Source organism: Fusicatenibacter sp., assembly GCF_050872605.1.
Taxonomy (GTDB): domain Bacteria; phylum Bacillota; class Clostridia; order Lachnospirales; family Lachnospiraceae; genus Fusicatenibacter.
On record NZ_JBNMHD010000005.1, the window covers coordinates 1 to 115,343 of the forward strand.

The following is a 115,343-nucleotide window of genomic DNA, read 5'->3' on the forward strand; positions in this document are numbered from 1 at the left end:
AAAAAGAAATAGGTAAAACGGTTCCAAACAGAAAAGGGGAAATTTTGTGCATAATGGTTCTGTCTGTGAGAAAAAAGGAAAAGTGAATACAGAAAAGGGGCTACTTATAAATATGCGTTACTAAAAGCGAAATCCCTGATCGGAAGATAATCAGATACCCATATTCGGGAAACATGTGATATAATGGGGAGAAAGACAGTATGCCAAGGAGGAAACACAAGATGAAAGTTGCATCTGCAGTTGAAAAAATGACAGATTTTTACAAAGGAAATATTCATGACATTTATCATTTTCTGAAAGTATGGGCCTATGCAAAGAACATCGGTGAGGCAGAAGGCCTGGATCCGAAAACACAGGAAACGCTGGAAATGGCCGCTGTTGTCCATGATATCGCCTGCCCGCTGTGCCGCGAGAAATACGGAAACGCCAGCGGAAAACATCAGGAAGAGGAGAGCGCACCGCTGGTTGCAGAATTTTTCAGAGATGTGCCTGCCGGAGAACTGGATGTCGAACGCATTACATGGCTGGTTACCCATCATCATACCTACACCAATGTGGAGGGAATGGATTACCAGATCCTGCTGGAAGCCGATTTCCTTGTCAATGCCGGGGAGAGCGGATATTCGAAACAGGTGATTGAGAATTTCTGCGGCAAGGTGTTTCGGACGGAAACGGGAACGCGGCTGTTAAAGAGTATGTTTCTGGAAAATAAATAAGACTATGAAGTATAAAATTGCGATCTGCGACGATTCAGAGGCAGACAGACAATATATCGGGAATATGGTGGAGCGCTGGGCATCATCTGCCGGGCATGTGGTACAGATCGATTCGTTTCCTTCCGCCGAAAATTTCCTGTTCCACTATGCCGAAGAATGTGATTACGATATTCTGCTTCTGGACGTTGAAATGGGTGAAATGGACGGAGTTACGATGGCAAAAAAGCTTCGCCAAAGCAACGATACCGTGCAGATCATCTTCATCACAGGTTATTCCGATTACATTTCCGAAGGCTACGAAGTGGCGGCACTTCATTATCTGATGAAGCCGGTCAAAGAAGAAAAGCTCTGCTTGGTGCTGGATCGTGCCGTGGAGAAGCTGTCGAAAAATGAAAAGATTCTGAATTTTGAGACTGGCGGAGAAATGGTACGTGTTCCGATTTATCAGATCCGCTATGCGGATGTGTCCGGCAACTACGTGACAGTTCACGCACTGTCCGACGTTACCGTGAAAATGACAATTCGTCCCCAGAATGATCCGGGGGCGAATTTTTATGGTAAAACATACACTCGAGGTGAGAAAATGAAAAAGAAAGAAAAACCAAAATACAACACCGTCCAAAATATCGGCTGGATGGTAAAAATGGCATGGAACAGCAGCAGAAGAGTCCTGCTTTTCTGTGTGCTGACCGCAGTGCTGGAAGTGCTGCTGAACCTGGTGCAGCTCTATCTTGCGCCGGAGGTGCTCGCAAAAGTGGAGCAGAAAACATCCGTGCAGGATCTGTTGGTCACGATTGGTATCTTTACCGCCGCACTGTTTTTGGTACAGGGATGCAAAGAGTATGTAAAAACAAACACACTGTTCCCGCGGGTCGATGTCCGCACGGCGATTATCGGAAAAATTGCGGAAAAATGCAGCGGTACTTCGTATCCCAATACCTTAAGCGACCCCTTTCTGAAACTGCGGGAAAAAGCGCATCTGGCCTGCGAGGGCAATGAGCAGGCCACAGAACATATATGGGAAACTTTGACACAGCTTTTGAAAAATGTGGGCGGTCTGCTGATTTATCTGACCATTCTGTCCCGGATGGATCCAGTCCTTCTGCTGGTGATCATCGCCACCTGTGCGATCGGGTTTCTCGTATCCCTGTATCCCAACAACTGGCGCTACCGGCACCGGGAAGAGGAAGAAGCCTATTATCAGAAGAAATCCTACATCCGTTTAAAAGCAGAATCGATGGAACTGGCAAAAGACATCCGTATTTTCGGTCTGCAGAACTGGATGAATGAACTGCTGGATCAGATCCACAATCTCTATCTGGATTTTACGCTTCGCGGTGAACGGGTGGAAGTGCTGGCAGATCTGACGGAAGTGGTGATGACTATGGTACGAAACGGTATTGCCTATGTGTATCTGATCAACATGACACTGAACGAGGACTTAAGTGTCTCTTCGTTCCTGCTGTATTTTACCGCAGTCACAACCTTTACCGAGTGGGTGATGGGCATTCTGCGGGAACTCGGCACACTGCAGAAAGAAAGTCTGGATATCTCCCGTGTCCGTGAATTTCTGGATTACCCGGAACCGTTCCTGTTTGAAAAGGGAGAGACTGTTCCCAAAGCAACAGCGTATGAACTGAAAATGGATCAGGTATCGTTCCGCTATCCCGGTGCTGATGCGGATACGATTCATGAGCTGAAACTGACGGCTCATCCCGGTGAAAAGCTGGCGATTGTCGGACTGAACGGTGCCGGAAAAACGACTCTGGTGAAGCTCCTGTGCGGCCTTCTGGATCCCACGCAGGGCGCCGTGCTGCTGAACGGGAAGGATATTCGTACATTTAACCGCAGAGAATATTATGGATTGTTCAGCGCCGTGTTTCAGGAGTTTTCCGTGCTGGATGTGACCGTCGCAGAGCAGGTTGCACAGACGACAGAGAATATCGACTATGACAAAGTTACCGACTGCCTGGAAAAAGCAGGGCTGATATCGATGATGGAAAAACTGCCGCAGGGTCTGAAAACACATGTGGGCCGAGAGGTTTATCTGGATGGAATCCTGTTCTCCGGCGGACAGACGCAGCGGCTGATGCTGGCACGGGCACTTTACAAAGACGGGCCGATTCTGCTTCTGGATGAGCCGACTGCTGCTCTTGATCCGATTGCGGAAAACGATATTTATGAGAAATACAGTGCGATGACGACAGGAAAAACATCCCTCTTTATTTCCCACCGTCTGGCGTCGACCCGGTTCTGTGACCGTATTATTTTTGTTGCAGACGGCGGAATCAAAGAGGAAGGCACGCATGAAAGCCTGCTGGCAGCGGGCGGTGCATACGCAGAACTCTTTGAGGTGCAGAGCCGCTATTATCAGGAAGGAAAGGAATTCTAAAAATGAAAGAAAATGTAACGATGCGGCATGCCGCCGCGATGCACCTGCGTGCAGTCCGGGAACTCCATCAAGTGACACCGTCCTTTTTCCCTGTCCTGACGCTGTATTGCATCTTTGATGCTGTGCTGCCGTATGTAACCGTATTCTTTTCCGCCAGAATTCTGACGGAGCTGGCTGTTCTGCGACGTGCAGAAATTCTGTGGCAATGGGTTTTCGCCGGAGTGGTATGTACGGGTCTTGGTGCAATTGCAAAAGCAATGCTTTTCAGAAGGTATCATTCACTGCTCAATGACCTCTACGGACGGAAAGAAATTCTGTTCATCCATAAAATGTTCGAGCTTGATTATGCGGAATTGGATAAGCAGGAAAATCATGACCTTCGGGAGCAGATCCGGCAGAATGAAAACTGGGCATCCTGGGGACTGATGCGGACTGAGCGTGTCTATTCTGGCGCAGTGACCAGCGTTCTTGGACTGCTGGGCGGCATGACACTGACGGTCAGTTTGTTTCTGTCTCCCGTACCAGAGGATGCGGAATGGCTGACCGTACTGAATCATCCGCTGTTTGTGGTGATTCTGGCGGCAGGAATCCTGGTGATCAGTATTCTTGCCGGAAGGCTCAGTGCAGCGTCTATGAAATGCTGGAGCGATTTTGCAGAGGAAGCAACGTTTGGCAACCGGCTGTTCAGTCATTTCGGATTTGTCGGGAAAGATGCGAAGCGCAGTATGGACATTCGCATGAATGATCAGCAGCGGCTGATCCGTGCGTATTGGAAATGCAATTCCTCCTTTGGCGTCCGCGGTGTTTTGAGTAAATCGGCTCAGGGGAAAATGGGCATATACGCCAGCCTGGGAATGGGGATCACGACGCTCACTACAGGTATGATCTACGTATTTACCTGCTTAAAAGCATTGGGCGGTGCCTTTGATGTAGGCAGCATTACCCAGTATGTGGGTGCAGCTACGGCAATGGTTTCGAATGTTTTTGCACTCACGGATATGATCGGTACTCTGAAAACGAATACCCCGTACCTGGAAAAAACCTTCGAATTTCTGGATATTCCAAATGCGATGTATCAGGGCAGCCTGACGACAGAGAAACGTTCGGATCGGCGCTACGAGGTAGAATTCCGGGATGTATCCTTCCGCTATCCCGGTTCGGAACTTTGGTCTTTACGCCATGTGAATCTGAAATTCAAGGTCGGCAGACGTCTTGCTGTTGTGGGGGAAAACGGAAGCGGAAAGACGACGTTTATTAAACTTCTATGCCGCCTGTATGACCCGCAGGAAGGACAGATTCTTCTGAACGGAATTGATATCCACAAGTATAAATACGACGATTACCGAAACATTTTTTCCGTAGTATTCCAGGATTTCCAGCTCATCTGCCAGCCGCTCGGCAATAACGTGGCGGGCAGTATGAAATATGACAGGGAGCGGGCGAAAAAGGCGCTGGTGGATGCAGGATTCGGCGACCGTCTGGCATCCATGAAAAAAGGGCTGGATACGATGCTCTACAAGAATCTGTCCGAGGACGGCGTGGAGGTTTCCGGCGGCGAGGCACAAAAGATTGCCATTGCCCGTGCGCTGTACAAGGATGCATCGTTTATCATCCTCGATGAACCGACCGCCGCGCTCGATCCGATTGCGGAAGCTGAGATCTATGAAAAGTTTGACAAAATCGCAGGCGACAAGACAGCCGTCTATATTTCACACCGTCTGTCCTCCTGTAAATTCTGCGATGAGATCGCCGTGTTCCAGGATGGGGCTGTGATCCAGCAGGGCACCCACGACGAACTGATCGCGGATACAAAAGGCAAGTATTACGAGCTCTGGAATGCGCAGGCACAGTATTATACAGAATAATATGAAAAAGAAAACAGCAGCAATTTTCATTCTAATGCAGGAGATGAAGATTTTTGAAAATGCTGATCTGTATAGAAGACTGGGAAGACGAAAATCATTTTATGGAAAATAGGAGTAAAAGAAGAATGAAAACAATAGGAATTGATATTGGAACAACGACCATCAGCGGTGTCGTTCTGGAAAAAACAGATACGGGAAAGCCAAAAGTTCTTGTGGCAAAAACAATTGAAAACGGCAGTTTTCTTACAACCGCAGATGACTGGGAAAAGATCCAGGATGCAGAGAAACTGGTGAAGAAAAGCCGAGAGCTGCTGAATGATTTTCTGGACAGATACCCGGACGTGGAACGAATCGGACTTACCGGACAGATGCATGGGATTGTTTATATTGACAAGGAGGGAAACGGTGTCAGTCCACTGTATACCTGGCAGGATACAAGGGGAAATCTGTGTGAGGGAAAAAATGGTTCGCTGATCGAAGAAATTCAGCAGACCTGTCATATCCCGGCGGCCTCCGGTTATGGACTGGTCACACATATTTACAATCTGAGACATCATCTGGTTCCAGATGGATCCGTCAGTCTCTGTACCATCATGGATTACTTCGGCATGAAGCTGACCGGAAGGAAAAAAGCGCTGGTGCATGCGAGCAATGCCGCAAGTTTCGGATTCTGGGACGGACAAAAAAACTGCTTTCTGACAGAAGAACTGTATCAGATGGGCGTAGAAGAAAAATGGCTTCCAGATGTCTGCATGGGAATCGAAATTCTGGGAACCTACAGAAACTGCACGGTGACCACGGCTATCGGTGATAATCAGGCGAGCTTTCTCGGATCAGCCGGAACGGAGAAAAATACCCTGCTGATCAATATGGGAACCGGCGGACAGATTTCGGTGCTTTCCGATCAGTATTTTACGGCAGACAGAATTGAAGCAAGACCTTTCCTGAACGGAACGTATCTTCTTGCTGGATCGTCCCTGTGCGGAGGAAAAGCCTATGCGCTGCTGGAACATTTCTTCCGAAACTTCGTAAAAGCAGCAGCCGGACAGGATGAACCTCTGTATCAGACCATGGAGCAGCTGGCAAGAGCCGGGAAAGAAGTCCATGCAGGGCAGGAAGAAAAGCAGAGACTTCGGATTAAAACAACGTTTGACGGAACAAGAGTCCACCCGGAGCAGACGGGAAGCATTACCAATCTGACAGCAGAGAATTTTACGCCGGAATTGTTTGTCTACGGAGTTCTGGAGGGAATGAGCAGAGAACTCTACACGATGTATCAGACGATCCATGCGGGAACTGCAATTAAAATCGAGCATATGATTGGATCTGGAAACGGGCTGCGGAAGAATCCTGTCCTCTGCGAAATCATGAAAGAAATGTTCGGCGCAGAACTGACGCTGGCAGAGTATGAAGAAGAGGCCGCCGCCGGAGCCGCAGTCAGCAGCTTTTTCTGATTTTTTCTAAACAGGCAATAAAATATGGAATACAATTCTCTTGCTCCGGTCTGTGTTTTACAGGCTGTAGTATTTTGTTTTTATTTACATACACGTAATTTAGTTGCATCTGCGCCATTCGTTGTATATACTATAGCAAGACCCGAAAATAATGCAAAAAAGGCAGTGCTGCAGAGCGCGAATTGCAAGGAACAGATTTGAAGGCGTACCGGGGTACGACGAAAATCTGTGACGCAGTAATTCACGCTTTGCGGTGCTGAATTTTTTGCATTATTTTCGGGGATTGCTATAGAAGAACAAGGTTACGGAAAGGGATACTATTTTTAGAAAACGGATTATGGAAACGGAACGCTTAAAGAAAAAGATTTTAGCATGTAAAACGCGTAATTGAAAACGCCGTCTGATTTGTTGCAGTCAGACGGCGTTTTCAATTACGAAGATTTCATGGAAACATAGCTGTTATTTCGTTTCCTGTCCCGCTTTCTTCCGGAACAGTTCTTTTCCACAGCTGATGACAATGATGACACCAAGAACCATCAGCAGAATGGCGATGATGAGCTGCAGTCCCTCAACGAGGAAGACAGCGGTTCCTGCTCCATACGCTTTTACCAGTGCGATGACACGCTCTACCAGAGCGGTAAAGGTGACGCAGAGCATGATGATAAGCGGCGGGAACAGGGTTCTGTTTTCACGGCCGGTGACTTTCAGGAAGACACAGAGGGTGATCAGAACCAGTGCACTCAGCATCTGGTTAGCACTTCCGAACAGCGGCCAGATATTGGCATATCCGATCTGGGTCAGGATATAACCGCAGAGCAGGGTAACAACGGTAGAGAAATATTTGTTGCAGAGCAGCTTTCTCCATCCGGCGGCATGCTCCATATCATCGACAGTGAACAGTTCCTGGAAGGACATACGGCCGATTCGTGCAACGGAATCAAGACTGGTAAGCGCCAGCGCTGATACACACATCGTCATGAAGCACTGTGCGCCGTAAACCGGGATGCCGAACATTTCCAGGAATCCGGCAACACCGGAAGAAAAGATGGCAAATGGAGTTCCGACAGCGGCCGTACCGTCTGCAGAAGCAGCAGCACCGGCAACGCAGAGGGCTAGAACGGCAAGCAGGCTTTCCAGAACCATGGCGCCGTATCCGACTTTCTGCATATCTTTTTCATTCGCAATGGTTTTCGAAGAGGTTCCAGACGATACCAGGCTGTGGAATCCGGAAACGGCACCGCAGGCAACGGTGACAAACAGGATCGGGAACAGGTCTCCGGATGTCGCATTGTGGAAACCGGTGTACATTGGAAGATTCATTTTCGGGTGTGCAACAACAAGTCCGACAACAGCGCCGAGGATCATACCGGCAAACATAAAGGTTGTCATAAAGTCACGCGGCTGCATCAGAAGCCACATCGGAAGGACAGCGGCAAGAAAGATGTAGGCAAATACCAGATAAGTCCAGGTTGCTTTGCTTGTTACAAGCGGTACATTCATGCCGATTGCAAAGGCTGCAACAGTGCAGGCAAGGCCGAGTACCATTTCTTTCCAGCCTTTCCACTGCAGTTTTTTCTGGAGCAGTCCGAAGACAACTGCAAAAGCGATAAACAGCAGGGAGATGCTTCCGGCAGCGCCGTTTACAGTTGCCTGGGCAGAAAGCTTTGTGACGCCGTCAACCGTTTCGTAAGCATTAAATGTTCCAGCAACCATATCGGCAAAGGCGGCGATAACGATCAGTGTAAAGAGCCAGCAGAAGAGAAGAAACAGTTTCTTTCCTGTTTTGCCGATGTATTTCTCAATGAGAAGTCCCATGGATTTTCCTTCGTTTTTGACACTTGCATACAGCGCACCAAAATCGGTAACAGCGCCAAAGAAGATACCGCCGATCAGGATCCATAAAAGGACGGGAACCCATCCAAAGACAGCGGCCTGAATGGCACCGGTGACAGGGCCTGCACCTGCGATTGAAGAAAACTGATGGGCGAATACGGTCCATCCATCGGTAGGGACGTAATCCTGACCGTCATTTTTTGCAACGGCAGGTGTTTTTGCTTTGGGATCGATGCCCCATTTCTTTGCCAGCCAGCTTCCGTAGAAGGTATAACCTGCTACCAGACATACGGCGGCGATCAGTACAATAACCAACGTGTTCATAATAAAATTCCTCCTCGTTCTGAAATGATATTTCCAGTTTACATGGATTCCAAATGGAAAAAGAAAAGGCAATTGTGTTGGTATGCTTGGAAACAAAAAAAGCTTCGTCTCCCTGACTTATGCAAGAAGACGAAGCTTTCAAAAAACGCTCCGCGTTACCACTTCTAATTATCGGCTGTTTCTTTTGGTCGATCACTCAGACAAGATCCCCGAAATAATTTGATATGCTTTCCGGTGAATCTCTTCTCTGCTAACGGTGAGAGGCCGGTCCGGACTACTTTCCATTTCTGGTTTCGTCTGTACAGCTCACAGGGGATTGTTCTTTGGGATACCTGCCATCTCGCACCAGCCGATGGTTCTCTGCAAAGGCTCACCCGAAAAATGTTGTCCTGCTCATTGCTTTTTTCTGATCCCTTTTTTCTTTGGAACAACTTGCATTATAGTCTCATTTTTCGGTTTGTCAAGCAATTTTTTAAAAAATATCGTGTTTTTTTCCTGAAAATAGTAAAAATCTTCTTCATGCGTATGAGATGGTTGTTCCGGAGGTAGCTTCTCTTGCCAGCGTTCTCCGTACCTGCCGGGAACAGAAGATCTGCCTGTGGATGGGCGAGACAGGAGGAAGAAATGAGCACGCATGGCAGACAACGATGTATGAGATTCTTGCCGAGTACCACGCCGGTTATAATCTGTGGTGCTGGAAAACAGTAGAGGGAGCAGGAGAGTATGCTTCCTATACAATCCGTGAAAAAGAAACCTATACGGTTTCTGTAACTTACTGTGCAGACAAAAAGGTGAAGGTACAGGCAGCTATTCAGGGAGAGACTCTTTTTGAAGGGGTAATGCCTCCTGCCGGTGAGAAAGTAACTTCGGATGTTCATCCATATTTTGCATATGAAACAGCACCGAACACACTCGAACTGTTCACACTCGGTACCGTTACAGGAGAAGGCATTCTGAAAATAGAGGTTCTGGACGGATGTGCACGGTTCGGACAGATTGTGATTCGGAAAAGTGGAAAATAGCAGAACATAACGTTTCTTTATGAGAAATAAATAACAGATCTATCTGCCCGCAGGAATCAAAAAAATCCGACGGGCAGATTTTTTGATTTTTTTCAGTTTTCCATTGACAATTGCATCACTGGTGCTATAATAAAAACAAACATATGAATAAATGTTCATATGAACAGTGAAAATGAAAAAGGAGATCAAAAGCGATGAAGAAAACGTATAAGATCGATGTTGACTGCGCAAACTGTGCAAACAAAATGGAAGAGGCTGCAAAAAACACAGCAGGTGTAAAGGATGCTACCGTAAACTTTATGATGCTCAAAATGATCGTTGAGTTCGAAGACGGACAGGATCCAAAGAGCGTTATGCAGGATGTTCTGAAAAACTGCAAAAAAGTTGAGGATGACTGCGAGATCTTCCTCTAAAATAAAAAACTTTCATCGGCGGATGGAAGAAAAAGCTGGAGCAGAATAGATTCTAAAACCTGTCTGCGGTTCAGCTCGAGAAAAATCCAGTATTTTCTCTCTGGAGCAGCGGATTTGGATCTGTAAATCTCTGGGATGAAATGCTGGATTTTTTCATCCGGCGGTAAGAACAAAGGAGGCATATGTATGAATAAGAAACAGAAAAAGGTTCTCATCCGCGTCATCGTTGCATCGGTTCTTCTGATTCTCTGCGCGGTACTGCCGACAACCGGCTATGTGCGATTTGCAACCTTTATGGTTCCTTATCTGGTCATCGGATACGATATCCTGAAAAAGGCCTGGAAGGGAATTCTGAATAAACAGGTATTTGATGAAAACTTTTTGATGGCTGTTGCAACGGTCGGTGCCATTCTGCTTGGCGAGTATCCGGAGGGCGTAGCCGTTATGCTGTTTTACCAGATCGGCGAACTGTTCCAGAGCTATGCTGTCGGAAAGAGCCGCCGGAACATCAGCGAACTGATGGATATCCGCCCGGATTATGCAAATATCGAGGTAGACGGAAAACTCGAGCAGGTTGATCCGGATGAAGTTGAGGTTGGCACAATCATCGTTGTACAGCCTGGTGAAAAGATTCCGATCGATGGTGTGATCAAAGAAGGAAACACCACCCTGAATACCAGTGCCCTGACCGGAGAGAGTGTTCCGCGTGACGCCCGGGATGGAGACGAAGTCATCAGCGGATGTATCAATATGTCCGGTCTGATTAAAGTAAAAACAACGAAAGAGTTTGGAGAGTCCACCGTATCCAAAATTCTGGACCTTGTGGAAAACTCCAGCTCCAAGAAATCAAGATCCGAGAACTTTATTTCCAAATTTGCGAAATACTATACACCGGCCGTCTGCTACGGTGCGCTGGCGCTGGCAATCCTGCCGCCGCTGGCACGGATGCTGTTTTTAAGTGCCGCTCCTGAGTGGAGCGTATGGATTTACCGTGCGCTGACCTTCCTGGTTATCAGCTGCCCTTGTGCACTGGTCATCAGTATTCCGCTCAGCTTCTTCGCCGGTATCGGCGGCGCAAGCCATGAAGGTGTCCTGGTGAAAGGTTCCAACTATCTGGAAACACTTTCCCAGACCAAATACGTTGTATTCGATAAAACCGGTACCATGACACAGGGTGTCTTTGAAGTAGCCGGTATTCACCACAATACGATCAGTCAGGAAGATGTTCTGGAATACGCAGCACTTGCTGAGTGTGCTTCGAGCCATCCGATCAGCAAGAGTCTGCAGAGAGCATATGGAAAACTGATCGACCGAAGCCGTGTCACGGACATCGAAGAGATCAGCGGAAACGGTGTAACAGCAAAGGTAGACGGTAAAAATGTCGCTGCCGGAAATGCAAAACTGATGGAGCGCCTTGGCGTTGATTATATCGACTGCCACAGCGTCGGCACCATCGTCCATGTTGCTGTAGACGGCAAGTATGCCGGACATATCCTGATCTGTGATATGATCAAACCGCATGCGAAAGAGGCGATTCAGGCGCTGCGGAAATCCGGTATTAAAAAGACGATTATGCTGACCGGAGACTCCAGGCGGATAGCCGATCAGGTAGCTGCAGATCTTGGAATTGATGAAGTTTACAGCGAACTGCTTCCTGGTGACAAAGTAAGTAAAGTGGAAGAGCTGCTTGCTGCAAAGACAGAAAAAGAAAAACTTGCCTTCGTAGGTGACGGCATCAACGATGCACCGGTACTGTCCCGTGCCGATATCGGTATTGCGATGGGAGCACTTGGTTCCGACGCAGCAATTGAAGCAGCTGATATCGTTCTGATGGACGACGATCCGCTCAAGATTTCCAAAGCAATTCACATTTCCAGAAAATGTATTCACATTGTTTATGAGAATATTTATTTTGCAATTGGTATCAAAGTATTGTTCCTGCTTCTGGGAGCCATCGGTATCGCTAACATGTGGATGGCAATTTTCGCAGATGTCGGAGTTATGATTCTGGCGGTTCTGAATGCAATTCGTGCTCTGTTTGTGAAAAATCTATAGAAAGACGAGGACACAAAATGGCAAAAATCAATCTGGAAGAAGCTGATCTGTGCTGTGACTCCTGTGAGGTTCATGAAAATCTGGTAAAGATTGTCAATGAGACCATGCCGGATGAAACAGAGCTTTACGATCTGGCAGAGCTTTTCAAGGTATTTGGTGATTCCACGCGGATCCAGATCCTGTTTGTCCTGTTTGAGGCAGAGGTATGCGTCTGCGACCTGGCAGAAGCACTGCACATGACACAGTCCGCAATTTCCCACCAGCTTCGCATTCTGAAGCAGAATAAGCTGGTAAAGAGCAGACGAGAAGGAAAATCGGTGTTCTACTCTCTTGCAGATGGTCATGTACGGACAATCATCGCACAGGGACAGGAGCATATTGAAGAGGATTAAAAAAAGCATAAGATAGCAGAAACGTCCCGCAGATGAGAAATTTCATTTGCGGGACGTTTCTGCTTTTCACATTCATTCTTTATTTGGTAAACCATGCTTCCCGAACATGCTGTTTTAGAAGGTTCCGTGCATTTTGGAAGCTGTTTTTTTTACTTTGTTTACATAACCGAATTATGTAAAGTATTTCTTGAATTTCATGATTTATACTCCTCGGAGTAATACGGAATGCAGAGATACATACCGTCCGTGATCTGGTTGGAACTCAGGTGATTGATCTCACGGACCTCAGCAATGTAACTGGAAATATCGGAGTATTCTTCTGTACGGTATTCTTTGGCGATGTCCCACAGTGTATCGCCGGAAGAAACGCGGATACTGGTGTAGTATTTGTAGGTTGGAGCTTTCGGCTCACTGTCTGCCTGCGTATTCTGCGGCGTGAAGTGGAAGATTAAAAGAAATGTGACGGCAACCAGAGACAGGAGAGCGGCGGCTGCGCGGATCTGCAGTTTTCTTCTCTGGATTTTTCGTCTTTCTCTCAGTGATTTTCTTTTCTTTGCATTGGTACTCATGTAAAATTCCCCCTTGATTTGTGATAGAATAGTAGTTGTGCTACGTGAACATTTGTTCTTTCGAATATATGTTCATTATAATAAAAGAACGTATGTTTGTCAATACGAAATACGAACAAATTTTCGAAACTTTTGTTTGCGTTCCGGTGGGATTTATGGTAAAATTTATTTGGTATATTTTAAGCAAATATCGTATAGAAAGAGGGGACTACCCTAATTCATATAAAAAACGAAACGACAGGAGGAACATACGATGGCTGGAGACAAAAATAAACTGACAGAGAAACAGAGACAGATTCTCGAATATTTAAAACAGGAAATTTTGCAGAGAGGATTCCCGCCGTCTGTGCGTGAGATCTGCGAAGCGGTTTCCCTTCGTTCTACATCCTCGGTACATGCACATCTGGAAACACTGGAGCGGAAAGGCTATATCAAACGAGATGCAACAAAACCGAGAGCCATTGAAATCTGCGATGAAGGATTCCATACCGGCCGCCTTGGTGCAATCCAGGGAATTGCATCGGAAGACACCGCATCCCAGAGTGAGGTTGCACAGATTCCGCTGATCGGCAAAGTAGCTGCCGGAGAACCGATTCTTGCGGTAGAGAATATTGAAGGATATTTCCCGATGCCGGTAGACCGTCTGCCAAACGCAGAAACGTTCCTTTTAAAGGTACAGGGCGAAAGCATGGTAAATGCAGGTATTTTAGACGGTGACCTTGTTCTTGTGGAACAACAGGCAACTGCGGAAAATGGAGAAAAAATTGTCGCTCTGGTCAATGATTCCGCTACAGTAAAAACATTCTACAAGGAAGACGGTTATTTCCGCCTGCAGCCGGAAAACGATGAGATGGATCCGATCCTTGTGAATGATCTGCAGATCGTAGGAAAGGTAATCGGAGTATTAAGATTTTTATCCTGAAAAATAAAAGAAGAAAATAAAAAATGTTGTGAAAAAACGAACAAGAAATCGGCCTGTAAAATTCGGCGGTTTCAGAGGAAAAACCGGTGATTTCTGAAAGTAACTCTTCAACTATTCGAAAAACCTGCGTTTCCCGAATAGTTGTATAGCGGAAATACTTCTTTCATTTTCCCGGTTTTTCTGTTTAGAAAGGCTCATTTGCAGTTATGAAATCAAAAATTACGTATCACGAACAAACCGATATGGAAAATACGCTGAAGCTCCGCGAGGTTCTGAAGACGCTTCCCTCTTTTACTTCCGAATTTTTCCGCGGCATCAGCACAACGACATCGACCAGCACACGGATCAAATATGCATATGACCTTCGGATCTTTTTTCAATATCTGCAGAAAGAAAATCCGGAACTTGCCAAAATTCCCATGGATCAGATGTCCGTTGATGTGCTTGACCAGGTCACTGCACTTGATCTTGAGGAATACACAGAATATTTAAAGGCTTATATCGGTTCCCAGGAATCTTATACCACCAACGGGGAAAAAGGCCTGAAACGAAAATTGTCGACACTTCGGACGTTCTATTCCTATTATTTCAAAAAGGAACTAATTGAGACAAATCCTACGCTGCTTATCGATATGCCGAAGCTCCATGAAAAAGAAATTATCCGTCTGGAGCCAAATGAAGTTGCGGAGCTTCTCGATTTTATTGAATCCTGCGGCGACGGGCTGAGCAATCATCAGCGGGCCTACTATGAAAAAACAAAGGAACGTGATTTTGCAATCATTACTCTTCTGCTTGGCACGGGAATCCGTGTGTCGGAATGTGTCGGGTTAGATATTGAAGATGTCGATTTTAAGAACAATGGAATCAAAGTGCTTCGAAAAGGCGGAAATGAAATGTTTGTTTATTTCGGCGAGGAAGTTGCGGAAGCATTGAAAAAGTATATTGAAGTCCGCGCAGGCATTACGCCGGTGGCCGGACATGAACACGCACTCTTCTATTCGGCGCAGAGAAAACGGATCAACGTCAAGACGGTGGAAAATCTGGTAAAGAAATATGCGTCCCAGGTGACGACAACGAAGAAAATTACGCCGCATAAGCTGCGCAGTACGTACGGTACGACGCTGTATCAGGAAACCGGCGATATTTATCTAGTTGCGGATGTTCTCGGCCATAAGGACGTCAATACGACGAAGAAACACTATGCTGCTATGGACGATGCAAGACGCCGTCAGGCTGCCACAGCGGTACGGCTGCGGGAGTCCATGCCGGAACATGAGGAATAAAAACGTATCAGAAAACCAAAAGAGGAATCAACAGGGATTATATCCCCTTCGTTGATTCCTCTTTTTTATGGAGATGACTTCTCTTCTGCTTTTTTCTAAAAAGTTACTCTGCCTTAATTGCCCAGCGCATTTTCGTTGAACTTGCACGGCTGTTGCGGATGCATTCTTCTTTGGAAGGACGAATGACTTCTTTTGAATATTCGGAATAAATACCGATCTGATACAGTCCCTTCATGGACTTTTTCACAAGCCGGTCTTCGCCGGAATGGAACGTCAGAATTGCCGCTCTGCCGCCCGGAGCAAGAGCATCCGGGAGTTTTTCCATGAATGCTTCCAGAACCTCATATTCGTTGTTTACATCGATCCGCAGTGCCTGGAAGGTGCGGGCGCAGGATTTTTTGATGGCTTCTTTTTTCTCGTCTTTCGGAAGAAAATCCAGTGCTTCAGCGATCAGATCACGCAGTGCAAACGTAGTGTCAATTTTCTTTCCTTTCCGAAGTGCCCGCGTAACAGCCTGGGAAATTTCTTTTGCATACGGTTCATCGGCGTTTTCAATGAGCATGCCTTCCAGTTCATCACGGGCAGCCGTGCGCAGACGCTCTGCCGCTGAAATTCCTTCTTCTGGATTCAGACGAAGGTCCAGTGGACCGTCATATTTGTAGGAAAAGCCGCGTTCCGGGTTATCAATCTGCATGGAGGAAACGCCAAGATCCGCTAGGATAAAATCAAACGGACCATATTCGGCAGCAACCTGATCAATATTGGCAAAATTCTGATGAAGAATCGTTAAAATCTCAGGGCCGTACCCCTGCGCAGCCAGTCGTTCTTTTGTTTTTGCCATCTCGATCGGATCGACATCCAGCGCGCAGAGATGGCCTTTTCCCTGCAGGCATGCAAGCATACGGGAACTGTGGCCGCCGTAGCCGAGTGTTGCGTCAAGTCCGTTCTGTCCCGGTTCGATCTTGAGAAAATCGAGGATTTCATCTACCAGAATCGGGATATGCATGCCGGCCGGTGTGCTTCCCTTTTGTATCACATGTTCAATGGTTCCCTGATATTTCTCCGGATTCAGTTCTTTGTATTTCTCCTTATAATTCCGCGGATGTGTGCCTTTGTAGCGGACGCGGCGTTTGTGTTCTTTCTGTTCTTCCATAAAATGTTCTCCTTGTACTTCAGATATATTTAATCGAACATGTGCGTTCGAATATTTTCCAGATCAATTGGTTCTCCTGTCATCGGCTGCAGAAAGTGCAGTTTCCAAGCATGGAGCGCGGCACGGGTACCGCCGTCGCGGACTCCGTAGAGCGGATCTCCGAAAAGTGAATGTCCAATAGATGCCATGTGAAGGCGGATCTGATGCGTGCGGCCGGTTTCCAGACGGCAGCGCACGACGGCCCAGAAGGGATCCTGAAGGACAGCCTCGTAGTGTGTAGCAGCCCACCGGCCGTTCCCTTCTTCACAGATACGCATTTTAGTGATACATTTCCCAGACGAATCGAAAGAATCAGGGTCATCTTCTGGAATTTGCTCCATGGAAAGACGAATGGTTCCTTTTTGCGTTTCTTCGGAAAAGGGATGATGCACCAGAGCCAGGTATTCTTTTTTCAGCTCGCCGCTCTCCCGCTGACGGGAAAGTCTGGCTGCGGATAACTGATTCTTTGCAAATAGTACCAGACCCGATGTATCTTTGTCAAGACGGCCGATGCAGCGGAGTTCAGAAGGCGCTGTCGGTGTTTTTAACAGGGATGCGGCAGCATATGTCAGGGAATCGGAATAATGGCCGTGGGAAGCGTGGCAGACCATGCCGGATGGCTTATCCACGACACAGAGATCGCTGTCCTCATAGAGAATCCGTATGCCGGCAGAATCGCCTGATACCGGCAGAACCTGATCTTCGGAAAGGCGGGAACACTTCTGCTCATATCGAAAAGTGATCGTATCTCCAGTCTGGACGATTGCATTCGTGCGGCAGGAAACGCCGTTTTTCTGAATTCCATCCGGAATATATTTGGCATGGCGGATTTCACGCGGGGTCAGGTGCAGAAAACGTTTTAGAATTGTTTCCACCGACAGTCCCCCCTGTTCCGGAAGGACAAAGTGACACAGCTGCTGATAGTCAAATTGCGGCATAAAAGATTTTCTCCTCTTCACAAGTTCACATAATCATTTTATGTAAACTATATATTTACAGATCCTCTAAGATCACCGTAAACGGCCCATCATTCACCAGTGATACTTCCATCTCAGCTCCGAACACTCCCGTTTCGACAACAGGAACCTGTTCTCGTGCTTTCGCGACCATATATTCATACAGTTCTTCTGCTCTGTGCGGCTCGCCTGCTTCCGTGAAGCTTGGACGGTTTCCTTTTTTACAGTTGGCATACAGGGTAAACTGTGAAACCATCAGAAGCTGTCCATCCACATCTGCCAGGGACTTGTTCGTCTTTCCATTTTCATCTTCAAAAATACGCAGTCCCAGCAGTTTTTTCATATACTTGTCTGCTGTTGCTTCATCGTCCCCCTGGCCGACACCGATCAGAACTAAAAAACCTTTCTGAATCGATCCGACAACCTTATCTTCTACCGAAACACTTGCTCTTTTTACACGTTGTATAACAATTCTCATCTTTAAAATCCTTTCATAAAATGACCCTCCTCTTATTTTTAAGAGGAGGGTCATTTCTCCTATGTTCTGTTTTGATCAGATGCTGAAAATCTTGCGGATTCCCGCTTCTTTGACTTCGATCGCCTGTTTGATCATATCTACGGTTCCATCGATACCGAATACGCTGCTGTTCAGGCACAGGTCGTAGCTGTCTACCTCGCCCCAGCGTTTGCTGGTGTAGTAATTGTAGTAGCTTGCACGCTGTTTGTCGATCTTTGTGATCTTGTCTTTTGCTTTTGCATCGGAAAGATCATACAGCTTTGCGATACGGCGGATGCGATCCTGCATATCTGCTTTAACAAAGATGCTCAGCACGTTCGGATTTTCCTCCAGTGCATAATCGGCACAGCGGCCTACGATGACACACGGACCGTCCTGCGCAATCTTCTTGATGGCATCAAACTGTGCCAGAAATACCTTCTGGTTCAGCGGCATATCCATCATGGTAGATCCATAGCCGAAGGAGTAACTGTCCATAACCAGAGAGTATAAAAAGCTGTTGGTTGGTTTTTCATCGTGGTTTTCGAACAATTCCTGGCATAATCCGCTGTCCTTTGCTGCTCTCTCCAGCAGCTCTTTGTCATAGTACTTGATTCCCAGGTCATCCGCTAAAATCTTACCAATGGAATGTCCGGCGCTTCCGTACTGACGTCCAATCGTTATGATAGTTTTCATATAATCCGCTCCTTTCCATTCCGTCACAATAATCTGCTTTCACAGATGTAGTAACTCGCGTTTTTTCGTTACATCCAGTATACTACAGAATTCACAGAAAGTACAGAACATTTTGATAAAACTTATACAAATTAACTATATACTTTTTGAAATATCATTCTTTTTAAGCAGTTTCAGACATTTTTTCGAAACTGCAGCAACAGATTGGAAAAATATTCCGGAAGCGGCGCCTCAAACTCCATATAGGCCCCGGTCCGTGGATGGATAAATCCAAGTACCATCGCATGCAGCGTCTGTCCCTGCAGGTTTTTCACCGGGCATTTCTTCGGGCCATAAACCGCATCGCCAAGCAGCGGATGCCCGATACTTGCCATATGGACACGGATCTGATGCGTCCGGCCGGTTTCCAGCTGGCATTCAATATACGTATAATTTCCAAAGCGTTCCAGCACACGGTAATGTGTGACCGCCGGTTTTCCGTTCCGTTCATTAATCGCCATCTTTTTCCGGTCTGTCGGATGGCGGCCGATTGCACCGCGCACGGTTCCCTCGTCCTCTTTCAGATTCCCATGGACAATTGCCCGGTACTTTCGGGTAATGGAATGTACAGAGAGCTGTTCTGCGAGGCTCTGGTGGGCGAAATCGCTTTTGCAGATAACCAGGGCACCCGTTGTGTCCATATCAATTCTGTGGACGATTCCGGGGCGCAGAACGCCGTTGATGCCGGAGAGATTTCCGCTGCAGTGATACAGAACCGCATTGACCAGTGTTCCGCTGCTGTGGCCTGCCGCCAGATGTACGACCATCCCCTTGGGCTTATTGACGACCAGAAGATCATCATCCTCGTACAGAATATCAAGCGGAATGTTTTCTGGCTCCACGTTCAGTTCTTCCGGTTCCGGAAAAAGCACCAGAACGGCATCACCGGCGGCAACCTTACTGCTTGCTTTCTGCGTTTTTCCGTTGATCGAAACCTTTCCGTCTTTTAAAAGCTTCTGCAGAAAAGAACGGGAACAGTCCGAAAAAGATGCGGCCAGGCACTGATCAATCCGTTTTCCGTCAAAATCCGGTGTAACTTCCAAAATCCGTTCTTCTTCAGCCATCGGACTCCTCCTTTTTGGCGTTTTTATGCAGAAATGCGAAGTCTTCGTCTTTGTAGTACAACAGATACAGCAGTAAAAAGACAGCGACCGATACGGTGACATAAATATCAGCTACGTTAAAAACCGGAAAGTTGATCAGCGAAACGTAGATGAAATCAACGACATAGTGATTCAGAAAACGATCGTAAAAATTTCCGACCGCACCAGCCGTCAGAACAGTCAGCACGGCAAAAAGCGGTAAAAAGCGGCGTGTCTTTGGAAGCTTGTAAAAGACGATCACCATGACGATCAGAAACAATACCGTCATCATAGCAAACAGCCAGTACTGATCCTGCAGAAGTCCGAATGCCATGCCGCGGTTTTCCAGATAAAACAGCTCCAAAACCCCTGGAATGAGCTCGATCGACGGCTGATTCTTCAGATACTGCACTGCCAGTGATTTTGTATACTGATCTGTTGCAAACAGAAGGACAAGCGCTGCCGCGCAAACCAGATAAACGGCCAGCGGAGAAAGTTTTTTACTCTTCATCGTTCAGATCTCCATTAATAGAATTGATAGCTTCCAGCATTTCTTCATCTGTAACCGTGCGGTCCACCACAGCATGGCCGACAGACTCCAGAAGGATGAATTTGATCGTACCCTGTTCCATTTTCTTGTCCGATTTTGTTGCAGCCAGAATATCTTCCGATTTCAGGCCGTCCACGGTAATTGGCAGATAGAAACCGACGTTCATATCACGAATCTCGTAAAACTCTTCAACGGAGAGATAACCTCTCTTGTAGGAAATATAGGCAGCAGCAACGGTTCCAAGTGCAACGCACTGGCCATGGAGCAGTTCGAAGTTTTTGAGCTTTTCAATGGCATGACCGATCGTATGGCCAAGATTTAAAACGGCACGCTCTCCCTGTTCTGTTGGGTCATTTTCTACAACCTGGCGTTTGATATCGCAGCATTTCTGGATCATTTTCGTTAATACCGGCTCAATCCGCTCTTCGATCTCAGACATGTGATTGATGGTCCAGATGTAGAATTTTTCATCGCGGATCAGACCTGTTTTCAGGACTTCTCCCATACCGCAGGCAAACTGTTCGCCGTTCAGGGATTTTAAGGTTGCCATATTCATATAGACAAGACGCGGATGATGGAATGCACCGACCATATTTTTGTACTGGTCGAAATCGACGCCCGTTTTTCCTCCAACGCTGGAATCTACCTGTGCAAGCAGTGTCGTCGGAAGCTGGATGAAATCAATGCCGCGCAGATACGTTGCCGCCGCATAGCCGGTCAGATCCCCAACGACACCGCCGCCGAGTGCGAATAAAATGTCTTTTCTCTCAAAGTGGTTTTCAATCAGATGCGTGTACAGATCTTTGACGGTATCCAGATTTTTGCTTGCTTCACCAGCCGGGAAAACAAATGCGGTTACGGTCTCAAACAGCGGGGACAGTACATTTTTTACCTCTTCCAGATACAGTTCTGAAACCGTGCTGTCTGTGACAATGCAGGCCTTTTTTACAGGGAGTTTTAAGTTCTCCACACAGCCGGCGAGGCGTTCGTAGCTGCCGTCCCAGACAATTTCATAAGAAAATTCAGTAGATGTGCCTTCTCTTTTAACGGTAAGTGTTTTCATAATTTATGCCTCCTGTATGTTCTTTCATGAAAAAAGCATCAGAATCCTGCATCTGATGCTTTTCCTTTGTTACTAAGTAAATCAATAATTGATCCAGTGGATCCATTTTAATTTACTGCAAAGATAATTTTCTTTAATAATCGGTACGGATATTCGGAAGATCAAAAGCTCCGCTTAAGATATCCTGGATGTCGCCGGAAATTTCTACGCTGGATGGTGTCAGGATGAAAATATAGCTGGAAACTTTCTGCAGACTTCCACTCATGCAGTAGCATGCACCACAGCAGAAATCAATGATTCTCTGGGCAATATCCACATCAATGCCTTCTAAGTTAAGGACAACGGTACATCCGGCCAGAAGCGTATCCGCGATTTCACGGGTATCCTCCATGGAAGCCGGTTTGATGACGCATACTTCCATATTTAATGCACCTGCTTTCTTTCTCATTGGAGTAACTTTCGGGGAAACCGGAGCAGCTGGCTTTGGAGCTCGTGCAGCAGCAGCCTGGCTTGACGCGGTCGTCTTTGTCGCCGACTGTTTACGCGGTGCAGTGTGAACCGGTTTCGCCTGCGGCTCTTCCTCTTCGTCCTCATCCTCGTTCTCCAGTTTACGGAAGAAACGTTTCTTTGGTTTTTCTTCTATATCATCGTCTTCTTCATCGAAGAAGCTATCCGAATCAGCATCCTCTTCCTCGTAATCGTCGTTCAGCCGGATGGCATCCAGAAATTTGTCTAAAACACTCATTCTTATACTCTCCTATTTTTAGTCCTGTGGCATTTGGCCAGACAGCCGTGCAGAATGCGCGTGGTCACTCTTCTTGGAAAGGCTTCCTGTTATCTTTTACTGTAATTCCGTTCGCCAAAGATTCCGGTTCCAACCCGTACTAAAGTGGCGCCTTCTTCTACTGCTACTTCGTAATCACCGGTCATGCCCATGCTCAAAATGGCCATACGTACATTATTAATGTTTTTGGCGGCAATGTCAACACTTAATTCCTTTAATTTACGAAAAACCGGACGATTTTCTTCCGGATCTTCCACATACGGTGCAATGGTCATAAGTCCCTCCACACGAATTGCAGGAAGTTTCGCGATCTCTTCAATCAGCGGAAGGGTTTCCTCTACGGAAACACCGAACTTGCTTTCTTCGCCGGCAACGTTCACCTCGATCAGGACCGGGATTTCGCAGTCGTGCTTTACCGCTTCCTCGCTGATCGTCTTTGCCAGCCGGAGGGAATCGACGGAATGAATCAGGGCAACTTTTCCTGCGATGTATTTTACTTTATTCCGCTGCAGATGACCGATCATGTGCCAGTGGATATCCTTTGGCAGCACTTCCTCTTTTTCTGTCAGCTCCTGCACTTTGTTTTCACCGAAATTGCGTTCGCCAAGATCATAGATTTCGGAAAGCATTTCGACCGGTTTAGTCTTGCTGACCGCAATCAGGGTAACTTCCTCCCTGTTCCGTCCGGCTCTTTTGCAGGCTTCTGTGATTTTCTTCTGGACTTCTTCATAGTTCTCTTTCAGCATATCTTTCTAACCTCCAGTATTTAATGCACAATATCTTCTTCACTGACGGTGGATGCATTTTCCACAATATAATCATACTGCGAAATGCCGTATTGCGTCTGTTTTTTTATGATAGAATACTCCGCATTCTGATCAATAATCTGAATTTTGCGGAATACAGCATATCCTTTGTTGATGCAGTAAACACCCTGCAGCGGAACTGTTTCTCCAACCTGATACGTTGTGGCGGAATCCTGTGCACGGAGTATATCTCCATCGTTAAAAGCGGCCATGTCGACGTAATATTCGACCGGATTATCATTTTCATCGTTGACCTGCTCATAGATCGTGGCGTTTACAAATTCCGTCACTGGCTGTCCATTATCATCCAGCATGACATTTCCTTTTTTGTCGGTCTTTTCCCGCAGGAAACCGGAGGAATTACTGTCTCCGCCCTGTACGAGCATCTGCGCCGGGATTTTATAGAAATCTTTTTCTGTAATCGCGGTATTTGGGATTTTCAGTCCGCTTCCGGTGTTTGTGACCAGCTCTACTGAAAGGAAACGGTCCTCCGCATAACGGATCATCCCGCTTGTAAACGAAATGACGGCATAATTCTGATCGTTAATGGATTTTAGATTCAGTGTTCCTGTCTGTGTTTTTCCATCTTTCAGAAATTTAACTTTTATCGTACTGAAATTGGAAAGTGTGACAACCTGTTTATTCGTTACCGGAACGGCGATCTCCCACTGCTCATCTGTCACCAGACGGTATACTGCATTTCCAGGCTCCGTCTGCGCGCCGGAATCAAAGGAAACCACAGAGGCTTTCGTAGAGAAAAGCTCCGGCGTAAGGCTGTCCTCCGTATAGCTTTCATATCCATCACTGCCGTAGACGACAACACCGTCCTGATCTGCATAAAATATCGTCTGTAATGAGGAATCTCCGTTTTCAGCGGCAGCGGCAAGCAGCTTTGCGGAAAGTTCTGTTTTCAGCTGATAAATGCCGGAAAAGGAACTGGAATCATAATCAGAAGAAAAACGTGCGAGCGAGGAACGAAGCGACGTTCTCGTTGCCGCATCTGCCGAAATACCGGAGGTATCGGCATTTTCTGTTGCGGAAATCCCATAAACAGCGCTTCCGCGGCTGATTTTCGATGCATTTGGGGTATAGAACTGAACGTATCCGCTGCCGGAGGAAAGCTGCACGCTCTCTGTCCGCATGGCGAATGCAGTATAGGTATCATTCCGGGATAAGGTTCCCTGCACAACCTGAAAAGATTTGATATGATCGGCGGTCAGGTAAAAGAAAAGTGAAACTGCCATATAGAAAAAAAGGGCTCCAAAGATGATATTTCCAATATTCAACGCCGGAAAAGGGAAACGGATTCTCGAATGCCGGCGGCTGTTCTTTTTCTGCTTAGACAAAATGTATGCTCCTTTTATTGTTTAATCCATGCGCTAAAAGGACGGTGCCGTAAGCGCCGTCCTTTGGTTTTGTCGCTATGCAATTATTATAATACAGTTTCGGTTACAGTGCAACGATAATCTTATCCTGCATGCCTTCCGGAAGCTCTTCTTTATCCATGGAGACACTTAATACGAAGGTAATGTTATACTGCTTGCCAATGCCTTCCAGCTGTTCAACACAATCTGTGATGTCCTCTCCTTCCAGTTTTGCTACTTTCAGGAAGCTGTCGAGATAAACGCTTGCGAGATCGTGGTCCTGAGAAACGATACCGCAGATAAATCCGATAAATTCATCACTGTTTTTCAGAGGATAGTCGGTTGCGGAAATCAGACGTACTTTGTTGTTTAATTCAAACATGTGCTTTGTGCTCTTGTCAATATACACGATATTTCCGTTTGCGGTTTTTACCTCTGCATTTACTTTGTCTAACAGCTGTTTTGTTTTGCCTTTTCCCTTCTTGCCTACAATTAATTGAACCATAGCAGTTTCCTCCTTAGATTAGAATAAGATATTTTCACCAAAAACCTTTAAGTTCATGGTTTGATTATAGTACAATTCACCAACGATTTCAATGGTAAAATGAAAAAATTCTGAAAAATCTTCTAATTCGCAGGGAAAGGAGCTCTGTTTTTCTAAACGGATACAACCATCCCCCGGAGAGGCAGAAAAAACGCCGTCCGGGGGATTGCAAAAAGATTACGTCAGGAGTTGATATTGGAAAGAAGAGTGTTCATGTCCTCGTACAGTTCCACTTTTGTTGATGCATGAAGAATGACAGAGATAAACGGTTCTCCGTATGCATTCTGGGATACCAGTGCCAGGCAGGAACCGGCCTCATCGGTCGTTCCGGTTTTTCCGCCGAGCACCGTCACGTTTTCCGGTGCGTTTTTCTCTCCGGTCAGATATTTGTCCGTGGAGCTTAAATAGATCGTTCCCGCCGTACCGTCCGCATGCGTCATGTTCAGCGTGTAGGAAGACATCGACATCGTATTCTGAAATTCCGTGTGCTGATAGGCAGCATGCAGCATCAGATAAACATCATATGCAGTAGTGTAATGATTCTCATCGTGAAGACCGTGCGGGTTTGCAAAATGCGTACCGGTCATGGCAAGGGAAGCTGCCTTATCGTTCATCATCTGAACGAAATTCTCTACACTTCCGCCTACCTGGCGGGCAATCGCCATAGCAGCATCGTTGGCAGAATAAATCAACAATGCATGGAAAAGCTGATCCATCGTTACCGTATCGCCCACGGCCAGTCCACTCATCTGGGATCCATCTTCCAGCGCAAGATCCTTTTCTGTGATCGTTACCTGCGCATCCGGCTGGTTGTATTCCATGGCAAGGAGAGCCGTCATGATCTTCGTGATGCTGGCCGGGTAGACCTGATCATACATATTCTGCGCGAACAATACTTTTTTGTGATCCAGATCAAACAGTCCGGCCTTTACCTGTGAAGAAAACGAGATATCATTCAGCGGTACGCTCGTCTCACCGACACAGAGATCGGCAGAGAGCGCTTCAGCCTGAAACCGGTTTTCTGCCGAGAGCGGATCGGAGGCGAGCACCATACTTCGCGCAAACGGCTCTGTAATGTCCATCTGGCGGTCCTGACGGTACAGTTTCACACCGATCAGAACCGCAATAACAGCAACACAGACACCCGCGCCGATGATCAGGCGGTTTAAAATATGTTCGGTTTTTTCCGGAGCAGTCCCGTTTTTCTCCGTTACAGGCAGTTTCTGTTCTTTTTCTGTAGTATTAGTCGTTTCTCCGGTAGATTTCACGCCAGTCCATTTCTCCTCTGTCTAATGATTTGATCAGCATTTCTGCCGTTGCAAGATTGGTGGCAAGCGGAATGCTGTGTACGTCGCAGAGACGGATAATCCGATGGACATCCGGCTCATGCTGTTTCGGCTGTTCCGGATCCCGCAGGAAAATCACAAGATCCAGATCATTCTGTTCAATCTGAGAACCCATCTGCTGAACGCCTCCAACGTGTCCAGCCAGATATTTGCGGACATTCAGTCCGGTTGCCTCCTCTACCAGACGGCCGGAAGTTCCGGTTGCGTAAAGAGTGTGCTTGGCAAGCACCGAGCGGTAGGCGATACACAGGTTCTGAAGCAGCGTTTTTTTTGCGTCATGCGCGATCAATCCGATGTTCATTAATGGTTTTCCTCCTTAGTAATTCATAGTTTCTGGTAACAAAATCCCGGTTCTGCAGTCCGACATTTAAGACAAGTCCCATTCCGATATAGAGTGTTAGAAGGGACGTCAGTCCATAGCTGACGAACGGAAGCGGTGTACCAGTGTTCGGCAGGATTCCGGTTGCAACACTGATGTTCAGAAAACTCTGGAATGCAACGAGCCCCGCCATGCCGCAGCAGATCAGCGTTCCCGATAGGTCTTTGGCTTTCCGGGAAACCCGGATGCATTCAACCAGAATCAGAAACAGGATCAGGATGATTCCGCAGCACCCAAAGAAGCCAAGCTCCTCTCCTGCCACCGCAAAAATAAAGTCGTTGTGGTTCTGGGAAACGAAATTTCCCTTGTTCGCGGAAGAAACTTTATTATTGTTCAGTCCCTTTCCGGTCAGCTTTCCGGAGCCGATCGCGGTAATGGAATTCTCCTGCTGGAGACGGCCGTCCGCGTTGTCGGCATCATCGTTTAACCAGTCCTGGATTCGTCCAAGCTGGTAGCCGATTGTCTGATCAAGTGCTTCCGGGAGCTGAAAATTCACCTGCGTAATGACCAGCAGAAGAGCCAGCACTAACGCAGCACCGGAAGCAAGAACAACCGCGATGACTTTATAGCTTAAGCCTGCTACATACATCATGAAGCAGAACAGAACCATAACCGTAATCGTATTTTTCAAATCCGGCTGGCGGTAAATCATCACCAGCGGCGGAATCAGAAGGCCGATGGCCTTGAAAATAGTTTTTGCCGTGTTCAGATCTTCTTCATGCTTCATCAGAAACATGGCGAAAAACATGATCAGAAAGATTTTTGACAGCTCGGTCGGCTGGAACTGAAAGCTTCCGATCTGGATCCACCGGGTGGCACCAAATGCGTTTTTCGCCGTGTCGCCGCCGAGATAAAGGACGCCCAGCATCAGCAGATTTCCAATATAAAGAAACCAGTAAAAATTCAGCAGCCAGCTGTAGTCAACCAAAGAGACAATAATCATGATGACTACACCCATCACGACTCCGATAGCCTGTTTTTTCTGGTCTGCGCTGTCTGCACTTCCAATCAGAAGTACGCCGATGATGCTGATGGCAATCAGAAGAATGACCAGCCGGAAATTATAATTTTTCAGCTTATATCGTCTTAACATGATATTCCTCGTTTCTTTTCAGTGGTATTCTCGCTGTCAGTATGACAGGGGTTGTGTGTGTGATGGTGACGGAAATTTCATCCGCCTCAACGGTAAGGTATTTTCCTGCAGCAGCAGAAAGATCATTTTTCAGCATCTGAAGCGATGCCGGAGAACAGTTCAGCCGTTCTGCCATTAAAAGATTGGACAGACGTTCTTTTGCAACGATGCCGGAGTGCGGCTTTCTGCCTGAAAATAAACCCATACCAGTTCCCTCCTATCGCCCGAATACGCGGCGGAGAAATCCCTTTTTGCTGTCAAGATCCAGGTAGGGAACACTCTCCCCGAGAATCCTGTGGCTGATATTCGTAAAGGCTTCTCCTGCCTTGGAACCGCTTCCGGCGATCGCTTCACCCTGATTGGTGGCGATCACCACCTGCTCATCATCGGGCAGAATGCCGAGCAGCGGAACAGCAAGAATTTCCTGTACATCATCCACCGACATCATTTCACCGCGTTTTACCATATCCGGCCGGATACGGTTGATGACAAGAGAGATATCCCTCAGATCCTGCGCCTCCAGAAGGCCGATGATGCGGTCTGCGTCCCGGATGGCCGAAACCTCCGGCGTAGTCACAACAATTGCCTTATTGGCACCGGCAACTGCATTTGCAAATCCCTGCTCAATGCCGGCCGGACAGTCAAGAAGAACAAAATCAAAGCTCTGTTTTAATTCATCGCAGAGTTTTTTCATCTGCTCGGGCGTTACGCTTGTCTTGTCCCTCGTCTGGGCAGACGGGAGAAGGTAGAGCTGCTCGTACCGTTTGTCGCGGATCAGCGCCTGCTTCATCCGGCAGTTGCCCTCCACAACATCCACAAGATTGTAGACAATCCGGTTTTCAAGGCCGAGCACGACATCCAGGTTTCGAAGACCGATGTCGGTATCTACCATCACAACTTTCTTTCCAAGCTGTGCCAGCCCGATTCCGATATTTGCTGCGGTTGTCGTCTTTCCGACGCCGCCTTTTCCTGATGTAATTACAATGACTTCACTCATCTGGAACCTCCTTGTTGAAAACTGTTCTGCATTTTCATGCCGCAGGATGCGTCCAAACCTTTGTTTGAAAACGCATCCTTTCTCTTTTGCAGCTTTCTTCCCAGGCTTCGTTTCTGCCGGAAAAATTCCTTAGTCTGCTCTCACGCTTGCAACACCGTTGGAGTTTGCCTGACCGGACAGAACATCGTCTGAGAGGCCATAGTAATAATCTAAGATATCCTTAGCTACCAACTCTGCGTTCATAGAAGAATATCCAAACGGAATGCGGACGGCAAGAGCAATATCGTCTCTGCTCTCATAGTGAGAGAAGCCGATAAACAGTCCATGGTTTGCACGTGTACGGTCTTCCTGCGCGGTACCGGTTTTTCCGGAAAGCTCTACCGGCCAGGATTCCGGGAAAATGGTCGCATTGGATACGCTGATTACTTTTCGCATGCCTTCGTGTACCAGATCCCAGATGCTGGAATCAACATCCATTTCTGAATTTACCGTCGGGCCGAAATCTGCGCCCATATCGATGTCATTGCCATCCGAATCCGTTGCTTTCTGCAGAAGGGAAAGATTATAAACCGTACCGGAATTTGCAATCGTTGTGACATAGCGTGCAAGCTGTGTCGTCGTATAGTTGTTGGTACCCTGACCAATCGAGGAAGGGATCGGGAGGGAATCGGTCACATTCGGATCGGTTTCCGAAATTTCGATTCCAGTCTTTTCATCCAGCTTAAACATATCGGCATATTTCTGGATCATTTCCAGAGAGCGCTTCTGTGTAAAGGTGCCGCTCTCATCGAGTCCCAGACGATATCCAAGCGTACAGAAGAACACGTTGCAGGAGTTCTGGATGGCACCGACAATGTTCAGATCTCCGTGGCCGCTTAACTGATGGCAGTGGACATAGTCAGATTCGTTGACAAGTCCTTCCCCGAACAGACCGTTGCAGTTGATGGTACTGGTCGGAGTAATTACGCCTTCGCTTAATCCGGCAACCGCCATCAGCGGTTTAAAGGTGGAACCAGGAGCCGTCTTCTGCTGGGTTGCTTTGTTGTACAGCGGGCTGGATTCATCGGTATTCAATTTTGCCCAGTATGCGGTATCCATCTGGTTTGCCAGGCGGTTGTTGTCGTAGCCAGGATAGGAAACACAGGCTAAAATAGCACCGGTATTCGGGTCAGTAATGACAGCAGAACCGGAACACGGATCGAGTGCAAGCTGTGCCGGGGTGATTTCCAGTTTGGCGATTTTATCGGACAGAAGCTGGAACGGTGTCATATTTCCTGCAACATAAGCGGCATAATCGTCATCCTCTTTCGTCAGAAGGTTCTGATCATACATCAGATTGCAGATATCATAGCCATCGATCATATCCTGCAGCAGCATATAGTGATACATCTTTTTTGCAAATGTTGTATTGTTTGCCAGACGGTCCAGAATAACCTCCGTCAGCTTCTGATAAACCTCCTGAGAATCCAGGTAAGCATCATCCTGCGTCAGTGCAGAGACATCAATCCAGTTCTGACTTGCCGCATAGGTCAGATAAGCCCGAAGAGAAATTGTGCCATCATTCCACGCCTGATATGTTTCATCTTTTTCATCAATTGCAGTCGAAGAAAGAATTCCCATCGTATTGGAAAGAAGCTTGTCCACAATAAACGTCTCGTATTCCTGCATTTCATCGTCAAGATCGTTATAAACGGTTGCTGTTTCGCCGGTCAGTTCCTGCGAAATTTCGGCAATCACCTGCTGAAGCTTCTGCTGAAACAGCGCATATACCTGCTGCTCATGTTCTGTAGCGTCAGCTGCTGTAAAATGAGAAATATCAATGGTACTGTTCTCGATCAATGCATTGTATACATCATAAATCGGGATCGGAACTGCATCTGTATTCGCAAGGGTTGAAGTATCCACTGCTTTTACATCACTCAGATACTGTTTTAAAATTCCGGCAATTCTCTGTTCCAGAATCTTATATACCGCAATCTGCAAGTCATAATCAATCGAAAGATAGATGTTATTTCCCTGTTTTGGTTCAACAAGGGATCCCTCTACGGTTTCCAGTTCTTTTCCGACATTGTTTACGATGATTTCCTCGGAACCGTCCGTTCCCTGAAGCGTTGTCTCCAGGTACTGTTCCAGACCGGATTTTCCGACAATAGATTCCGTAGAGTACTTCTCCTCTTTTCCATCATTTTTCAGTTCTTCATTCAGATCGGTAATTTCATCCGAGGAAGCCTGTCCAGTATAACCGATCAGAGAGGAAAAATACTTTCCGTCGTAATAAACACGCTCCGAATCTTCCGTAATACTGACGCCCTGCAGAATGTCTTCATTTTCTGCAATCGCTGCAGTTGTACTGCTGCTGACACCGGATGCCACTGTCACACGGACATATTTCTGATAGTTGGTCTGCTTCATCTTATAACGGACGACCAGAATTTCCAGACGTTCCTGATTGGAAAGTGAAAGAACTGCTTTTCCGGAATCGTCCGTCTGATACGGCAGACCATACTGTTCAAAGTCATCTGCAGTGTAAGCATATCGTTCGTCATCCGAATACTCATCCAGGCCAAATCCGTCCGGACCGGAAAGAAAAGCCATCAGCGTTTCCGCACTTGAACTTTTCTGTTCATCCGTCATATCATCAATTTTCTTTTCCCCGTAGATATCAGCACGGAAACGGTCTCGTGTCGTTCCTTCCTCACCAGTGAAGACAAAAGTTCCATTTTCGTCGACCTCAATCGGGAACGTACTGGTGTCAATAGAATCCCCGTTTTCACGGATCAGCTTTCCAAGGCGGTAAAGCTCTGCGTTCAGGGAAAGAATACGCTCTTTTGTCGTATTGTACGTTCCGTTATCTTCAATGCTTACCGAATAGGAAACTTTATTACCGGCAATCAGTTTTCCGTTCCGGTCATAAATGTTTCCTCGTGTACTCTCAAGGGTTCTGGTTTTTGTGATCTGCAGTTCAAAATTATCCGCATACTCTTCTCCATGCACCACCTGCAGGATAAAAAGTCTTCCGATCAGGACGGCAAACATAGCAAGGAAAACCACACCAAGCAATAGGGTGCGGTTTTCACCGAGTCTGCGGAAAAATTTTCTTATCTTCTTAGCCATGGCGACTGTTGTCCTTCCATTTCATTTTCGGTCAGTTTACGGTTGATGATAAATAAAAGCCGGTAAAGCAGAATGGAGAGCACTACCGTGTATACCATTTCCGGCAGAATAATATGCGCCAGATAATCGAAAAAGTGCAGGCGCACGCGCAGCAGGAACTGCAGCACATACATCAGCAGACTGTAGACAAGATCGCTGGCAGCGACCAGTACAATGTGTACCTTAATATCATCGTCATAGAAGACTTTGCAGAAAAAGCCGTTCAGATAACCGATATACATGTAGAGCAGTGCGTAAAATCCAAACAGGCTGCCGTAGAACAGATCGATCATCAGACCGCTGAAAAATCCGACCATCAGTCCCTCTTTTTTTCCGCGCATCAGCCCGAAGGCGGACGTCAGAATCAGAAGAAGGTTCGGGGTTACGGACGCGATCTGAAAATACTGGAATACGGTTGTCTGTAACAGGAAAGCTGCCAGAATCAGAAAGGCAAGCGTGATTTTTCTGCGCATTTACTCTCCTCCCTGCTGTTTTAATTCTTTAATCACGAGAACTTCCTGAATATGTTGAAAATCCACAACAGGAATGATGTATCCCTTTTTCGTCAGGTGATTGGAGTCCTCGGTAATTTCGCTGACATAGCCGATCAGAATACCGCGGAGGTATTTATCACTGATGTTCGATGTCACAATCTTTTCGCCCTCAGCTACCGTGTCGGTTGTATTCAGCTGGGAAAAGGCAAGCTTTCCGTCGCTGATCAGGCGCAGATCACCCGATACAATACACGTATCCGAGGTAGATGCTGTCATGGCGCTCACGGAACTGGAGTCATCAATGATAGAGCGGACAGTAGCGGAATTGGAACTTACTTCCTCGACAAGTCCAACAAGGCCGCCGTCTGCAATAACGTTCATATCTTTCTGAATCCCGTCATTTGATCCTTTGTTGATGACAAAGGTATCATACCAGTTGCCCGGATCCTTTGAGATGACCTGTGCTGCTACTTTTTCATATTCCGAGTAAGACTGGTCCAGCTGATACAACTCCTGAAGACGCTGCAGCTCCTGCTGATCCTGTACAAGCTGATTGTTTTCCTCAGTCAGATCCGTGACCTTCTGTTCAAGCTCCTCTTTCTCGGCAGACAGTTTTTTGACGTTCTGGAAACCGGTCAGACAGTCTGTCAAATACGCACCGATCTGGTTGATGCCGTTCTGAAACGGGATGATCACAAAACCAGCGGCTTCCCGGATCGGCGTGACCGGCATTTTGTCTGCTGCACTGCCTAAAATGCCGGAGAGACACAGGAACGTCATGATGAAAAGTAAATGTTTGCTTTTTAGCTGAAATTTTTTCTTCTTATTCATAGCGGGTCCTTTTTGATAGATTTACTTCTTTTTATTTACCGTGTAAGCCCAGCGGTGCAGCGCATCGTGCGTGATCAGTTCCTTGAGCCCACAGATAGTACAGAGGTCATAATACTGGGAAAGCTGCACCGGACAGCCAAGCTGTCTCGAAAGATAGCGGTCAATGTTCGGAATCCTTGTGCTTCCGCCGGTGATGTAAATGCCCTCTTTCTGGATATGATCGTGGATCTGCGGCGGTGTACGCTCCAGCGCATGCTTGATTTCCTCGCCGATCTCATTAACACCGGAAAGGAGTGCTTCGTTTACGAGGGAAGAAGTAATGATCCCTTCCATTGGAAGACCGGATGCACCATCTACGCCGCGCACCTTCCGCGCCTCTTTTTTGTCTGTTCCAAGATCCGCCAGCGCAATCTTGACACGTTTGGCTGTTTTGGAGCCAATCTGGAAATTGTTTTTGCGGCGGTTCAGATTGCATATCGATTCGTTGAACTGTTTTCCGCCTACCGGGATGATTCTGGAAAAAATAACCCTCGCGTTGGCGATAACAGAAATCTCTGTGCTCTGCGCTCCGATGTTGACAATCATGGAACCCTTCGTGCGGTTGATCGGAATGCCAAGTGCCAGCGCATCCGCGATTGGTTTATCCACAAGATACATGCGGCAGTTTTTTAAGGCTCCCTTATGTGCAATCGTATAATAAGAACGCCGTTCAATCTCTGTCATATCGCAGGGAACTGAAAAATACAGCTCCGGGCGGTATCCCATGTGGCGCGTACAGCGGTGGAGAAGCGTGTGCAAAACGGCTTCTACCATCAATACATTCGCAATGCGTCCGTTGCTCATGGGGGTAATTACCTCGATATTGGAAGGCGTTCTCTCGTGCATTTCATATGCGTAATTTCCAACGGCAATCACCTGTTCGCGGTTGCGTATGGCAATCATATTTTTTTCTTTTGTGATTGTGTCTTTCTTCAGGTCATAGATTTTGACGGTACTGGTGCCAAGGTCTATGCCGTATACATTTCGAATCTGCATCGTGCTCCTTTAACTTGTTCCCTTCCCTGGGGCATTTCTGCCTCGGATTTTCGGGATCAGATTCCCTGTTCCAGCATGCTGGTATAACAGTGATCCCCGATAATAATGTGATCCAGCAGGGTAATGCCGAGCATTTCGCCCGCCCGCCGGATCTGCCGTGTCACGGTAATGTCGTCGCCGCTTGGTTCCGGGATTCCGCTTGGGTGGTTGTGAACCAGCAGAATATGAACCGCACGGAACTGAAGTGCCGCAAGAAAAAGCTCCCGCGGCGAAATCATCGTCGCATTGACCGTTCCTCTTGTGATTTCCTTTTCTCCGAGAAACTGATTCTTCGTATCCAGCATCATGCAGAGAAGAACCTCCTGATCCTCGTGGCGGAGCCGTTCCATGTAATAATCCGCAATGGAAGCCGGATCATGAAAACAGAGTCCTTTTCTCGCTCCTGCCGCAGCCATGCGTTTGGAAAGCTCGCCGATGCACTGGAGCTGGATCGCCTTTACTTCCCCGACACCGCGGATCTGCAGAAGTTCCTGTCTTGTACAGTGATAGAGTCCTAACAGGCCCTCCTCTTTTCCGGGAAGGGAAAGAATCTCTCTTGCGAGCTCCAGGGATGTTTTTCCCCTTGCCCCGCATCGTAAAATGACAGCCAGAAGCTCCGCGTCGGATAAGCTTCCCGGGCCGTTTTCCAGGCATTTTTCATACGGCTGTTCCATCATCGGCAGGTTTCGTAATCCATTTTTTCTCATGTATTCCTCCCACCACTCTTCCGGGAATTTTCATGGAATACATCGGTTTGAATCACCCATCATTCTAGCACAACTTTCCGCAGATGTATAGGAATTATGAAAAATTCATATATTTTTTTGCAATTTCCTCTGCCGTTTTTAATCCGTCCATGGCTGCGGAAGTGATGCCTCCCGCATAGCCTGCGCCCTCTCCGCACGGGTAAAGACCGGTAAGCGACGGACTTTCGAGCGTTTCATTTCTTACAATGCGGACCGGTGACGAGGTACGCGCTTCCACACCGGAAAGAACGGCGTCCGGACGGGAAAAGCCGTGGATTTTCCGCTCAGATGCACGAATGCCTTCCACAAGGGAGTCTCCGATAAATGCCGGAAGAACTTCCCGCAGATTGGCGAAAGTCCATTCTCCGCAGATGGAAGGGGTTACCTCTCCAAGTGCTGTAGAAACTCTGTTTTCACAGAAATCCCCAAAAAGCTGCACCGGAACTTTGCCTTTTCCGGCTTTCCACGCAGCGTGTTCAAGCGCTCTCTGAAATGCCACGCCATCGAGCACGTCCGGCGTTCCCTCTACATGGTACGGGCGGTAGTCTTCCGGCGTTACGGTGACAATCATAGCGCTGTTTGCATTTTCGCCTTCCCGGTCAGAATAACTCATACCGTTGACGCAGGTGCGCTCCGCTTCCGAGGACGCATTGACAACATAGCCGCCGGGACACATGCAGAATGAGTACACACCTCTTCCGTTTTCACACTGATTGGTGAGCTTATACGGTGCTGCCCCAAGGAAATCCGGTGCATCCGGTCCGTACTGATCCTCCGTAATCATCTTCTGCGGATGCTCAATGCGGACGCCGACTGCGAAGGATTTTGCTTCCATGGAGATCCTGCTCTCGCAGAGTTTGAAGAAGGTATCACGTGCGGAGTGCCCGATCGCAAGGACTGCCGTCTCCGCAGCAATCTTCTCGGTTTCATTGACCGTTACAGAGGTAAGTCTGCCGTTTTCGATCCCAAAGTCCGTCACTTTTGCCCCGAAACGGACTTCTCCGCCCCAGGCTTCGATCTGTTTCCGCATCGTCGTCACAATTCCGATGAGCTGATCGGTGCCAAGGTGCGGTTTCTGATCGTAAAGAATTTCTTCCGGCGCGCCGCATTCCGTGAAAATCCGCAGCACCTCACGATTTCTGCCGGATGGGTCCTTCACCGAAGTGTTTAATTTTCCATCCGAAAACGTACCGGCTCCGCCCTCTCCGAACTGTACGTTCGATTCCGGGTTCAGAACACCGGTTTTCCAGAATGCATCGACACTCTTCTTTCTCTGCTCCGCGGATTCGCCGCGCTCCAGAACGAGCGGACGGTAACCATGCTTTGCCAGAACATAGGCGCAGAAAAGCCCTGCCGGACCGCTTCCGATGATGACCGGCCGGTGAACAAGGGGCTGTTCTCCGGATTTTTGGAACACGTACGGCTTTTTCTCCGCTTTTACAATCTGATTATTTTTCACTTTCCGCAGTACGGCATTCTCATCTTTCACTTTTACATCAAGCTGATAGACGTACTTTAATTCCGATTTTTTTCTGGCATCAATCGAGCGGCGTAAAAGCTCAATTTCCTGCAGATCGTGTTTTCCGATTTTCAGTGTTTTTCTTATTTTCTGTTCCAGTTCCTCCTGTGTGTGGGTAACTGGAAGCTTTAATTGCTGTATCCGAATCATGCATGTTCTCCTGCTGCAGCTCTTCCGGCTGCGCTTCCGCTGGACCAGGCCCACTGGAGATTATAGCCGCCGCAGACGCCGTCGACGTCCAGGGCTTCTCCCGCAAAGAAAATGCCAGGGTGCTGTACCGATTCCAGCGAATCCGTAAGCTGATCGAGCGTGATGCCGCCCGCACACACCTGGGCTTTTCCAAAGTCGGTCTGGCCGGTGATCTGTAAACGATATGATTTGATGGCGCCTGCCATTTCTTCCGGTATCTTTTTCTTTCCGATCAGAACCGGAATGAGTTTTTCCGGAAGAAGGCCGATCAGAAGCTCTTTTGGCGCTTTATACGGGCAGGTTTCCTGCCGTCTGACAAGTTCTGCAGTAAGCTCCGCTTCCGTCAGCTCCGGGAAGAAGTCTACGAGAAGTTCAGCGCGTTTTTTCTGCATGCAGGCGCGCACAGCGAACCGGGAAATCTGGAATACCGGGATGCCGGAGACACCGTAGTCGGTAAGCTGCAGCTCTCCCTGTTCCGTCAGAATCTCCTGATTTTCAACCAGAAGCGTAATCTTCGCGCGCACCCGAACACCCGCCCAGGAGGAAAACTGGTTTCCTTTGCAGCGGAGCGGGCAGAGGGCCGGGGAAAACGGAATCGAAGCGAGCTGAAGCTGATCGGCAAATCGAAGTGTATCTCCGTCGGAACCGGCGATCTGGGAAGCACAGCTTCCACAGCAGATGATGACGCTGTCAGCCGGGTACTGCCATCCTTCGGTGCGCACCAGATAACCATTTTCGGCTTTTTCCACTGCAACAGCCGTTTCCCGTGTCTTGATTTTTACTTTTCGGAATCTGGCTTCCAAAACCAGCAGATCAAGAACGGACTGTGCCTGTTCGCTTGCCGGATAAAGCCATCCCTCACGGCTCCGGATGCGGATGCCGAGCTGTTCAAAAAACTGTTCGGTATCCTGTTCGGTAAACTGTTCGAGAACGTGTGATGCACGCTCCTGATTTCCGGTGCGATAGCACGATGCATCCTGATAACGGTTGGTAAAATTGCACCGTCCGTTTCCAGTCGCAAGGAGTTTTTTGCCCGGTTTATCGTTCTTTTCCAGAACGGTGACTGCGGCACCGAGACGGGAGGCCCAAATCGCCGCCATCAGCCCGCTCGCGCCGCCGCCGATAATTACCACATTTTTTGCCATTATAATGTCACCATACCGGCATCGACCAGTTTCTGAAGGCTCATCAGAATACCGAATTTTGCGTGCTGCCACGTAAGACCGCCCTGGAAGTAGACAGCGTACGGCGGTTTGATCGGGCCGTCAGCGGAAAGTTCAATCGAAGATCCCTGCACGAAAGCACCAGCTGCCATGATAACCGGACTGTCGTAGCCTGGCATATCCCACGGTTCCGGAGAAACGAAACTGTCGACCGGGGCAGCTGCCTGGATACCCTGGCAGAATGCGATGACGCCTTCCGGTTTTCCAAAGGTTACCGCCTGAATGATGTCGTGACGGCTCTCGGTTCCGTTTGGAACAACGGCAAATCCTAGTTTCTCATAAACATTTGCAGCAAAGACAGCACCTTTTAATGCCGCTGCGGTAACGGTCGGTGCCAGAAAGAATCCCTGGTAGAAGGAACCGTTCACACCGAGTGTTGCGCCAACCTCTTTTCCAAGTCCCGGGGAGAGCAGACGGTATGCTGCATTTTCCACGTACTTTTTCTTTCCAACAATGTAACCGCCGGCCGGAGCCAGTCCGCCGCCCGGGTTTTTGATCAGGGATCCGACCATCAGATCTGCACCGACATTGGTCGGTTCGATCGTCTCCACGAACTCGCCGTAGCAGTTATCGACCATACAGATGACATCTGGTTTGATATTTTTAATAAATGCAATCAGTTCACCGATGCGGGTAACAGAAAGCGTCGGTCTGGTCTGATATCCTTTCGATCTCTGAATCGTCACCATCTTTGTCTTTTTGTTGATGGCATTTTTGATTCCTTCGTAATCGAAAGAGCCGTCCTCTTTTAAATCTACCTGGCGGTAAGTTACGCCATATTCCGCAAGAGATCCGACGGACGGGCGGATGCCGATCACTTCCTCAAGGGTGTCGTACGGTTTTCCAACAGGAGAAAGCAGTTCGTCGCCCGGGCGGAGATTTCCGGAAAGCGCCGTTGCAAGCGCATGGGTTCCGCAGGCGATCTGCGGGCGTACCAGTGCATCCTCAGTACCGAAGCACGTTGCATAGACCTGCTCCAGCGTATCACGTCCCAGGTCATTGTATCCGTATCCTGTGGTTCCATATAAGCATGCCTCGCTGACCTTGCTTGCCTGCATGGCGTGGATGACCTTTAACTGGTTGTATTCTGCGATTTCATCAATTTTTGCAAAACGCTCTTTTAATTCTTCCTCAATTTTCGTTCCAAATGCGAAAACCTCTTTGGAAATGCCAAGTGTGCTGTACATAGCAGCTTTTTCTGTCAACATGATTATTCTCCTTCTTCCTTTGCATCGGCCGAAACGATTTCGTTCCAGCGATCCAGCATATAGGATAATATTTTTTCTTCGTCGTAGTCAAAATCCGGCTTGTTCAGCCAGATCACATCCTTTTCCCGGCGGAACCAGGTCAGCTGCCGTTTGGCAAAATGACGGGTGTCCCGCTTGATGATATAGACGGCCTCCTCCAGCGTGCATTCGCCCGCAAGATACGGGAACAATTCTTTGTAGCCCAGTCCCTGCATGGAGACAAGATCTCTTGTGTATCCCATTTCTTTCAAACGGAAAACTTCATCAACCAGTCCGTCGCGGATCATCTGATCGACGCGCCTGTCAATGCGGTCATACAGAATCGAACGTTCGTCGTTCAGCACAAAATAAGCAGAACAGTACGGAGATTCCTTCTGCTTCTGCTCCTCGTTGTGCTCCGAAATCTTCTGTCCTGTCTCGTGATAATATTCCAGCGCCCGGATTACACGTTTTACATTATTCGGGTGAATCGTCTCCGCGGAAGCAGGATCAACCTCGGAAAGTTCCCGGTACAGTTCTGCCGCGCCTTCCTCCGTTGCTGCTTTTTCTTCCAGCTGTTTCCGGATCGGCAGTTCACCGTGCGATTCCGTAAAATCAACTTCTTTTAAAAGCGCCTGGATATAAAATCCGGTGCCGCCCGTCACGATCGGAATCTGTCCGGCGGCGTATATTTTTTCCATCGCTTCATGCGCCAGTTCCACAAACTTCACGACGTGAAACTCTTCGGAAGGATCGAGCACATCGATCAGATAATGCGGAACGCCGCACATCTCCTCCGGGCGGATTTTGGCAGATCCGATATCCATATGGCGGTAGACCTGCATAGAATCCGCGGAGATAATGGCCCCATTCACCGTTTTGGCAAGCGAAATCGACAGCTTCGTCTTGCCGACGGCGGTCGGGCCGGTCAGGATAATCAAAGGTTTTTTCAAAAAAATCACCTACACAATTCTCTTAAATTTCTTTTCCAGTTCCCGCTTCGAGAGGGAAATGATCGTCGGGCGGCCGTGCGGGCAGTGGTACGGATCTTCGAGCGTCAAAAGCTCGGCAATCAGCTGTTCCGCCTCCGCATAGGAAAGATGGTTGTTCCCCTTGACAGCGGCCTTGCACGACATGGTCGCCAGACGGTCTTTTAAGATCTCCAGCGGCTTTTCGCGGACATCCTCGAGATTGTCAAGAATCTCGATAAACAGTTCTTCTGTCGCAATGCCGTACAGATTGTGCGGCACAGCGTTGATCGCATAGTCCTTTCCGCCGAACGGGGAAATTTCATAGCCGAAGGACTGGAAGACATCCATGTAACGGGTCACAAGATCTGCTTCCTGCGGCGTTAAGGAGACGATCAACGGAGGACTCACCATCTGGGATGTGACGTTCTTTTCCCGGTAATTCTTCATCATCCGTTCAAACAGCACCTTCTCGTGTGCGGCATGCTGATCGATGATATAGAGATTCTCGCCGTACTGAATCAGCCAGTACGTATCGAAAACCTGGCCGATAATGCGGTGCAATTTCTCTGCCTCCGGGGTAAGAAACTGCTCATCAAAGAGCTGCATCTGGCCTTCCGGCTCAGACGAAGCGGATGCAGATGAACGTTCTTCCGGCATGGAAGGCGTCTGCGGAACCGTCTCTGGCTCCTGCGGATGCTGTATTGCTTCCACGCTTGAGCGGCCTGCTGGATTTGTAACTTCCTGCTCCGCATTGCTGCTCTCCTGCTGCTCCCACGCTTTTACATCCTTATTCCGCGCTGCTGCCTGCTGTGATTCAGCCATACGATTCGGTGTCTCTGTTTGTTTCAGAAACGTCTGAGAGGTCTGCGGCAAAGCAGTCTCCTTTTGCATTGGCATTTCTGCTGCAGTTTCAGCTGAACTCAGAACCGCCGTTTTTTCTGTCTGCACAGAATGATCTGCCGTCTTTGGCACGTTTCCTGCACCCGGCTCAAACAGTTCTTCCTCTTCCCGCGTCATTCCCGTCGTCTGCTGAACCGGCACATACGTTTTCGCTGCGCGGTATCCATTTCGTTCCACCTCCGGAAAAATCGGCATTCTTCTGCTCTGGCTGGAAACCGGCTCCACCGGAAGGGACTGCCGTGCAAAGCCTTCTTTTACCTGCCGTTTCTGCTCGAACGGTTCCGGAACAACAATCTGTTCTTTCCGTGCCGCTTTTTCCTCTGCTTTCCGTTCCCTGTCGGAAGAAAGCGAAACCTTCACAATCTGCTCCCTGTGATTCAGCGCATCCGAAATCATATCACGCATCTGGCGGTAAATCTCCTCCTGATGGGAAAAACGAAGTTCCATCTTCGTCGGATGCACATTGACATCCACCGCCTCTCCATCCATCTGGACATAGAACAGCGTAAATGGATATTTATGCTGCATCATCGATGTCTGATATCCGTCCTCGATCGCGCGGGCCAGCAGCTTGCTCCGCACATACCGTCCATTCACGTAATAATTTTCAAAATTCCGGTTTCCCCTTGAAATCACCGGTTTTCCGATAAAGCCGTCGATCGTCATCAGCGGGCTTTCCGAGTGAATCTCGATCAGCTCCCTCGCGATGTCGCGGCCGTAGATATTATAGACCAGTTCTTTTAAATTCCGGTTGCCGCTCGTATGGAGCTTCACCTGTGAATTCACCATATATTTAAACGAAATCCCCGGGTGCGACAGCGCAAGCTGCTCCACAACGGAAGTCACCGCATTCGCCTCCGTAACCGGCGTTTTTAAGAATTTCTGACGAGCCGGCGTGTTGTAAAAAAGATTCCGGACCAGAAAGGTTGTTCCGGTCGGGGCACCGACCTCCTCATTGGCCTTCTCCGCGCCGCCCTCAATCACATACCGCGTTCCCGTCAGCGCATCCGGCGTTTTCGTAATCATCTCGACCTGCGCAACCGCCGAGATACTCGAGAGCGCCTCGCCGCGGAAGCCAAGAGATGCAATCTGCACGAGTTCTTCCACGGAACGGATCTTACTCGTCGCGTGGCGCAGAAAAGCGAGCGGCACCTGTTCGGCCGGAATGCCGCTTCCATTGTCCGTGATCCGCACCAGCGAAATACCGCCATCGCGGATTTCCACGGTAATTGCCGTTGCGCCGGCATCCATTGCGTTTTCTACCAGCTCTTTTACCACGGAGGCCGGCCGCTCTACGACCTCACCGGCCGCAATTTTATCAATCGTATTCTGATCCAGTACTGCTATGGTAGCCATGTTAATCCTTTCTGTTCCCAACCCAACTGCTTATTGCTTCACGCAAGGGAAGCAGGGGACTTGCTTGATTCGGTTAAATTTTCATTTACCGTGGTTTATTTCCAGCGGTTCTTTACCTTTCCCTGGAAACGGTACAGCGTATTTAATGCATCCATCGGTGTCATATTCGAAATATCAAGCTCCGAGAGTTCTTTAATGATATCGTCATCCTGTACCGTATCGAACAGTGACATCTGCGCCATATCAACCTCGTCGTAGTGAACCGGCTTTGCTTTTGGCTTCTTCTGCATTGTCAGATCCTTGACTGCTGCGGTAATATCGGCATCACTTAACTGCTCCACCAGCTCCTGGGCCCGGGAAAGCACCGACTCCGGCACACCTGCGAGGCGCGCCACCTGGATCCCGTAGCTCTTATCTGCACCGCCCTGTACAATTTTACGCAGGAACACAATATCGTCTCCCTTTTCCTTGACGGCGATACAGTAATTGTGTACTCCCGGCAGCTTTCCTTCGAGCTCCGTCAGTTCGTGGTAATGTGTCGCAAACAGCGTTTTCGCACCGAGCAGCTTCGGATTCGCCACATGCTCGATGACCGCCCAGGCAATCGAAAGACCATCAAACGTACTCGTTCCCCGTCCGATCTCATCAAGGATCAAAAGACTGTTCGCGGTCGCATTCCGTAAAATATTTGCCACCTCCGTCATTTCGACCATAAATGTACTCTGGCCGCTTGCAAGGTCATCGGATGCGCCGACACGGGTAAAGATCCGATCCACAATACCGATGTTTGCCTTCGAAGCTGGAACAAACGAACCGATCTGTGCCATCAGCACAATGAGGGCCGTCTGGCGCATATACGTCGATTTACCGGCCATGTTCGGTCCGGTGATGACAGAAACGCGGTGGTCACCGTTGTCAAGCAGGGTATCGTTTGCGATAAACATATCGTTTGGAATCATCTTCTCGACCACTGGGTGACGGCCGTCCTTGATATCAATCTTTCCGCGGCTGTTCAGCTTCGGACGCACATAGTGGTTGTGCTCGGCAACGTAGGAAAGCGATGCATACACATCGAGCCGTGCCAGAGCCTGCGCCGTGCGCTGAATCCGCTCCGCCTCACCGGCAACCGTATCGCGCACCGTACAGAAAAGATCGTATTCCAGCGCATACAGTTTATCCTCCGCACCGAGAATCGTATCCTCGAGTTCCTTGAGGCGCGGGGTAATGTAGCGCTCCGCATTCGTCAGAGTCTGTTTTCTCGTATAGTAATCCGGGACGAGATCTTTAAACGAGTTTGTAACCTCCAGATAATAGCCGAATACCTTGTTGTATTTGACTTTCATATTTTTGATACCGGTTTTCTCGCGCTCACTTGCTTCCAGCTCACTCAGCCACTGTTTTCCCTCAGTCTTGGCGTGACGGTAATTATCGACCATCTCGTTGTAGCCGTCCTTGATCATACCGCCGTCGCGCATCAGATACGGCGGATCATCGACGATTGCCGCATCGACAAGCTGATAGAGGTCCTCGAGCGGGTCGAGATCCTCCTGAATCTGTGCCAGAGCGCCGCCGTCAAACGAATTTAAGAGCTGTTTGATGTAAGGCAGCATCTGCAGCGATGATTTAAAGGCAATCAAGTCACGCGGATTCGCGGACTGGTAGCTGATTCTTCCGACGAGACGTTCGAGGTCATAGACCGGGCGGAGGTATTCGCGGATTTCCTCGCGGATCATCGCCTGCCCTGTCAGAGCCTCTACCGCATCGAGTCTTGCATTGATTTCATCCTCGTCGATCAATGGCTGCTCCACGTAGCTTCGAAGAAGACGTGCGCCCATCGCCGTGCGTGTTTTATCAAGAACCCAGAGCAGGGAGCCTCGCTTCTGCTTCTCACGCAGTGTCTCCACCAGTTCCAGATTCCGGCGGCTGGAGCTGTCGATCAGCATATATTTGTCTGTCACATACGGTGTAATCGAATTCATGTGAGACAGATCCGATTTCTGTGTCTCGTGCAGATACTGGAACAGCGCACCGGCTGCAATTGTTCCGCAGTTGTAATCAGCGATGCCAAGGCCCTCCATGGTCGCCGCATGGAACTGCTCCTGCAGCGTATGGCGGCAGATGTCATCGTCGAAATACCAGTCTTCCAATGCATTGACGCAGATATGAAGACGGGTCTGGAGATCCTCCACATCAATGCCGCAGAGCAGGAATGACTGATTGCAGATGATTTCCGCCGGCATAAACTTCGTGATCTCATCCACAAGGCGGCGCGGCTTGTCCATTTCCGTGACGAGGCACTGGCCGGTGGAGATATCTGCCGTAGAAATGCCAAAGCATCCCTCCATGCAGACGATCGACATGATGTAGTTGTTCTTTGTCTCATCGAGTCCCTGCGGGATCAGCGTCGTACCCGGTGTGACAACGCGGATGACTTCGCGCTTTACCATGCCCTTTGCCTGTTTCGGATCCTCCATCTGCTCGCAGATCGCAACCTTATGGCCGTTCTCTACAAGACGGTTGATATACCCTTCTGCAGCGTGATACGGGATACCGCACATCGGAGCGCGCTCCTCCATGCCGCAGTCCTTTCCGGTCAGCGTAAGCTCAAGTTCTTTGGATACCAGGGTGGCATCCTCGAAGAACATTTCGTAGAAATCACCTAAGCGGTAAAACAAAATGGTATTAGCCGGGTCAGTCAAGCCTGTCTTCGTCTGGCAATAATGTACCATCATCGGTGAAAGCTTCTCACACTGATCCAGCGCATCCTGTGCTGTCACAGGCCGCGTGGACATCAGTGCCGGCGCTTTTACCGCTGTGTTTTTTGTTTCTGTATCATTCATTTGTATTTCATACCTTTTCTCAAGAATAAATATAAGAAGTATAACAAACGTCATACCTGCACAATTTTAGCATGAAACCAGAAATTGTGCAAGATTCACAAGCGTATAAAATGCCCCCTTCCTGTCAGTGGTTTTTTCTCAAAACCAGCCGTCCAGGAAGCGAGCATTCCCTTTAATTTTTCTTTTTTTGTCTCCATTTCGAGAAGGACGAACCAATCAGCATGATCAGAATAAAAATGACAGCAACCGTTTCATAAATCTGCACGCCGGTGTTGACAGGATTGTCGTCAATCGAACGGTAATCCCTCGCCAAACGCCACAGCATTGCCATCCGGTCCATGAAATCAATCTGCCGCGTGCCGTCCGTCTCGGTCTTAAAAACGGCACAGTAAAGATTCGTGTACCACTGGTCAAGAAGACTGACCCCGGATCGCCCGATCTTTCCGCTGCCGATCTCCTCGTCATTTTCATCATACAGAATCCTTCCGCTTCTCGAACTCTGGTAATCGAGCGGCGTCTCATCCACATCAAGGAAAATCAGTCTTGTATCTTTTCCATAGGAGGTATCCACATACTGCTCCTGCGCATAGCCAAGACACGTACCGGATGCGTCGTAATAGCCGTACGTCGTGCCGGAGTTTTCTTTGGCATTGATGGGCTCATCCTCCACATAGTCAATCGAAAACCACTCCTCATCGTTGATGTAGACTGTATTCTTCTGAAGATAGCCCGCCACTTTTCCGTCCGCCACAATCTTCGTCTTTCGTTTGCTTCCATACAGATCAAAGTAGTTTTGTCGTTTTTCTCATAGATTCCCCTCTCTTTCTTTTGTCAGGACCGATTGGAAAGACCGCCGTCCTTGTCGCGTGCCAGTTCTCTTGCCGCCATCACAGCGAGTGCGGTCAGCTGCGGCAGATATTTTGCATCGTAGACAATCAGAAACGCATTGTCGAACATGATGTTTCCGACGGTAAGATCCATATTGTCGACGATGGCGCCGATCATGGTTCCGTTCAGTTTTATCTTCCGTGAAAGTGTAAATCTGGGACGCCGAAATCTTCTGAAACGGCTGTACCGTTCCGGTTTTGACGAAATGCTCCAGATTCGCTTTTAATTCGCTCTGGAACATCATCAGATCGGAATGGTAGCTTAGATGGTCTGCGAGGTTCTCTGCAACATCTTCATGAATCGGATACACAGGTGTGGTGAGTTTCTTTTTGATAAAGCCTTCGATGAAGGAATATCCCAAATAACCGACATGACCGTCTTTGGTCAGCCAGAAGTAGAGATATTCTCCCTTGGCGTCCGGTCCGAAAACGAGTGCTTTCTGCCGCATCGTGTAGAATTTTGCAAGCCATGCAGAACCGAACGGTGTATCGACGTTCTTGTAAGCCTCATAAAATTCTTCGATTTTCCGCGGCTTCTCCATGGAGATCATGGCAATCATATCCGTCATGGAATTGTAGCTCTCCGGGGTTGCCATGGACCAGATAGCAATGCCGAAAATCAGGACAACCGTGGCGATGGTGAGTGTGATCGTCTCTCCGTAACCGACCGCCATCAGATAGATGCCCAGCAGCGTGACAGCGCCTCCTGCGATGCGGAATTTCCATTTTCTCTTTTTCAACTGAATACCGCCTCCTCTCTTTTCATTACTTTTATTGTACTTGCTCCCCTTTTTGTGTCAATTGAAACTCGCTCCTCCGCTCTATTTTGTTCTGCCTAGCGGGACAAAGAAAGCGTGTTGGCGCATCTTTTTTGTCAGAATGCATCCGGCACGCTTTGTTTCAAAAATTTAATGAACGAAAAGAAATTATGAAATTGGAATCACGCGTCCCGTTTCTGCCACAGTTCGGTGGGAAATGGAAATTACGGTACGGTTTTTGGAAACCCTTTGCAATGCATTTAATACCATTTTTTCCGTCTCTGCATCAAGGTTTGCGGTAATCTCATCGAGGAGCAGAATTTCAGGCTCCGCTGCGGCTGCGCGGGCAATCGAGAGGAGCTGCCACTGACCCTGTGAGAAGAGATCCTGTGTACAGATCGTATCATATTGGTCCGGAAGCGCCTCGATGGTCTTTGCAAGTCCGGTCAGCTCTGCTGCTTTTTTTACATCTGTATCCGAAATCTTTGCATCATACAAAGTAATCTGGTCTTTTACCGATCCCGGCACCATGTGGAACGACTGCTCCACATAGCCGAAAACCTTTCGTTTCTTTGCATCCGGCAGATCGACAGATGGAACGCCCCAAATCAGAACCTTTCCTTTCTGTGGTGCATATAAACCGAGCAGCAGTTTGAAAATGGTACTCTTTCCGGCACCTGTTCGTCCCGAAAGTGTTACCTGCTCGCCTTTTTTGATCTGCAGACTCACATCGTTTAAGATGACCTGGCTTTCGTCATATCCAAACGTCACATTTTTTAACTCAGCCGCCATGCCATAATCTTTATTTGCAGTCAGCGCAGCCGGCTCTTTCTTCTCTTTCAGGCTGTAAAATTCATTGATTCTTTCCATACCGGCAAACGCAGACTGAATCGTCTGGATTTCCATACCAAGGCTTTCGACCGGAGTAAAGATCTGGGAAATATAGTTTATAACAGCAACGGCGGTTCCGGCGGACATGCCGAACAGCTTTAAAACGGTCGGATTGCCGGAGGCCGAAAGCAGCATGACAACAGCAACAACAATGGCATTTAAAATCAGGATTACCGGAGAATAGACGGCATCGTAAAAATTGGTCTTCTCCATTGCGCTGTAGCTGTCATCAATATAGTGCGCATACTGCTGCTCCATATACGTCTCTTTCTGCAGACAGTGGATGGTACGGATGTTGTGCAGCGTTTCCGGAACGTGACCCGAAGCACGGCTGACTGCACGGCGGTTGGCAATCTGGGAGGCCAGCATGTTTTTCTGGACATAACGGGTAAAGAAGAACAGAACAGGGAGTAAAATAATCAGAACAATCGTAAGTCCACGGTTAGTCACCCAGATGACGGTAAGAATGCTTAAGATTTTGCACGCATCGGCAAACATACTGATGATCCCGGAGGTAAACAGGTTTTCCACTGTGTCGACGTCACCGACAAATCTTGATACGAGAGCGCCCGGCTCCTGGCGGTTCAGCTCGTTGGCGGAAAGGCGTCCGAACTTTTCCATCAGACTGCTTCGGAGTGCATGTGTAATTTTCTGGCCGAATACCGTCAGAAGACTCTCTCTTGCCGACTCCAGAAGACCCGTCAGGGCAAGAAGTCCGAAATACAGCAGAATTCCTTCCATCCAGAGGGTATGCTTATTTGTCAAAAGGTCAATCAGTTGTGCCAGCACAAGCGGCGGGAGCAGTGCGAAAATAACCGCACCGTAGACGACTGCAAAAAGTGCGGCTGATAAAACGCCGTGTTTTCTAACGGTTTCTTTGATTACCCGCAATACAGATTCTTTCTTTTGCATCAAAAGCTGCCTCCCTTCGTCTGATTGCTGCAGAGCTTTGCGTAAGACGGAACCGTTGCAAGGAGTTCCTCATGTGTGCCGACTTTCGTATGGCGCTCATCCATCCAGATGACCTGATCCATCTGATCAAACAGATAGAGGCGATGGGAAATGAGGATCATAATAGAGTCTTTTGCCAGTTCTTTTAAATTTGCAAAAATCTGTGCTTCCGTCTTCTGGTCGAGTGCCGAAAACGGATCGTCGAGAATCAGAACCGGCCGTTTGTGATACAGAGTTCGCGCAAGGGCAAGGCGCTGCGCCTGACCGCCGGAGAGACGGACACCGCCCGTTCCGACCAGAGTATGAATTCCGTTTTCCATTGCTTTCACTTCATCTTCCAGGCAGACGACTCGGATCATCTCCTCTGCGCCCTCTTTTCTGCCGAGACGGATATTATCTTCCACGCTTCCATGGAACAGCTCCGGGTCGTGGCCAAGATAACCGACCATGCGGTTCCGGTCTGCTTTTTCCATCTTTTCCAGCTCTTTTCCGCCAAAGGTGATGCTTCCCTCATACGGCGACTCGCAGAGAAAAGTCTTTCCCAGCGTTGACTTTCCGCATGCGACAGGTCCCGTCACACCGATCATCTGGCCAGGAGCCGCCTGAAACGACAAGTCATGGATGATCTCTTTTCCGTTTGGATAGGCAAAATGCAGGTGATCGACGTTAAGCTCTGCAGGCGCTGCGGCCGGAAGCTCCGGTTCGGCTTTCGAATTTTGCAGCAGAGGTTTGATTCGTTTCCAGGAAACCTGCGCTTTATGCACTGCATTAAAAAGCTTTGCTGCGCTCGATGATTTGGTGGCAAGCTTCGTGTAGCAGGACAAAAATGTGGTAAATACGGCAATGGTCCACGGTGTCCAGCCCTCATGCAGGACGTTTCTGCCTCCAAAATACAGGATAAACAGAATGCTCGTCATCGAGATCATACGGTAAATCGGCGGCATAGCTGTATTCCAGATATTGGCGCGCACAGCGGCGGATTCATAAGCCGAAAGATTCTCCTCATAAGCGGCCTTTCTGTCCTCCTCACAGCCAAAGACACGATACGTGATGGCATTTGTCGCACGGTCCAGGGTTGCAGCACTTAATGCACCCGACTGTACCTTATAGGCAGCGCCCGTTTTCTGTACCATGACCTTCATCTTTTCGGCAATCACATAGGAAACCGGTGGGAAAATCATGCAGAGAAGAGCCAGTTTCCAGTCGTACCAGAGCAGCATACACGCATAGGCGAGAAGAGCAACACCGGTATCAAAGATTTCCGTTGTAAATTTCCGCATTCCTTCTACGCAATCGTCTACATCGAGAATGGCCTTCGTCAGTACAGTTCCGGTACCTTCCGCTTCCAGCTCCAGACGGCTTTTGCGAACCAGCGTTCCGTAAAGAATCTGCTTCATATGCCGGTTGACGTTGTTGGCAAATCTTCTGACATAGAACCGTTTGAAATAGCGGGAAACCTGCACAATGCCAATACTCACGACATAGGCCGTGACCAGCATCAGCATCTGGTGGAAGGTTCCTGTGCCACCCAGGAGATCAACCAGCTTTCCTGTCATTTTTCCCTCAAACCAGGGACCTGCAAGAAGTCCCAGATTATAGATGAGGCCGGAGACCGTAACAAAAAAGAGGGTTTTCCATTCTTCCTGAAAGTAAGAGAGCACCCGGTTCGGGCGAAAGGTTTCATCCTTCATCGCTGCTGCCTCCTTCTGCTGTTGCGTTTATTGTTTTATCTGCTTTTTCACTTAAAATTTTTGAAAGTTCCGCAAAATGATTCTGACGTTCTCTCTTCGATTTCCAGTACAGCTTGTCCAACGTTCTGCAGAAGTTTTCTGCCTCCTCTTTGGGAAGCTCCGAGAGCAGCCATTCGTAAAAGACCGTTTCAATCTCCGCTTTGGAATTTTTCAGGGATTCTGCTTTTTCGGTAGCATACAGAAGCTGGCTTCTGCCGTCCCACGGATTCGGCTTCCGGACCAGATATCCTTTTGCCTCCAGGTTTGCAGCACGTCTTGCGGCAGCTCCTTTATCAATCTTCAGCTGTTCGCGCACTTCCGTCTGCGTGATGCCGGGATTGTGGCGCACCAGATGGATAAAGTCAAATTCCGCCGTGCCGATGCCTTCTTCCTTCATCGCCTGAACCGTAAATTTCCCGGCTTCCCGTGCGATTTTCGTTATTTTTCGTTCGGTTGGATCCATTTTTATGCTCCTCCTGTTCTGTTTTGCATGTCCTAAATAGATGTATATGCAACTAATTAGATGATAGTACAACTAAATAAAATTGTCAATCCCATTTGAAAAAGTCTGTCAAAAACTGAATTTCATCAAAAATCCGTTCTTCTTCTGGTTGACGAAGTTCCGCCCGCCCTCTATAATAGAGATATTCGGCTGAAAAAAGAACAGCCAATCTATCAATAAGGAGATGTATCTTATATGGAAAAGAAACATGCGCGCGGCAGCTTTACCGGCTCCATCGGTTTCGTGCTTGCTGCTGCCGGAAGCGCGGTTGGACTGGGAAATATCTGGCGTTTCCCTTATCTTGCCGCAAAAGACGGAGGCGGAACTTTTATTTTGGTTTATATCGTACTGGCTCTGACCTTCGGATTTACGCTGCTGACAACGGATATTGCCATCGGCAGAAAAACGGGACAAAGTCCGCTTGTCGCTTACGGTAAAATTCACCCGGGCTGGAACGGCCTTGGCCTTCTCGCCAGTATCGTGCCGGTTGTCATTCTGCCTTACTACTGCTCCATTGGCGGCTGGGTATTAAAATACCTGTCTGTGTTTCTCACCGGACATGGCACTGCTGCTGCAAAGGATGGTTACTTTACCGGCTATATTACCGGTACATGGCAGCCGATTGTGTGGTTGGGAATCTATCTTTTTCTTACCGCATTCGTTGTATACCGTGGTGTCAATAAGGGAATTGAAAACTACAGCAAAATTCTGATGCCGATCCTTCTGATTTTAATCATCGGAATTTCCATTTTTTCGCTGACACTGACCCATACCGATGCAGACGGTGTAGTCCGTACGGGACTGCAGGGTATGAAAATTTATCTCGTTCCGAATTTTAAAGGAATGACGCCGCAGAAATTTTTCACCGTCTTTGTCGATGCACTCGGACAGCTTTTCTTTTCGATCAGCGTTGCGATGGGTATCATGGTTGCCTACGGTTCCTACGTAAAAAAAGAAACAAACCTGATGAAATCGATCAATCAGATTGAGATTTTTGACACCATCGTTGCGCTGCTTGCCGGTTTGATGATCGTTCCTGCTGTATTTACCTTTATGGGAGCAGAGGGTATGTCCGCTGGCCCTGGTCTGATGTTTGTCTCCCTGCCGAAGGTCTTTCAGTCCATGGGAGCAGCAGGCGGCGTAATCGGAACCATTTTCTTTCTTATGGTCTCCTTTGCAGCCATTACATCTTCCGTATCGGTCATGGAATCCATTGTTTCCTGTATGATCGACAAATTTCACATCAGCAGAAAGAAGAGCACTGTGATTGTAACGGTTTATGCGTATCTCGTCGGTATCATCGTATGCCTCGGCTACAATGCGCTTTATTTTGAACTGAAGCTTCCAAATGGCGCAACGGCTCAGATCCTGGATGTCATGGATTTTATCAGCAATAACCTTCTGATGCCGCTTGTCGCACTTCTCTCCTGTATTCTGATCGGATGGGTTGTAAAGCCGCAGGTCATCATCGATGAGGTGACGCTGGGAGGATATAAGTTCGGTCGAAAGAGGCTGTATATCGTCATGGTGAAGTTTATTGCACCCGTGCTCCTTGCCGCACTGCTGCTGCAGTCGTTCGGCATCTTAAGCGTCTGATCACTGCGATACCAGATTGCTACGTGCTTTGCACTCACGCAATCTTCAAAAACATTCGTAATCCGCTCATTTTCTTTCGAAAAATGGCTCCTTACTTATGTTTTTGGCGAGTCAAGAGATCAAAAAAGCATGTTTTCCGGTGGCTTTTCCAGAAAACATGCTTTTTTTGTGCCTGTCTGCACATAGTTCTAACAGGTGAAACCCTTACATCCTGCGAATTAACGTTCCATTTACACCAAGTATCTCTCCATCAAATTCCCGGGCAAAAAGTACTTCCCCGTCTCCTTTTACTTTTATCTCCTCATCCGATGCGTTGAGCAGAACTTCGATTTTATTTCCCTCTTCGTCTAGTTTAATATACTCTACACACCGATCATTTTCATAGCCATTCGGAAAATGGAAATGCAGGCTTCTGCACACTTTTTCATTTCTTCGAAGCATGATCAGTTTCCGCATCGTTGCAATTTTTTTCTGATTCTCTTCGCTTTCAATTTCACTCCAAGGCATACATCTTCTGCAGTCCGGATCATGAGCGCCTTCCATTGCGATCTCTGTTCCATAATAAATACAGGGGCTTCCCGGAAGCGTAAAAAGGACTGCAAGCTGCTGGTAGAACTTATCCAGATCGTGAAAACGGTTCATCAGCCTCTCGGTATCGTGGGAATCCAGGAGATTAAAAAGTACATCGTTATTTTGTTGCATATACATGGTATAGCAACGGTTTACCATATATTCAAATTCTTCTTTTTTCATTGTTTTATCAAGAAAGAAATCATGGATTCCGCTCAGCAGCGGGTAGTTCATGACAGAATCATATTCATCTCCCTGCAGCCACTGGCTTGCATCATGCCAGATTTCCCCCAGAAGATAAATATCCGGCTTTATCGTTTTCAAATGCTCTCTTATCCGCTTTAAAAACCTGTGTGACACTTCGTTTCCTACGTCGAAACGAATTCCGTCGATATCAAACTCCCGTACCCAGTCCTCGCAGATTTTACAGAAATACTGTATCACCTCTTCCTTGTTTGTGTTCAGCTTTGGCATCCCGTCTGTAAATGCAAAGGAATAGAACCGCCTGTCTCTGGTGTCTCCCCTTTTTTGAACCTGATCCCAGTCTTCTACCATAAACCAGTCCACATAACGAGACTCCTTTCCATGCTCCAGGATATCTAGCCACGGCTCAAATTTTCTTCCACTATGGTTAAACACCGCATCTACCATAATACGGATTCCTTTTTCATGCGCTTCTCTGCAAAGCGCTTTCATCGTCTCTGCATCGCCAAAGGACGGATCTATTTTTGTATAATCGGTCGTATCATATTTGTGGTTGGACTCTGCTTTCATGATCGGATTCAGATAAATACCGGTAATCCCAAGTTCCTGCAGATACGATAATCTCTGACGGATCCCTTCCAGGTTTCCTCCGAATTTCTCCTCATTTGTTACAGTTCCGTGATTTCTCCAGGATGTGATATCATCTCCGTTTTTTTCCGGTGTCCCGTTGCAGAACCGATCCGGGAAAATCTGATACCAGATCGTTTCGTTTACCCATGCCGGTGTGCGATTGATATCTGCCGGGTTCATCCAGGGTACAATAAAGCACTGCTGCATACGGCCATCCATCCGGAGCTGTTCTTCTGTCAGAAAACCATCCTCAAAATAATACCAGACTTCCTTTTCCGTCCGCAGCTCGAAATAATATTTGCATCTTTTGTATTCCGGAAGAAGCGTTGTTGTCCACCAGATTTGATAAGGCAGACGTTTTTTATATATCATTTCCTCTCTTTTTCCGATCCACTTTTCTTTTCCGCCCAAAATTCCGGCTTCGTAAGGATCTCCGTAATGGATAAATACCTGTTTTACATCATATCCTGTCTTGATATTTACGATCAGTCTGTCCTCATCCAGGGCATAACTCATCTGTTCTGAAGTTTTATGGTATACACCGCTAAATTCCATCTCATTTTCCTCCCGCATAGCTCTAAAGCTGTTTTTGCATCCTTGTAAAAAACACGATCACTTTTTGTTTCGTATTGTTTCGTAACTCTACTATAAGCCTTTTTTATTTCTTCGTCAATCAATTTCCATTTTTCCCTGCACTTTCGTAAAATTCAGATAATTTTCAGGATGATTTTTGTGCAGGATGCTTTCTTCTTTCGAAACTTGACGAAATATTTCTTTTTCAAGGTATTAATTGCTTTTTATCTTATGATTTTATATAATGAGTTAAAAGAACCCCATCACGATAACTGGGAGTTTACATTTTTTGTTTTGTGAAAGGATTGCCGATTATGACTACCATTCAGGATATTGCTGATCAAATGGGAATTTCCAAGAGCACGGTATCCAAAGCTCTTAATGACGCGCCTGATATCAGCGAAGCTTTACGGAAACAGGTTTTGGAAACTGCCGTAGCTCTGGGTTATACGAAGCTGCGGCGTTATAAGAAATCGACGAAAAAAGTCTGTATTATAATAGAAAAAGAGAATATGCGGTATCAGGAACCGCATCATTTTGCCTATGATATCCTGGTGGGTTTTCGTCAGATGGCAGAACCTGCCGGATTTGATGTTGAAATTGTGCCTGTTGATATTAAGACCCAAAGAGGCCAGCATTATGATGTTTTTATGCTGGAGCATGATTATATAGGCGCTTTTGTGGTCGGTTTTTCCCTCAGCGATCCCTGGATTCAGGACTTTAAGGTCAGCCGCACACCGGCTGTTCTTTTCGACAACTATATGGTAGGGAATCCTTCCACCGCTTATGTAGGCATTGATAATGAGGAGGGAATGGAACTTGCCGTCTCTTATCTTGCCGGACTTGGACACCGGAAGATCGCCTATCTGAGCAGTTCCCTCGGTGCCCGGGTTCTCCAGGCACGCCATGCTGCCTTTCTCCGTTCCATGCACCAGCATGGACTGAAGACTTCTCCTGCTACGATCGGCTGTTCTTATTATCTGTCAGAATGTATGGAAAAGCATCTTCCCCGTTTCCTGGAAAACGGAATCACTGCTATTATTTGCAACCAGGATACCCTTGCAAGTGCAACGCTCACGCAATGTCAGCAGCTGGGATTCCAGATTCCTGATGATATCAGCATTATTGGATTTGATGATCTGCCGATTGCTGCTTGTACGTCACCGCCCCTTACGACCATCAGACAAGATCGGCTGGAACTTGGAAAAAGTGGATTTTTTGCATTGTCAAGTCTTCTCAATCACATCCCGATCAGTACGTATTTGTTGCATGCACAGCTAATCCAGCGGGAATCGACAGGGAAGGTTCCTCTATAAATTCATCTCATCAACAATATTGGCCGGTTTTACAGTCATTTCTACCCATGCCGGGATAAAACCGCTTTTAACAGCGTTTCTTACAGATCTGACATTAGACCAGGCGGTACAGTAAAACGGTACTTTGCCCCTGTTTATGATCTCTTTTGTAAGTCTGCTAGTCAGTGCAGATGCAATCCCCTGTCGTCTGTATTCCGGCAAAACATCCACACCGATCTGCCACATATCGTCGCAATCGGCAGAACAGGCGGCGAGTCCCACCAGCGTGCTTCCGTCATATGCGCCGACGCCAAGTACATCCAGATTCTTCCGATCTTCGCAAAGCGCATTGCTCCATTCCGGCAGATACAAGTTTGCAAAATCTTCCTGTGTCAATATTCGTGTTTCATAAGCACAGGAAAGAGTCGGTATCCGGCTGATGTCCGGCAGATAGTATTCTGCCATGAAACATATTTTGTGCCCTTTTTCAGCAAAACGTTCATTCAGCCAATGCATGTTTGGTGTCTCAAAGCAGTGGTAAAATTCGAATTTGTCTACATACGCAGATACCAGATCCATAGTCTCCGGTATGGAAGCCGCCATGATATTATTTCCATAGGAAACCAGATTGCAGGTAATAGGCTCTTTCAAATATTTGCGGGCCTTCTTTCCTAAATTTATGGGAACAACAACATTTTTTTCCGCCTTGAAATCTTCCACACGGCACCCCATATCTTCCGCAGACTGCCTCATGGCAATCTCCATCATTTCGCGATTCGTCATATGCTTTTCTCCATTCTATCAGTTCAGTAACTTGGGGATGCGCAGACATGTCCATTTTGGAAACAGTGTCTGTCATTCTCTGCATCCGGCCACCCAATCCTTCCGATTTTTTTCGTTTCGCAGATCATCTGCCAGGTATCTGCAGAATATGAAGCAGCACTCCCGCTGCCCGCTCCATTGCTGCCGGATCAATGGAGGAATAATTCATGACATATGTATTTTGCTGTTTTGCCGCCTCCGCTGTGTCTGCGTAATAGCCGGAGAGCGGCTTTAATTTTACGCCGCGGGATTTCGCCTGCGTGACGATCTCTTCTTCTTTTTGATCGGTGCAAAGATGCATCAGGAAATGGACGCCGGCTTCTTCCTCTTCGATGGTCACATAATCACCGAGAGGCTTCTTTTCAAGCGCCTGTAACATCAGATCTCGTTTGTTCTGATAATAGTTCCGCAGCCGGTTGATATGTTTTTCGAAACTGCCGTTCTCAATAAACTCCGCCAGTGTGTACTGCTCAAAGTTGGAAACGGTACACGAATAAAACGACAGCTCGCGGTAAAATTTCTCTGCCAGTGTCTGCGGCAGCACCATATAGCTGATCCGTACCGTGGAGGCAAGTGTTTTCGTAAACGTATTCATATAGATGACCTTGTCCGATACATCAATGCTCTGCAGCGTTGGAAATGGCTTTCCGCCGAGGCGCAGCTCGCTGTCGTAATCGTCCTCAATGATATAGTGATGATCCGATTTTGCCGCCCAGCCGAGCAGTTCATAACGGCGGCTGACCGGCATGACTGTCCCGGTTGGAAAGTGATGGGACGGAGAGGTATGAACAATATCAACCGATCTTTTTTCCAGCTCCTGCACTGAAACACCGTCCTGGTCGAGCGGCACTGGCTCGTACCGCACCTTCATACTCTCATAAATCCGCGCAATTTTATGATACCCGGGATCCTCTACTCCATAAACAAGATCGTTCCCGAGAAGTTGGATCAAAAGGTTATGCAGATACTCCGTTCCTGCGCCGACAATAATCTGCTCCGGCAGCACCTGCATGCCGCGGAACTCACGCAGATACCTGGCAATCGCACTGCGCAGCTTTAAAATCCCGGCGCACGGGGAATTGATCATGAGCTGGATCCGATTATCATTCAGAACAGCACGCACCGTCCGCGTCCAGATTGTGAACGGAAAAATCTCGCTGTCCGTCTGATTGCTGGAAAAATCCGCAAAATAGGAAGTTTCCCCGTTTGCCACCTGCAGGATCTCTTTCGGAACAGCATCCCGCATGGAATCCTCAATTTCCAGATCGGCCGCATAAAAGCCGCGCTTTGGCATGGAATACAGATAGCCTTCCGCAACAAGCTGCGCATAAGCATTCTCGACGGTAATCACACTGATGCCCAGATTTTTTGCGAACGTCCGTTTCGACGGCAGCTTCTCTCCAGGGCGGATGTTTCCCAGCAATATGTCATTTTTGATACATTTATATAAATATTCATACAGGGAATCTGACCCTATATTCGCAAAATTATACGTCAGCATCCGACCGTTCTCCTCTCATCTGACCTTACTGAATATATTTGTTTTGGCAATTTTTTTATAGTCACTTTACCAGTATACTGTGAGGCAGAGCAAAAGTAAAGCCAAAACAGAAACTAAATTTTTTCAGACACGGAGGAGTTTATTATGACAGCAGTAAACGAGAGATACAAACTGAACAAAGAACTGGCACAGATGTTAAAAGGCGGCGTTATCATGGACGTTACCACTCCGGAGCAGGCACATATTGCAGAAGAAGCCGGTGCTTGTGCCGTTATGGCACTGGAGCGAATTCCGGCAGACATCCGTGCCGCCGGCGGCGTTTCCCGTATGAGTGATCCGAAGATGATCCGCGGCATTCAGGAAGCCGTTTCCATTCCGGTTATGGCAAAATGCCGCATCGGCCACTTTGTAGAGGCACAGGTTCTTGAAGCCATCGAAATCGACTACATCGACGAGAGTGAGGTTCTCTCCCCGGCGGATGATGTCTACCATATCAATAAACGCAATTTTAAAGTACCCTTTGTCTGCGGTGCAAAAGATCTCGGTGAGGCACTTCGCCGGATCAATGAGGGAGCATCCATGATCCGTACCAAAGGTGAGCCGGGAACCGGCGATATCGTACAGGCGGTCCGCCATATGAGAAAAATGAACAGCGAAATTCAGAAACTGACCTCAATGCGTGAGGATGAGCTGTTTGAGGCAGCCAAGGTCCTGCAGGTTCCATACGATCTTGTTCAGTATGTTCATGACAACGGCCGTCTCCCGGTTGTCAACTTTGCAGCCGGCGGTGTGGCAACGCCTGCCGATGCAGCGCTGATGATGCAGCTTGGAGCAGAAGGCGTCTTCGTCGGATCCGGTATCTTCAAATCCGGCAACCCGGCAAAACGTGCCGCTTCCATCGTAAAAGCTGTTACCAACTACACCGATGCCAAACTGATCGCAGAACTCTCCGCTGATCTCGGCGAAGCTATGGTCGGCATCAACGAGCAGGAAATCGCCTTACTGATGGCAGAAAGAGGAAAATAATGAAAATTGGAGTGCTTGCACTGCAGGGTGCGTTTGCAGAACATGAAAAAGTATTAGAACAGCTTGGCGCCGAATGCATCGAACTGCGGCAGGCCCGCGATCTTGCCGAGCCTTACGATGCACTTGTACTACCGGGCGGCGAGAGTACCGTTCAGGGAAAGCTTTTAAAAGAGCTTGGCATGTTCGATACCATTAAGAGCCAGATTGAAAACGGCATGCCGGTTCTCGCAACCTGCGCCGGTGCGATTCTTCTGGCCGAAACGATCGACGGACAAATGAAGAGGCAGCCGGAGCAGTATTTCGGCACGATTCCGATGTGCATCAAGCGGAACGCCTACGGCCGCCAGTTAGGCAGCTTCCACACAGAAGCACCGGTTGCGGGCATCGGAACAGTGCCGATGACGTTTATCCGTGCGCCGTATATCGCATCTGTGGAGGACGGCGTGGAAGTGCTCGCCGTTGTGGAAGAACGGATTGTCGGTGTAAAATACAAAAAACAGATGGCCTTCTCCTTCCACCCGGAACTCGACCCGGATGTGCGGATTCATAAGGCGTTTTTGGAGATGATATAAGACGGATAAAACAATAGCAGACCCAAAAAGCAATGCAAAAATCTGATCGTAAAAAGCTCCAGCTTCTCGCTGATTTTTCATCCGGGAAGCTGGAGCTTTTCGCGCATCATTTTACACGTTTCAGTTCATACTGTCTCGTACCAAGACCGATTTTCTCCGCCTGGTCGAGGGTTGCCTGCCATTCAATGTTCGGGTTGGAATCCTTGAAATGGTCGTGGTGACAGTGCCATCCCGGCTCGGCAAGGTGCTCGCCAAGCTGGCTGTTTTCGATCGGTGTTGCTTTCAGGCAGGCATCGGCGCACGCCTGGTCAAGTGCAACCGGGTCGAAGCTTGCAAACATTCCGATATCCGGCAAAATCGGAGCATCGTTCTCCCCATGACAGTCACAGTTCGGGCTGATATCCTGTACCAGAGAGATATGGAAGCACGGACGTCCATGGCAGACAGCCTGTGCATACTCCGCCATTTTCCGGTCGAGAAGCTCGTTTGCACTGCTGTTTGGATTATATACCGCATCAAAGCTGCAGGCACCGATACAACGGCCGCATCCCTTGCATTTATCATAGTCAATGACTGCTTTTTTATTTACATAGGAAATCGCATCGCTTCCGCATTCTTTTGCGCAGCGGTGGCAGCCACGACAGACATCCGTATTGATTGCCGGTTTTCCACTGGCATGCTGCTGCATCTTTCCGGCGCGGCTTCCGCATCCCATACCGATATTTTTCAGTGCACCGCCAAAGCCCGTTGCTTCATGGCCTTTGAAGTGGCTCAGACTGATAAAAATATCTGCGTCCATGATTGCATGACCAATCAATGCTGTTTTGCAATATTCTCCGTTGACAACCGGAACTTCGATTTCATCGGTTCCTCGCACTCCATCTCCGATGATAATCTGGCATCCTGTGGTAATGGTATTGAATCCATTCAGATTCGCGCAGTCAAGATGCTCCAGGGCATTTTTTCTGCTGCCCGGATATAACGTATTGCAGTCCGTCAGAAACGGAAGACCTCCCTGCTCTTTACAGAGATCTGCAACCACTTTCGCATAATTCGGACGAAGAAACGCCATGTTTCCCAGTTCGCCAAAATGCATTTTGATTGCGACGAATTTGCCTTCCATATCAATGTCCTTGATGCCTGCAGCGATACAGAGCTTTTTCAGCTTGTCGAGCTGACTCGTTCCCACCGGACATCGAAAGTCGGTAAAATAAACCGTTGACTTTTCCATTCTGTTATTCCTCCTGATTTGTCCTTTTTTATCAGAATAGCACTTTAAGCTTACTTGAAGTCAAGTGTGATTGTAATATTCCTGGATCCAGTCATGCACTTGTCTTTTTTCAGGATTTTTCGTATACTGAAGGTAGTTTTAAAAAAAATCAGAGTACAGAGTAAACGAAAACCGTCTGTTTCCTTTTACTCCCTGGGAGGTCGCATTTATGATAAAGGCAGTATTATTTGATATGGATGGTGTCCTGTTTGACACCGAAATCGTAATGAAAGAGGGCTGGCTCAAAGCTGCCCGGGAACTGAATTTTACGCTCACGGAAGAACATCTCTCACAGATGCGCGGCAGTGCACTTTTTCGGAGCAGAAAGCTGTTTGAGGAATGGTTTCACGGAAAGGTGACGTACGATGAGGGGCGCGCCATCCGTTCGGCGTATCTGAATGATTATATTCAGCGCAACGGCGTCCCGGAAAAGCCGGGACTTCACGAGTTTCTTTCCTGGCTGAAAAAGCATTCGATCAAAATTGCTATTGCCACATCTACGACACGGAGCGTTGCCGAAGGCTACTGGAAGCAGTCCGGCATTGACCGGTATATCGATGCCTCCGTCTGCGGAGATGAAGTCGTAAACAGCAAACCGGATCCGGAAATTTTCTTAAAAGCTGCTTCTCTTCTGCAGATTCCGATTACGGAATGCATGGTAGCCGAGGACAGCATCAACGGTCTCAAAGCTGCCCGCGCCTCCGGCGCTGTCTCCTGCATGATCCCGGATCTGACACCGTATACGGAAGAACTCGCGCCGATCTGTGATCATGTGAGTCCGTCGCTTCTGGACTGCAGGAAAATTATTCTGGATTCACAGGAAAAATAATCAATCGTAAAGAAAGTGCCTGTCAGTGTTTTTCAGCCTGACAGGCACTTTCTTATTGATAAATTTTTTGTTCTTTTATTCCACATCCACCGGTGAATCGTACGATTCCATCACATTGTAGATCTGCTCTGCTGCTGTTGTGCGGAGTTTCTGCTGCGTACCCTGATTTGCGCATTTTTCGTATTCGCGCATAAAAGATGTCGCTGCTGTGTCGACATCTTCTGCGTTTTTCAGGCGGTCCAGAAGATTCGAATTGTAATCGTTCAGATAAGCGAGCAGACTGTCGAGCTGTCCGGACAGGCTTCCGAGGCTCTTTCCGAGGTCGATGGTATAGCGGCACAGATACTCTTTGATGGTCGGATCCGTGAATCCGCAGAGACCGTAGCCGTATCTTCCGCCGCTGTAAAGGCCGAAGCGGGCGCTGCGGATGACTTCATCTCGTGAGATGATTCCGGCATCGACAAGATTGGTGTACTGCTCTCCGCTGAGGCTCGTGCGGCTGGTGGAGCCATACTCAAGCAGTGTCGGATTGAGGTCTGTAGATGCCTCGTTTGCAATATTTCCCATGATTCCTGCGGCTCCTTCTTTTGTGAAGCCGTGCATCAGGAAGTAATTCCAGATCTTTTCGGCGTTTGTTCCGCCGATTTCATCATCGGCTGCAAAGCGGCGGATCGTCAGAATCGTGTCGCAGTCTACCAGGCGGTTGCAGGTGATGCCTGCGTTTTCGTTCAGTGCCTCCACAATTTTTCCCTCGCCGTCGTACAGTGCGACATGGCCGTTATAGCAGATGACATCGCCTGCATGCGCTTCATCGAGGCTTGTAACCTCGGTTCCAAGACTGCGCCAGCCATCGGATGTTGTATATTCACCATCGTATGCGCCGCAGCGGGTCAGAATCTGCCATACAAAGTGGGAGCAGTCAATGCCGTCCGTCAGAGAGTTTCCGCCCCAGACATACGGTCTGCCCACAAACTGTTTTGCAAATGTAATGATACCGTTTCCGGTTGAAGTTTTTACTTCATATACAGTCTCTTTCTTATAGTTAAATGCTTCATTTGCAGATGGATCAATCACCTGATCTGCCAGTTTCATCTGGTCTTCTCCGGTGCTGGTCACATATTCCAGGGCTTCCTTTCCCTGCTGCAGATAATCCGTACGGACAAAACCGCGGACATCACCAGACTCGATGTAAACCCATTCCTGATCTGCATCTGTGATGACAAAGCAGAGTGCTTTGGCCGGAAGGGTTCCGATGATCCGGGCGTTGATGGAACCGCTCTCGCGGACGTTTAACTTGGTATCTACCTTCGCATAGGCATATGCTTTATCAATCTGGGCAAAACCTGCACGGAGATCTTTTTTCATGGAGCTGATATATTTTCCGTAATCAATCGTCTGAATCCAGTCATCCGCCTGTGTTTCGTCGCTTTTTGGAGTTTCGGTCGGCGTTGGTGCTGGGGTCTCAGTTGGAACCGGAGTTTCGATCGGTGCCAGGGTCTCAGACGGGGTTGGCGTCGGTGTTTCGCTTGGCTCCGGGGTCACAGTTGGTTCCGGTGTTTCACCCGGATTCGGGTCATCCGGTGTTTCGGATGGTGTTGGCTCCGGTGTCTCACTAGGATCCGGGTTCTCCGGCGTCTCTGTCGGGGATGGATCCTCTGCCGGATCTGGAGCTGCCGGTGTTTCCGGCTCTTCCGTAGAACCGTTGTTTTCGTCCTGAACTGGCGTTTCCGTTTCTTCCGCCGGTGTTTCCGCAGCCGGAGCAATCGTTTCTTCTGTGCTTTCGTTCTCCGCCTCACTCTGTATGGACAGTTTCTCCTCCTGTTCTTTCTGTCTTTCCTGCACCGTTTTCACAGTCTCCTCCGCATGAGCCGGTGCCGCCGAACCAAGAAGCATTCCGGCTGCCACACCGAACGCTGTTACTGTTGTGCCAAATTTTTTCTTTGAAATCATATATGTTGTGCTCTCCTCTCTGCTGTTTGTCGATTTCCGCCTGCCGTTCTCTTCGATTTTTTTCAGGAACAGGACGCCCGGATAAAGATCGTTCCTGCAAATTCTGGCCTGTTTTTTCGAAGTTAAACATAAAAATGGTAAAATTTCACGTATTTTCTATATTGTACCACAGACAGCAACAGATGCAAAGAAACAAATTACATATTGAGGAATTTTTCTGTTTAAGGTGCGAAATTTGGAACGATTATCTGTATTTTTTCAGGAACCGGACGGAATACGGAGCAGAATCCGTTTTCCATTCTGTTCCGATGCGGTCAGAACCGGTATGTGTTTCTTCCGAAGCTGATGCATGACCGGATAAGCCGCAAAGAGATCACCGCCTATACATACGGCCTCCGGCTTTTCTTTCAAAAGGTCGGAAATGTATTCGCGCAGCAATGTCTTCCATTCCGTCTTTTCAAGCACTGATTCCGCGTAACTGCCCTCAATCTTCAGTTCCGGGCTGTCAGGCATCGGTTTATGAACGATCTCGGCGTTCTCCATGCCCGGCATCTGACGGATCAGCTCTTCCTCTGCATCCATGCCGACGCTGATCACAACCGGTGCTTTTGGCGTTCCTGCAAGGCTGATGCGGCAGGCAGAAACAGCATCGGCAAGTGTCTCTGTGGTAAGAAGGAATCCTCCTTTGTGACAAAAGGATGCACCCGCAAGACCCGTTGCTTCCTGCAGAGCTTCGTTTTCCAGCCCAAGCCAGTTTTCCGGAAATTCATACTTATAATTAGACGAGTTTTCTTTCCGCACCGGCTGCACACAGTAACCGCCGCGGTTGGACGGGAAGACCAGAAACGCGATTTCTGTCGCGGAGAGCTGTTTCTGGCATGGAAAGAACTCTGAGAGAATCAAAATCTTTTCGTCCATGGTTCCCGCCTTTTTCTCCGCTGCAATCCGCTCCCGGTGTCCCGTAAGTATCTCCACAAACTGCTGCTCCGCACGCTCGTCCGCACGGAAACGCTCCCATTTGTGATTCAAAATCTGTCCGGCGATTGTTACGGCCTCAAAGAAAGCCGCATCGCTTCCGCTGTTGTCATTCCACGCAGGATTGAACATGCCGATCAGACTGGCAAGTTCGTTCTTTTCACCGGTATTGTCATTGTTGTCGAGCGGCTGCACAAACTTCTCATCAAAGCATGCGGCCATCCTGGGACTTAAGATTTCTGTACCAAGCGCCTCCCACAGAAGGCCGAACGCCGCGTACGGCACTCCATTTTCCCGAATGCGGCTGTCTTTCTGGTGATGATCATACTCTCCTCTTCCAATATCAAAAACAATCCCGTCAAACGCTTCCGGTACACGGTTTCCGCGCTGAATCGTAAGCTTCGGGTTGAAATGCAGAAGCAGTGCGGCAGAAAACACATCATCCGCATGAAATTTTCCGCCATGTGTGAATGCAACGGCGTTTTCTTTTTGTATCTGTTCTAGTAATGTCATAAAATTTTAACTTCCTTTTTCTCAAGATCTGTTCTATTTTACCCTATCCCATGGCGGCTCCGCAACGGTTCTGCGAAGTATTTCTGTAACTATAACAAAACGAGCAGCCCCTTTTTCAAGGTTCCGCTCGTTTTCTATCTGTCAGACCTGCACGATTTCATACCTGAATCCGGTCTGCCGCTTCATCGCACAGTGCGATTCGTTTTCCGTCCATCCCGAGGATTAATCCGCCGTCCATTTTCTGAATGACCTGTATGGTGCTGCCTTCTTCGATTTTGCGGCTCCGCAGAAAATCCAGAATTTCAGGGATTCCAAACATCCATTTGATGGTACAGATATCACCGGTTTTTTTCTTTGAAAGTGCCTGCATGGTATCCCTCCCTTTTGTCTTTTCTATATTGTATTCCTAAAGGGAATATTTAGTCAATAAGAACAATTAGGATACGTTTCTAACTAAAGTTTGTGTGCAAAACGCCGATTTTTACAGGTATACCAAAACTTACAGAAACAGCTTGATGCACGCAATCGCAATCGAAGCGACGGCCACGATCCGTTTCAGCAGAGTCTGATTGATTTTTGTTGCATTTTTGCTTCCCGCAAAGACACCGATGCCGTGTGCAATCAGCAGGACGGGCAGAAGCAGGAAAACTTCTTTGTTTCCGGCCGCAGCAATCAGGTAGCCTGCCGCAGATGGTACTGCGATGAAAATAGAATCAAACAGGGAAATACCGACTGCAGTGTGCGCCGGGATGCCGAGCAGTGTCAGAATCGGCATTACAAGCACCGGACCGCCGGCGCCGGAAGCCGCACAGACGGCACCCGTTACGGCACCGAGCACCAGATAAAACGGAACGCTCTGGACCGCTTTTTTCTCTGTATTTCCCGGCTTGTCCTTCCGCAGCAGAATGGAGATTCCGGAGAGCAGCACGACGAGATATAAAATAATCTTCATCGTGTCCGCCGGGATCAGAAGATTGATCTTGACACCGGCCAGCGCGCCGACAAAACTTCCTGCTGAGAGCACGCCCGCCGTTTTCAGATCGAGGTTTCCGCTCTTATAGTAATTCACCGATCCCAGAATACCCGAAATCAGAAATGCCGCAAAGCTGAGCGCCAGGGACGCGGACGACGGCATGTCGAGGAATCCGGTGTAAAACATCGGAAGCAGAAATCCCGCAATGCCTGTCAGACCGATACATCCGCCGACCACGAGATTCAGAAGGATCATCAGAATCAAATTCACCATAAATCATATTCTCCTTTATTTTTTCAGGATACAGAACACTCCTTTTTCGTTGTCCAAAGTTATCCTGCTTTTTCTTTAAACAAAAGCCGTCTCGGAGGCGAAATACCGCTCTGCCTTTTCCATAATCTGCGCCTCATCCAGCGTCTGCACCACACGGTCTTTCATCAAAATCTTTCCATTTACAATACTGTCACACACATCCGAAGCAGTCACGCACTCCAGAAGTGTGTTGACAAGATTTCCGGTCGGGTACAGGTGCGGCTGGCGAAGCGAAATGGTGATAAAATCCGCCTCTTTTCCAACAGCAATGCTTCCGCCGTTCTCCTGCAGATAGTCGTATCCGCCCTGTGTCGCCATGCGGATGATCTTCGCCGCCGGCATAACAGCCGCCTCGCTGATGCCGACACCGCGTCCGACATTCATCACGGAGCGGAAAATCTTCATTTCATTCCAGAGACTTAAGCCGCCATGCGCCGCGCCGTCTGTTCCAAGGCTGACAGTGATGCCGCGCTGCAGCAGAGCCGGTGTATCCGGTACGCCTTTTCCGCAGTTGCTGAACGGGCAGTGGCACGTTTTCACATCGTATTCTTTCAGCAGATCCTTCTCATTTTCCGAAAGCAGAATGCAGTGTGCCGCCAGAAAATGCTCATCCAGCACGCCAAGCTTCGCCAGGTACTCGATCGGGCGCATCTGCTGGCGCTGCAGAAAGAAATTGATCTCATTCGGATATTCGTTCATATGCGCCTGAAGCAGGGCACCGCGCTCTTTCGCGTGATCGGCCGCTTTTAAAATCAGCTCTTCGGTGCAGCTGATCAGGGAGCGGAGCGAATAAGCGACTTTTAAATTTCCTTTTCCGTTGTAAGCGTCATACAATGCATCCGTCTGCGCGACCGCCTGGTCTGCGGTGTGGCGGATGGAATCCGGCAGCGATGCATCATCCATCGTGGAAGCAGATAACAGACCGCGGAGCCCGGACTGCAGATAGACGTCTGCCGCGCTCTCCATAAAGTAGCTTCCTGCGTCCACAAATGCTGTCGTTCCAGATTTGATCATCTCGAGCGCGGCGAGTTCGGCGCTGAGCTCCATCTTTTCCGGGGTCAGTGTGCTCTCAAACGGCAGCATGATCCGCGTCCAGATCATCGGAAGGGCATCAAGGATCTGTCCCTTTAAAAGCTGCTGACCTGTGTGCATATGGCTGTCGCAGAGGCCCGGCATCAGAAGCTTTCCGGTTCCGTCGATCAGTTCGGCTTCCCCATCCTGGAAAAATGTGTTTTCTTCCCCCGCCTGATAGGGGCGGATGGCGGAAATGATCCCGTTCTCTGTCTCAAGCGTCTGGCCTTTCGCAATCGTCATGTCCGGCAGAAAGACTGCGGTATTCGTTACGATCAGTTTTTTCATAACTGGTTCCCTTTCTTTTCAATATGACAGCAGGAGCCGGGCTCATCCCGTTTTTATGTTTGGGAAGAGCCGGGCTCCGTTTTTTTGCGTAATGTTTAAATGGTTCCTGTCAGCATCATGACAACCTGTGCAATCACAGCGGAACCGATAAAGGTTCCCGTCATAACGAAGACACCGATCAGAATCATTTTCCATCCCTGTTTTGCGAAGGTCTTCACCTGATCGCCGATGGAAATTCCGGCATATGCGCCTACCATGGTCAGCGGAGCTGTGAAGTTAATTTTGCCGACGGCATCAATCACGAACTGTCTCGCCGGAGAAATCGGTGATGCGGCAAGCAGGCCGAGGATCGAAACGTACGCTACGATCGGAAGCTTCAGCGGAATCAGTTTGCTGCAGACAACGCCGACGCAGGAAATGGCAAGCAGAATTAAAATTCCCGGAAGCGAGTCCATAAATCCTACCTGAAAGCCTACCAGATTGGCAAGTCCGATGCCAAGGCCGGACAGTAAAAATAAGAATCCCCATTCAATGTATCTCATCGCTTATGCTTCCCCTTTCTTTTTTGCGGCTCTGTTGTCTGCAAATTTTCCAAGTGTCGGTTCCAGTTTCCGATACAGGAAGTTGCAGAGCGGGATGCCGACGAAGATGGCCATATAGATTCCGTCGATGCCGGAGATCGTCTCACTCGCACTCGCCAGCGCAGAAATCTGGTCTGCCATTGCCGGATAGATCTCGGTCAGCGAAGCAGTTGCGCTCGCCATCATGATGCCGGCTCCGACACCGGATGCCATACCGAGGGCATAAGGATGGAAAATGTTCAGCATTGCAATCACGGAAACCATAAATCCAAAGTAGATGGTGCCGACCATACCGCCGACCACGTAGATGGAAAGGCTGCCGCGCGCTTCCGGTGAATCCGGTCCGAACATATCGGTAATAAGAGCAAGGTTTGTTTCACGGTTAATGGAATGTGTTGCACCGATGGCTTCGCGCTTTAATCCAAGCAGAAGTGCCAGCGGCATGGCAAGAAGAATGGTTCCCAGGTTTCCGAACTCCTGCAGAAGAAGTGCCGGACCTGCGGAAATGACCGTCTCGATGCTTGCGCCCGCATTGATGCCGAGCTTTGCAATAAACGGACAGATTGCCACGATAACGAGTTTGGATGCTGCCTTTACTTCTTTTGATTTCACAATTTTGGTCACCTGCGGACCGGACAGCACACCAAGAATCAGTGCATAAAAGATCGGGAACAAAATGAAGTTTCCCGGTCCCAGCGGGATTTTGATCTGTCCAATGGAATCTGCGATCAGAATGAACACAAATGCCAGGACGTAGATCTTCCACTCAGCCTGAATACGGCTTTTCAGTGATGAATACGCATACTTTTCCATAACTTTCTCCTCCACCATTGCTCTTTCGCGTCTGGTTTATTTTTTTCGTCCGTTTCAGCGAACAAGTGCATTCTAGCGGATTTTCATTCTGGAAAAAAGGACAAATGGGATGTTTTTGATAAAATTATCATTTTTTGTCGAACTTGTGACACAGATCATTGAAAAACGCAAAAAACTTGTGCTATACTCACAGATAAAGGCGTTATTTCCCGTGAAACGCCGTTGACACCATAAACACAGCGACATTAGAGGAACGGAGAGGCGAAATCATGACATTAGAAGAACTCATCGAAGAGGTGCCGGGGCTGGCGCCGTATTTTGAACATATGCCGGAGGAACTGCACAACCGCTACACGATCCGGGTTTATCCGCCGGGAACGATTATTCACCAGAAAGATTATAAACTCGAGAAATTCGGCATCATCGCAAAGGGCAAGCACCGTGTCATCAATGAATTCCAGAACGGCAACATCTATATGATTGAGAAAAACGAGCCGATCGACTTTGTGGGCGAGGTGACGATTCTTGCTGGAATGGAGAAGACATCGGTTACAATCGAAACACTGACTGAGACGACGGTCATCTATTTTTCACGCAAAGATTTCGAGGACTGGATCAGTCAGGATATTCAGCTTCTGCGGCTTGTGGCACATAAAATCGCATACAAGCTGTACCGTTCCTCCTATAACCGCGGCGCACGGCTTTTTTATCCGCCGATTTTCCTGCTGCTCGACTATATCTTAAAGCAGGCGGCGCTGATGGATATTGAGAAGAAAAAAGAAATCGTGATCCAGAAGACGCGGCAGGAGCTGTATGAGGAGTGCGGCATTACGGTAAAAACGCTGGGACGCACGATCAATAAATTAAAAGAAGACGGCGTAATTTCTCTGAAAAAAGGAAAAATCACAATGACGCTGGAGCAGTACCATCTGGCACGGAAAACGATTCATCATTATGTGAATTATTAATCTGCTGATTTCCGATAATAGCAGAGATGGCCGCAGCCGTTCGGAAAGAGTTCGGTTTTCATCTTTCTTCGATACTCCTCATCACTTTTCGATGTTTCCAAAATATCGAGTGCCCGGCGCAGATTTCGGATGTCGCGCTCCATAAAGTCAGCGTAATTTCCACGGCCGACGAGCTTTAAATGCGTGACTCCCGCATCGGATAACTCCTTTAACGCACAGAGTCCGCAGCCGCTTTCACCGCAGAGATAACCGTTCTCGTTGTATGCGTCCTCTCCTTCTTCTTCCGCCATAATTTCTCCCGGAACTGTCCCTTTCACGGGCGGCTCCGGTATTTTTTTCCCGACCGGTCTTTGCCAGTACGGCACGCGGCACAGGTATCCCATTTCATCGCAGTGCAGGGAATTGCAGAACGCGCCGCTGAACTGGCACATTTCATTTAGGGCAAATGCTTCAAACTCTGTAATGGACTGCATGGGATATTCCGCGCGGATATGGCGAATCACTTCCTGCATTTCTGCAATCGTATTTTTCCGCTGAAAGATGATGCGTTTCGGGGTAAGCTTTGCAAAAACATCGGTCATCGCTGTATTCACAGTTCCCATATCGCCGCTTAGATGCACCTCACAGTCGATGCCGTGCTCCCGCAGATAGACAAGAAGTGCGGGATCCGCAATGATATAGCTCTCAAAGCCGATCCGGCGGCACTTCTGGATGATTCCGGCAATTTCGGCGTACTGTTCCGGGAGATAGTACAGGGAATTGAAGGTCAGATGCACCGGCTTTTGGTAACGGCGAACCATCTCCGATAAAATTTCCAGCTCACTGTACGACCCGATCTGTACATTATAGCTCAGCACTTCTCTCCGGTTCAGCGCCATGACCGTGCCGTATTTTTCCGTCCAGGAAAACGGAACGTAACCGCAGAAAAGCTCGTCTGCTCCGGCTTTTACATAACGGATATAATCGTCCACACATCCCAGTCCTGCTGTAATTTTCATGTTTTCGTCTTCCCCTCCTGTTTTATCTTATAATCTCCCTGCTTTCTCTCTGGAAATGCGGCATCTTTTTTCGTTCCCATCAGCAGATTTCTACAGCAGATTCAGGACAAAACGTTTCACTCCATGTGCTGCATATGCCCGTCCCATTTCCGCCGGATTCTGAAGCAGCGCAGAATCCAGCGCAAAAAGAGAGTTGTACCGTCCTGCCATCTGCAGATGCTCCGGATAGAGAAACGCCTGCTGTTCACAGTACCGCGGGCAGTCCGCCGCCTGCCACTGTGCGCCCCGGCTTCCATTGACACATTCCGCGTACAGCGTACAGTGCTGGGACATATTGGTCTGGTAAAAGGGGAAATGCAGACTGTTTTCCCCTGATGGAAATGTCTGCGGACAGCTGCAGCTCTCCCACTCGTACCGCCCGATTCCAAAATTTTCTTTTAAATACGTTTGATAGAACTCTGCATTCAGGCTGTTCTGATGAAACAGCGCGTCATTTCCCTGCTTGTACTTCATGCGTGGATCTTTTTTCCGTCTGTTCAGCAGAATGCCAAGGCTCACCGTAAAATTTTTCCGTTCTGCCGCCAGAGCTGCCGTTCCCCAGTCATTTACGACAATTTCCAGTGTTTCCTGATGCTGTCCGCACCAGTGATCCAGCATTTCTAGCAGATGTCCGGTCTCCTGGCGTTTTCTCTCGTGCAGAACAGGAAACACCAGCGTCACGGCAAAGTGCTCCCGGCGGGCTTTTTCCATCAGCTTCTGCAGGGTATGCTCCGACGGGAACAGATGCGGACAGAAGGCATTTCCGAAATACAGGCGGTCCGGCTGAAAATCCAGTGCTGGCGCAATCTGATTCTCCCGAAAATACATCGTAAAAAAGGCAGACGCATCCAGTTTCAGATACTCTTCATACCATGCGGGGCGGTCGATCTCCAGTGCCAGTTCTGGTTTCACCAGCGGATTTCCTTCCCCGGCTCCGCGCCGGATCTCCTCAAATGTATTCTCATGGATCGGCGCAAACCACACCTGTTTCTGCTCTTCCAGACTTTCGAAATGCAGCGCATCCTCCCTTGCCGGATATCCCGTCATCTCCTCCGCCAGTGCTGCGTCATCGCCTTCCGTCTTCCAGCGGATATAGCGGCCGTACTGCATTGCAAGGCGCTGCACCTCTCTGCGGTATGCTTCCAATTCTGTCGCAAACGTATAAATTGTAAAAAACTCTTCTCGTTTCTCCCGCATCAGGCATGCATCACGGATAAGAAGCCGATGGTAAGATGCCGTATCATAATTATAAAACGCCAGTTCCAGCATCTCCTGTTTCTGCGTTTCGGATGCCGGATGCGCAAGGCGGATCTGAAAGCCTTCCTCGGCAAGCGCCGTGATCCGCACTTCCATCGTCCCCCAGTATCCCGCCAGAAGCCCGAACGGGATCATCGGGATAAACGCCCAGTCATCGATATCTACTTTTGCTGTCCTTCCGTTTTCCATTCACTTCTCTCCGTTCCTTTTTCGAACTCTCTCCAGTATACGCATTTTCCCGCGAAAACACAATCCATAAAAGCAAAAAATCCACCCGCGCCCCAATGGCTTTCGGATGGATTTTCCGCTTTGCTTATTCTTATTTTGTAAAGGTATCAATCAGATCTTTCGCGTCCTCATATCCCTGGCTTTCGAGTTCGCTCTGGTACCACTCGTCTACGCCGTCCACCGCTTCTTTGAAGGAATCAATGTCCATATCATCGTAGCTTGTGATGCTTACGCCGTTCTCGTTCTGCCAGCGGTCCATGATTTCGTCGTCGCCGGCGCGGTTGATCTCGCGCTCGTACTCGGTTGCGAGGCGGCCGCACTCATCGATCACTTCCTGCTGCTCCGGTGTCATGCTGTCGTAGATATCGCCGTTGATGCAGAAGAACAGGCAGTCGTAGATCGCATTCCACATGGAGCAGTACGGCTGTACTTCCTGTACACTGGCTGCATCGATTGCCGGAAGCGGATTCTCCTGTCCCTCAACGGTCTTCTGCTGCAATGCAGTATATGTCTCGGACCAGTTCATGTTGGTCGCATCAGCGCCCCAGCGTTTATAGCATTCCATCAGCAGGTTGCTTCCTGCCACACGGATTTTCAGATTCTTGATATCATCGACAGATGTTACTTCCTGCTTGCTGTTCGTCAGCTGACGGAAACCGTTCTCCGCGATTCCCATGCAGTGCAGGCCGTACTCGTCGAGGATCTCTTTTAATTTTTCACCAGCCTCACCGTCGAGTTTTGCATCCGCATCTTCTACGGAGTCAAACAGGAACGGAAGAGATACCACGTTGAATCTCGGGTCAAAGGCAGAGTAGATCAGGTTGCTGTGCATCGAGATCTGTACCGGATCGCCGTCGATCAGCGCCTGAATACCTTCGGACTGGTTTCCGTTGGTCAGCTGGTCTGCAGCGTAAACATTAACTTTGATTTTGCCGCCGGTCGCTTTTTCCATGAGCTCACCGAACTTGCGTCCGCCCTCTGCCCAGGTACTGGTCTCGGTGGTCGAGCAGGTAAAGTTCCATGTCTGCTCCGGCCAGTCAAGGTCGCTTCTGTCTTCTACGTCATACTTCGATGCAGAAGAAGTACCTTCCTTCGTAAAGGTTTCAATCAGATCCTTGGCATCTTCATAGCCCTGGCTCTCCAGTTCGCTCTGATACCATTCATCCACACCGTCAACTGCCTGTTTGAAAGAATCAATATCCATATCCTCATATTTGGTGATCTTGACACCGTTCTCATTCTGCCAGCGGTCCATGATCTCATCGTCACCGGCGCGGTTGATCGCACGCTCGTAATCCACAGCCTTCTGGCCTGCCTCATCGACAACCTTCTGCTGTTCCGGTGTCAGAGAATTGTAAATATCTCCGTTGATACAGAAGAACAGGCAGTCGTAAATTGCATTCCACATCGAGCAGTACGGCTGTACTTCCTGTACACTTGCTGCGTCGATTGCCGGAAGCGGATTCTCCTGTCCCTCAACGGTCTTCTGCTGCAGCGCGGTGTATGTCTCGGACCAGTTCATATTGGTCGCGTCAGCACCCCAGCGTTTGTAGCATTCCATTAAAAGGTTGCTTCCTGCCACACGGATTTTCAGGTTCTTCATGTCATCGACAGATGTTACTTCCTGCTTGCTGTTCGTCAGCTGACGGAAACCATTCTCCGCGATTCCCATGCAGTGCAGGTTATACTCGGAAAGGATCTCTTTTAATTTCTCACCGGCCTCGCCGTCGAGTTTTGCATCCGCATCCTCTACAGAGTCGAACAGGAACGGAAGGGAAACAACGTTGAATCTCGGGTCAAAGGCAGAGTAGATCAGGTTGCTGTGCATGGAAATCTGTACCGGATCTCCGTTCATCAGCGCCTGGATACCCTCGGACTGATTTCCGTTGGTCAGCTGGTCTGCGGCGTAAACGTTGACTTTGATCTTTCCGCCGGTTGCTTTTTCCATGAGCTCGCCGAACTTGCGTCCGCCCTCTGCCCAGGTACTGGTTTCGGTGGTCGAGCAGGTGAAGTTCCATGTCTGCTCCGGCCAGTCAAGATCGCTGTAATCTGCGATATCATTGTAATCTTCGCTGTTTCCATTATCCCCGCTGGTACTGGTCTGGCTGTCATCTCCAGACGCATCGGAATTCGTGGCAGCAGCTACCGTACCGCTGTAAGAACCATCTTTTCCTGCGAGAGCTTTCGGAAGGAACGTGGAAATCTGCGGAACGTAGGTGATCAGCAGAAGTACAGCAACGGATGCAGCAATCATCGGCATAACGGCCTTCGAGATCTGCTGGATCGTAACTTCCATTCCTTTTTTCAGTTTGACAGAAATAGCAACAAACAGGTTGACGCCGACCGGCGGAGTTACCTGTCCGATGGCCAGGTTGACCGTTGCCACAATACCGAATGCAACGACATCATAGCCAAGTGCCTTGCAGACCGGAAGCATGATCGGAATGAAGATGTACATGGCGGAGTTTGCATCTATAAAGCATCCTGCGATCAGGAAAATAATGTTGACGATCAGCAGGAATGTAAACTGATTATGTGCAACACTTCCGAGCAGATCGGAAGCTGCCTGCGCGATACCGAATTTGGTGCAGACAAACGAGAACAGGGAAGCACTTGCTACGATCAGCATGATGCCGCCGGTGGTCTTCGCGGAGTCTACCATCAAATCCCACAGGTCTTTGATTTTGATTTCTTTGTAGATAAAGATTCCGACGAACAGACCGTACACAACAGAAACGGCTGCTGCCTCGGTCGGAGTGAAAATACTTCCGTAGATACCGCCAAGGATGATAACCGGCATCAGGAATCCCCAGAATGCATCTTTGAAGGCATCCCATCTCTCTTTTGCCGTTGCCTTCTTCTGCGTCGGCTGAATGTTGTGTTTCTTTGCCGCAAGAAGAACAACGATTACAAGAGCAACACCCATCAGGATACCAGGAACGATACCTGCGGTGAACATATCTGCAATGGATACGCCGGTGATGGATGCGTAAACAACGAATGCGATACTCGGCGGAATGACGATTGCGATCGAACTCGATGTCGCCATCAGCGCTGTGGCAAACGGTGCGGAGAAGCCGCCGCGCTCGATCATGGCAGGAATCAGAACCATACCAAGAGCTGCAACGGTAGCTGGACCGGAACCGGAAATGGCGCCGAAGAAGCAGGCAACGATAACGCACACGATGGCGATACCGCCCTTTTTGTGGCCGACACACGTATCAACGAAACGGATCAGCCGCTTGGAGATACCCGCTTTTGCCATGATGTTTCCGGACAGGACAAAGAACGGAATAGCAAGCAGCAGGAATTTGCTGATGCCGGAATACATGTTGGTGGCAACGATCGTCAGAGATGTGCCGGAATACAAAATTGCGCAGATCGAGGATAAACCGAGGCAGATGCCGATCGGAATACCAAGGATCAGGAAAATAAAGAATGAAATAAAAAGAATTGCACTGATCATTTTTCTTCTCCCTCCTCTTTCGCTTTTACAAAGGTATCAATCAGATACTCGATCATGTGGAGCGTCATGCAGGCGGCTCCGATCGGTACGAAGGACCAGAAAATCCATTCCGGCCAGTTCAGCACGAAGGTTCTCTTTCCGTTGGCTAACTGGGTCAGAACCTTGTCCATGCCGTATTTAAACAGGACTGCGGTAAATGCAACACTGAAAGCCGTGTTGACCACCAGCAGAATTCTTCTCGCTTTTTCTGAAAGACGGTCCGGCAGTAAAGAAAGATTGACCAGCTCTCCGTCACGGGCAGCGAGCGCTGCAGCGAGAAGTGTAATCAGGACAAATACCGCAACAACGAGTTCCTCGGTAAATGACCAGGATTGATGCAGAATCTTACGGGACAGGACATTTCCGACCGTAAGCACAACAATCAGGATCGTGGACAGCACAAGAATCAATTTCTCGACAAATGCCACGCCGTTCATGATTTTTTTGTACACTTTCATACGTTTCCTCCCTTTTCCTGTCTGCGCGTGTTTTGCAGCAGGATTTGTTTCTTGCCAGGTTGTATTACCGGTGTTTCTGCATAAAAAAAGCCGCCCCACGATAACCAGGGACGGACCATATTTTTTCCGCAAACCACCCTTGTCTCTCCTTTGAAACAAGTACGAATACAACGCACAAGCATACGCGGTTTCTGTAACGGGAAACTCCCGTGAAAACCTACTGGAATCCTGTCTTTATCTTAAATAAAAACAGTTCTTTGGGCTTCCCTTCTCCGAGATGATGTTCAATCCGGACACGCTGCTGTCTCGCACCTTCTCCGACAGCTCTCTGCAAACGCTTTTTCCGCATTTACTTTTTCTCTTCCCAGAATTTATCTTACACGATGGCTGTAATTTTAGCGCGATTTTTGTTATTTGTCAAGAATTGGTTCTGAAATTTTGTTATAATTTTGAAAAACCGTAAAATTTTCGGTTTGCTGTTCTGCTTCGATTGCAGCACCTTTTTTCCTTGCTATTTTCCCACAGATACGATAAAATAACAGACAGATAAGATCCGATGCGACGGGTCTTTTTTCTCGGCATTCTGCCATGATTTTTACTACCCAGAAAAGAGGAACAGCAACTATGAAAATAGATCTTAGAACGATTCCGGATGCAGAGGTTTCCGGCATCGACCTGATGGACGTTGATATCACACTCACGGCTCCTGAAGCAGAACCGCAGCGCCAGTATTACTTTATGGCGCTCTTAAAACAGCAGCTCGTCCCGGAACGCGCGAAAAAGAACGGCAAAGAATTCCTGACTGCCTGTATCACAACATTCGGCTGCCAGATGAACGCCCGCGATTCTGAAAAGCTCGAGGGAATCCTGGAAACCGTCGGCTACCACATTGTGGAGACCGAGGATGCTGACTTTGTCGTTTACAATACCTGTACCGTCCGTGAAAACGCCAATCTCCGCGTCTACGGCCGCCTCGGACAGCTTGGCAAATACAAAAAGAAAAATCCGGGCATGATCATCTCCCTCTGCGGATGCATGATGCAGGAGCCGCTCGTTGTCGAAAAGCTCAAAAAAAGCTATCATTTCGTCAACCTGATTTTCGGAACCCACAATATCTACCGCTTCGCTGAATACCTTGTCCGCTGTATGACCGAGGACCGCATGGTGATCGATATCTGGAAAGATACCGACAAAATCGTGGAAAATCTTCCGGTTGACCGGAAATATCCGTTCAAATCCGGCGTCAATATCATGTTCGGCTGCAACAACTTCTGCAGCTACTGTATCGTACCGTATGTGCGCGGCCGCGAGCGCAGCCGGAAGCCGGCGGAAATCGTTGCAGAGATCAAACGCCTCGTTGCAGACGGCGTTGTGGAGATCATGCTGCTCGGTCAGAACGTCAACTCTTACGGAAAGAATCTCGAGGAGCCGATGACGTTTGCCCAGCTTCTGCGCGAGGTTAATAAAATCGAAGGGCTGAAACGCATCCGTTTCATGACCTCCCACCCGAAGGATCTCTCTGAGGAGCTGATCGATGCGATGCGCGACTGCGAAAAGGTCTGCCTCCATCTTCATCTCCCGCTCCAGTCCGGAAGCAGCCGCATCTTAAAGCTGATGAACCGCCGCTACACGAAAGAGCAGTATCTTGACCTTGTTGACCGCATCCGCGCGAAAGTACCGGATGTCTCCCTAACAACCGATATTATCGTCGGTTTCCCTGGCGAGACAGAGGAAGATTTCCTCGAAACGATGGATGTGGTACGTAAGGTCCGCTACGACAGCGCCTTTACCTTCCAGTATTCCAGAAGAACAGGAACACCGGCTGCCGCTATGGAGGATCAGATTCCGGCCGATGTTGTGAAGGACCGTTTCGACCGTCTTCTTGCTGAAGTACAGGAAATCTCCCGTGAGGTAACGGCAAGACATACCCACACAGTTCAGGAAGTTCTCGTCGAGAGCATCAATGAACAGGATCCGTCCCTTGTGACCGGCCGTATGAGTAACAATACGCTCGTTCATTTCAAAGGTGATGCCTCCCTGATCGGCACGCTGCAGAATGTATATCTGGATGAGTGCCGCGGTTTCTATTACATGGGAACACCAGTGGAAAACAAACATAACTAAAAAGAATCCCGGATATCCGGTTTCTGCTTTTACCGCAGGAATACCGGATATCCGGGATTTTTATGATTTGAGAATTTATTTTGACAATCCTTTCGACAACCGCATCTGATAGACCAGATATGTCACCATCAGCATGACACCCGCACCGATCCAGGCAGAAATTTCGGCAAATGCCACACCGCGGAATGCAAAGCGCGGAACGGCAATCTGAACAATACCAACACGCATCACAACCTCAAGGACACCGGAAATCATTGGCAATACCGTTTTTCCCATACCCTGACAGGCGTTCCGAAATACAAAGAGCCATCCAAGCGGAAACAATGCGATTCCGGTGATCGGAAGAAAGATGCAGGTATAGGAAATGATCGTCGGATCATTCAGCATCAGTGAAGCCAGGAAGTTCGGGGCAAAAATTTCCAGTGCGGCAAATGGCAGATTAACAAGAACGGATAAGATAATGCCTGCGCATACACCGCTTTTGATCCGGCCGTATTTTGTTGCACCATAGTTCTGTCCCGTAAATGTCAAAAGCGCCAGTCCGACTGTGATTCCGGGCTGCTCAAAGAGACCGCAGACCTTCATGCAGGCCGCATACGCTGCCACATACGCGGTTCCCATCTGATTGACAAATACCTGAAGAACCATACCTCCGATGGCAGTGACCGAGTTCATCACGGCAACAGGAAGCCCCTTTCCGGTCAACGTCCATAAGATAGAACCGTTTATTTTCCAGTCCTTTTTCTGCGGAATCAGTTCCGGTGCACGGCGGATATGCCAGAAGCAGTACAATGCCGAAACTGCCTGTGCAAGCACAGTTGCAAACGCTGCACCGAAAACCCCCATTTTCATCGGAAAAACGAACAGGAGATCCAGGAAAATATTGACAAATGCGGAAATCACCATGGAAACAAGCGGTACCTTGCTGTTTCCAACGGAACGCAACAGTGTCATCACAAAGTTATTTAAAATCGTAATCGTACTTCCCGCAAGAATCGTTCCAAAATAGACGAGCGTATCCGTCATCATATCTTCCGGCGTCTGCAGAAAGACGAACAGCCTCCGCATCAGAAGCAGACTGAACGTTGTGATCACAATTCCGATGGCAAGGCAGATATAAACCGACATGGCAATTTCTTTCCGCAGCTTTTTCGTATCATTTGCGCCAAAAGAATGCGAAATGCAGATGCCAAGACCCCCGGTCAGTCCGACGGCAAAGCCGATAATCAGAAAATGGACGGAGCTCGTATTTCCAACCGCAGCAAGCGCCGTATCTCCGATTCCTTTTCCGACAACCATGGAATCCACGAAGCTGTAAAGCTGCTGGAACAGATTTCCGATCAGAATGGGCAGAAAAAACTGAAAAATCAGTTTCATGCTGTTCCCTCTTGTCATATCATTTGTTGTGTTCTGCATGGTATTTTTTTGTAACCTGTCCTTTCTCTTTTAGTATTTCCTCTTCATCGTTTCCCGTCGTCTTGTCAGTACTGCAAAATGCGGTTATAATAGAACGTAACTCAGACGAAAGGTTTTTAACATCACTGGCATGAACAACTTATACGAATACATCGATCCAATTGCTTCCCCCTACGAGGCTTTTCTTTCTGACAGTACCCGCGACCTCCTGCCGATTCCGGCGCACTGGCATTATTATGTAGAACTTCTCTACGTCCGCAAAGGCGAAATCGAAGTTTCCCTTGACAATGTCATATCCACCTGCACGAAGGGCGCTGTCATTCTTTTTCCGCCCAAATGCGTCCACTCCATCGCTCTTGCGAGAGGTTCTTCTCCGGTTCAGTACGATGTGATCAAATTCGATCCCAATCTTCTGCCGTCCTGCAAAACGGATGAAATCGATCTGCGCGCCATGCTGCATGGGATTCACGCCTACCGCTGTCCCTGTATCTTTTCTCCGGAACAGACGGCCCAAATGAATCTTTTTCCGCTTTTTTCCGATATTCTTTCCGAATATCAGAATAAAGAATTCGGTTATTCGATGGTATTAACTGCTGATCTTCGGAAAATCGTCACCAGGTTTGCGCGGATCTGGCAGAAAAATGGTGATTTCTTTCTGGCTCCCGGCGTTCATCCTTCTTATGAAATCGGGTTTGACCTGATTTCCGAATACATCGATTCCCACTACTTTGAGGAGCTGACCGTAGAAAAACTGGCCGCGATGTGCAATATGTCGCACTCCACCTTTTCCATGAATTTCTACCGCCGGTACAATATGACCTGCAAGGAATACATTACAGCAACCCGGATCAATGCAGCCGAAAATATGCTTTTGTTTTCCAGCCACGACATCTCGTTTATCGCGCGGGAGGTCGGTTATACGGACTGCAGTTACTTTATCCGCTGCTACAAAAAACTGAAAGGCGTCACGCCGAAGCAGGCACGAAAACTCCAGCTTGGACGGTAACTATCATCTGTTTTCGAAATTTTTCAGAGAAAGAGCGCACAGGCATTTGCTGCACGCTCTTTCTTTTTTATGTATTTCTTTAAACTTTTTCCTTATCTCTCTGCAGTCTCATAAACACTTCTTACGCGGTATGCGCCCGATACGCCGGTTCCCTCTGCGGTGAAGTCTGCGGTCGGCAGAATGCGGAAGGTCTTTGTTCCGGCTTCCATATCTACAAAGTTATCGTCCAGACGAAGCACACCGTTCTCAGTCTCTACGCTGACAGATTTTGCAAAGTTCTCTGCGGTTACGGTTACGGTATCGCCGTCTACTGATACAGAAAGCTTCGGATCTGCAAAATGGTAATGCTTCGGTGCGCAGAACAGAGTTGATCCGGAAGATACTACGTTTCCATCAACAACCAGCTCATAGGTCAGATGAACTTCCAGCGGATCCTGATCGTTGAAATCAAGATGCGGCATCCACTGTCCGCCGTAAGCCGGTGCATTCACCTCGAAGGCTCCCTCTTTGACTACGGAAGAATCCGGACGGCACAGGGACCATTTTACGGTTCCGACGATCGGCTCACCGGTCTCATTGGCAACATGAAGGTCTGCACTGACATCAATTGGATGCGGCAGTGTGTTGACAAACGGTTTCTGATCGATCTCTCCGTGCTCCTCGCAGGAAAGCAGGACCGGTGCAAACATCTTCTTCTCTGCGTACTGCAGGGCTTTCCAGTTTCCATAGTAGTCCACGCTTGCCCAGGATGCTACCGGCCAGATATCGTTCAGCTGCCATACAACAGCACCCATGCAGGTACCGCGGAAGCGACGGAAATGCTCAACGCCGTAACGGATCGCATCGGCCTGAAGAAGCTGTGAGCAGTACAGAAGCTCGTCGAAGTTCTTCGGATACAGGTATGTCTGTGAAATGTAGTTCAGGATCTTTCCGTTGGCAGCCGTATTTCTCTGGTGCATTTCCATGACACGGGAGAAGATGTTGCGGTCGCCGTCTTCGGTAAACCGTTTTACAGTCTGCAGTGCCGGGAAGGACTGGAATCCGAACTCGGACAGGAAACGGTAATGGTGGGAACGATAAGCGGTGAACGGCTCGCTTCCGTGCCATACACCCCAGTAATGGGTATCGCCGACGTTCTCTGCATTGCTGTTTTCGTAATTTCCGCCTGAAGACGGGGATGACGGCCAGTAGAATTTCTCCGGATCCTCTTCTTTGACGATTTTCGGAATGATGTACTCATACAGATGGATGTAATCATACGTCTGTTTCTTAGATTTCTGCCATGCCAGCGTTTCGTACTGGGTTTCCATCTCGTTGTTTCCGCACCATAGAGCAATACTTGCATGGGAACGGAGTCTGCGCATATTCTGACGGATCTCCGCGGAGATATTCTCTTCGAAGTCATCTGTCAGCTCGTAGGATGCGCAGGCAAACATGAAGTCATGCCAGATGAGGAGTCCTCTCTCATCGCAGACATCATAGAAAAAGTCATCGAGGAAGTATCCGCCTCCCCATACACGCAGGGAGTTAAAGTTTGCCTCCTGTGCGGATTTCAGCAGCAGATCGGTACGCTCTCTCGTCTGACGGGTTAAGATATTGTCCTCCGGAATGTAGTCAGCGCCCATCGCGAAGATCTGCAGTCCGTTGATTTCATACGCAAAGTTACGGCCCTTTACGGTCTTTGCAGGTTTATCGGTGATGATGATTTTTTTCTCACCGCTGGTCATGATCATGTTGTCGCCGTCATCGTAATCCGGTGACTGGCCGGTCATGTGCTCATCAAAGACTTCATCTTCCATCACGTCAGTATTTACGGTGATGGTACGAAGACCCATCTTCTTCTCCCAGGTATCCAGGATATCGTCTGCAACGAGCTCCACCTTTACCTGATACAGTGCCTGTGCACCATAGCCGTTCGGCCACCACAGCTCCGGATTTTCTACGGTAAGGGAAGCCTGTACATGATTGCTGCGAAGATCACAGGTAAGTCCGGTCAGATTCTTTGCCGGTGCAGAATTGGTCAGCGGATCCATTGTGCCGCTTTCTGCGGTCAGAACGGTTTTTCCATCCGGGGAAGTAACGGTCATTACGATCTTTGCTTTACCGTCGGTTACACCCGGCATCCACTCGATTTCAGCATCTGCGGTCAGGCGGACGAAGTCAACCACATTTCCATGAACGGTTTTTCCAGTTACATGATGCTCCTGTCCTACAAATACCTGTGCCAGACGGGCAGTTTTTACTGCGAGAACAGAAGCCTCACGGAACAGTCCTGCATCTGGAAGACGCGGACCCCAGTCCCAGCCGTACATGCAGGCTGCTTTACGAATATGCGGGAATCCCGGCATTGCATCGGATGCTGCTCCAACCGGGCATTTTGCTTCTTCTTCTGCGATGAATTTTGTCGGGGAATGCAGAACCACTTTTACCTGATATACGGTATCGGCTGCATCACCTGCAACAAGATCGGTAATATCATACTCCCAGACACGGTTCATGTTGTCTGCGGAGCCGATTTTCTCTCCGTTCAGATAAACATCTGCGATGGTATCAATTCCGTCGAAGTGTAAAAACAGACGGTCCGCTTTTCTGTCTTCCTCACTGATCACGATCGTTGTCTCGTATGCGAAATCGTTCTCCATCAATTTCAGTGCATCGAGCTCATTGTCACGATAAAACGGATCCGGGATCAGGCCTTTCTCCAGAAGGGTGCCGTAAACGGTAGACGGTACCTTCGTTTCAATTGGAGTTTCCGGAATATCGTAAACATTTTTTCCGAGGACAGTTAATGTCCAGTTGTCTTTCAGACATATTGTATGCATTACAGTATGTCCCCCTTTCTTCATAGTTTCTGCTTTTTCGCGTAGTTTCACCACGCTTTTCACTTCATTTTTATCTTACTGCTTTTTTAACCAAAATGGTACAAAAAAGCTCTTGAAAAATAGGAAAAATCTCCAAATGCGAAACGATTTTAGAAAATTTCGGAAACAGTGAGACAAATTCTCAATCATCACTTTGACAGATCTGGAAAATGTGATAGAATAAAAATGTCGGCATCCTGAAAAAAATGCCGGCAGTATTTTTCGAAAAGAAAGATGAGGAAAAAATTATGATACCAGAAAGATTAGCTGCTCTCCGCGAAAAAATGAGAGCCTACGGCGTGGACGCTTATCTGGTTCCGACCGCCGATTACCATGAATCTGAATATGTAGGAACTTACTTTAAAGCAAGAACGTATATCACAGGCTTTACCGGTTCTGCCGGAACCGCCGTTATTACCCAGGATGAAGCGTGCCTCTGGACCGACGGCCGCTACTTCGTACAGGCAGCCAAAGAGCTTGCCGGAACCGGCGTTACTTTAATGAAAATGGGCCAGGAAGGTGTTCCGACCGTAGAGGAATACCTGCAGGCAAATACAAAAGAAGGCATGACCATCGGCTTCGACGGCCGCGTTGTCAATGAGATGCTCGGTGAGACACTGGAAAAGACACTTCCGGAGCGTTTTCTCTCCTATCGAAGTGACCTGATCGGTGAAATCTGGTCCGACCGCCCAGCACTTTCTGCAGAACCGGTATGGATTCTTGATTCCAAATATACCGGCGAGTCCGCTGCTGACCGTCTTGCAAAAGTCCGCGAAAAGATGAAAGAGAACGGTGCCGAGGTACATATCCTGACCGCACTCGACGATATCGCCTGGATGCTGAACATCCGCGGAAACGATATTCCGTGCAATCCGGTTGTCCTCTCCTACCTCATTCTGACCGAAACCGAAGGCCATCTGTTTATTCAGGAAGCAACTTTAAATGATGAAGTAAAACAGTATCTTGCCGGTCTTGGTATTTCGATTCATCCATACGATGCTGTCTATGATTTCGCTGCCGGCATCACAGGAAAAACGATTCTTCTGGAGAAAGCCAAAGTCAACTACACGATCTGCCAGAGCGTCATGGGCGAAAACACAATTGTCAATGTGATGAACCCGGCTTCTTCCTTAAAGGCATTGAAAACACCAGTTGAGATGGAAAATATCCGCAAAGCCCACATCAAAGACGGCGTTGCTGTAACCCGTTTCGTTTACTGGTTAAAGAAAAACATCGGCAAAATCCCGATGGACGAAGTTTCCGTTGCAGAGAAACTGGAATCCTTCCGAAAAGAGCAGGAAGGCTACATTGAGCCGAGCTTCGGAACCATCTCCGCTTACGGCCCGAATGCCGCTATGTGCCATTATCAGGCAACGAAGGAAGATTTCTCCGTTCTACAGCCAAAAGGCATGTACCTCGTGGATTCCGGCGGACAGTATTATGAAGGAACAACCGATATCACAAGAACCATTGTTGTCGGACCGCTGACTGAGGAAGAAAAAGAGCATTTCACCATCACCGCGATGGGAACCCTGCGTCTTGGAAACGCAAAATTTCTCCATGGATGCATCGGCATCAATCTCGATTACCTCGCAAGACAGGCATTCTGGGAGAGAGGTCTTGACTTCAATCACGGAACCGGCCACGGCGTCGGCTATCTCTTAAATGTCCATGAGCGTCCAAACGGTTTCCGCTGGAAAATGGTTCCGGAGCGCATGGAAAATGCCGTTCTCGAGGAAGGTATGCTGACCTCCGACGAACCAGGTATCTATATTGAAGGAAGCCATGGTATCCGTACCGAGAACCTGATGCTCTGCCGCAAAGCAGAAAAGAACATGTATGGTCAGTTCATGCGCTTTGAGTTCGTTACCATGGTTCCGATCGACCTCGACGGTATCGATACGCAGTATATGACGGAGAAAGATGTCGAGCTGCTGAATAATTACCACAAAGAAGTGTATGAGAAGATTTCTCCTTATCTGGAAGGGGACGAAAAAGAGTGGCTGAAAGAAGCTACCCGCCCGATTTCCAAATAAGTTCTTTCTATAACATCAAAAAACCGATGTTCTGTGCGTGTTATTTTCACAGAACATCGGTTTTTCTCATTTCTTTTCCTTATAATACTTTCGATAAAAATTCTCTCAGGCGCGGGTGCTGCGGATTTGCGAAGAATTCCTGCGGCGTATTCTCCTCCTGAATATTTCCCTCGTTGATAAAGACGACGCGGGTTGCCACCTCTCTGGCAAAACCCATCTCGTGTGTAACAACGACCATGGTCATGCCCGATTCGGCAAGCTCTTTCATGATTTCCAGAACCTCTCCTACCATCTCCGGATCGAGTGCGGAAGTCGGTTCATCAAACAGCATAACATCCGGATTCATCGCAAGGGCGCGTGCGATGGCGATTCGCTGCTTCTGTCCGCCGGAAAGGCTTCCCGGATAGGCATCTGCTTTGTCCGGCAGCCCGACACGGGTCAGGAGCTCCATCGCTTTTTTCTCTGCTTCTTCCGGTGTCATCAGTTTTAACGTCACCGGAGCGAGCATGATATTTTCCTTAACGGTTTTGTGCGGAAACAGATTGAACTGCTGGAATACCATTCCGATCTTCTGACGCACATGGTCAATGTCGGTTTCCGGTGCTGTGATGTCAACACCCTCGAAATAAATTTTTCCGCCGGTTGGAATTTCCAGACGGTTTAAGGAACGCAGAAACGTCGATTTTCCGGAACCGGAAGGACCGATGACAGCGACAACTTCTCCCTGACGGATCTCTGTGCTGATTCCGTCTAAAACTTTATTATCCTCGAAGCTCTTCTGCAGATTTTCAACTTTAATTAATACTTTTTCGTTAGTGGTCACTCTTACGCAGTCTCCTTTCCAGTTTGCCCATGAAATAGGTCAGAATCATAACAAGAATCAGATAAAAGATCGCTGCGGAGAGAAGCGGAACCAGTGCATCGTATGTACGGCTCTGTACCAGGGTTGCTGCTTTTGTAATATCGATGGTTCCGATATAGCCGATGATGGCGGTCTCTTTCAACAGCACGATCATCTCGTTGATCAGCGCCGGAAGAACGTTTTTAAACGCCTGCGGAATGATAATCAGACGCATGGTCTGTGCCGGGTTTAAACCAAGGCTTCGTCCCGCTTCCGTCTGTCCTTTATCCACAGACATGATTCCGGAACGGAAAATCTCGGCAACGTACGCACCGGAGTTGATACCAAAGGCAATTCCGCCGATCACGATATTGTTCAGGTTTACGGTTGCAAAAATAACGGAATAGAAAAACAGAATCTGAATCATGGACGGCGTTCCGCGGATGATCGTCAGATAGACGCGTGCAACAATATTCAGAAGTTTTAATTTACCGGTCTGCTCGTGTGTTGAACGGATCAGTGCGATGAGAAGTCCGAGCACAACACCGATGCACAGTGCGATTACCGTGACAAGCAGCGTCGTCTTCAGACCGGTCAGCCACCACTCTGTAGCACCGTTGTCTACAAAGTAACGGTTAAACTGATGCTGTAAATTTTCCATAAAATACATCTCTCCTTTGTGGTTTCATTTCCTGCAAAAAGAGCGGCTGCACCATTTTGCCTGGCGGACAGCCGCTCTTTTTCTCTCATTAGATTACTTTCTTACAATAACAACCTGTGTTGCATTTGCATAAGTATCGGTGAAATCAACGCTCTCCTCACGCTCCGGAGTAACAGTCATTCCGGCTGCGCCAAAATCTGCTTTTCCGCTGTTGACGGATGCAAGGATAGTTTCAAATGCCATATCCTCGATTTTCAGCTCATAACCAAGCTTATCGCAGATGGCCTGGGAAATATCAGCGTCGATACCAACAATATCGGTTCCCTCTTTGTACTCCCACGGCTCGAACTCAGCGTTGGTTGCCATGGTAAGCGTTCCGTTGGAGCGGTCCACGTCTGCCGGGGACTCATACGGATGCTGGCCGACTTCATCACCGATGTAGTTGCTCATGATCTCATCAAGAGTTCCGTCCTCTTTCAGCTCTGCCAATGCGGTGTTAAATTCGTCTCTTAACTCATTTCCTTTTTTGAAGCACATCGCGTACTCTTCGGTATCAAAAATGCCTTCTACAATTTTCAGATCATCGTTTGCTGCAACGAATTTCTCTGCCGGCAGGGAATCGATGACAACACAGTCAATCTTTCCGTTTTTCAGTGCCTGAATAGCATCGGCGCCTTTGTTGTAACGCTGCATCTGGGAATCTGCATTAACGGCATCGCTCGCCTGAGAATCACCTGTTGTTCCGGTCTGTACACCAATCTTCAGATCTGCCAGATCCTCTACGGATGTTACTTCTACTTTCTTTGCGGTAGATGCAGAACTCCCGCATCCTGCCATCGAAACAGCAAACAGAACGGACATTGCAAGTGCTGTTGCTTTTTTTGCAAAATTCATTTTCATAATAATCTCCTTCTCTCCTCATGTGATGTATATTTATTCACTTTTCCTTATTATAACAGCATCTTTCTAAAAAGCAAGGAAAAACCGAAAAAAAAGCATCAGAAATGAAAAAGAGGGCGATGTTACCTTCCTGAAAGCCGATGTTTCTTCTGCAGATGACTGCCGCAATGTGGTTGAAACTGTTATGAAAAAATACGGAAGAATCGATGTACTCGCCAACGTAGCCGGTGTCGTCGGCACACGCGGCGCTTTTGTCGATCTCGATCTTGCTGACATCCAGAACACGATCTGATGTTGTCTGCAACGTAATAGAACGCTTCGACCATTTCCGACCTCATAATCATTTCCCAGCTCAATCACTTCACTTTCGTTTCGGCTCTGTTGCTCCCTGTCCTACGCTTAAATCTAACGTTACCGCTTCAATTCCAAGGACTCGGTACAAGGCGGTTGGTTAGACCTTACCTTGGTGGGTTTCCCACTGTATTTTATCAGCTTCAGGTGAGAGAAAAAACAGGCACTGATTTTCTGTCCCATTCCAAGCCATTTCCCCCTACATCGACGCTTATCAGTAGCGTGTGCTAATAATTTTTATTGAAGGATAACCTTTATTTCATGCTTTTTATTGTCTGCAAAATCCGGAATCCTGTTTCCTTTTATCTGTGTTCCGTCCACAATAATTACGGATGTGACAGCCTTCCGACACTGCGGATTCTCAATTACAATATGATAATCTGCGTTTCGGAAATGTCTCGTCATCTCAGCCCGTTCCCATTCTTTCGGAAAACATGGGGTAATTTCCAGCCCGTCATATCCGCGTTTTACCCCCATAATGCCTTCATACAGTCCCTTCATGCACCATGCAGAGGTTCCGGTTGTCCAGGACCAGTAAGATTTGCCGTAATATTTCGGATGTGTGGAATAGCAGTTTGTAAATACATATGGCTCGGCGCCGGACTGCGTGGACGGATTCTTTTCACTGTCCGGCATGATTTTTTTCAGAGTACAAAGTGCCTTTTCAGCTCTGCCGAGTTTGCAGTCCATAAGGATCTTAAATCCCGTTGCATGGCAATATACTCCGCCGTTTTCAAACAGCCCCGGCAGCATTCCCGACATCCGTCCAACATTCGGAGAATATTTCTCATACGGCGGCATATTCAGAGGGAAACCAAAATCATGTTCCATACTGTCAACCGAAGTCAGAAGCTTCGGAAGCTTTTCTTCATCTACCACGTCTCCCAGAACTGCCCATGTCTGGGCGTTCAGATAGATTTTACTGCCTTCACTTGTTCTGGAACCAATGTTTTCCTTCTTACTGAGTGCCCGCATATACCATTCACCATCCCAGGCTTTCTCATTAATACTCTTTCTCATGGTATCATATTCTTTTTTCAGAAATTCTGCATAATCAGTCTCCCCGATTTTTTCCATAAGCAGCTTCAGTTCTCTGAAAGCAAGACAGAACTGATGAGAAAGCATGACGGATTCCGCTTCCGGATCGGTTGTGATATTCAGCGCATCATTCCAGTCTGCAAAATAAATCCGGCTCAGCCCATTTCTTCCCTTATCCCGGATAAGACAATCTGCGGCTGCTTTTAAGTGCTCCACTACAGCCGCAGCACCGCCATCCTGCCACTCAATCTTCTTTTGCAGAATCGTGTAATCTCCCGTCTCCTTGATAAGTTCACACACCGCCCAGATAATCCAGAACGGCTGGTCTGAATACCTGGTGTCGTCATACGGATACCAGGTCAATACGGCATGACCATCCCGAAACTGATGGCGCAGACATTCCAGAATCTCCTCCCTGGCCTTCTCCTGACGATAATTCAGAAGTGCCACTGCAATCTGCAGATTATCCCGCACACCCTTTTTCCCAACAATACAGCAGTCTATCTGCTTCTTCAGCCACTGGTTCATAATATGATTGATTTTGCTGTCCGGTGTGGTGACGGACAGGGAACTGTATTTGTCCAGATTATACTCCACGGCCTCCTTACAGGCACTTTCCGTACGCTTAGCATCCGCATACATTTTAGCTGTCGCTCTTGCCTCATCCAGAGATTCACTGACGCCGAAGACCATCCTGATTTCCTTCGTCTCGCCCGGCTGCAGTATGAACTTATGCTGCAGCACACCGCCAAGAATAAACAGTGCCGCCTCCGAATTCGTACAGTCACTGCCATTTACTACTACATCCGGTCTCTGAAACAGTGCATAAGCAGAAGCATCCAGTTTCGTGACAGATCCTGCCGCTCCACAGAATCTGGCCAGATCCCCGTCATAAGCATACACAGGCTCGGAAGCAGCCAGATAAGCATTGTACCGTTTATGCGGTGCAAACGGATGAGCGGATCTACAATATATTCCATTTAATTCCCTGTCAAAGGAAGTTTCAAGGCAACGGTACATTTCATAATAACGGGGGTATGAGAATCCCTCCAGCTCAAAAGTTACCGCTGAAAATGTGCTGAGTGTACGGGTTTTTCTACTTTTGTTCTTAAGCCGAAACGTCCACACTTCCTGAAATCCTGTCTGCGGCACAAAAATGCTCCATGAACTCTCTATCCCCTGACACTCCGACTGTAGTCTGGAAAATCCGATACTGTGCTCACACTGATAGCTTTCTACCTGTTCATTCAGCGGCGCTGCACCGATATTCCAGCTTTTATTCGTTTCATCATCCCGGATATAGAAATATCTTGCATCATTGTTATTGATCATGCACATATCTGCTCTTTCATTCAGGTAATAGCTGCGCCCATGCCCGTTCTGGGAAACCTGCGCACAGTAGCCGTTTTCATTCCACAAATAGTTAAACCAGTATCTTGGCGGCTTTGCATCATAAATCACACAGGAATTGCCGTCGTTTGTAAATTCATATATTTTCTTTTCCATTCTCGCCATTTCTCCCTTTCAAGCTCTCGATTACCTGCAGCAGGTGATGCACTGCTGTCTCCAGCTGCCCGCGTGTCACTCGCCCTTCCCGGTATCCGTTCAGGATCTGGTTAATCACCGGCGGCCCGCCGGGCATGACAACATCATTTCCGGCCGCAACTGCATCCGCGCCATCCACCACAATATCCATATCCCCCCAGTCAGTCACCAGAAATCCTTCATATCCCCATTCTTCCCGCAGAATCCGGTTGCACAGGTCGCTGTTTCCACCTGCAAATATCCCGTTAATTTTATTAAAAGAAGTCATAATGCAGCGTACATTTGCTTTTTTTACCAGCATTTCAAATGGTTTCAGATACAGTTCCCGGGCTGCCCGTTCCGTAATAACAGAATCTACTGCGTCATACTGTTTCTTTGCGTTTCCCCTGCGGTAGGTTTCCTGCTCATTAACTGCGAAATGCTTTGGACACACCAGTACCTGATGATTTTCCTGTACGCCTTTTGTAATTGCGCAGGCACACACTCCTGTAAGAAAAGGATCTTCTGAAAAATACTCAAAGTTTCTACCACACAACGGATTTCGGTGAAGATTTACTGCAGGTGCGAGCCACACATCAACCTGTGCTTCCTCACACTCTGCCCCCACTGCTTCTCCAAATCTGTACCACGCCTCTTTATTAAACGCACATGCCAGCAGCATTTCCGTCGGCCACGCAGTTCTCCCGATTCCGGCAGGTCCATCCATATAGAAAACAGAATGGATTCCTTTATCTTTGATTGCTGGTGACACATATCCATTATGCCCTGCCGGATGATCATTGCAGGTCAAAGGCTTTCCTTCTTTATCACAGATGGTCTCCGGAAACGTTGTATCCAGAAATCCTGCAAAGGGAATTCCGGGACCGAAGCCTACGAGAAGTGCCGCAAGCTGTTCCTCTGTGAAATCTGAAAAATCTCTTACCTGCCTTCCCTGCCCCGCCTCTCTTTTCTCCGGTTTGACATCAATTCCTGAAAGCGTTAGTTTATACATTGGATTTTCTTCACAGACTCCGCCGCATGCATCACTCGGCAACTCCTGGTCTTTCAGGCAATTTTTCTTTAAAAACGTAAGTTTTCCATCATTACATGCTTTCAACCCAAGCGCTGAACGACAAATGCTGTATATAATGTCCTCCGAAACATCTAACTCACAGATGCAGACGGTCTCTTCCGAGGACGTTCCCATTCTGAGCTTATATCGTCCCTTCTCAATCAGCCATACGGAGGATTTTTCCTCATAACACGAAAGTCCATCCCATGGTATATGGATTGACACACTTGTTTTCTCTCCCGGTTTCAAAACTTCTGTCTTGGCGAATCCCTTTAATTCTCTCTCTGCTTTTTCTGTTTTTCCATCCGGCATAGAAACATAGATTTGCACGACTTCCCTGCCTGCACAGAGTCCGACATTCTTCACATCAATTATTATAGTTATCCCGTCTTCTTCTTTTGAAACAGCGGCCGCATCTAATGCAAATTTTGTGTAGGAAAGCCCATGTCCGAATGGAAATAATACCTCTTTCCTAAAAGAACTGAAATACCGGTAGCCGTTATAGATATCCTCCTGATATACGGTCACCGGGCTTTTTCGGAAACCGAAGCTCCCGTTTTCTTCCGCATCCAGTCCATAATCTTCATAAGTCAGAATATGTTCTTCCTTCTCCTTGTCCCATGAAAAATGCTTTGCAGAAGGATAATCCTCATACCTGTGTGCAATTGTAAATGCCAGCTTTCCGGAAGGGGAAACATTACCTTTAATGATTTCTGCAACAGCCTTTGCACCACCCTCTCCCGGAAGACCAAGGAACAGAATACTTTTTACGGAAGCATACTTTGTTGTCCATTCCAGGTCAATAAGTCCATTTACATTAAGGATTACAATGACTTCCGGGAAGTTTTCGCACACCTGGCTGACCAGCTTCTTTTCTTCTTCGGTAAGATAATAATCTCCTTCCAATCTTCTGTCACATTCCTCGCCGCCTGCATTTCTTCCTAGCACAAGAATTGCGGTATTTGTCCTGTCTCTCACATTGGTCAGCAGACATTCCGGAATCGGATACTCCGGTACCGGCGCATGGTACGTTCCAAATATCTCATACATCAGGCCGCTGTTTACTGCCTCCTTCATCTGGGAAAAATCGAATTTTTCCTGCGGATTCGCTGCTTCCGCTTCCCGCTGCTGCAGATAGTACTGTTTTAACTCCTCACATACAGAGATTCCTGCTTTCTCAAGTTCTATTATGATATTACTGCTTTCTGCTCCTCTTGCCGCTCCGGAACCATTTCCGGAAACATAGGTCACAAGTGCTGATCGTCCGAACACAGCAACTGTCTGTCCTTCCTGAAGCGGAAGAAGCTGATTCTCATTTTTCAGCAGAACAACCGATTCTTCTACCAGCTGCTCTGCAAGCAATTTTCTATTTTTAACCATTCTCTTTACTCCACTGTCACATCTGCATAAAACGCTCTGTCTCTTCCGGCAACCCATCCATTTTCTACAATCTCAAAAGCGCCGCTTAGTCTGATATCCTCTGAAGAGCCTCCTATTTCTGCCTCAATAGTTCCTTTCTCAATCTTCCATTTCATCCTTCTATCCAGAAATGCAAGCTGTGATGCTTTTATCTCAAAGATTACTTTTTTCTTTTCTCCCGGCACTAGCGTAATTCTCTTAAATCCCGCCAGTTCCTTGACCGGTCTTGCCATGCTTGCATGAATATCCTTCAGATAAAGCTGAACGACTTCATCCCCCTTGTATTCTCCTGTATTTTCCACATCACACTGAATCCGGATACTTTCTGTCGGCATAATGCAATCCTTGGATAACTGCAGATTGCTATATTCGAATTTTGTATAAGACAAACCATGTCCGAAATAATACCTCGGTGTATGCGGCATATCCACATAATTCAAAAAGCCGATGCTTCCGGTCTGATGCCATGCGGAATTATGCGGGTGATTGTAATAAATTGGAATCTGACCGGAAGTATAAGCTGTCGTTACCGGCATTTTTCCTCCAGGATTATACCTGCCAAGCAGAGTGCTCACAACTGCCTCCGCCCCCATCTCGGACGGATTCCAAGCCTCCAGTATTGCATCCAGATGTGCATCTGCCGCATCACTGGATATAGGGCGTCCGTCAAAATGAACTCCGATCAGCGGTTTCCCAAGCTTTGCTGCCTTCCTGATAAATGCATCCTGGCATTCCGGAAGATTGATATTTGTCGCATCCACACCCTCTCCCATGGAGGCCATAGAACAGGTTCCGTGCTTTCCTCCTAAAGTAAGAATCACAATATCGGCATCCTCTGCAATTTCAAGCGCCCGGGCATAACCGGATTGATCCGCTCCTGCAATCGGGTATCCATAAGCATAACGAATCTCTGCATCCGGCATCTGAGCTTTCAGTTCCTCCAATATACTTCGGCAGTCCGGTTTCTGACGTTTCAGAATCACGTCAAATTCCGGCGTTTCATCTGACTGAATATTGGTTCCCGGAACAGTCACGATTTCTTTGTTGTCCACATTTTCACTTCCACTGACCCCGGCAATCGAGTTGGCAATTGCATAGGTAGATTCCATCATACACATATGCGTATATCCTCCGAAAAACTTTCTCGGACTGTCTGCGTGAGGTCCGATCAGTGCAATCTTTTTTACGGATTTTTGAATCGGAAGCACACCATTATTTTTAATCAGTACCATAGATTCTTTTGCAGACTGCAGGGAAATTTCTTTATCCTTCTTATTCATAAAAACTCTGCGAAGCTCTTCTCCTTCCAAAGCAAAAGGATGTTCAAACAGCCCCATACGAAACTTTGCCGTCAGGACTCTTTTTACAGCCCGATCCAGAATGTCCATATCTGCCCTGCCTGACGCAAACAGATTCTTAAATGCTTCCCCATAGCCCTCAACACTTGGAAGCTCCATATCCATTCCCGCCTCCAGGCATAACAGTCCTGTTTCCTCTTTGGTTTCCCCGATTCCCTGAAACATAAATGCATTATTAATGGCGCCATAATCACTGACGCAAAGTCCGTCAAACCCCATCTCTTCTCTCAGCAGTTCTGTCAAAAGATGATGCGATGCGGAAGCCGGCTCTCCATTGATCAGGCAATAGCAGGGCATGATTCCTCTTAAACCTGCTTCTGTAATGGCTGCCTGAAATGGCTTTCCATAGATTTCTTCTAACAAACGTTCCGGTGTATCACTATTGGCCCCATGAATACCTGCTGCTGAATTATGAAATGCCAGAAAATGCTTGGCTACACTTTCTGTTCTGCGTCCTGCTGTCTCATATTTCTGGCACCCTTTTGTATAAGCTGATCCCAGGCTGGCTGTAAGAACCGGATCCTCTCCATACGTTTCTCCCTGCCGTCCCATTCTGGAATCTCTGGAAATATCAAGCACAGGGGCAAAGACATGCGTAATACCACAAGCAGCTTCCTGACGGCTTACAATTTCTGCAATTTTCTCCTCCAACTTTGGATTCCATCCGGCACCCCTTCCAATTCCGGAAGGAAAGCTTGTGGAATCCTGAATAAATGCTCCACAGAGTCCTTCCATATGAAAAATTGCCGGAATACGGTGCGGACTGTTTTCCATAACGATTCTCTGCACCTTTCTCTGCCACCGGACCACTTCATCCAGACTTTCCATTCTCCGCATTTCCAGCGTACTTACCTGTCCGATTCCATGCTTTGTCTGTTCATTGATTCCGGCAAAATCATAACTCGCCTTGTCAAATGGAAAAACACAGTTCAACTGAGCCACTTTTTCATCCAGACTCAGTTCCTCTAAAAGATATGCCGCCCTTTCCTCCGGTATCAATTCTGTATTCTGATATTTGTCGCTCATTTTATCATCTCTCCACTTTCCATTTAATTTCTGATATAGCATGAAGCCAGTCATAAATGGCCGGCTCCATACCTGATATATTTTTATTTAGTTATTCTGACCCTTTCTACGTGCTTCAACTTCCGCTCTCATTTTTGGAAGCTTCTCTTCCAAATCAAACTTTGTAAATACAAAGAACATCAGCAAATTCATCACTAACGGCAGATAATTTGAGAACCCGTAAATTGCATATCTCATAGAAGTAGTTGCAACTTCCAATGTAGCATCATAGGCTCCGATTGCAAGAAAGACTGATAAAATAATGCTTCCCAGTCCGCCGCCTACTTTACTTCCAAATCCGATTGCTCCTGAAGATACTGCTACCAGCTTCTTGTCGTATTTCCATTCATTATAATCGACAGCCATTGCAAGAAGCACTCCATATAAGCACATCAGCGGAATCTGTACTAAACTTCCGATTAAGGACATCACCGTACATGCCATGAAATTCGTCGGAACGACACACCTGACCACACAGGTAATTGCCTGACCTAACACCCCAAAGTAAACCGTTTTCTTAATTCCGAGTTTAGAAATGATTGGCTTCGCAAGCACAAATCCAAGTAAAGTTGCCGCAAGCCCTGCGGTACCTGTTATAGCCACCAGATTATCATTTCCGAAGATCCATTTACAGTAATAAGTTCCGGATGCCGCTGCAATCGCATTTGTAACATTTGTAATAATATTGAATAAGAGAACAATCACCCAGTATTTGTTTCCAAAAAGCATTTTAATCGCATCTTTAAACGGAACTGCCTCTTCCTCCTCTACTTCATTTAGCGTTTCTGTATCTTCTGAATACTTTGCCTTGCGTCCGTTGTTATAACAAATTGCAAGCAGCAAAAGAACAATTAACGCTAAAATCGCTCCAAATTTAATCCATGCACTCTGTGTTCCACCTAACATATTAGTAACAGGAATAATAATAATCGAAATGATCATCCCTGCCCCATAGTTTCCTACTGCACGGAAGATACCCATATTGCTTCGTTCTACCTGGCTGTTGGTACGCACAACCATAACTGCACCAAACGGTGTTGCAATCATCGTATAAATTACGGCTGTCAACAATACATTAGTCACAAGTACATAAATCATTCCGATTGTCTGACCTTTCGGCACTGTAAACATCAAAAATGTAATTACTGCCGCCGGAATCATCATGCGGAACATCCATTTGTAAAATTTACTGTTTCCGCCTTTTGAATGCTCGATTACATTTCCAAACCAGATATCAGTAAGTGCATCAATAACTTTAGCGATTGCCATCACAATACCGACACCGCCAACAGCAAGACCCACCTTGTCTGTATAGAAGTATGTAAGCTGACCGACTACATTTGCCATAAGTCCAAGTGCCAACTGCCCTGACATATCTGCCATATAGTCTCTTTTTCGCATGACTTTTTTTGCGCCGTCACTGTCGAAACCAAGTTCTTTTTTCTTTTTTCCCATTGATTTTACCTCTCTTAAAAAGTTTTATGCTTCGTTTATTGATAAATGGTACATGATACCCGGCACCATTCCATCCAGATGAAAGAGTACAGATTCTCCAATCTTCTCTCCGTCCATAATTCTGATGACTTCCCCCACCGGACTTAAAATCTCAAGTGTTGCTTTCTTTCCTTTTACTGAAATTGTACCTTCCAGCGTATCTGCAAAAAGCTTTCCTTTCATTGTCACAGCGGTAAATTCATAACCCATCAGTTCAATCCCCGTCTGCATCTCTGTTTCATCCATTCCCGTCTCACCCATTGCCGTGAGGATAAACTCTTTTGCATCTGCAAGCTTGTCCGTATCCATAGGAAGCACCGAAATAGATATTCTGCTGTTATTCACTTCTGCATTAATTTTTTCCGTCAGGCGGATATTTTTCTCCGGGGATCCGCTGAAAAAGCTGCAATAATCGGTGTTCAGTGAAAATCTGGAATTATCCGGATCAAATATCATTTCTTTGGTAACTGAAATCATTTTCCCGTCCACAAGTCCTGCATCCTTTGGAACAATCCCCCACTTCTTAAAGGCCTGATCCAGGATTTCTGCAAATTCCCGGTAATCTCCGTCCCCTGCAATCTTTTCAATCTTATCAAAAACCAGTGTTTTTTCGCCAAGATGTATACCCGGCTGTATCTCTTTGGTATCCCTTGCCGCAAAAGTCAGCCGGTTTTTATCCGGATATCTTCTCATTGCATCCCTGTAAGGAGACCATGCATAATAGACTCCTTTCTTTGCCTCGGAAAGATCGGCTCCATTTAAAAAGCCTGCATTGATGGCCGCATCCGCGTCACCGGTGTACCTCTCACCTCCATCCAGGAAAACGTTTCGCATACCTGTGATGTAAGGTAACATCGTTGTCAGCATGCCATGCCCGTTTGGAAGCGTCTTAAGGTCATCCTGTGTATATACAACATCTACTTTTTTATCAGAAACAGCCACAAGGCCCTTCAAAAATACAGATGCCATAAATCCCCACTGACAGGCCACCGCCGGATCATTGTATGCATCAAATACACTTAAAATCTCGTCCGCTGGCTGATCATCCCATTTTTCAGATGTCTGATAATTATAAAGAATCAGTCCGTCCCAGTCATTTAAGCATGCACAGGCCACTGTCTGCACTGCCGCTGTGGAATGGAACGGATGAAGTCCGTATTCATTCCATTCACTCAGCATAAACGGCTTTCCTTTTATAATGGCAGTTGCACCCATGCTCGGGATCGTTGTTGCTATGGCACCTGCACCTTTTTGTATGGTCAGCGGATTGGTGGAAACATATTCCATCGGACCCGACACCATAAATGTCGTTCCCTGTACCGGAAGCAGCGGATGATTGAAATAGCTGTTATTTTCCATTACGTCCGCATCGCTGTGTCCGTATACATCAGCCGCACCGCCCAGCAGGTTACTGGTGTTAATCGGAACCTTCACCCCGATAGAATGCAGATAATTTTTCATCATCTGATAAAATTCCCGGTTAATAAAAATTCCAAACTCCATATAATCTGCATATCTTGCCGGGCTGTTCATTCCTTCCCATGAACCCATCGGATCATTCACCGGCTGGACAAAATCTCCCTCCGTAATACGTACTGAGCAGTCTTCCGGATTCTCATCCTCCTGCAAAGCTGAAACACCGTCAAATGTCCAGGCTTCTTTTAATTTTTCCCTTGTATCGTATTTCATTAGAAGAAAATGATTAAATTTTCTCTGAACCTCCTGCCTATAAGGCTTCATATGTTCAACATGCTCCAGCTCCGCTGTTCCCTTAATCGCCGATTCTTCATTATTGATCTGAACGGTAATGACTGCCGGATCATCTGCCAGTGCAAGCCCGGTATACGGATTCACATGCAACAGAAGCTTTCTTGCATAATCCTTCTGCAGTTCAATCAGTCTTTCATTAATCATCGGAAAGCATTTTGTACAGGAATCCACTCTATCGGAATATTCAATTCCATCTTCCTTATTAAATGCTCTTGCAACTAACAGATCAATGTGCAGATAGATTCCCTTTTCTTTCAATTTTGCGACAAAATAATCAAATCTGTCGAGACCTGCTTTGTTAAATTCCAGGCTGTTCCCTCTCTCGTAATCCAAAAGCGGTGCTTCCTTACAACTGCTCCACGTACACGGTTCTTCACCGATAGGAGCATCTGCTGCATGCAGCCTAATGACATTCACACCCATACTGGCAAATCTTGCAGCCAATTTTTCCGCTGTCTCATGATTCGGAGTATTGGATCTTGCTGCCATATTGAAGCCCAAAAATCTAATGCGTGTTCCGTCTTCAAAATAAAAATGTCCGTCCTTTACACGTACAAACCCATGCTTTCCTGCAGGTGCATCCAACAGATGTGAAAAATCCGCTGCGCCTTTGTTCGTTTCAGCTTTATGGATTCTTATTCTCTGTCTCACTTCACTTTCTCCTTCCTTCTTTCTTTCTTTTTGCTTATAAAATACTACATTTTCCATGATTCATATTTCATAATTTTATTTTATATTATATTTTTCTGTATTTTTAAAATTTTTGTGATATACTTTTGAAAAAAGGAGAGAATTATCAATCATGGATTATATTGATTTCTGTAAAAAGTATTATGCCACAACCAAGATTCCTATTAGTTTACTTCTCGGAACGGCCGGAAAGTACTCAACTATCGGTGAGCTTTTTTCTGTAGAACCGCTTACAGATTACCCTGTTCTCGCAGGTGGTCCTAATCCGTCCATACATTTTTATTCTTCTGAAATCATATACGGATGTATTTGTATAGAAGAGACCGACTATGTTATCATTCTTGGTCCTATTTTCGAGTGCCCCGTCACACCCTCACAGATCAATCTGTTCATGCAAGAGAGTGCTGTTCCGGCAGCATACCGGGAGCAAATCGTCGAATTTTTATATACAATACCGACAACCAGCCGCCTGCATCTTGCAAGACATCTGTCATTACTTCATCTGATTCTGAACCGGAAGAATGCCGATATTCCGGAAATACTGGAAATAAGCTTTGGTAATACTGTGAACCGCAATTCACACAATGTAAAGCAGTTTATTGAAAATAAGGAAAATGAAGAACTTCACTCCACCCATTATATGGAGTTGGAGCTCTATGAACATATTCGAAACGGGAATCCAAAGAAACTGGCGGATTTTCTCAAATCTACTCCTTTGAATCTCAATGAAAAGAAACTGGCAAAATCGCCTTTACGCCAGGCCAAAAATATTTTTATCAGTACGGTGACAAATGTAGGGATGATCGGCGCAATTCCGGGCGGCGTTGATGTCGAACGTACTTATCATCTTATGGACATGTATATACAGGAATGCGAACAACTTCAGACGCTAAAAGAAATCAACGATTTACAGTATCAAATGCTTTTCGACTTTTGCGAAAAAGCCGGTGAAACCCACATACCAAGCGGGATATCTGCGGATATCTACGCCTGCATGAATTACATCAGAAGTCATACTAATGAAGCGATTCGTCTGGAAGATGTTGCCGCTCATATTGACCGCAGCACCTCTTTCATTGCCAAAAAATTCAAATCCGAATTAGGATTTAACCCCGGCGCTTATATCAGCCGCTGCAAACTGGAAGAGGCAAAAAGTCTCCTTACTTTTACGGAAAAAAGTCTGACCGAAATAAGCAATTATCTTTGCTATTCCAGTCAGGCCCACTTTCAGACTGCTTTTAAAAAGAAATATGGTATGACTCCGAGACAGTATCGAAATAAAACACAGCAGATATAAACTCAAATCATAACCACCAGTATTTTTAACGAACTTTTGTCCTTTATAGATTCCATAAATGATGATACGCTTTGATTTGATGGAGTTTTACAAGCATAGGTTTTACAAGCATATGGATCTTTACTTTGTACTATTTTTATACTACCACTACTTACAGTCCGTCCGGGCGGCAAGGATAGCGTCAATCACGTTGCTGCGGGCTTCCTTTGGCTTCATCTGCTTTCGGTAGTCGGCGGCAGATTTCCCTGTTCAGGTTGCCGATGTTGGTCTGAATCCCACGCTTTTCCGGGTAGTGCTTCACTTCTTGATAGTATTCACAGAACAGCTTTTCGCCGCTGTGTGGGCGGCGGGTATTTATAGCAATCCAATAAATTATTGCACATAATTACACGAACGAAACCACCCTATGCAGTCCTTTGGACGAATTGTTAAAAATCCTTTTGAAATAGCTGATGGTAATTCCGATGCAATCCGTATCTTTTCTTTCCTTAAAGATGCTTTGAGTTTTGACCACATCTTTTCAATCGGATTCAGATCCGGACTATACGGGGGCAAATACAGATAGGTTACTTTTGAGCTGTCCAGTAGCTGTTTCACCGCTTTTGCATGATGGGAACGCATATTATCCATAACGATAATGTTTGCTTCTGAAAGCGTCGGCAGCAACTTTGTTTTCAGGTACTCTGCAAACCGCTCTACAGTAGTTCCTCCCGGATAGACTGTATAGGCACAGTCTCCATTCAGACGTATGGAAGAAAGAACGGTTGTATTGCAGGGCGTGTTGAGTGGAGTTTTATCTACTGCTCTCCGGTTTTTCCATGCTCTGGCATAATGTCGCGTCATATTGATGTTTTCTCCGCTTTCGTCCAGAAAGACCAGATGATTTATGTCTTTCTCCGACATATGTTTTTTCCAGTTTCTGCGTTTTTCCCTGACATAGGGGACGCTCCTGCTCTGAGGCATGAAGAGATTTTTTCTTGTAAGAATACCCGAGTTTATAGCAAGACCAGAAAATAACGCAAAAAAGGCAGTGCGGCAGGGCGCGAATTACAAGGAACGGATTTGAAGGCGTACCGGGGTACGACGAAAATCTGTGACGCAGTAATTCACGTTCTGCAGTGCTGAATTTTTTGCATTATTTTCTGGAATTGCTATAATAACTGCCTTGCGGACTGTTTCATTACAAACATGCAGACCAAGTTTATCAATGATTTCATCAATTGTGATATCTGGTTCCTGCTGAACCACCCGGTCAATGTTTTGGAGATCTTCCGGTGTCAGGGCATGTTTACGTCCTCTCTGTGATGTTCTTGTTTTTACAGAACCTGTTTCACGCATTTGTTTTTCCAGGCGGTAAACAGTATTGGTATTCACAGAAAAACACTCTGCGATTTCTTTTGTCTTTTTAAAAACGGCAGAAGAAAACCCTCTCACACCGCCTTTCTTGGCGTATATGAGAGGGTTCCTGTTCTTACGCCTGCCCCAGTACGTGGTCGGAAATTCTTCCGTAGACGGAGATCAGGTAGAGGCCGCAGATGCCGACAACTGCGTAGATAATGCGGCTCAGCCACGTCATGTTTCCGAAGACCAAGGCGACGAGGTCGAGGCGGAAGAATCCGATCAGGCCCCAGTTGACGGCTCCGATGATCGCAACGGTGAGCGCGGTGTAATCCAGTCCTTTCATGTAAAGAAACCTCCTTTTCCCGGATTTTGTATCGTCTTTCTATCTCTTCCGGTTTCTTTATAAATCATTTCCCAAAGGGAGGCAGCTTATGCATTTTCTTTGATTTTTCGGGCAGAAAAATGGAGACCATTTTCAGGCCTCCATTCGTGCAATTTTGTTTTTTATTCAGACAGCAGCTTCTGCAGCAGCTCTCCTGCCGCTGCCGGGTTGGCTTTGCCTTTCATTTCTTTCATGACCTGGCCGACCAGGAATCCGAGGACTTTTGTCTTTCCGGATTTGTACTGTTCTACCGGGCCAGGATTGTTTTCCAGAACTTTTCTCGCGGTTTCTTCCAGAAGGCCGGTGTCGTTTACGGTTTTCAGTCCGTGTTCCTCGACGTATGCTTCCGGATCGACATCCTCTGCAAAGATCTGCTCAAATACCTCTTTTGCCACCTGGTTGTTGACCGATCCGGCTTCTGCCAGTTCGATCAGGGATGCCAGATACTTCGGTGAAAACTGCAGATCCTCCGGCTCCTGGCCGTTCTCCTTTAAGAGACGTAAGGTCTCGCCCATCAGCCAGTTTGCCACTTTTTTCGGTTTGCCGCAGAGCGCCGTCGTCTCCTCAAAGAGATCGGACAGCTTCTTGGAACCGGTCAGAATGCCCGCATCGTACTGCGGCAGTCCGTACTGCTCCACATAGCGTGCCTGTTTCTCCGGCTGGAATTCCGGCATGGATTTCAGAATGCGGTCGATCCACTCGTCAGAAATGTGCACCGGCGGCAGATCCGGGTCTGGGAAGTAGCGGTAATCCTTCGCATCCTCTTTCGAACGCATCGCGTAGGAATACTCTTTGTTGTCATCCCAGCGGCGGGTCTCCTGAACAACAGCTTTTCCTTCTTCAATCAGCTCAATCTGTCTTTCCCGCTCTCCCTCGATCGCTCTTCCGATTGCCTTAAAGGAGTTCAGGTTCTTCATCTCGGTACGCGTTCCAAATTTCTCACTTCCGACCTCACGGACCGAAAGATTGACATCGGCACGCATCGAGCCCTCCTGCAGTTTACAGTCGGATGCACCGAGGTACTGAATCATCATGCGCAGTTTTTCCAGATATGCAATAACTTCTTCCGCGGAACGCATATCCGGCTCGGAGACGATCTCGATCAGCGGAACGCCGCTTCGGTTGTAATCGACAAGGGAACAGTCCTCCCACTCATCGTGGATCAGCTTTCCGGCGTCCTCCTCCATGTGGATCTCATGAATGCCTATTTTCTTCTTTCCCGCTGCGGTGTCAATTTCCACATAGCCGTCATGGCAGATCGGCAGATACAGCTGGGAAATCTGGTAGTTCTGCGGGTTATCCGGGTAGAAATAGTTCTTCCGGTCGAATTTGCAGAGCTGGTTGATTTTGCAGTTTGCAGCCAGTCCGACGCGCAGGGCGTAATCGACAACTTTCTTATTTAATACCGGAAGGGATCCCGGCATACCGGTGCAGACCGGGCAGGTGTGGGTGTTCGGCGCACCGCCGAATGCGGTAGAGCAGCCGCAGAAAATTTTTGTTCTCGTCGCAAGCTCCACATGTACTTCAAGTCCGATGACGGTTTCATACTGTTTTGACATTGTTTTGCTTCCTCCTTACCATTTTTCTGGCTGCCCGAATGCACCGCGTGCCTGCTCATAGGTGTACGCTGCACGGAACAGTTTTTTCTCTGAGAAACAGTCTCCGATAAGCTGCATGCCGATCGGAAGCCCCTTGTCATCCATACCGCACGGAACGGTGATGCCCGGAAGGCCGGCGAGGTTGACGGATACGGTGTAAATATCGCCCAGATACATCTGCAGCGGATCGGAAAGCGATTCCCCGAGACGCGGTGCGGTCGATGGTGCTGCCGGGCTTAAAATCATATCGTATTTTTCAAATGCGCGGTCAAACTCTTTTTTAATCAGGGCTTTCGTGCGCAGTGCTTTCAGATAATACGCATCGTAGTAACCGGAGCTTAAGACGAAGCTTCCCAGCATAATCCGTCGTTTCACCTCCGGACCGAAGCCCTCAGAACGGCTTTTCTTATACATATCGTGGAGTCCTTCGTACTCTTTGGCACGGAAGCCGTATTTCACGCCGTCGAAGCGTTCCAGGTTGGAGCTTGCCTCAGCGGATGCAATAACGTAGTAAGCCGGAATGGCATAATCAATGAGGTCGAGATCGAAATACTCTACTTCTGCTCCGCGTGCCTTCAGGACATCGGCAGCTTTTAAAATGGATTCCTTCACCTGCGGATCCAGGCCTTCGCCGAAGTAGCTGTTCGGAATACCGATTTTCAGATCGGAGACATCTTCTTTTAAAGCGCTCATGAAATCGTAATCGTCGCGTTTCATCGATGTCGCATCTTTTGCATCATACGAAGCGACCGTCTGCAGCAGCGCTGCACAGTCTGTCACATCCTTTGCGACCGATCCAATCTGGTCGAGGGAGGAACCATAAGCGATCAGTCCGTAACGGGAAACGGTGCCGTACGTCGGTTTCATGCCGGTTACGCCGCAGAAGGAACTCGGCTGACGGATCGATCCGCCGGTATCGGAGCCAAGTGCCATCGGTACTTCTCCTGCTGCAACGGCTGCGCAGGAACCGCCGGAGGAACCGCCTGGAACGTGTTCGGTGTTCCATGGATTTTTCGTCACGCCGTACGCGGAAGTCTCTGTCGTACTTCCCATCGCAAACTCATCCATGTTTGTCTTTCCGATGATAACGGCTCCCGCCTCTTCGAGCCGTGTGATAACCTCTGCATCGTACGTCGGAACAAAGTTCTGCAGGATCTTTGACGCACACGTCGTCGCAAGACCTTTCGTACAGATGTTGTCCTTGACCGCAATCGGAACGCCGGCCAGCGGACCGGTGAGCTCTCCTGCGTCAATTTTCTTCTGTACTTCTGCTGCGCGCGCTCTTGCACCCTCTTCATCTACAAGAAGGAAAGCGTGAATGGATCCTTCCGATGCTTTGACTGCCGCAAGGGACGCTTCCACGGCGTCCGATACGGTGATCTGTCCTTCTTTGATCGCGGCAGAAAGCTGTACTGCTGTCATATCTTTGATTTCCATATCGAATCTCCTCCTGCTATTCTACCGTTTTCGGAACCTTATACTGGCCCTCTTTGACTTCCGGCGCGTTGGCAAGCATATCATCGCGGTCGTCGCCATTGGTTACTTCATCCTCACGGAACACATTTCCCATCTCGAAAATGTGGGTCATCGGCTCAACCTTGCTGGTGTCGAGCTCGTTTAATTTATCTACATAGTCCAGCATCTTCTGCATATCCTGCCGTGCGGATTCTTTTTCCTCATCCTTTAATTCCAGCTTTGCCAGGATGCCGACATATTCCATCGTTTCATCTGAAATCACATTTGCCATTTCACTCGTTCTCCTTTTTTGTTTTCCAGCAGGATCCGCTTACGGCTCCAGTCTTGTAAGATCACGCGGGAACAGGGTTGTCTCGCGGACGTTGTCCTCGCCGATCAGCTTCATGGTCAGACGCTCCAGACCGATGCCAAGTCCTCCGTGCGGCGGCATACCGTGTTTGAAAGCACTCAAGTACTGCTCCATACCCTCTTCTGTCATGCCGCGGGCTGCGATCTTTTCGGAGAGCATCTTGTAATCGTGGATACGCTGGCCTCCGGTTGTAATCTCCAGGCCGTGGAACAGCAGGTCGAAGCTCTTCGTATATCTCTTATCCTCCGGATCATCCATCGCATAGAATGGTCTCTTTTTCGATGGGTATTCGGTAACGAATACAAAATCTGCGTCGTATTCCTCTTTGAAATACTGGCCGATCAGAAGCTCCTCCTCCGGCTCAAGGTCGAACGGGTTGCGGATCTTCCGGTTGTATTTCTCGGCTACCAGCTCTTTTGCTTTCGTGAACGGTACGGTCGGGATTTCGTCTGTCTTTGGAAGCGTAACTTTCAGGATCTCCAGTTCTTTTGCGTAATCCTTTTTGAGGAGCTCCACCATGTACTGTAAGAATCCGGTTTCCATTGCCATGATGTCGGTGTAATCCTCGATGTAGCCCATCTCAAAGTCAAGGCTGGTGTACTCGTTCAGATGACGTTTCGTGTTGTGTTTCTCTGCACGGAAAACCGGTCCGACTTCAAAGACACGATCAAACACGCCGACGAGCATCTGTTTGTAGAACTGCGGGCTCTGTGCCAGCACGGCCGGGCGGTGGAAGTATTCCAGCTTGAAGATGTTTGCGCCTCCTTCAGCGCCCTTCGCGCCGATCTTCGGTGTATGGATTTCTGTGAATCCCTGGGAATGGAGGAAATCACGGAAGGCACGTACCACGCCTTCCTGGATGCGGAATTTTGCACGTTCTCTGACGTTCCGAAGAGCGATCGGCCGCATGTTCAGCATCGCCTCAAGGGAAGTATTCATTTTCCATTTGTTGACTGCGAGCGGCATTGGCTCGGTCGGCTCAGCAAGAACGGTGATAGTCTGTAATCTGACTTCTACGCCGCCTGGTGCGCGGTCCTCTTTTTTTACCGTTCCAGTCACAGCAACTGCCGATTCCTCTTTCAGATCCTTCAGCGGGAAGTCAACGCTTCCTTCTTCGTACACACACTGAACGAGTCCCTCGCTCTTTCTTAAAATGACAAAGGCAACCTCGCCCATGTCACGGATGATGTGTACGGCTCCTTCGAGTTTTACTTCTGTGCCTTCCGGTGTCTCCAGCAGAGTTTTTACGGAGATGTCTTCTTTTTTCTTTACGCCTGTCATAAATTCCATGTTTTGTTCTCCTCTCTTTCTCGCCTGTCCCGGAATGCTTTCTGGAAAACAAAAAGTCCCGGAACAGTTTTTTAACTACTGTTCCGGGACGGGATATTTAATGTTCCCGCGGTACCACCCGCATTGCGTTTTTCTCTCCGGTTTTCCGGTGGAAAACGCCCACTCATTTATACTTAACGCGTATCACGGATCTGCCTACTTGATTTCCTTTTCTGATTTCGTGTTCAGCAGACCGGCTCCGGAATGTTCCCCATTGTATGTTTCCTCCATGCTGATGCTCTCAGTCGGTGACATCGGCTTCCTGTCAGATTCCGCATACGGAGTTTCCTTCACTGCCTTTTTCATACTGTGCATTATAGCACAGCAGTTTTGCATTTGTAAACACCTAATTTTTACGGATTTTGTATAAATTCTAATGTATTTTTCGTGAATTTTATCTATACAAAATTATTTTTTCGCGTCTTTGTAAAATTGCGCAGAAATTCCGTCTTGTCGGTATTTTCAGCACAATTTAGAGTCTTTTAATTCTTTCCACTGCCTCTACCGTATTCTCGTACGTACCGAATGCAGTCAGACGGAAGTAGCCTTCTCCGCTCGGGCCGAATCCTGAGCCTGGTGTTCCGACTACGTTTGCGTCTGCAAGCAGGTGATCAAAGAACTCCCAGGAAGTCATATTTCCCGGTGTTTTCAGCCAGATATACGGTGCGTTGACGCCGCCGGATACAGTGTAGCCTGCGCCTTTTAAGCCGTCGTAAATGACTTTTGCATTCTTCATGTAGTAAGCAACCTGCTCTTTTAACTGTGCTTTTCCTTCCGGAGAGTAAACAGCCTCGCCGGCTCTCTGAATGATGTACGGAGCTCCGTTGTATTTCGTTCCGTGACGGCGTGCCCACAGGCTGTGCAGGGTTACATCACCCGATTTGATATCTTTCGGAATGACGGTGAAACCAAGACGCATACCGGTAAAGCCTGCATTCTTGGAGAAGCTGCGCATCTCGATCGCACATGTTCTTGCACCTTCGCACTCATAGATAGAATGCGGGATGTCTTTTTCTGAGATATATGCTTCATATGCAGCATCATACAGGATGATTGCTCCGACTTTGTTTGCATAATCAACCCATTTCTGCAGCTCGTCTTTCGAAACCATAGCTCCGGTCGGGTTATTCGGGAAGCACAGGTAAATCAGATCCGGAGTCTCTTTCGGAAGATCCGGGGTAAAGTTGTTTTCGGCGGTACACGGCATGTAAATCACGTTGGTGAAACGCTCCGTTGCAGCGTCATAATCTCCTGCACGGCCTGCCATAACGTTGGAATCTACATAAACCGGGTAAACCGGGTCGCATACAGCGATTTTGTTATCCAGGCTGAAGATCTCCTGAATGTTGCTGCAGTCGCATTTTGCGCCGTCCGATACAAAAATTTCATCAGAGGAGATATCGCATCCTCTGTCCTGATAATCATTTTTTGCGATGGTATCGCGAAGGAAAGCATATCCAAGATCCGGTGCATATCCATGGAAGGTCTCTGCGTGTCCCATCTCATCCACTGCGCCATGCAGCTTTTCGATGATCGCCGGTGCGATCGGCTGGGTTACGTCGCCGATTCCAAGACGGATGATTTTCGCGTCCGGATTTGCCTCGGTGTAAGCTGCAACTTTTTTTGCAATGGTGGAAAACAGATAGCTTCCCGGCAATTTCAGATAATTGTCATTGATTTTGAACATTATTTGTGTCGCTCCTTTTCACTCTTTTTTACTCCGTCAAAAGCGTCAGCACCATCTGCGCCGTTTCGACCAGATTGGTGCCGCTGTCCATGCTGCATTTCTGCATGTAGCGATGGGCCTCCGACTCGGTCATGTGATTTCGTTCGATCAGAAGGCTTTTTGCACGGTCGATGATGTGCTGTTCCTCGGCGCTGCGCACCTTGGGCTTGGCCCGCTCTTTCTTTCTGCGCCGTGCCGCACCCCGCAGCATCATCTCCAGTGTATTGACCAGCTCGTACACGGAAAGCGGCATCGTAACCGCCATGATTCCAGTTCCCTCCACCGCACTTAATGCGCGGCTCGATGCAATCAGAAGCATCTGGAAGCTGGACGGCATACACTCGTTCAGATCTGTAAAGAACATATCCGGGAGCTTGTAGCCGCAGATGACGATACCGCCGTTTAAGTTGTTCATCTCTCCGAGCGCTGCTGCCGCCGTCGAACAGACAGCATCGATTTCATATCCTCTCTTTGCCAGAATATCCCGGATGCGCTTTCCATCTTCTATTTTGGGAAGTACTATCACTATGCTGCTCATGCATTTTCAGGCCCCTTCGTCGTCTAAATACGGTACAGATATTTCTCGGTCTCCCAGTCGGATACCTGGCGGAGATACTCATGCCACTCTTCTTCTTTGGCATTGATATATCCATCCACAAATTCCTGGCCGAGTACCTGACACAGAAAATCGTCTTTCTTTAACTCTGCGACCGCTTCTCCAAGGCTTCCCGGGAGAAGGGTGATCTGCATCGCGTTTCGTTCTTCTTCTGTCAGATCGGAAATATTGCGGTCCACCGGGGACGGCGGAACGATTTTCTGTTTGATACCGTCAAGTCCTGCTGCCATGCAGACAGCAAGTGCCAGGTACGGATTGGCTGCCGAATCCGGGCATCGAAGTTCAATGGCCATGATACCGTCTCCCGTCAGCGGAATGCGGATCAGCGGGCTTCTGTTCTTTGCAGACCATGCCACGTAGATCGGTGCACCGTATCCCGGTGTCAGACGTTTGTAGGAATTTACAAGCGGATTGGTAATCGCTGCGATTCCGCTGATGTGTTTCATCAGTCCGCCCATAAAGTAATATGCCTCTTTGCTGAGCCCGTATTCATCGGATTTGTCGGCAAACACATCTTTTCCCTCATGAAACAGGGAGAAGGAAAGATGAAGACCCGATCCGTGAACTCCGGTTTTTGGTTTTGGCATAAAGGTTGCGTGAAGGCCATGACGTTTTGCAATCGTACGGATAGCAAATTTGGCAGTCATCAGCTGATCTGCCGTCCGAAGTGCTGCAGCCGGACAGAAATCCAGTTCGTGCTGGCCTGCCGCTACCTCGTGGAAGGAAGACTCAACGTCGATTCCCATTTCTTCGAGGGTCAGCACCATATCGCGCCGCGCGTTTTCTCCCAGGTCCAGCGGTCCCAGATCCAGATAACCGCCTTTGTCGTGCGTTACACTCGTTGCACCGCCGTCCTCATCGGTGTGGAACAGGAAAAATTCACACTCCGGTGAGATTTCAAACTCATAGCCCATCGCTTTCGCTTCGAAAATTACCTTCTGAAGGATGGTTCGGGAACTCTTTGCATAAAGATTCCCCTCTCTATCATACACATCACAGATCAATCTTGCAACCTTTCCTTGCTGCGGACGCCATGGAAGTATTGCAAAGGTGTCGAGATCCGGGTGCAGAAACATGTCTGCTTCCTCGATGGTGACAAATCCTTCGAACGAAGAGCCATCGAAAACGCACTGATTATTCAGGGCTTTTTCCAGCTGTCCGGCGGTGATGGCCATATTTTTCATCATTCCAAACATATCGGTAAACTGCAGGCGGATAAATTCAACATCTTCTTCCTCCGCCATCTGAAGGATCGCTTCCTTCGTATACTTTGCCATATCGATTCTCTCCTTTATCAAAGACGATTCTAAACGAAAAGGGTGCTTTCACGCGGCAGGGCAGAAAGACACCTTGCGTAAAAACACCCTTGTTTTGGGCATATTATAGCAGTTTTTCGCGTGTTTTGTCAAGAAAAACTTAGAGATTCGTGTATCCCATCAGGGATTCATCGACTGCCTTTGCTGCCTCGCGTCCCTCACGGATCGCCCATACGACCAGGGACTGGCCGCGGTGCATATCGCCTGCGGTGAAGACATTTTCTTTTGTTGTCTGGTATTTTCCGTCATCTGTCTTCACGTTGGTGCGCTGGTTGACTTCCACTTTAAATGCATCGGTCACATATTTCTGGGATCCTAAAAAGCCTGCTGCAATAAGAACGAGATCTGCCGGGAGAATCTCTTCGGTTCCCTCAACCGGAACCATCATCATGCGGCCGGATTTCTCATCTTTTTTCGGTGTCAGTTTTACGGTCTTGATCTGGCAGACTTCACCTTTTTTGTTTTTGATAAATTCCGTTACGGTTGTCTGGTAAATCCGCGGATCATGGCCGAATACGGCGATTGCCTCTTCCTGGCCGTAATCCGTCTTGCAGATCTTCGGCCACTCCGGCCACGGATTGTTCTCGGCACGCTGATCCGGTGCTTTCGGCATCATCTCAAGCTGTGTCACAGATTTGGCACCGAGACGGATGGAAGTTCCGACACAGTCATTACCGGTGTCGCCGCCTCCGATGACAACAACGTGCTTGCCCTTGGCATCGATGTAGGCATGATCCTCAAAATTGGAATCCAGAAGACTCTTCGTTACGGAAGTCAGGAAATCGACAGCAAAGTAGATGCCCTTTGCATCTCTTCCCTCTGCCTTGATATCTCTTGGATTTGCCGCACCGCAGCAGAGCAGGACACGGTCAAATTCTTTTAAGAGTTTGTCAGCTTTTACATCTTTTCCGATATCAGCATTCGTCACAAACTCGATGCCCTCGGCCTTCATCAGATCCACACGGCGGTCGATGACGCTCTTATCGAGTTTCATGTTCGGAATACCGTAGCGTAAAAGTCCGCCCACGCGGTCGCGGCGTTCAAAGACCGTAACAGAATGGCCGCGGCGGTTGAGCTGCATCGCTGCTGCAAGGCCGGAAGGACCGCTTCCTACAACGGCAACGCGTTTTCCGGTGCGCACTTTCGGCGGCTGCGGCGTAATCAGGCCGGTTGCCCATGCGTTTTCGATGATCGCGCGTTCATTTTCCTTCGTGCAGACCGGGTCTCCGTTTACGTTGCATGTACAGGCTGCTTCGCAGAGTGCCGGGCAGACACGGGAGGTAAATTCCGGAAAACAGTTTGTCTTGGTGAGGCGGCGGTATGCCTGCTCATAGTTTCCAAGATACACAAGGTCATTCCACTCCGGAACGAGGTTCTGCAGCGGACAGCCGGAGGCCATTCCCGCAATCATGGTTCCCGCCTGGCAGAACGGTACACCGCATGCCATACAGCGGGCAGCCTGCATCTGCTGTTCCTTTTTCGGGAGCTGCAGATGAAATTCCTTAAAGTTTTTGATACGCTCAAGCGGGGCAACGGTGTTTCCCGTCTTGCGCTGATATTCCATAAATCCAGTTGGCTTACCCATAATTCTTCTTCCTCCTACTTACGCATGCTTTCGTAAAATGCTTCAATCTGTGCCTGTTCGCTGCTAAGGCCCTTGTCTTCCATCTGGGCACTCAGCATCATCATGCGCTTATAGTCATTCGGAATGATCTTCTTGAATTTCGGCAGATATTCGTCAAAGTGTGTGAGAATTTCTTTACCTTTTTCAGAGCCGGTGTGTGCGACGTGTTTTTCAATCATGTTTTTCAGCTCTGCAATATCGTATTTGCTTTCTACCAGTTCAATCGAAATCATTTCCTTGTTCAAATTGCGGTACAGGTTGCTCTTTTCATCCAGGACATAAGCGATACCGCCGCTCATGCCGGCTGCAAAGTTCTTTCCGGTTGCGCCGAGGACAACGACACGGCCGCCGGTCATATACTCGCATCCATGCTCACCGACACCCTCGACAACGGCGTAAGCACCGGAGTTTCTGACACAGAAACGCTCTCCTGCGATACCGTTGATGTACGCCTCACCGCTCGTTGCGCCGTAGAGGGCAACGTTTCCGACGATGATGTTTTCTTCCGGTTTATACTTTCTTGCTTTCGGCGGGTAGACAACCAGTTTTCCGCCGGAGAGGCCTTTTCCGAAGTAATCGTTCGAATCGCCCTCAAGTTCCAGGGTCAGTCCTTTTGGAATAAATGCTCCGAAGCTCTGTCCGCCGGCACCCTTGCACTGTACGGTGTACGTATCCGGCTCCAGAGAGGTGCCGAATTTTCTGGTGATCTCGGCACCAAGAATCGTTCCCACGGTACGATCGGTGTTGGTGATCTCGACTTTGACGGTCTTCTTCTCTTTCTTATCCATTGCCGGACCGAATTTCTTTAAGAGTACCTTCTCATCCAGGGTTGCGCCAAGTTTGAAGTCGTAAACATCTTTCGGATCGAACGTTACCTTCTCGCCTGCTTTTGCAAACGGATTGTTCAGGATCTGGCTTAAGTCTACGCGGTCTGCGTGCTCGTTCGTCACTTTATCATTTCTCTTTAAGAGGTCGGAACGGCCGACCATCTCGTCAACGGTGCGGAAGCCAAGTTTTGCCATGTATTCCCGCATCTCTTCTGCGATGAAGCGCATGAAGTTGATGACGTACTCCGGTTTGCCGCGGAAACGTTTGCGCAGCTCCGGGTTCTGGGTTGCAATACCCATCGGGCAGGTATCGAGGTTGCAGACACGCATCATAACGCATCCCATCGTTACAAGCGGTGCAGTCGCAAAACCGAATTCCTCGGCGCCAAGGAGTGCTGCAATCACAACGTCACGGCCGCTCATCAGCTTACCATCGGTCTCGATCATGACACGGTTGCGGAGGCCGTTTTTGATCAGCGTCTGATGGGTCTCGGCAGGGCCTAACTCCCATGGAAGTCCTGCATTGTGGATGGAACTTCTCGGTGCTGCTCCCGTTCCTCCATCATATCCTGAAATCAGGATAACCTGTGCTCCGGCTTTTGCAACACCGGCTGCGACAGTACCAACACCTGCTTCGGATACCAGTTTAACGGAGATTCTTGCATTCACATTCGAGTTTTTCAGGTCATAAATCAGCTGTGCAAGGTCCTCGATGGAGTAGATGTCGTGGTGCGGCGGCGGGGAAATCAGGGATACACCCGGTGTGGAGTGACGTGTTTTTGCAATCCACGGGTAAACCTTTCCGGCCGGTAAGTGGCCGCCCTCGCCCGGTTTTGCACCCTGGGCCATCTTGATCTGGATCTCTTTTGCACTGACAAGGTATTTGCTGGTAACGCCGAATCTTCCCGATGCTACCTGTTTGATCGCGGAGCATCTCTCCGGGGATTCGAGACGGTCATCACTCTCACCGCCCTCACCAGTGTTGGATTTTCCATGCAGACGGTTCATGGCAATTGCCAGTGTCTCATGTGCCTCCTGGGAAATAGAACCGTAGGACATCGCACCTGTTTTGAATCGTTTTACGATAGAATCTACGCTCTCAACTTCTTCGA

Annotated in this window: 93 protein-coding genes and 1 pseudogene (1 of these 94 running past the window's edge); 21 read left to right on the plus strand and 73 right to left on the minus strand. The window is 48.1% G+C overall.

Going from position 1 to position 115,343, the window contains the following annotated elements; genetic code table 11:
• Positions 1-221: 221 nt before the first annotated feature.
• The 4 genes from ACY2VT_RS02740 to ACY2VT_RS02755 all read left to right on the plus strand — a co-directional run bounded on the left by ACY2VT_RS02740 (position 222) and on the right by ACY2VT_RS02755 (position 6,427).
• Positions 222-716, plus strand: a complete 495-nt coding sequence (locus tag ACY2VT_RS02740; RefSeq protein WP_461878788.1) for an HD domain-containing protein — start codon at positions 222-224, stop codon at positions 714-716.
• Positions 717-720: 4 nt separating this feature from the next.
• A complete protein-coding gene (locus tag ACY2VT_RS02745) occupies positions 721-3,108 on the plus strand; it encodes an ATP-binding cassette domain-containing protein (protein ID WP_461878789.1) in 2,388 nt (795 codons plus the stop codon).
• Between the two features lie 2 nt (positions 3,109-3,110).
• Positions 3,111-4,973: an ABC transporter ATP-binding protein gene (locus tag ACY2VT_RS02750; protein ID WP_461878790.1), complete on the plus strand. Its 1,863-nt coding sequence runs from the start codon at positions 3,111-3,113 to the stop codon at positions 4,971-4,973.
• 125 nt (positions 4,974-5,098) lie between these two features.
• Entirely contained in the window at positions 5,099-6,427 is a 1,329-nt protein-coding gene (locus ACY2VT_RS02755) for a sedoheptulokinase (protein WP_461878791.1), read from the plus strand.
• A gap of 459 nt (positions 6,428-6,886) precedes the next feature.
• On the opposite strand, the gene ACY2VT_RS02760 is transcribed toward ACY2VT_RS02755, so the two are convergent.
• Positions 6,887-8,584, minus strand: coding sequence for a carbon starvation CstA family protein (locus ACY2VT_RS02760; RefSeq protein WP_461878792.1), 1,698 nt, complete (start codon positions 8,582-8,584; stop codon positions 6,887-6,889).
• Positions 8,585-9,114: 530 nt separating this feature from the next.
• Here ACY2VT_RS02760 and ACY2VT_RS02765 point away from each other — a divergent pair.
• The 4 genes from ACY2VT_RS02765 to ACY2VT_RS02780 all read left to right on the plus strand — a co-directional run bounded on the left by ACY2VT_RS02765 (position 9,115) and on the right by ACY2VT_RS02780 (position 12,466).
• Positions 9,115-9,606: a hypothetical protein gene (locus ACY2VT_RS02765; RefSeq protein WP_461878793.1), complete on the plus strand. Its 492-nt coding sequence runs from the start codon at positions 9,115-9,117 to the stop codon at positions 9,604-9,606.
• A 194-nt stretch (positions 9,607-9,800) separates the two neighbouring features.
• Complete coding sequence (locus tag ACY2VT_RS02770) at positions 9,801-10,019, plus strand: cation transporter (protein ID WP_055266075.1); 219 nt, start codon at positions 9,801-9,803, stop codon at positions 10,017-10,019.
• Between the two features lie 186 nt (positions 10,020-10,205).
• Positions 10,206-12,074: a heavy metal translocating P-type ATPase gene (locus ACY2VT_RS02775; protein WP_461878794.1), complete on the plus strand. Its 1,869-nt coding sequence runs from the start codon at positions 10,206-10,208 to the stop codon at positions 12,072-12,074.
• 17 nt (positions 12,075-12,091) lie between these two features.
• Positions 12,092-12,466, plus strand: a complete 375-nt coding sequence (locus tag ACY2VT_RS02780; RefSeq protein ID WP_117761503.1) for an ArsR/SmtB family transcription factor — start codon at positions 12,092-12,094, stop codon at positions 12,464-12,466.
• A gap of 194 nt (positions 12,467-12,660) precedes the next feature.
• On the opposite strand, the gene ACY2VT_RS02785 is transcribed toward ACY2VT_RS02780, so the two are convergent.
• Complete coding sequence (locus ACY2VT_RS02785) at positions 12,661-13,035, minus strand: LysM peptidoglycan-binding domain-containing protein (protein WP_022462870.1); 375 nt, start codon at positions 13,033-13,035, stop codon at positions 12,661-12,663.
• A 253-nt stretch (positions 13,036-13,288) separates the two neighbouring features.
• Here ACY2VT_RS02785 and lexA point away from each other — a divergent pair, with 253 nt between their 5' ends.
• Positions 13,289-13,957, plus strand: a complete 669-nt coding sequence (gene lexA / locus ACY2VT_RS02790; RefSeq protein WP_055217843.1) for a transcriptional repressor LexA — start codon at positions 13,289-13,291, stop codon at positions 13,955-13,957.
• 206 nt (positions 13,958-14,163) lie between these two features.
• Complete coding sequence (locus tag ACY2VT_RS02795) at positions 14,164-15,240, plus strand: tyrosine-type recombinase/integrase (RefSeq protein WP_461878795.1); 1,077 nt, start codon at positions 14,164-14,166, stop codon at positions 15,238-15,240.
• 103 nt (positions 15,241-15,343) lie between these two features.
• Here the strand turns inward: ACY2VT_RS02795 and rsmH are convergent, their stop codons facing one another.
• The 32 genes from rsmH to ACY2VT_RS02955 form a co-directional block, all read right to left on the minus strand.
• Complete coding sequence (gene rsmH / locus ACY2VT_RS02800) at positions 15,344-16,393, minus strand: 16S rRNA (cytosine(1402)-N(4))-methyltransferase RsmH (RefSeq protein WP_461878796.1); 1,050 nt, start codon at positions 16,391-16,393, stop codon at positions 15,344-15,346.
• A gap of 29 nt (positions 16,394-16,422) precedes the next feature.
• Positions 16,423-17,370, minus strand: a complete 948-nt coding sequence (locus tag ACY2VT_RS02805; protein WP_461878797.1) for an RluA family pseudouridine synthase — start codon at positions 17,368-17,370, stop codon at positions 16,423-16,425.
• 55 nt (positions 17,371-17,425) lie between these two features.
• Positions 17,426-17,866, minus strand: coding sequence for a D-aminoacyl-tRNA deacylase (gene dtd, locus ACY2VT_RS02810; protein ID WP_461873560.1), 441 nt, complete (start codon positions 17,864-17,866; stop codon positions 17,426-17,428).
• A 75-nt stretch (positions 17,867-17,941) separates the two neighbouring features.
• A complete protein-coding gene (locus tag ACY2VT_RS02815; protein ID WP_461873559.1) occupies positions 17,942-18,580 on the minus strand; it encodes a cytidylate kinase-like family protein in 639 nt (212 codons plus the stop codon).
• Between the two features lie 173 nt (positions 18,581-18,753).
• Positions 18,754-19,683, minus strand: coding sequence for an RluA family pseudouridine synthase (locus ACY2VT_RS02820; protein ID WP_461878798.1), 930 nt, complete (start codon positions 19,681-19,683; stop codon positions 18,754-18,756).
• Positions 19,676-20,212: a signal peptidase II gene (gene lspA, locus ACY2VT_RS02825; protein WP_461878799.1), complete on the minus strand. Its 537-nt coding sequence runs from the start codon at positions 20,210-20,212 to the stop codon at positions 19,676-19,678. The genes ACY2VT_RS02820 and lspA overlap by 8 nt, the downstream gene beginning before the upstream one ends.
• The gene (gene aroB, locus ACY2VT_RS02830) at positions 20,202-21,314 is read right to left on the minus strand and encodes a 3-dehydroquinate synthase (protein ID WP_461878800.1); all 1,113 of its coding nucleotides are present in this window, start codon (positions 21,312-21,314) and stop codon (positions 20,202-20,204) included. Before aroB ends, lspA begins: the two co-directional genes overlap by 11 nt.
• A 133-nt stretch (positions 21,315-21,447) precedes the next feature.
• The gene (locus ACY2VT_RS02835; RefSeq protein WP_461878801.1) at positions 21,448-22,059 is read right to left on the minus strand and encodes a cell division protein SepF; all 612 of its coding nucleotides are present in this window, start codon (positions 22,057-22,059) and stop codon (positions 21,448-21,450) included.
• 89 nt (positions 22,060-22,148) lie between these two features.
• Positions 22,149-22,844 (minus strand): YggS family pyridoxal phosphate-dependent enzyme, encoded by a 696-nt coding sequence (locus ACY2VT_RS02840; protein ID WP_461878802.1) that lies wholly within the window; start codon positions 22,842-22,844, stop codon positions 22,149-22,151.
• A gap of 20 nt (positions 22,845-22,864) precedes the next feature.
• A complete protein-coding gene (locus tag ACY2VT_RS02845) occupies positions 22,865-24,148 on the minus strand; it encodes an HlyD family efflux transporter periplasmic adaptor subunit (protein WP_461878803.1) in 1,284 nt (427 codons plus the stop codon).
• Positions 24,149-24,353: 205 nt separating this feature from the next.
• Positions 24,354-24,773 (minus strand): hypothetical protein, encoded by a 420-nt coding sequence (locus ACY2VT_RS02850; protein ID WP_022462857.1) that lies wholly within the window; start codon positions 24,771-24,773, stop codon positions 24,354-24,356.
• A gap of 221 nt (positions 24,774-24,994) precedes the next feature.
• Positions 24,995-26,080: a D-alanyl-D-alanine carboxypeptidase family protein gene (locus ACY2VT_RS02855; RefSeq protein WP_461878804.1), complete on the minus strand. Its 1,086-nt coding sequence runs from the start codon at positions 26,078-26,080 to the stop codon at positions 24,995-24,997.
• Positions 26,055-26,459: a methylglyoxal synthase gene (gene mgsA, locus ACY2VT_RS02860; protein WP_022462855.1), complete on the minus strand. Its 405-nt coding sequence runs from the start codon at positions 26,457-26,459 to the stop codon at positions 26,055-26,057. The genes ACY2VT_RS02855 and mgsA overlap by 26 nt, the downstream gene beginning before the upstream one ends.
• Positions 26,434-27,630, minus strand: a complete 1,197-nt coding sequence (locus ACY2VT_RS02865) for an FtsW/RodA/SpoVE family cell cycle protein (protein WP_461878805.1) — start codon at positions 27,628-27,630, stop codon at positions 26,434-26,436. Before ACY2VT_RS02865 ends, mgsA begins: the two co-directional genes overlap by 26 nt.
• Complete coding sequence (locus ACY2VT_RS02870; RefSeq protein WP_461878806.1) at positions 27,614-27,874, minus strand: cell division topological specificity factor MinE; 261 nt, start codon at positions 27,872-27,874, stop codon at positions 27,614-27,616. The genes ACY2VT_RS02865 and ACY2VT_RS02870 overlap by 17 nt, the downstream gene beginning before the upstream one ends.
• Positions 27,875-27,886: 12 nt before the next feature.
• The gene (gene minD / locus ACY2VT_RS02875; protein ID WP_461878807.1) at positions 27,887-28,666 is read right to left on the minus strand and encodes a septum site-determining protein MinD; all 780 of its coding nucleotides are present in this window, start codon (positions 28,664-28,666) and stop codon (positions 27,887-27,889) included.
• 129 nt (positions 28,667-28,795) lie between these two features.
• On the minus strand, positions 28,796-31,780 hold the full coding sequence (locus ACY2VT_RS02880; protein WP_461878808.1) for a penicillin-binding transpeptidase domain-containing protein: 2,985 nt from the start codon (positions 31,778-31,780) through the stop codon (positions 28,796-28,798).
• Positions 31,765-32,292 carry a rod shape-determining protein MreD gene (gene mreD / locus ACY2VT_RS02885; protein ID WP_022462850.1) on the minus strand — a complete coding sequence of 176 codons (528 nt, stop codon included), beginning with the start codon at positions 32,290-32,292 and terminating at the stop codon, positions 31,765-31,767. The genes ACY2VT_RS02880 and mreD overlap by 16 nt, the downstream gene beginning before the upstream one ends.
• Positions 32,293-33,144, minus strand: a complete 852-nt coding sequence (gene mreC / locus ACY2VT_RS02890; protein ID WP_022462849.1) for a rod shape-determining protein MreC — start codon at positions 33,142-33,144, stop codon at positions 32,293-32,295.
• Positions 33,145-33,165: 21 nt separating this feature from the next.
• Positions 33,166-34,179: a rod shape-determining protein gene (locus ACY2VT_RS02895; RefSeq protein WP_055217830.1), complete on the minus strand. Its 1,014-nt coding sequence runs from the start codon at positions 34,177-34,179 to the stop codon at positions 33,166-33,168.
• Positions 34,180-34,235: 56 nt separating this feature from the next.
• Positions 34,236-34,925, minus strand: a complete 690-nt coding sequence (gene radC, locus ACY2VT_RS02900) for a RadC family protein (RefSeq protein ID WP_461878809.1) — start codon at positions 34,923-34,925, stop codon at positions 34,236-34,238.
• A gap of 94 nt (positions 34,926-35,019) precedes the next feature.
• A complete protein-coding gene (locus tag ACY2VT_RS02905; protein ID WP_461878810.1) occupies positions 35,020-36,633 on the minus strand; it encodes an NAD(P)/FAD-dependent oxidoreductase in 1,614 nt (537 codons plus the stop codon).
• Complete coding sequence (locus ACY2VT_RS02910) at positions 36,630-37,817, minus strand: BaiN/RdsA family NAD(P)/FAD-dependent oxidoreductase (RefSeq protein WP_461878811.1); 1,188 nt, start codon at positions 37,815-37,817, stop codon at positions 36,630-36,632. The genes ACY2VT_RS02905 and ACY2VT_RS02910 overlap by 4 nt, the downstream gene beginning before the upstream one ends.
• On the minus strand, positions 37,817-39,103 hold the full coding sequence (locus ACY2VT_RS02915; RefSeq protein ID WP_055228136.1) for a methionine gamma-lyase family protein: 1,287 nt from the start codon (positions 39,101-39,103) through the stop codon (positions 37,817-37,819). The genes ACY2VT_RS02910 and ACY2VT_RS02915 overlap by 1 nt, the downstream gene beginning before the upstream one ends.
• Before the next feature lie 2 nt (positions 39,104-39,105).
• Positions 39,106-40,074 carry a tRNA (adenosine(37)-N6)-dimethylallyltransferase MiaA gene (miaA, locus tag ACY2VT_RS02920; protein ID WP_461877268.1) on the minus strand — a complete coding sequence of 323 codons (969 nt, stop codon included), beginning with the start codon at positions 40,072-40,074 and terminating at the stop codon, positions 39,106-39,108.
• A gap of 9 nt (positions 40,075-40,083) precedes the next feature.
• Positions 40,084-42,348 (minus strand): DNA mismatch repair endonuclease MutL, encoded by a 2,265-nt coding sequence (gene mutL, locus ACY2VT_RS02925; protein ID WP_461878812.1) that lies wholly within the window; start codon positions 42,346-42,348, stop codon positions 40,084-40,086.
• Positions 42,349-42,443: 95 nt separating this feature from the next.
• Positions 42,444-45,080 carry a DNA mismatch repair protein MutS gene (gene mutS / locus ACY2VT_RS02930; protein ID WP_461878850.1) on the minus strand — a complete coding sequence of 879 codons (2,637 nt, stop codon included), beginning with the start codon at positions 45,078-45,080 and terminating at the stop codon, positions 42,444-42,446.
• 280 nt (positions 45,081-45,360) lie between these two features.
• The gene (locus tag ACY2VT_RS02935) at positions 45,361-45,939 is read right to left on the minus strand and encodes a hypothetical protein (protein ID WP_461878813.1); all 579 of its coding nucleotides are present in this window, start codon (positions 45,937-45,939) and stop codon (positions 45,361-45,363) included.
• A gap of 54 nt (positions 45,940-45,993) precedes the next feature.
• Positions 45,994-46,815, minus strand: coding sequence for a hypothetical protein (locus ACY2VT_RS02940; RefSeq protein ID WP_461878814.1), 822 nt, complete (start codon positions 46,813-46,815; stop codon positions 45,994-45,996).
• 186 nt (positions 46,816-47,001) lie between these two features.
• Positions 47,002-48,636: an ABC transporter ATP-binding protein gene (locus tag ACY2VT_RS02945; RefSeq protein WP_461878815.1), complete on the minus strand. Its 1,635-nt coding sequence runs from the start codon at positions 48,634-48,636 to the stop codon at positions 47,002-47,004.
• The gene (locus tag ACY2VT_RS02950; RefSeq protein ID WP_461878816.1) at positions 48,636-50,366 is read right to left on the minus strand and encodes an ABC transporter ATP-binding protein; all 1,731 of its coding nucleotides are present in this window, start codon (positions 50,364-50,366) and stop codon (positions 48,636-48,638) included. Before ACY2VT_RS02950 ends, ACY2VT_RS02945 begins: the two co-directional genes overlap by 1 nt.
• A complete protein-coding gene (locus ACY2VT_RS02955) occupies positions 50,356-50,868 on the minus strand; it encodes a MarR family winged helix-turn-helix transcriptional regulator (protein ID WP_461878817.1) in 513 nt (170 codons plus the stop codon). Before ACY2VT_RS02955 ends, ACY2VT_RS02950 begins: the two co-directional genes overlap by 11 nt.
• Positions 50,869-51,102: 234 nt before the next feature.
• Between ACY2VT_RS02955 and ACY2VT_RS02960 the strand changes: the two genes are divergently transcribed.
• Positions 51,103-52,503 carry a sodium-dependent transporter gene (locus tag ACY2VT_RS02960; protein ID WP_461878818.1) on the plus strand — a complete coding sequence of 467 codons (1,401 nt, stop codon included), beginning with the start codon at positions 51,103-51,105 and terminating at the stop codon, positions 52,501-52,503.
• Positions 52,504-52,707: 204 nt separating this feature from the next.
• On the opposite strand, the gene ACY2VT_RS02965 is transcribed toward ACY2VT_RS02960, so the two are convergent.
• Complete coding sequence (locus ACY2VT_RS02965) at positions 52,708-54,462, minus strand: glycoside hydrolase family 13 protein (protein ID WP_461878819.1); 1,755 nt, start codon at positions 54,460-54,462, stop codon at positions 52,708-52,710.
• Between the two features lie 332 nt (positions 54,463-54,794).
• Here ACY2VT_RS02965 and ACY2VT_RS02970 point away from each other — a divergent pair, with 332 nt between their 5' ends.
• A complete protein-coding gene (locus ACY2VT_RS02970) occupies positions 54,795-55,796 on the plus strand; it encodes a LacI family DNA-binding transcriptional regulator (protein WP_461878820.1) in 1,002 nt (333 codons plus the stop codon).
• On the opposite strand, the gene ACY2VT_RS02975 is transcribed toward ACY2VT_RS02970, so the two are convergent.
• Positions 55,791-56,558 (minus strand): GNAT family N-acetyltransferase, encoded by a 768-nt coding sequence (locus ACY2VT_RS02975; RefSeq protein WP_461878821.1) that lies wholly within the window; start codon positions 56,556-56,558, stop codon positions 55,791-55,793. The genes ACY2VT_RS02970 and ACY2VT_RS02975 overlap by 6 nt on opposite strands.
• A 124-nt stretch (positions 56,559-56,682) precedes the next feature.
• Entirely contained in the window at positions 56,683-58,098 is a 1,416-nt protein-coding gene (gene pdxR, locus ACY2VT_RS02980; protein WP_461878822.1) for a MocR-like pyridoxine biosynthesis transcription factor PdxR, read from the minus strand.
• Positions 58,099-58,242: 144 nt separating this feature from the next.
• On the opposite strand from pdxR, the gene pdxS reads away from it, so the two are divergent.
• Complete coding sequence (gene pdxS / locus ACY2VT_RS02985; protein ID WP_461875110.1) at positions 58,243-59,124, plus strand: pyridoxal 5'-phosphate synthase lyase subunit PdxS; 882 nt, start codon at positions 58,243-58,245, stop codon at positions 59,122-59,124.
• Positions 59,124-59,696: a pyridoxal 5'-phosphate synthase glutaminase subunit PdxT gene (gene pdxT, locus ACY2VT_RS02990; protein WP_461878823.1), complete on the plus strand. Its 573-nt coding sequence runs from the start codon at positions 59,124-59,126 to the stop codon at positions 59,694-59,696. The genes pdxS and pdxT overlap by 1 nt, the downstream gene beginning before the upstream one ends.
• A 106-nt stretch (positions 59,697-59,802) precedes the next feature.
• Here the strand turns inward: pdxT and ACY2VT_RS02995 are convergent, their stop codons facing one another.
• A complete protein-coding gene (locus ACY2VT_RS02995; protein ID WP_461878824.1) occupies positions 59,803-60,927 on the minus strand; it encodes a DUF362 domain-containing protein in 1,125 nt (374 codons plus the stop codon).
• Positions 60,928-61,135: 208 nt separating this feature from the next.
• Here ACY2VT_RS02995 and ACY2VT_RS03000 point away from each other — a divergent pair, with 208 nt between their 5' ends.
• Entirely contained in the window at positions 61,136-61,795 is a 660-nt protein-coding gene (locus ACY2VT_RS03000) for an HAD family hydrolase (protein WP_461878825.1), read from the plus strand.
• Between the two features lie 75 nt (positions 61,796-61,870).
• Here the strand turns inward: ACY2VT_RS03000 and ACY2VT_RS03005 are convergent, their stop codons facing one another.
• From ACY2VT_RS03005 to ACY2VT_RS03035, 7 genes are all read right to left on the minus strand, one after another.
• Positions 61,871-63,745: a phage tail tip lysozyme gene (locus ACY2VT_RS03005; RefSeq protein WP_461878826.1), complete on the minus strand. Its 1,875-nt coding sequence runs from the start codon at positions 63,743-63,745 to the stop codon at positions 61,871-61,873.
• Positions 63,746-64,003: 258 nt separating this feature from the next.
• Entirely contained in the window at positions 64,004-65,233 is a 1,230-nt protein-coding gene (locus tag ACY2VT_RS03010; protein WP_461878827.1) for an MYG1 family protein, read from the minus strand.
• Between the two features lie 157 nt (positions 65,234-65,390).
• Positions 65,391-65,603, minus strand: coding sequence for a FeoA domain-containing protein (locus tag ACY2VT_RS03015; protein ID WP_173859865.1), 213 nt, complete (start codon positions 65,601-65,603; stop codon positions 65,391-65,393).
• Between the two features lie 129 nt (positions 65,604-65,732).
• The gene (locus ACY2VT_RS03020; RefSeq protein ID WP_461878828.1) at positions 65,733-66,479 is read right to left on the minus strand and encodes a sulfite exporter TauE/SafE family protein; all 747 of its coding nucleotides are present in this window, start codon (positions 66,477-66,479) and stop codon (positions 65,733-65,735) included.
• 75 nt (positions 66,480-66,554) lie between these two features.
• A complete protein-coding gene (locus ACY2VT_RS03025) occupies positions 66,555-67,877 on the minus strand; it encodes an amidohydrolase family protein (protein ID WP_461878829.1) in 1,323 nt (440 codons plus the stop codon).
• 95 nt (positions 67,878-67,972) lie between these two features.
• On the minus strand, positions 67,973-68,419 hold the full coding sequence (locus ACY2VT_RS03030; RefSeq protein ID WP_461878830.1) for a hypothetical protein: 447 nt from the start codon (positions 68,417-68,419) through the stop codon (positions 67,973-67,975).
• 3 nt (positions 68,420-68,422) lie between these two features.
• Complete coding sequence (locus ACY2VT_RS03035) at positions 68,423-69,271, minus strand: DUF3100 domain-containing protein (RefSeq protein ID WP_461878831.1); 849 nt, start codon at positions 69,269-69,271, stop codon at positions 68,423-68,425.
• A 269-nt stretch (positions 69,272-69,540) separates the two neighbouring features.
• On the opposite strand from ACY2VT_RS03035, the gene ACY2VT_RS03040 reads away from it, so the two are divergent.
• A complete protein-coding gene (locus tag ACY2VT_RS03040) occupies positions 69,541-70,239 on the plus strand; it encodes a Crp/Fnr family transcriptional regulator (protein WP_461878832.1) in 699 nt (232 codons plus the stop codon).
• Here ACY2VT_RS03040 and ACY2VT_RS03045 read toward each other — a convergent pair.
• From ACY2VT_RS03045 to ACY2VT_RS03065, 5 genes are all read right to left on the minus strand, one after another.
• A complete protein-coding gene (locus ACY2VT_RS03045) occupies positions 70,236-71,237 on the minus strand; it encodes a peptidase U32 family protein (protein WP_461878833.1) in 1,002 nt (333 codons plus the stop codon). The two genes, ACY2VT_RS03040 and ACY2VT_RS03045, sit on opposite strands and share 4 nt — an antisense overlap.
• 90 nt (positions 71,238-71,327) lie before the next feature.
• Positions 71,328-72,722 carry a hypothetical protein gene (locus ACY2VT_RS03050; protein WP_461878834.1) on the minus strand — a complete coding sequence of 465 codons (1,395 nt, stop codon included), beginning with the start codon at positions 72,720-72,722 and terminating at the stop codon, positions 71,328-71,330.
• A 130-nt stretch (positions 72,723-72,852) separates the two neighbouring features.
• Positions 72,853-76,227: a TRAP transporter large permease subunit gene (locus ACY2VT_RS03055; protein WP_461878835.1), complete on the minus strand. Its 3,375-nt coding sequence runs from the start codon at positions 76,225-76,227 to the stop codon at positions 72,853-72,855.
• Positions 76,224-76,724: a TRAP transporter small permease gene (locus tag ACY2VT_RS03060; RefSeq protein ID WP_055217787.1), complete on the minus strand. Its 501-nt coding sequence runs from the start codon at positions 76,722-76,724 to the stop codon at positions 76,224-76,226. The genes ACY2VT_RS03055 and ACY2VT_RS03060 overlap by 4 nt, the downstream gene beginning before the upstream one ends.
• Before the next feature lie 410 nt (positions 76,725-77,134).
• Complete coding sequence (locus ACY2VT_RS03065; protein WP_461878309.1) at positions 77,135-77,314, minus strand: hypothetical protein; 180 nt, start codon at positions 77,312-77,314, stop codon at positions 77,135-77,137.
• An 88-nt stretch (positions 77,315-77,402) separates the two neighbouring features.
• Between ACY2VT_RS03065 and miaB the strand changes: the two genes are divergently transcribed.
• Entirely contained in the window at positions 77,403-78,848 is a 1,446-nt protein-coding gene (gene miaB / locus ACY2VT_RS03070) for a tRNA (N6-isopentenyl adenosine(37)-C2)-methylthiotransferase MiaB (protein WP_461878851.1), read from the plus strand.
• A gap of 75 nt (positions 78,849-78,923) precedes the next feature.
• Here the strand turns inward: miaB and ACY2VT_RS03075 are convergent, their stop codons facing one another.
• The gene (locus ACY2VT_RS03075; RefSeq protein ID WP_461878836.1) at positions 78,924-80,225 is read right to left on the minus strand and encodes an MATE family efflux transporter; all 1,302 of its coding nucleotides are present in this window, start codon (positions 80,223-80,225) and stop codon (positions 78,924-78,926) included.
• A 169-nt stretch (positions 80,226-80,394) separates the two neighbouring features.
• On the opposite strand from ACY2VT_RS03075, the gene ACY2VT_RS03080 reads away from it, so the two are divergent.
• Positions 80,395-81,270, plus strand: coding sequence for an AraC family transcriptional regulator (locus ACY2VT_RS03080; protein ID WP_461878837.1), 876 nt, complete (start codon positions 80,395-80,397; stop codon positions 81,268-81,270).
• A gap of 92 nt (positions 81,271-81,362) precedes the next feature.
• Here ACY2VT_RS03080 and ACY2VT_RS03085 read toward each other — a convergent pair whose 3' ends face one another.
• Complete coding sequence (locus ACY2VT_RS03085) at positions 81,363-84,092, minus strand: beta-mannosidase (RefSeq protein ID WP_461878838.1); 2,730 nt, start codon at positions 84,090-84,092, stop codon at positions 81,363-81,365.
• Between the two features lie 287 nt (positions 84,093-84,379).
• Here ACY2VT_RS03085 and ACY2VT_RS03090 point away from each other — a divergent pair, with 287 nt between their 5' ends.
• Entirely contained in the window at positions 84,380-86,167 is a 1,788-nt protein-coding gene (locus ACY2VT_RS03090; RefSeq protein WP_055218335.1) for an aminopeptidase P family protein, read from the plus strand.
• A gap of 79 nt (positions 86,168-86,246) precedes the next feature.
• Here the strand turns inward: ACY2VT_RS03090 and ACY2VT_RS03095 are convergent, their stop codons facing one another.
• The 3 genes from ACY2VT_RS03095 to ACY2VT_RS03105 all read right to left on the minus strand — a co-directional run bounded on the left by ACY2VT_RS03095 (position 86,247) and on the right by ACY2VT_RS03105 (position 88,563).
• On the minus strand, positions 86,247-86,990 hold the full coding sequence (locus tag ACY2VT_RS03095) for an amino acid ABC transporter ATP-binding protein (RefSeq protein WP_055228261.1): 744 nt from the start codon (positions 86,988-86,990) through the stop codon (positions 86,247-86,249).
• Entirely contained in the window at positions 86,980-87,669 is a 690-nt protein-coding gene (locus ACY2VT_RS03100; RefSeq protein WP_022462369.1) for an amino acid ABC transporter permease, read from the minus strand. The genes ACY2VT_RS03095 and ACY2VT_RS03100 overlap by 11 nt, the downstream gene beginning before the upstream one ends.
• A gap of 93 nt (positions 87,670-87,762) precedes the next feature.
• Positions 87,763-88,563, minus strand: a complete 801-nt coding sequence (locus ACY2VT_RS03105) for a transporter substrate-binding domain-containing protein (RefSeq protein WP_330422667.1) — start codon at positions 88,561-88,563, stop codon at positions 87,763-87,765.
• Positions 88,564-88,663: 100 nt separating this feature from the next.
• Between ACY2VT_RS03105 and ACY2VT_RS03110 the strand changes: the two are divergent.
• A pseudogene (locus tag ACY2VT_RS03110) lies at positions 88,664-88,861 on the plus strand (SDR family NAD(P)-dependent oxidoreductase); the annotation flags it as partial.
• A gap of 296 nt (positions 88,862-89,157) precedes the next feature.
• Here ACY2VT_RS03110 and ACY2VT_RS03115 read toward each other — a convergent pair.
• The 5 genes from ACY2VT_RS03115 to ACY2VT_RS03135 form a co-directional block, all read right to left on the minus strand.
• Positions 89,158-91,464 carry a GH36-type glycosyl hydrolase domain-containing protein gene (locus ACY2VT_RS03115; protein ID WP_238061590.1) on the minus strand — a complete coding sequence of 769 codons (2,307 nt, stop codon included), beginning with the start codon at positions 91,462-91,464 and terminating at the stop codon, positions 89,158-89,160.
• The gene (locus ACY2VT_RS03120; RefSeq protein ID WP_173829794.1) at positions 91,445-93,934 is read right to left on the minus strand and encodes a glycoside hydrolase family 3 protein; all 2,490 of its coding nucleotides are present in this window, start codon (positions 93,932-93,934) and stop codon (positions 91,445-91,447) included. The genes ACY2VT_RS03115 and ACY2VT_RS03120 overlap by 20 nt, the downstream gene beginning before the upstream one ends.
• Before the next feature lie 5 nt (positions 93,935-93,939).
• Positions 93,940-96,357, minus strand: a complete 2,418-nt coding sequence (locus ACY2VT_RS03125) for a glycoside hydrolase family 3 N-terminal domain-containing protein (RefSeq protein WP_055266005.1) — start codon at positions 96,355-96,357, stop codon at positions 93,940-93,942.
• Between the two features lie 87 nt (positions 96,358-96,444).
• The gene (locus ACY2VT_RS03130; RefSeq protein ID WP_461878839.1) at positions 96,445-97,851 is read right to left on the minus strand and encodes an MFS transporter; all 1,407 of its coding nucleotides are present in this window, start codon (positions 97,849-97,851) and stop codon (positions 96,445-96,447) included.
• A gap of 24 nt (positions 97,852-97,875) precedes the next feature.
• Positions 97,876-100,149 (minus strand): beta-galactosidase, encoded by a 2,274-nt coding sequence (locus ACY2VT_RS03135; RefSeq protein WP_243277165.1) that lies wholly within the window; start codon positions 100,147-100,149, stop codon positions 97,876-97,878.
• 313 nt (positions 100,150-100,462) lie between these two features.
• Here ACY2VT_RS03135 and ACY2VT_RS03140 point away from each other — a divergent pair, with 313 nt between their 5' ends.
• Entirely contained in the window at positions 100,463-101,647 is a 1,185-nt protein-coding gene (locus ACY2VT_RS03140) for a helix-turn-helix domain-containing protein (protein ID WP_055266003.1), read from the plus strand.
• Positions 101,648-102,019: 372 nt separating this feature from the next.
• Here the strand turns inward: ACY2VT_RS03140 and ACY2VT_RS03145 are convergent, their stop codons facing one another.
• The 13 genes from ACY2VT_RS03145 to gltB form a co-directional block, all read right to left on the minus strand.
• Complete coding sequence (locus tag ACY2VT_RS03145; RefSeq protein WP_461878840.1) at positions 102,020-102,610, minus strand: IS630 family transposase; 591 nt, start codon at positions 102,608-102,610, stop codon at positions 102,020-102,022.
• Between the two features lie 84 nt (positions 102,611-102,694).
• Entirely contained in the window at positions 102,695-103,021 is a 327-nt protein-coding gene (locus tag ACY2VT_RS03150) for a helix-turn-helix domain-containing protein (RefSeq protein ID WP_173828668.1), read from the minus strand.
• A 97-nt stretch (positions 103,022-103,118) separates the two neighbouring features.
• Positions 103,119-103,331: a DUF378 domain-containing protein gene (locus ACY2VT_RS03155; protein WP_055217760.1), complete on the minus strand. Its 213-nt coding sequence runs from the start codon at positions 103,329-103,331 to the stop codon at positions 103,119-103,121.
• Between the two features lie 161 nt (positions 103,332-103,492).
• Positions 103,493-104,929 carry an Asp-tRNA(Asn)/Glu-tRNA(Gln) amidotransferase subunit GatB gene (gatB, locus tag ACY2VT_RS03160; RefSeq protein WP_461878841.1) on the minus strand — a complete coding sequence of 479 codons (1,437 nt, stop codon included), beginning with the start codon at positions 104,927-104,929 and terminating at the stop codon, positions 103,493-103,495.
• A 15-nt stretch (positions 104,930-104,944) separates the two neighbouring features.
• Entirely contained in the window at positions 104,945-106,405 is a 1,461-nt protein-coding gene (gene gatA / locus ACY2VT_RS03165; protein ID WP_461878842.1) for an Asp-tRNA(Asn)/Glu-tRNA(Gln) amidotransferase subunit GatA, read from the minus strand.
• 16 nt (positions 106,406-106,421) lie between these two features.
• Entirely contained in the window at positions 106,422-106,715 is a 294-nt protein-coding gene (gene gatC / locus ACY2VT_RS03170; RefSeq protein WP_461878843.1) for an Asp-tRNA(Asn)/Glu-tRNA(Gln) amidotransferase subunit GatC, read from the minus strand.
• A gap of 39 nt (positions 106,716-106,754) precedes the next feature.
• Positions 106,755-108,083 carry an aspartate--tRNA(Asn) ligase gene (aspS, locus tag ACY2VT_RS03175; RefSeq protein ID WP_461878844.1) on the minus strand — a complete coding sequence of 443 codons (1,329 nt, stop codon included), beginning with the start codon at positions 108,081-108,083 and terminating at the stop codon, positions 106,755-106,757.
• Between the two features lie 195 nt (positions 108,084-108,278).
• Positions 108,279-108,428 (minus strand): hypothetical protein, encoded by a 150-nt coding sequence (locus ACY2VT_RS03180; protein WP_461878845.1) that lies wholly within the window; start codon positions 108,426-108,428, stop codon positions 108,279-108,281.
• 166 nt (positions 108,429-108,594) lie between these two features.
• On the minus strand, positions 108,595-109,809 hold the full coding sequence (locus ACY2VT_RS03185) for an LL-diaminopimelate aminotransferase (protein WP_461878846.1): 1,215 nt from the start codon (positions 109,807-109,809) through the stop codon (positions 108,595-108,597).
• A gap of 28 nt (positions 109,810-109,837) precedes the next feature.
• Complete coding sequence (locus ACY2VT_RS03190) at positions 109,838-110,386, minus strand: ANTAR domain-containing response regulator (RefSeq protein ID WP_461878847.1); 549 nt, start codon at positions 110,384-110,386, stop codon at positions 109,838-109,840.
• Between the two features lie 23 nt (positions 110,387-110,409).
• A complete protein-coding gene (glnA, locus tag ACY2VT_RS03195) occupies positions 110,410-111,741 on the minus strand; it encodes a type I glutamate--ammonia ligase (protein ID WP_461878848.1) in 1,332 nt (443 codons plus the stop codon).
• Between the two features lie 139 nt (positions 111,742-111,880).
• Positions 111,881-113,365 carry a glutamate synthase subunit beta gene (locus ACY2VT_RS03200; RefSeq protein WP_022462356.1) on the minus strand — a complete coding sequence of 495 codons (1,485 nt, stop codon included), beginning with the start codon at positions 113,363-113,365 and terminating at the stop codon, positions 111,881-111,883.
• 14 nt (positions 113,366-113,379) lie between these two features.
• Positions 113,380-115,343, minus strand: part of the annotated coding region (gltB, locus tag ACY2VT_RS03205; RefSeq protein ID WP_461878849.1) for a glutamate synthase large subunit (this coding region is incomplete at its 5' end). The annotated region continues 1,824 nt past the right edge of the window; 1,964 of its 3,788 annotated nt are in view.

Excerpts from the sequence above, each read along its gene's own strand:
- ACY2VT_RS03040 (WP_461878832.1), top strand. The coding sequence starts at position 69,541 with ATGACATTAGAAGAACTCATCGAAGAGGTGCCGGGGCTGGCGCCGTAT.
- minD (WP_461878807.1), bottom strand. The coding sequence starts at position 28,666 with ATGAGTGAAGTCATTGTAATTACATCAGGAAAAGGCGGCGTCGGAAAG.
- ACY2VT_RS03080 (WP_461878837.1), top strand. The coding sequence starts at position 80,395 with ATGAACAACTTATACGAATACATCGATCCAATTGCTTCCCCCTACGAG.
- glnA (WP_461878848.1), bottom strand. The coding sequence starts at position 111,741 with ATGGCAAAGTATACGAAGGAAGCGATCCTTCAGATGGCGGAGGAAGAA.
- ACY2VT_RS02770 (WP_055266075.1), top strand. The coding sequence starts at position 9,801 with ATGAAGAAAACGTATAAGATCGATGTTGACTGCGCAAACTGTGCAAAC.
- mutS (WP_461878850.1), bottom strand. The coding sequence starts at position 45,080 with ATGATGGTACATTATTGCCAGACGAAGACAGGCTTGACTGACCCGGCT.
- rsmH (WP_461878796.1), bottom strand. The coding sequence starts at position 16,393 with ATGGAAGAACAGAAAGAACACAAACGCCGCGTCCGCTACAAAGGCACA.
- pdxT (WP_461878823.1), top strand. The coding sequence starts at position 59,124 with ATGAAAATTGGAGTGCTTGCACTGCAGGGTGCGTTTGCAGAACATGAA.
- ACY2VT_RS02910 (WP_461878811.1), bottom strand. The coding sequence starts at position 37,817 with ATGGCAAAAAATGTGGTAATTATCGGCGGCGGCGCGAGCGGGCTGATG.
- ACY2VT_RS03025 (WP_461878829.1), bottom strand. The coding sequence starts at position 67,877 with ATGAAAAAACTGATCGTAACGAATACCGCAGTCTTTCTGCCGGACATG.
- ACY2VT_RS02745 (WP_461878789.1), top strand. The coding sequence starts at position 721 with ATGAAGTATAAAATTGCGATCTGCGACGATTCAGAGGCAGACAGACAA.
- gatA (WP_461878842.1), bottom strand. The coding sequence starts at position 106,405 with ATGGAAATCAAAGATATGACAGCAGTACAGCTTTCTGCCGCGATCAAA.
- mreC (WP_022462849.1), bottom strand. The coding sequence starts at position 33,144 with ATGAATAAGAAGAAAAAATTTCAGCTAAAAAGCAAACATTTACTTTTC.
- ACY2VT_RS03105 (WP_330422667.1), bottom strand. The coding sequence starts at position 88,563 with ATGAATTTTGCAAAAAAAGCAACAGCACTTGCAATGTCCGTTCTGTTT.
- ACY2VT_RS02950 (WP_461878816.1), bottom strand. The coding sequence starts at position 50,366 with ATGAAGGATGAAACCTTTCGCCCGAACCGGGTGCTCTCTTACTTTCAG.
- ACY2VT_RS03015 (WP_173859865.1), bottom strand. The coding sequence starts at position 65,603 with ATGCAGGCACTTTCAAAGAAAAAAACCGGTGATATCTGTACCATCAAA.
- ACY2VT_RS03180 (WP_461878845.1), bottom strand. The coding sequence starts at position 108,428 with ATGAAAAAGGCAGTGAAGGAAACTCCGTATGCGGAATCTGACAGGAAG.
- ACY2VT_RS03090 (WP_055218335.1), top strand. The coding sequence starts at position 84,380 with ATGATACCAGAAAGATTAGCTGCTCTCCGCGAAAAAATGAGAGCCTAC.
- ACY2VT_RS03115 (WP_238061590.1), bottom strand. The coding sequence starts at position 91,464 with ATGGAAAAGAAAATATATGAATTTACAAACGACGGCAATTCCTGTGTG.
- lexA (WP_055217843.1), top strand. The coding sequence starts at position 13,289 with ATGGCTGGAGACAAAAATAAACTGACAGAGAAACAGAGACAGATTCTC.
- mreD (WP_022462850.1), bottom strand. The coding sequence starts at position 32,292 with ATGCGCAGAAAAATCACGCTTGCCTTTCTGATTCTGGCAGCTTTCCTG.
- aroB (WP_461878800.1), bottom strand. The coding sequence starts at position 21,314 with ATGAAAACACTTACCGTTAAAAGAGAAGGCACATCTACTGAATTTTCT.
- ACY2VT_RS02835 (WP_461878801.1), bottom strand. The coding sequence starts at position 22,059 with ATGAGTGTTTTAGACAAATTTCTGGATGCCATCCGGCTGAACGACGAT.
- ACY2VT_RS02820 (WP_461878798.1), bottom strand. The coding sequence starts at position 19,683 with ATGGCTGAAGAAGAACGGATTTTGGAAGTTACACCGGATTTTGACGGA.
- ACY2VT_RS02880 (WP_461878808.1), bottom strand. The coding sequence starts at position 31,780 with ATGGCTAAGAAGATAAGAAAATTTTTCCGCAGACTCGGTGAAAACCGC.
- ACY2VT_RS02840 (WP_461878802.1), bottom strand. The coding sequence starts at position 22,844 with ATGCTGAAAGAGAACTATGAAGAAGTCCAGAAGAAAATCACAGAAGCC.
- ACY2VT_RS03145 (WP_461878840.1), bottom strand. The coding sequence starts at position 102,610 with ATGCCTCAGAGCAGGAGCGTCCCCTATGTCAGGGAAAAACGCAGAAAC.
- ACY2VT_RS02795 (WP_461878795.1), top strand. The coding sequence starts at position 14,164 with ATGAAATCAAAAATTACGTATCACGAACAAACCGATATGGAAAATACG.
- ACY2VT_RS02755 (WP_461878791.1), top strand. The coding sequence starts at position 5,099 with ATGAAAACAATAGGAATTGATATTGGAACAACGACCATCAGCGGTGTC.
- ACY2VT_RS03035 (WP_461878831.1), bottom strand. The coding sequence starts at position 69,271 with ATGGAAAAGTATGCGTATTCATCACTGAAAAGCCGTATTCAGGCTGAG.
- ACY2VT_RS02955 (WP_461878817.1), bottom strand. The coding sequence starts at position 50,868 with ATGGATCCAACCGAACGAAAAATAACGAAAATCGCACGGGAAGCCGGG.
- ACY2VT_RS02850 (WP_022462857.1), bottom strand. The coding sequence starts at position 24,773 with ATGGTTCAATTAATTGTAGGCAAGAAGGGAAAAGGCAAAACAAAACAG.
- ACY2VT_RS02970 (WP_461878820.1), top strand. The coding sequence starts at position 54,795 with ATGACTACCATTCAGGATATTGCTGATCAAATGGGAATTTCCAAGAGC.
- gatB (WP_461878841.1), bottom strand. The coding sequence starts at position 104,929 with ATGTCAAAACAGTATGAAACCGTCATCGGACTTGAAGTACATGTGGAG.
- ACY2VT_RS03190 (WP_461878847.1), bottom strand. The coding sequence starts at position 110,386 with ATGAGCAGCATAGTGATAGTACTTCCCAAAATAGAAGATGGAAAGCGC.
- ACY2VT_RS02895 (WP_055217830.1), bottom strand. The coding sequence starts at position 34,179 with ATGCAGATTCGAAATGTATACGGCATAGACCTTGGCACCAGTACCGTC.
- pdxS (WP_461875110.1), top strand. The coding sequence starts at position 58,243 with ATGACAGCAGTAAACGAGAGATACAAACTGAACAAAGAACTGGCACAG.
- ACY2VT_RS03135 (WP_243277165.1), bottom strand. The coding sequence starts at position 100,149 with ATGGCAGCAAGATCCAATACTCCGAATCATGAGACAGCGGAAAAATTG.
- pdxR (WP_461878822.1), bottom strand. The coding sequence starts at position 58,098 with ATGCTGACGTATAATTTTGCGAATATAGGGTCAGATTCCCTGTATGAA.
- ACY2VT_RS02845 (WP_461878803.1), bottom strand. The coding sequence starts at position 24,148 with ATGGCAGTTTCACTTTTCTTTTACCTGACCGCCGATCATATCAAATCT.
- ACY2VT_RS02960 (WP_461878818.1), top strand. The coding sequence starts at position 51,103 with ATGGAAAAGAAACATGCGCGCGGCAGCTTTACCGGCTCCATCGGTTTC.
- ACY2VT_RS03085 (WP_461878838.1), bottom strand. The coding sequence starts at position 84,092 with ATGCATACAATATGTCTGAAAGACAACTGGACATTAACTGTCCTCGGA.
- ACY2VT_RS02750 (WP_461878790.1), top strand. The coding sequence starts at position 3,111 with ATGAAAGAAAATGTAACGATGCGGCATGCCGCCGCGATGCACCTGCGT.
- ACY2VT_RS03030 (WP_461878830.1), bottom strand. The coding sequence starts at position 68,419 with ATGAGATACATTGAATGGGGATTCTTATTTTTACTGTCCGGCCTTGGC.
- ACY2VT_RS02915 (WP_055228136.1), bottom strand. The coding sequence starts at position 39,103 with ATGTTGACAGAAAAAGCTGCTATGTACAGCACACTTGGCATTTCCAAA.
- ACY2VT_RS03140 (WP_055266003.1), top strand. The coding sequence starts at position 100,463 with ATGGATTATATTGATTTCTGTAAAAAGTATTATGCCACAACCAAGATT.
- ACY2VT_RS02760 (WP_461878792.1), bottom strand. The coding sequence starts at position 8,584 with ATGAACACGTTGGTTATTGTACTGATCGCCGCCGTATGTCTGGTAGCA.
- ACY2VT_RS03075 (WP_461878836.1), bottom strand. The coding sequence starts at position 80,225 with ATGAAACTGATTTTTCAGTTTTTTCTGCCCATTCTGATCGGAAATCTG.
- ACY2VT_RS03155 (WP_055217760.1), bottom strand. The coding sequence starts at position 103,331 with ATGAAAGGACTGGATTACACCGCGCTCACCGTTGCGATCATCGGAGCC.
- ACY2VT_RS02995 (WP_461878824.1), bottom strand. The coding sequence starts at position 60,927 with ATGGAAAAGTCAACGGTTTATTTTACCGACTTTCGATGTCCGGTGGGA.
- ACY2VT_RS02965 (WP_461878819.1), bottom strand. The coding sequence starts at position 54,462 with ATGGAATTTAGCGGTGTATACCATAAAACTTCAGAACAGATGAGTTAT.
- ACY2VT_RS02870 (WP_461878806.1), bottom strand. The coding sequence starts at position 27,874 with ATGGGTTTATTTTCAGGCAGAAAGCCGCACTCCGGCATCGTTGCAAAA.
- ACY2VT_RS03010 (WP_461878827.1), bottom strand. The coding sequence starts at position 65,233 with ATGACATTACTAGAACAGATACAAAAAGAAAACGCCGTTGCATTCACA.
- ACY2VT_RS02905 (WP_461878810.1), bottom strand. The coding sequence starts at position 36,633 with ATGATTCGGATACAGCAATTAAAGCTTCCAGTTACCCACACACAGGAG.
- ACY2VT_RS02865 (WP_461878805.1), bottom strand. The coding sequence starts at position 27,630 with ATGTTAAGACGATATAAGCTGAAAAATTATAATTTCCGGCTGGTCATT.
- ACY2VT_RS03050 (WP_461878834.1), bottom strand. The coding sequence starts at position 72,722 with ATGGAAAACGGAAGGACAGCAAAAGTAGATATCGATGACTGGGCGTTT.
- ACY2VT_RS02945 (WP_461878815.1), bottom strand. The coding sequence starts at position 48,636 with ATGCAAAAGAAAGAATCTGTATTGCGGGTAATCAAAGAAACCGTTAGA.
- ACY2VT_RS03020 (WP_461878828.1), bottom strand. The coding sequence starts at position 66,479 with ATGGTGAATTTGATTCTGATGATCCTTCTGAATCTCGTGGTCGGCGGA.
- ACY2VT_RS03060 (WP_055217787.1), bottom strand. The coding sequence starts at position 76,724 with ATGAAAGTGTACAAAAAAATCATGAACGGCGTGGCATTTGTCGAGAAA.
- aspS (WP_461878844.1), bottom strand. The coding sequence starts at position 108,083 with ATGGAATTTATGACAGGCGTAAAGAAAAAAGAAGACATCTCCGTAAAA.
- ACY2VT_RS03055 (WP_461878835.1), bottom strand. The coding sequence starts at position 76,227 with ATGATCAGTGCAATTCTTTTTATTTCATTCTTTATTTTCCTGATCCTT.
- ACY2VT_RS02815 (WP_461873559.1), bottom strand. The coding sequence starts at position 18,580 with ATGAAAACTATCATAACGATTGGACGTCAGTACGGAAGCGCCGGACAT.
- mgsA (WP_022462855.1), bottom strand. The coding sequence starts at position 26,459 with ATGAACATCGGATTGATCGCGCATGACGCAAAAAAAACGCTGCTTCAG.
- ACY2VT_RS03000 (WP_461878825.1), top strand. The coding sequence starts at position 61,136 with ATGATAAAGGCAGTATTATTTGATATGGATGGTGTCCTGTTTGACACC.
- radC (WP_461878809.1), bottom strand. The coding sequence starts at position 34,925 with ATGAGAAAAAATGGATTACGAAACCTGCCGATGATGGAACAGCCGTAT.
- miaB (WP_461878851.1), top strand. The coding sequence starts at position 77,403 with ATGGACGTTGATATCACACTCACGGCTCCTGAAGCAGAACCGCAGCGC.
- lspA (WP_461878799.1), bottom strand. The coding sequence starts at position 20,212 with ATGAAGAGTAAAAAACTTTCTCCGCTGGCCGTTTATCTGGTTTGCGCG.
- ACY2VT_RS03120 (WP_173829794.1), bottom strand. The coding sequence starts at position 93,934 with ATGGTTAAAAATAGAAAATTGCTTGCAGAGCAGCTGGTAGAAGAATCG.
- gatC (WP_461878843.1), bottom strand. The coding sequence starts at position 106,715 with ATGGCAAATGTGATTTCAGATGAAACGATGGAATATGTCGGCATCCTG.
- ACY2VT_RS02785 (WP_022462870.1), bottom strand. The coding sequence starts at position 13,035 with ATGAGTACCAATGCAAAGAAAAGAAAATCACTGAGAGAAAGACGAAAA.
- ACY2VT_RS02780 (WP_117761503.1), top strand. The coding sequence starts at position 12,092 with ATGGCAAAAATCAATCTGGAAGAAGCTGATCTGTGCTGTGACTCCTGT.
- ACY2VT_RS02775 (WP_461878794.1), top strand. The coding sequence starts at position 10,206 with ATGAATAAGAAACAGAAAAAGGTTCTCATCCGCGTCATCGTTGCATCG.
- ACY2VT_RS02765 (WP_461878793.1), top strand. The coding sequence starts at position 9,115 with ATGGTTGTTCCGGAGGTAGCTTCTCTTGCCAGCGTTCTCCGTACCTGC.
- ACY2VT_RS02740 (WP_461878788.1), top strand. The coding sequence starts at position 222 with ATGAAAGTTGCATCTGCAGTTGAAAAAATGACAGATTTTTACAAAGGA.
- ACY2VT_RS03130 (WP_461878839.1), bottom strand. The coding sequence starts at position 97,851 with ATGGGAAAAAAGAAAAAAGAACTTGGTTTCGACAGTGACGGCGCAAAA.
- ACY2VT_RS03125 (WP_055266005.1), bottom strand. The coding sequence starts at position 96,357 with ATGAGCGACAAATATCAGAATACAGAATTGATACCGGAGGAAAGGGCG.
- mutL (WP_461878812.1), bottom strand. The coding sequence starts at position 42,348 with ATGGCTACCATAGCAGTACTGGATCAGAATACGATTGATAAAATTGCG.
- dtd (WP_461873560.1), bottom strand. The coding sequence starts at position 17,866 with ATGAGAATTGTTATACAACGTGTAAAAAGAGCAAGTGTTTCGGTAGAA.
- ACY2VT_RS03065 (WP_461878309.1), bottom strand. The coding sequence starts at position 77,314 with ATGGCAGAATGCCGAGAAAAAAGACCCGTCGCATCGGATCTTATCTGT.
- ACY2VT_RS02805 (WP_461878797.1), bottom strand. The coding sequence starts at position 17,370 with ATGCCGCAATTTGACTATCAGCAGCTGTGTCACTTTGTCCTTCCGGAA.
- ACY2VT_RS03005 (WP_461878826.1), bottom strand. The coding sequence starts at position 63,745 with ATGATTTCAAAGAAAAAATTTGGCACAACAGTAACAGCGTTCGGTGTG.
- ACY2VT_RS03185 (WP_461878846.1), bottom strand. The coding sequence starts at position 109,809 with ATGTTCAAAATCAATGACAATTATCTGAAATTGCCGGGAAGCTATCTG.
- ACY2VT_RS02975 (WP_461878821.1), bottom strand. The coding sequence starts at position 56,558 with ATGACGAATCGCGAAATGATGGAGATTGCCATGAGGCAGTCTGCGGAA.
- ACY2VT_RS03045 (WP_461878833.1), bottom strand. The coding sequence starts at position 71,237 with ATGAAAATTACAGCAGGACTGGGATGTGTGGACGATTATATCCGTTAT.
- ACY2VT_RS03200 (WP_022462356.1), bottom strand. The coding sequence starts at position 113,365 with ATGGGTAAGCCAACTGGATTTATGGAATATCAGCGCAAGACGGGAAAC.
- ACY2VT_RS03100 (WP_022462369.1), bottom strand. The coding sequence starts at position 87,669 with ATGGAAAATTTACAGCATCAGTTTAACCGTTACTTTGTAGACAACGGT.